This window comes from Janibacter indicus (assembly GCF_900176385.1).
In the GTDB taxonomy this organism is placed as follows: domain Bacteria; phylum Actinomycetota; class Actinomycetes; order Actinomycetales; family Dermatophilaceae; genus Janibacter; species Janibacter indicus.
This window is the reverse complement of sequence record NZ_FWXN01000002.1, coordinates 110328-222814: the sequence shown is the minus strand read 5'-3', so window position 1 is coordinate 222814 and position 112487 is coordinate 110328. Positions and strand designations below refer to the sequence as shown.

Below are 112487 nucleotides of genomic sequence, written 5' to 3'. Positions count from 1 at the left end.
CCTACCCGAGCGGGCACGCGACCAACATCGCCCTGGGCGCGGTCCTGCTCGTCTCCCTCGCGCGGCTGGCCGAGCGCGCCTGGGTCCGCTGGGGCACCACGCTGCTCGCGCTCGCGGCCGTCGCCCTGACGGCCGCCGACCGACTCCTCCTCGGGGTGCACTACGTGAGCGACGTCGTCATGGGACTGACCCTCGGCGCCGCCGCCGCGACCCTCGCCCTGGCGTGCCTCCCGCTTCGCCGCGACGCTGCATTGCCGTAGGGCAATGCGCGTCCTGCCCGCATTGCCCTACGGCAATGCGGGCACCGGGGTCTCGCCCAGCCGACCGTCGCGGATCTCCCAGCGGCGGGTGAGGCCCAGTCGGCCGAGGAAGTCCTCGTCGTGGCTGACGACGAGCAGGGCCCCCTCGTAGGCCGAGAGCGCGTCGACGAGCTGGTCGACGCTGTCGACGTCGAGGCTGTTGGTCGGCTCGTCGAGCACCACGAGCTGCGGCGCCGGGTCCGCGAGCAGCACCCTGGCCAGCGCCACGCGGAAGCGTTCGCCGCCGGACAGGCCCGCGACCCGCCGCTCCGCGAGCGCGCCCCGGAAGAGGAATCGCGCCAACGACGCCCGCACCTGCTGCGGCGGCACCGTCGGGGCCGCCGCCCGGACCGTCTCGAGGATCGTCAGGTCGCCGTCGAGCTCGATCCGCTGCGGCAGGTGGCCGATCTCGTCGATGCGCCCGACGAGTCGCGCCACCGGCTCCACGCGCGTCGGCAGCCCGAGGACCTCGCGCAGGAGCGTGGTCTTGCCGGCGCCATTGGGCCCGGTGAGCGCGATCCGCTCCGGCCCGCGCACGACGACATCGCGAAGGCGTCGTCCAGAGGTGTGACGGAGGAGCCTCGAAGGGGGGGCCGCGGTCACCTTGTCGGGACCGACCGGCCGCAGGGTCAGCACCGTGCGCCCTGCCGGCACGCGGGTCGCGGGTAGCTCGATGCGCACCGAACGGTCCTCGCGGACCCGCGCCTCGGCGTCGGCGAGCGAGGACTTGGCCCGCTGGAGCCGGTCGTCGTGGATGTCGCGGTGCTTGGCGGCGGACTTTTCCGCCTGCATGCCCCAGGTCTTCATGATGATCCTGGGCGCGCGCTTGCTCGCGGAGTCGCGGTCGGCAATCCGCTGCCGGCCGGCGAGCTTGAGCTCGGCCTCGATGCGGTCGCGCTTCTGCCGGCGCAGGTCCTGCTCCGCGGCCTGCACGGCGTCGGCGGCGGCCTGCTGCTCGGCGTCGATCGCCGCGCGGTAGACCGACCACGGCCCGTCGAAGCTGCGCAGCTCCCGCCCGTGCACCTCGACGATCCGGTCGACGTGCTCGAGCAACTCGGTGTCGTGGCTGACGACGACGAGCGAGCGCTGCGTCGGCCACGCGTCGACGGCGGCGACGAGCCGCTCCCGGGAGGCCCGGTCGAGGTTGTTGGTCGGCTCGTCGAGCAGCGCGACGTCGGCCCGCTGCAGCTGGAGTGCGGCGAGCCCGACGGTGACGACCTCACCCCCGGAGAGGGCGCCGAGCTGCCGGTCGAACAGCTCCGGCTCCGCGGGTAGACCGAGCATCGCGAGGGCACTGAGAGCCTCGGCCTCGATGCCCCAGCGGCCTTCTGCCGCATCGAAGTTCGCCCCATCGAGCGAGCCCGCCTCGATGGCGCTGATCGCGCTCAGGACGGGCGCGATGCCAAGCGCCTCGGCCACGGTGCGGGTGGTGTCGAGGCCGAGCTGCTGCGGCAGCGTGGCGACCGTGCCCGCGACGTGCACGGCGCCGGAGGTCGTCGTGAGCTCGCCGGCCATGAGGCGCAGCAGGGTCGTCTTGCCCGAGCCGTTGCGTCCGACGAGCCCGGTGCGGCCGTGGCCGAAGGACCCGCTGACGTCGTCGAGGGCACGGGTGCCGTCGGGCCAGTCGAGGGTGAGGTGGGTGAGGGTGACGAGGGCGTCGGCCCCCGGGGTGGGTGCTGACATGGGTGATCTCCTGCCGTGGCGGCGAGCGCACGCCGACGGGACTCGCGGTGCGTGGGCCGCGGTCGGTCGCGCTGGTCAGTCGCGGGAGATCTGGTGCCGCATCGGGCGGGTCATCACCTCTGGTCGGGGGGACCGGGCGCTGTCACCGACCGGTCGGACCCGACAAGGGTAGGGACTCCCCCTTCGTCATGGCAAAGGGTTTACGCCGAAGGGGAGGTCAGATCCGCTGGTGGCGTGCCCGGGAGAAGCAGTAGAGGCCGAAGGCCACGAGACCGGCCGCGACGACGGTGAGCAGCGCGGGGCCGAAGGGCTCGTCGCGCAGGGACTTCAGGGCACCGTCGAGGCCGTCGGCCTGCGAGGACTGGTGCCGGATCGCGGCGATGACGAAGAAGACGCCGACGAGGGCGAGGACGGCCCCCTTCGCCGGGTAGCCGACCATGCCGGCCACCGTCGCGAGGCGCCCGGGGTGCTCCTCGAGGTCGTCGAGGAACGTGCGGGTGACGCCCTTGTAGACGTGGTAACCACCGACGGCGATGATCGCGACGCCGACAGCACCGACGAGGACCTGGCCGGCCGGCGCCTGCATGAGGGTCGCGGTGACGTCCTGGGAGGACTGCTCGGAGGACGAGGACGACCCCGACCCGACGGCGAAGCGCCCCGCGGTCCAGGCGAGCGCGGCGTAGACCACGGCCTTGGCGAGCGCCTTGACCCGGTCGGTGGCACCGGAGTCGCCGCCGGTCGGCGCGACCGCCACGGTCAGCTGCCACAGCACGAGGCCGGCGAGGGTCACGGTGATGACCCACATGAGCACCGTGCCGGCGGGGTTGCTCGCGAGCGTCGCGAGGGCGCCGGACTGGTCGGCCTGCCCGCCTCCGCCCCAGCCCACGCGGCCGGCGGTGTAGCCGAGGACGATGTGCAGCAGGCCGGAGGCGGCGAAGCCGACGCGAGCGAGGGCTTCGAGCGCCGGGTGGTCGCCCACCGTGCGCACTGCGTCGCGCGCGTCGTCGATGTCAGGGGTGCGGGTCACGAGGACATGATGCCCCCGATGTGCCCCCGGTCAGCAGAGCGGGCGAAGGGCGTCTGCGAGACCGTCGTCGTCGACGGGCCCGGTGGTCTCGTCGGCGGCGGCGACCACCTCCGGCGGGGCGTCGCCCATGGCGACGCCCCGGGCCGCCCAGCGCAGCATCTCGAGGTCGTTGCGCTGGTCGCCGGCGGCGAAGGTGTGCGAGGGCTCGATCCCGAGCTTGCGGCGGACGAGCTCGAGGGCCGACCCCTTGGACACGCCCTCGGGCGCCAGGTCGAGCCACGCGGTGTAGCCGACGGCATAGCTCACGCCGTGCAGGCCGATCCGCTCGACGAGCTCGAGGAAGTCCTCGCTCTGCCCCTCGGGGTCGTGGAAGGTCACGCGGGTCGTCGGGCGGGAGACGAGCTCCTCGAAGGGGACGACGACCTGCTCGCCCTGCAGCACGCCCTCGGGGTAGGGCCGGGCCACCTTGAAGCCGACGCCGACCTCCTCGACCGCGACGAGGATGTGCGGCGCGTGCTCCATGACGAGGGTCAGCGCCTGCCGCGGGTCGAAGGTCACCGTCTCGTCGATGGTGTAGCCGTCGGGGGCGGTCGGGTCGAGGCGGATCGTCACGGCGCCGTTGGAGCACACGGCGAACCCGTGCTGCAGGTCGAGCAGGCGCAGGATCGGCAGCGTCGCGACGACCGATCGGCCCGTCGAGATGACGATCTCGTGGCCGGCGTCGGCGACGGCCCGGATCGCCTCTCGGGTGCGCTCCCCGAGCTCTCCGGCGTGGGTGACGATCGTGCCGTCGACATCGAGGGCGACGAGGTGCGGCTCCATGGGTGGAACGCTACCTGCCGACTCTGCGACACGTGGCGGCCGCCGAGCAGACCCGGCGCGCTGCCGAAGTCCCTCGTCGTCGCGTGGTTGCGTGGTCGTTCTCGACTTCGGCTTGATGCTGCGCCGGGCCTCCTCTGCGTCCGCGCCTGACTCAGCCCCGCGCCGAACCCAGCTTCCAGTAGCCGGAGAAGGTGATGGCCCGCTTGTCCATCCCGACCTCCTGCACGAGGTGACGCCGAAGGGAGGTCGCCAGCCCCGACTCCCCGCACAGCCACGCGTAGTCCAGGTCGGCAGTCAGGTCCGGGGCGGTCGCGAGCGCGGCGAGCACGGCGGTGCCCGGCGCGGCGTCGCCGCGCTCGTGGACGGTCACCGCAGCCGGGAGGTCGAGCCCGTCGAGCACCACGCGGGAGCCGACCTCGACGTGCGCCTCGATGCCCTCGCCGAGACCCGGCAGCCCCCGACGGAAGCGCTCCTCGAGGATCGCGAGAAGCGCGGGCACGGCCGTCTCGTCGGCCACGATCAGCTGGCGCGGCGCCTCCCAGGTCGAGTAGAGCGCGCCACCGGAGCGGAAGCCGGCGACGTCGCCGACGGCCGCGGTCGTCGCCCAGGCCGAGCCGGGACCGGAGTCGCCGTGGGTGACGATGTCGACGTCGAGCTCCCCTTCGTCCCGGCGCAGCGCGCGCACGGTGTACCAGCGCAGGCCCGGCTGCTCGCTCTCGGGCATGTCGGCGATGGCGGTGCGCACATTGGTCCGCTCGGGGTCGGGCAGGTGCAGCCGGCCGTCGGCTCCGGGCATGAGCAGGCCGAAGTACTCGTCGGGGCCGAGCAGCTCGTAGCGGGTCAGCTCCGGCGCGCTCAGGGTGATCCGACGCATGACGGGGTTGAGGTCGACGACCCGCGACACCGTGACGGTGAACTGCGACTCCTCCGGACGCTCCGCGTAGTCGGCCATCGTGCGCCGCGCGTAGGCGCGGGCGGCGCCGAGGACGACGCGGTCCTTGAGCTCGGCGATCTTCATGACTCTCCTGGTGCCGGAATCGACTGACTTAGGAGAGCCTAACCTCTAGCCCCGGCATTTCCCTAGGCCGGTACCCACCGCTCCCTGAGGAGGTCGCTCAGCGACCGTCTCGAAGGGCGCCCGCCTCGTGGACTCAGGCGAGCCCGAGCTCCTCGAGCCCGAAGACGTGGCGGTACTCCAGGCCGGCCTCGGCGAACTTCTCCGCGGCACCGGTCGCCCGGTCGGCGATCGTCGCGACGGCGACGACCTCGGCGCCCGCCTCGCGGGCGGCATTGGCGGCCTCGAGGGGCGAGCTGCCGGTCGTCGAGGTGTCCTCGACGATCAGGACGCGGCGACCGGAGATCGACGGGCCCTCGATGCGCTGCTGCAGGCCGTGCGCCTTGCCGGCCTTGCGCACCACGAAGGCGTCCAGCCGCTCCCCCTTCGCCGCGGTGGCGTGGAGCATCGACGTGGCGACCGGGTCGGCGCCGAGGGTCAGCCCACCGACGGCGTCGAAGTCCAGATCGGCGACGAGGTCGAGCATGACGCGACCGACGAGCGGGGAGGCCTCGCCGTCGAGGGTGATGCGGCGCAGGTCGACGTAGTAGTCGGCCTCCTTGCCGGAGGAGAGGGTCACGCGTCCGTGGACGATGGCCTTGTCCTTGACGATCTCGAGCAGGCGGGCGCGGTCGGCAGCGATGTCAGTCACGCCCGCAGTCTATGGACTCCGTCGCCGCCGGCGTCGCGTGCCGGTGGCAGACCGCGCCGGGCCCGCAGGCGCCGCCCCCGAAGGGGGATCCGCGAGCGCTCTGGCACCTCCCCTTCGCATTGCCCTACGGCAATGCAGTCACCTGCGCGCATTGCCGTAGGGCAATGCAGCCTCCCCTTCGCATTGCCGTAGGGCAATGCAGTCTCCGGCGAAGGGGAGGTCAGTCCGGCTTGCGGTGCAGCGCCGTGATGCGCGGGTTGCGCACGATGGCGCGCGGCAGGTGCCGGGCCACGGCGACGATCGCCTTGTACTGCGCGCTGGGCACGGAGACGACCCGCCCGCGCTCGGAGTCGGCGAGGGCCTGGCGCACGAGATCGCCCGCGTCGAGCCAGAAGGGCCCCGCGCGCTCGCCCTTGTCGATGCCCGCGCGCTCGTGGAACTCCGTGCGCACGTAGCCGGGCAGCAGCGCCATCACCTGCACGCCGGTCCCGGCGAGCTGCCCGGAGAGGGACTCGGTGAAGGTCGTGACATAGGACTTCGCCGCGGCATAGGTGCCGCTCGCGCTCAGGCCGGCGACGGACGAGACGTTGATGATCTGCCCACTCCCCCGCCCCACCATCGCGGTCGCCGCCGCGTGGCTGAGGACGAGCACGGCCCGCACGAGCACGTCGAGCAGCTGCTCCTCGGCCTCGACGGCACTGTCGACGAAGCGTGAGTTCAGCGAGTAGCCGGCGTTGTTGACGAGCAGGTCGACCGGCCGGGCCGCGTCACGCAGCCGCTCGGCGACCCGCTCAAGCTGCGCCCGGTCGGACAGGTCGGCCGGCAAGACCTCGACGGCCACGCCGTGCCGACCCGAGATCTCGCCGGCCACGGCCGCCAGCCGGGCCTCGTCGCGGGCGACGAGGACGAGATCGACCCCCTGGGTCGCGAGCTGCTCGGCGAACTCGCGCCCGATGCCGGCGGTCGCACCGGTGACCAGTGCCGTGCTCATGCGCCCAGGGTCCGGTCGAAGAGCTCGCGCAGCTCGCGCCAGTGCCGGTCCTCGCCCGCCTGCTGGTGGCTCGCGGTGTCGGTCATCGTGTAGCCGTGCGGGGCGTCGGGGTAGACGGCGGTCGTCGCGGTCAGCCCGTGCTCTGCGAGCGTGCGGTCGAGCAGCGCAACGCTCTCAGGCGGCATCGACTGGTCCTTGTCGGCGTGCCCGTAGACGAACTCCGCTGTGGCAGAGACGAGTCGCAGGTGCGGGCTGTCCGGCTCGTCGGTCGCCAGGCGGGCGCCGTGGAATCCGCCGCACGCCGCGACGCTCGGCTCGAGGCCGGCGACGCGGGTCGCGAACTTCGCCCCCATGCAGTAGCCGGTGACGCCGATCGGCCCGTCGGTCACGCCGTCGAGCGCCCGCAGCGCAGCGACGTAGTGCGGGGTGTCCCGCTCCATCGCCGGCCCGTCGAGCGCGGCGAGGTAGGGCGCGGCGACGGCCCCGTAGGCGGCCCGCTCCTCGGGGATCCGCAGGTCGGTGCGGGGCGTGGTCTCGGCCGCCGTGCCGGAGCGGTACATCGTGTTGGGCGCGAGGACGATGTAGCCCCACGACGCGATGCGGTCGGCCATCTCCTCTATGCGGGCCCGCAGCCCGAGCGCGTCGATGCACAGCAGGATGCCGGGGTGCGGCTGGTCGTCGGGCCGCGCGACGACGGCCTCGGCCGTCCCGTCCGCAGCCGGGATCTCGATGAAGGGGCGCATGCTCCGCACGCTAACGACCCCCCTTCCCCGTGGCCAGCCGCCGGTCCCGCGTCGTGAATGCGACGCGCAGCGCGGACCCGAGCATCACGGCGTGCAGCGCCGCGCCGCCCAGCCCCGGCCCGGGCCGACGCCCCAGCAGAGCGTGACGTCGGCGTCGATGCCGGCGGTGGCTAGGGTGGCGCCCGTGCGTATCGCGACCTGGAACGTCAACTCCATCCGCTCCCGCGTCGACCGCGTCGAGGCCTGGCTGCAGCGCAGCGACGTCGACGTGCTCGCCATCCAGGAGACCAAGGCCAAGGAGGAGCAGTTCCCCTTCGACCGCTTCCGCGACCTCGGCTACGAGGTGGCCCACCACGGCATCAACCAGTGGAACGGCGTGGCGATCCTCTCCCGAGTCGGCCTCGACGACGTGGCGATCGGCTTCGACGGCGACCCCGGCTTCGGCGACCCCGTGGCGCCCGAGGCGCGCTCGATCGGCGCGACCTGCGGTGGCGTGCGCGTGTGGTCGCTCTACGTGCCCAACGGCCGCACCCTCGACGACCCGCACATGGCCTACAAGCTGGAGTGGCTGGCCCGGCTGCGTGACCGCGCCGTCGAGTGGGCCGCCGACGGCACCCCGGTCGCCCTCTGCGGCGACTGGAACGTCGCGCCGCAGGACGAGGACGTGTGGTCGATGGAGTACTTCACCGACAAGACGCACGTCTCGCCGCCGGAGCGGGCGGCCTTCCACGCCTTCCTCGAGTCGGGCTTCACCGACGTCGTGCGCCCGCACGCCCCCGGGCCCGGCACCTACACCTACTGGGACTACCAGCAGCTCGCCTTCCCCAAGCGGCGCGGCATGCGTATCGACTTCGTCCTCGGGTCGGCGTCCTTCGCCGAGCGGGTGAGCGGCGCGGCGATCGACCGCGAGGAGCGCAAGGGCAAGGGCGCGAGCGACCACGCGCCGGTCATCGTGGGCCTCGACGGCGACGACGGCGCGGCGGTGGACAAGACGGCCGAAGGGGGTTCCGCCCGGTGAGCGCGGACCCTCACGTGACCACCTTGGTCGCCCCGGACGGGGCGCGCATCGCGGTCCGTGAGCACGCGGCCCCGGCCGATGCCGCGCAGGGCCCGACCCTCGTCCTCGCCCACGGCTGGTGCCTCGCGGCCGAGACGTGGGACCGCGTCGTCGCGGAGCTGCAGGCCCGCCGGCCGCACCTGCGCGTCATCACCTACGACCAGCCGGGGCACGGGCTCTCGACGCCGGGCCGCGACCGACGGGTCAGCCTCCTCGACCTCGGCGCGATCCTGCGCGGGGTCGTCGCCGAGACGGCTCCCGAGGGCGACGTGGTGCTCGGCGGGCACTCGATGGGCGGCATGACCGTCATGGCGCTGGCCCAGCTCGACCCCAGGTTCTTCGCCGAGCGGGTGCGCGGCGCCGCGCTCGTCGGCACGGCAGCCCACCTCGGCACCCGTCGTCCTGTCCCGGGCGAGGGCATCGCCATGGCCGTCCTCGGGCGTCTGCCGGCGACTGCCCGTGGCCTGCCGACGACGGCGCGCCTCACCGCGGCCAACCTTTTCGGGCCCGACCCTGACCGGGCGGCGGTGCGCGCCACGGGCCGGCTGACCAGCCGCACCCGGGCCAATGTCGTCGCCGACTGGCACCGCGCGATCGGCGAGCTCGACTTCCGGGAGCACCTCGCCCCCTTCGCCGGGGTCCGCACGGTCGTGCTCACCGGCGCCCGCGACCGGCTGACGCCGGTGTCGGCGGGCCGACGACTGGCCGCGGGCATCCCGGGCGCGCAATTCTGGTCGCTGCCCGGCGTCGGCCACATGATCACCTACGAAGCGCCGGCGATCGTCGCCGACAAGGTCGAGCTACTCCTCGACGCCCCAGCTGCGAGCGATCGAGCCTGAGCCCTCGCGGCGGCGGAGCCCGAGGCAGACGAGCGCGAGGACGGCGCCGAGCGCCGCGGCCCCGGCCGCCCCGAGGAAGACCGTGTGCACCTGCAGCAGGGCCGCGTCGAGCAGCGCCTGCGCGTCGGTCTGCTGCTCGCGCGGCAGCGCGTCGACCGCCTCGTAGTAGCGGTGCAGGCCGACGCCGGTGAGCAGAGCGAGGCCGACGACCATCCCGACCATCCGGCTGACGACGACGAGGCTGCTCGCCGTGCCGTGGGCGTGCTGCGGGGCGTCGGCGAGCGCGGCGTCGTTGACCGGCGCGAGCGCCATGCCCAGACCGAAGCCGACGACCGCGAGGGTCACGGTCGCCGAGACCCGGGCGAGCGAGCCGTCCTCCCAGCCGGACATGACGAGCAGCCCGACGGCGGCGAGCGCGAGGCCGACTCCGGCGGAGAGCCCGTCACCGACCCAGCGCAGCACCCAACCGCCGACGAGCGCGCCGACGGGGACGGCGACGAGGAACTTCACCAGCTCCATCGCGGCGTCCGTCTGGGAGCCGTCGGTCGTCAGCCGGGAGAAGAGCGGGACGTCGACGACGACCGCGACGAGCGCGACACCGACGAGCAGGGAGATGACGAGCGACCAGCCGGTCCGGCCGCGGACCGTGCCGCGGGGCACGAGCGGGGCCGCCGCGGTCCGGTGCCGCCACACGTAGAGCACCGTCGCGATGACCGCGACGGGGAGCAGGGCGTAGCCGAGCGGCCCGACGACCTCGGTCTCGGGGTCGGCGGAGCTGAAGGTCAGCACGACGCACCCGAGGGCGGTGCCGAGCAGCAGCGCCCCGGGCAGGTCACTCTCGCGCAGCGGTGGCCACCAGCGGCGCACGGTGAGCCCGGCGAGCAGCAGCGCGAGCAGGAGTGTCACCAGGCCGATCGGCGTCACGAGGCGGTTGTCGCCGGCGAAGGGGACGAAGGGCAGCCCGAGGTAGACATCGGTCGCCAGCGCCCGCGGTGCGGCGAGGGTGAGCCAGAGCAGGCCGACCGTGACGACACCCAGCCCCGCCGCAGGCCACGATCGGTCCCGGCCCTTCGACGGGCTTCGGCCGCGGGTGGCCTCGTTCCTCAGGGACCGGGAGGCCAAGGCGATGGCCACCCACAGCACGACGCCGAGCACGACGTTGAGCCAGAAGATCGCCCGCCAGTCGGCGACGAGGAGGACCGCGGCGCCGAGGAGCGGACCGAGGACCGAGCCGAGCTCCTGGACGGCGCCGACGACACCGAGGGGCATCCCCCTTCGGCCCGGCGGCCAGAGGTCGGCGACGAGCGCGAGGGTCGCGGGGACGAGCCCGCCACCCCCCACGCCCTGCACGACGCGGCCGGCGACGAGCACGTCGAGGCTCACCGCGAGGGCGGTGACGCCCGAGCCGATGACGAAGACGACGAGGCAGCCGAGGAGGATCCGCGAGCGCGGGACGAGGTCGGCGAGGCGGCCGATGAGCGGGAGGACCGCGATGTAGCCGAGAAGGAAGCCGGAGATGATCGGCGCGGCCCGCTGGAGGTTGTCCAGACCGAGGCCGACGCCGCTCATCATGTCGGTCAGGGCGAGGACGACGACGTAGGTGTCGGCCGCGGCGAGGGCCACGGCGGTCGAGGCGAGGGCGAGCAGGACCCGCGGGTCCCGCCCGGTGACGGCGGCAGTGACGGGCGTCGACACGTCAGGAGGAGGGCTTGGTGATCTCGACGTTCTTGCCGTAGTCCTTGAGCCGCAGCGTGTAGGTCGTCTCCGACTCCTTGTAGAAGTCACCGGTGATCTCGACCTGCCGCAGCTCACCGCTGTCGGGCTCGATGCCGTAGGTGACGTCGAAGGTGTCGCCGCCCTCCGCAAGGCCGAAGAGCCGCTCGATGTCGGCCTTGGGCACGGTGCCGGTGTACTCCTGGAGCACGGTGTCGCCGTCCCGGGTCTTCTCCCCCGCCTTGGCGTCCTCGGTGTTTTCGAGGATCTGGTCGACACCGCTGCCGGTGCGGAAGAACTCGGCGGGGTTGGGCGCGCCGAGGTCCTTCATGTCGACGGGGTTGAAGTCCTTGGTGAAGAAGGACATCCACGTCTTGTCGTCGATGGCGATGATCTCGACCCCGGCGGAGGCGCCGTCGATGACGCCGGTGACCTGACCCTGGAACTTCGGGGTCGTCTTGTCGACGATGCCGGAGCCGTTGGCCGCGGAGACACCGTTGCGGCCCTTGGGGATCGCCGAGGACTTCAGGTCGAAGGTGACCGTGCCCGAGTCGACGTAGATCGTGCGGGCCTTGTCGAGGGCCTCGGTGGGCGGGGTCGCCTCCTCGAAGGCCGAGCACCCCGCAGCCATGGTGAGCACGAGGGGCACGGCGGCCAGCACTGATCGACGTCGCATGGCCGCCAACCTAACCGCTGGGTCACCCCGGGGGCGAGAGCCTGCGGCCCCCCTCACACCGGCGTGGCGAAGGGGGCCGCAGGGATCGTCAGTCGATGTCGGGCGCCTCGCACTCCACGTCGTCGGGGTCGTCGGTGTACCCGCACAGGTTGAAGAGGACGTCGAACTCCTGGTGGTGACTGTCGCCGTCGATCTCGTAGGTGACCGTCACCGAGCGCACCGTCGTCGGGCCCTCGTTGTGGGTGACCACGGCACCGACGAGCGACCACGGGACCTTGGCCGGGACCGGCCCGCTGGGCAACCCCTGGTGGAAGTTGTCGCGGTCCTGCGGGTACTCCTTGAAGGACGGCTCCGGGGGGGAACTCGTCCACTGTGATGGCCCCGATCGACGCCTTGGAGTCCAAGAACCCGACGTCGACGAACTCGACACCGTCGTCGGCGTCCATCTCGACGTCGGTGATCCGCGGGTTCTTGCCCGGTGTGGTTGCCATCAGGGTGGTGAGCGAGTACGCCATCGGCTTCCCCCAACCTCGACGGACACGCCGGTGGCACTCCCGCTCACCGGGCCATCCCGCCCATCAGTGAGGTAGTCCCTCGCCCCACGACCCGACAGCCGAGCACGCTCCCGACAGACCGATGCCCAGTCCGACGGCCAGAACCGCGAATCGTCTCGTCATGCGGCCCCCCTTGTCCGGAGCCCTCAGTATCGCGCGCCCGACCAGAGCCGGCTCGTCGCCACCTTCAGCGCGGGCAAAGAAGCCGCCCGCAGCACCTGCCCGCGCAGGTGGCGACGCCGGGCGAAGGCGCGGGGAGCCCCCTTCGTCCCGTGGCGGTGGACCAGATCGGCGAGGACGGCCGCGTCGGCGAGTGCCTCGTTGGCCCCGCGCCCGAGGTTGGGGCCCATCGCGTGGGCCGCGTCGCCGATGAGGACGAGGCCGTCGTCGACCGGCGTGCGCAGGGGCGGGGCGAGGAGGACCCGCTGGGCATCGGCGGCGTCGCCGACCGCCGTCAGCACCTCGCCCACCCGGGGGTCCCAGTCGGCCAGGTGGCCACGGACCAGGGCGACGGCGTCGTCCCGGTCGACCTCCACACCCCGGTGGTCGCCGCGCACGGCGGCGAACCATGCCGCGCCCTGCGGCCCGGGCGTCACGCCGAAGAGCCCGCCGCGCCCCCACCACTCGGTCGCGGTCGTGACGGGCGGGCCGGGCAGGTGGCCGCGCAGCGCGATCCAGTCGGTGACGACGGGTGCCGCCCCCTCGAAGGCGTGCTGCCGCACCGCCGAGCGCACGCCGTCGGCGCCGACGACGAGGTCGGCCCCGACCTGACGGGCCAGTACCCGGGGGTCGGTGACGAGCTCGGTGAACCGAGTGACGGCCGGCGGCAGGGCGGCCTCGAGCGCCGCCACGAGGTCCGGGCGGGGGGCAAACCACAGGCGCGGCGCACCGTGCCCAGCCGGCCGCAGCTCGTGGATCGCCCGGCCATCGGCCCGCCGCAGGGCGCCGCCCGTCACGGGCAGCGATCGCGCGCGGACCCGGTCACCGACGCCGATCGCGTCGAGGGCGTCGCGCCCGCCGCGCCACAGGGCCAGGACCGTGCCGGCTCCGGCCCGCTCGGGCCGCTCCTCGACGAGGGTCACGCGGACCCGGCGGGGGTCGAGGGCGGCGGCGAGGGCCAGGCCGGCGATGCCGCCACCGACGACGAGGACGTGTTCGCGAGCTCGCACGCCCCCAGCCTGCCAGCCCCGGGACGAAAAGGAAGTCCCCGGTGCCGGCAGCCCCTCATGGGGACCTGCCGGCACCGGGGACTACCGGTTCAACGCACAACCATCCGGCGCCCCTCAGCGAAGGGCGAGCCCGCCGCCCTCCTCGTCGCGGTCGACGACGACGGTCGAGCCGTCGCGCACGTCTCCAGCAAGGAGCGCGGTGGCCAGCCGGTCACCGATCTCGCGCTGCACCAGGCGGCGCAGCGGGCGGGCGCCGTAGGCCGGGTCGTAGCCGGTCTCGGCGAGCCATTCGCGAGCCGCCGGAGTGACCTCGAGGTGGATCCGACGGTCGGCGAGCCGACTCGCGAGCTCGCGCACCTGCAGCTCGACGATGTGGCCGAGCTCGTCGCGGCTCAGCGCGTCGAAGATGACGATCTCGTCGAGCCGGTTGAGGAACTCCGGCTTGAAGGCCTGTCGCACGACGCCCATGACCGACTCGCGCCGGGCCTCCCCTTCGAGCAGCGGGTCGGTGAGGAACTGGCTGCCGAGGTTGGAGGTCATCACGAGGATGACATTGCGGAAGTCGACCGTGCGGCCCTGGCCATCGGTGAGGCGCCCGTCGTCGAGCACCTGCAGGAGGATGTCGAAGGTCTCGGGGTGGGCCTTCTCGACCTCGTCGAGCAGGACGACGGAGTAGGGACGCCGGCGCACGGCCTCGGTGAGCTGGCCACCCTCCTCGTAGCCGACATAGCCGGGGGGCGCACCGATGAGGCGCGCGACCGCGTGCCGCTCGGCGTACTCCGACATGTCGATGCGCACCATCGCGCGCTCGTCGTCGAAGAGGAAGTCGGCCAGCGACTTGGCCAGCTCGGTCTTGCCGACACCGGTCGGGCCGAGGAAGAGGAAGGACCCGGTCGGCCGGTCGGGGTCGGCGATGCCGGCCCGCGAGCGACGCACGGCGTCGGAGACCGCGCGCACGGCATCGGCCTGCCCGACGAGCCGGGAGCCGATGATCGACTCCATGTTCAGCAGCTTCTCCGTCTCGCCCTGCAGCAGGCGCCCGGCGGGGATGCCGGTCCACGCCGAGATGACCTCGGCGATGTCGTCGCTGCCGACCCGGTCCTTGACCATCGGCGAGCCTTCGCTCGCCTCGGCCTCGGACTCCTGGGCCTGCGCGGCCGCCAGCTCCTGCTCGGCGGCGGGGATGTCGCCGTAGAGCAGCCGGGATGCGCCTTCGTAGTCACCCTCGCGCTGCAGCCGCTCAGCCTGCGTGCGCAGCTCGTCGACCCGCGCCTTGAGGTCACCGACCCGGTTGAGGCCGGACTTCTCCGCCTCCCAGCGCGCGGTGAGCGCGGCGAGCTCCTCGGACTTGTCGGCGAGGTCAGCGCGCAGCCGCTCGAGCCGGTCGACGGAGGCCGCATCCGACTCCTTGGACAGGTGCAGCTCCTCCATCTTCAGCCGGTCGACAGCGCGGCGCAGCTCGTCGATCTCGACGGGGCTGGAGTCGATCTCCATCCGCAGGCGCGACGCGGCCTCGTCGACGAGGTCGATCGCCTTGTCGGGCAGCTGCCGGCCGGTGATGTAGCGGTCCGACAGCGTGGCCGCCGCGACGAGCGCGCTGTCCTCGATCTCGACCTTGTGGTGGGCCTCGTAGCGCTCCTTGAGCCCGCGCAGGATCGCGATGGTGTCCTCGACGCTCGGCTCACCGACGAAGACCTGCTGGAAGCGCCGCTCCAGGGCCGGGTCCTTTTCGATGTGCTCGCGGAACTCGTCGAGCGTCGTCGCGCCGACGAGTCGCAGCTCGCCGCGGGCGAGCATCGGCTTGAGCATGTTGCCCGCATCCATGGCGCCCTCGCCGGTCGCTCCGGCACCGACGACCGTGTGCAGCTCGTCGATGAAGGTGACGATCTGCCCGTCGCTGGCCTTGATCTCCTCGAGCACGTCCTTGAGCCGCTCCTCGAACTCGCCGCGGTACTTCGCGCCGGCGACCATCGCGCCGAGATCGAGGCTGACGAGCCGCTTGTCGCGCAGCGACTCGGGCACGTCACCGTCGACGATGCGCTGGGCCAGGCCCTCGACGACGGCGGTCTTGCCGACGCCGGGCTCGCCGATGAGCACGGGGTTGTTCTTCGTCCGGCGGGAGAGCACCTGGACGACGCGGCGGATCTCGGCGTCCCGCCCGATGACCGGGTCGAGCTTGCCGTCGCGGGCGGCTTGGGTCAGGTCGGTGCCGTACTGCTCGAGCGACTCGCCGCCCTCGGCGGGCGTCTCGGACGTCACCTTGCGCCCGGCGCGCAGCTCGTCGATCTTCGCCTCCATGTCGCGGGCGCCGCGGGACTCGACGGCCGCGAGGTGGCCCGTCTCGGCGAGCGCGAGCAGGAGCAGGTCGAGGGCGAGGTGCGTGTCCCCCTTCGCCCGCATGAGGGTGTCGGCGTGCTGGAGCACGGCGAGCAGGCTGCGCCCGAGCGTCGGGGAGGCCGCCGCACCGCTCGTGGTCGGCAACGAGCGCACGGCCGCATCGGCCTGCGCGAGGACGTGCCCGGCGCCGGTCCCGGCGGCCTGCAGGAGGGTGTCGCACTGCGGTGTGTCGAGCTGCACGAGGGCGCTCACGAGGTGGTCGGGCGTGACCTCGGGGTGCCCCTGGGTCTGGGCCGAACGCTGGGCCAAGGCGAGCGCCTCGGCCACCTTGGTGGTGGGCTGGAAGTCCATGGGGTCTCCTCTACGTCTGGCGGTGGTCTCTTCTTAGGTCAACCCTGCCAGACTTGAGTCTATTTCGCTCAACTCTGTACCGACCCCCTTCCGCCGCGTGCTCCCCTTCGGCCAGAGCCACCCCGCACGAGAACAGGCCACGAAGTCTTGACGTCGAGACTCTGCATTGCCGTTGGGCAATGCAGAGTCTCGAGGGTCAGCAGGTGGCGGTGATGTCGCTCAGCTCGTCGGTATCGGTCGTCGAGGAGGAGGACGGCTCGGTGGTGCTTGTCGAGCTGGGGGTCTTCTTCGGGGTCGATGTCTTGGGGGCCGGGGGCGGGGGGTTGATCGCCTCGTCGACCATCGCGTGGATCTTGGCGTAGTCGGGCTTGTTGACGTCGATGTTCTTGTTGGTCAGGGGCAGCGACTGGATCTTGCCCTTGTCCTGGATGCGCAGCACGAGCTCGGACCACGCCTTGAGGTCCTGCTGGGGGATGTCGACCTTGACGTTGTCCTCGAGCGTCTTCGCGAGCTTGGGGTAGCGCACGAGCATCGACGTCGGGTTGACCTGGTTGAGCAGCGCCCCGACCATGCAGCGCTGACGCCGCATGCGCGAGAAGTCACCATCGGTCGACTCGGCCCGGGAGCGGGAGTACCAGAGAGCTCGGTAGCCGTCGAGCTTTTGCACGCCCGGCTCGATGTAGCCGGTCGTGCCGACGACGACGCCACCCTCGATCTTGCAGCCGATACACACCCGCTCCTTGACATCGATCGTCACGCCGCCCATCGCGTCGACGAGCTGGGTGAAGCCCTGCAGGTCGATGACGGTGGTGTAGTCGATGTCGAGGCCGAGGATCTGCGACGCAGCGTCCTTGGTGACGGTCAGGCCGGGGTTGTCGTCGCCGGGGAAGAGCTCGGCGTTGTCCCGACCGAGGGTCCAGACGTACTCCATGAGGCACTGGTCGCCGCAGTTGAACCCCTTTGGGTACTGCTTCGACAGTGGGTTGTCCTTCGAGAAGGGGATGTTCTGCAAGTTGCGGGGGATGCCGAAGAGCACGGTCTCGCCGGTCTTGGTGTCGACGCTCGCGACCATGATCGAGTCGGGGCGGATGCCGTCGCGGTCCTCACCCGCGTCCGATCCGACGAGCATGACGTTGACTCGGCCGGTGCCGGCCCACGGGTCGTCACCATCGCCGGGCGCGGCCGCGCCCGCAGGGCGCAGCTGGTCGAAGACGGTGCCGATCAGCGAGCGCTGGATGACCGCGTAGCGCACCGACTGCGCAGCCGGCGCGAAGATCAGCAGCGCCGCCAGCGAGGCGAAGACCACCATGGCGATGCGCGGTCGTCCGCTCATGCCCGGTGGCATGTTGTCCCGAGCCGTGGTGACGATGCCCCAGATCCAGATGAGGGCGCCGACGGCGACCACGGGGATGAGGATCATCAAGGCCTGCCGGCTCACGCCGACGCCGATGACCGAGGAGGTCACTCCCTTCGCCAGACCCCACCCGCAGACGGCGAGGATCGTGAGGAAGAAGCCGGCCACCATGGCGATGCCGGTGCGGCGTCGGGTGTGGATCAGGCCGAGGCCGGGGATGACCGTGCTGGCTGCCGTCAGCGTGTAGAAGCGACGGGTCTGTCGGGCCTGTCGACGCGAGGCGATGCCGCGCTCGCCCAAGGCGCGATGGCGCCCCTCGGGCTCACTGCCAGTGTCCACGGGCGAAACCTCCGATGTCGGGACCCGTGGACGCGGGGTGAATGGGGACGGTCCGTGGGTAGTTCGTCACCATATCGTGACACAAGGGAGTGCCGAGGCCACAACATCGCGCGATCCCAGGGCACCCGCGGCGGGTCGCCGACGCTCAGGTCCGCGGCTCCGGGTCGTACCAGCCGTCGTGGTCCTCGGCGAGCTTGGCGAAGCGCTCACGCAGCCCCTTGGCGACGGCCCCGGACTCGTCGGCGACCATCTCCTCGGTCACGTGGACGGCCCACTCGTGGTCCTCGCTGTCGTCCTCACCGGCGAGTGCCTCACGCACGACGCGGACCTCGGTGAAGCCCTCGTCGCGCAGGTCCTCGGCGATGCGATCGGCGTCGTCACGGTCGGGGAAGACCATCAGGTGCTCGGACATGGCACCAGCCTGTCACGACCACGGGGGTGGACATCGGACGGCGCGCGTGGTGTCGTCGAAGGCATGGCCCAGGAGCAGAAGATCACTGTCCAGCGCACCATCGACGCCTCCGCCAAGGACGTCTTCGAGGTGCTCACCAACCCCGAGCGGCACGCCGAGCTCGACGGCTCCGGCTTCGTCCGCTCGGACGAGAAGACCGATCGGATCCAGGCCGTCGGCGACGTCTTCACGATGAACATGTCCGGCGACCACATGGGCGGCGAGTACCAGACGGACAACCACGTCACCGCCTACGACACCAACAAGATGGTCGGCTGGAAGACCGCGCCCGCCGGCACCGAGCCGCCCGGGTGGGAGTGGCTGTGGGAGCTGGAGCCGCAGGGCTCGGACAGCACCCTCGTCACCCACACCTACGACTGGAGCGGCGTCACCGACCAGGCCCTGCTGGACAAGATCGGCTTCCCGCTCGTCAAGGAGTCGCAGCTCGAGGACTCGCTGGCGCGACTCGCGGCCGCGGTGAGCTGACCCCCTTCCCCGGCGGCGACGTCGGTGGGCATGATCCCCACATGTCCGTCGACGTCGCCGCGCTTCGCGCCCGCTTCCCCTCCCTTCGCTCCGGCATCGCGCACTTCGACGGGCCGGGCGGCACCCAGACACCGGCCGAGGTCGGTGAGGCGATCGCCGCGACGCTCACCGGGCCGCTGTCCAACCGCGGCTCCTCGGTGGCGAGCGAGCGCAACGCCGAGGCAGCCATCGCCGGATTTCGCTCCGCGATGGCCGACCTGCTCGGGGCCTCCCCCGACGGGATCGTCTACGGCCGCAGCGCCACCCAGCTCACCTACGACATCTCGCGGGCGCTGGCGAAGGGGTGGGGGCCGGGTGACGAGGTCGTCGTCACCGAGCTCGACCACGACTGCAACGTGCGGCCGTGGGTCCAGGCCGCCGAGGCCGTCGGGGCGAGCGTGCGGCGGCTGCGGCTCGACCCCTCGACGGCCGAGCTGGACCTGACCGACCTCGACGAAATCGTCACCGAGCGCACCCGGCTCGTCGCGGTGACCGGTGCGTCCAACCTGCTCGGCAGCCGTCCGCCCGTGGCCCGGATCGCCGAGCGGGCCCACGCGGTCGGGGCGCTCGTGCACGTCGACGGCGTGCACCTGACGGCGCACGCGCACATCGACGTCGCGGCGCTCGGCGCCGACCTCTACGTGTGCTCGCCGTACAAGTTCTTCGGCCCGCACTGCGCGGCGCTGGCGGCGGATCCGACTCTCCTGCACGGCCTTCGGCCCGACAAGCTGCTGCCGTCGACCGATGCGGTGCCGGAGCGCTTCGAGCTGGGGACGCTGCCCTACGAGATCATGGCGGGCGCCACAGCGGCGGTCGACGTCATCGCGTCGCTGGCCCCGCAGGGCCCGTCGCGCCGGGAGCGGCTGGCGGCGGCGCACGATCTCGTCCACGCCCACGAGCTACGCCTGCGGCAGCGGATCGAGGCCGCGCTCGCCGACCTCGGCGACCGGGTCGTGCTCCACTCGCGGGCCGCCGACCGCACCCCGACGCTCTGCTTCACCCTGCCGGGCGGTGATGCCCGCGCGGTCTCCGCGAAGCTCGCCGCGGCGGACGTGCTCGCGCCGGCCGGGACCTTCTACGCGCACGAGCCCTTCCGCGCGCTCGGACTCGACGTCGTCGCCGGGATCCGCGTCGGTGTCGCTCCGTACACCGACGACTCCGACGTCGACCGGCTGCTCACCGGGTTGGGCGACGCGCTCGCCTGACCCGGGCACCCCCTTCGCCCGCCCGAGACCCCCGGCCGACAGCTTCGGCGCCACCCGGCGTCGTTGGTGTCACCTGGTTGCCCCTCTCCGGGGGACCAGATGACATCAACGCCGCCAGGCCGCCGCCCACGCGGCGACGGCCAGTCAGGCGCGCGGGTCGCGACCGGTGAAGGCGATGACCCGCTCCTGGCGGCTGGCATCGGGGCCGACCTCGACGGCCGGGCCGCAGACGCCCTCGCTGCGCACGGCGTCGCCGAATCCGGCCAGCGCCTCCTCGACCTGGTCGAGCTCGCGGTCGCTCAGCTCGACCGGGACGCCCGCGGCCGCACCGATGTCCCAGCGGTGGACGAGCAGGTCGAAGCCGTAGAAGCGGTCGAAGGCCGCGCCCACCGTCGTCGAGCCGAAGGGCGTCTCGTAGGGCCGCTCGGCCAGGGTGTCGTCGGCAAGCTGGCGGGCGACGCCCTCGGCGTGGGTGCGCCATGCGGTGGCCGGACCGAGCGCCGTGACCGTCGGCGCCGGGTCAGGCAGGTCGGCGCCCGCCTTGAGCAGGAAGTCGCGCTGGGTGTCGATGAGGTGCTGCACGACGTCGAGACCCGACCACCCGACGCACGGGCTCGGGCCCGCGAGCGCCTGCGGGTCGGTGGCGTCGACGAGACGCATGAGCGGGGTGTTCTTCCGGTCGAAGACCGAGGCGGCGTCCTGGGGAAGTGGCATGGAGCACAGCCTGCCAGCGCCCTCCGACAACGGCCACGGCCCTCCCTTCGTCCTGCGGGTGAACTCCCGGCGGCGAGATGGCGAAGGGAGCCCCGCTCCCCTTGATCAGGGGCGGACTGCCCCGCCAGCATGACCACGACATGAGTGGGCTCTTCGTCGCGGTCGGCGACTCCTTCACCGAGGGCGTGGGCGACCCGCACGTCCACTACCCCAACCAGGTGCGGGGCTGGGCGGACCGGCTCGCCCGCCAGCTCGGCCGCGCCGACCCCGCCTGGCGCTATGCCAACCTGGCGATCCGCAGCAAGTTCCTCGACCAGGTCGTCACCGACCAGCTCGACCTGGCGATCGCCATGCGCCCGACGCACATCTCCTTCGCCGCGGGCGGCAACGACCTGCTCTCGCTGCGTGCCGACGTCGACGGCATCGCGACCCGCTACGAGGCCGCGCTGCGGCGGCTCGTCGACACCGGCGCCGAGGTCGTCGTGTTCACGACCTTCGTCCCGCAGGCCTCCGGCCTGCTCAAGCCGCTCGTGCGGCGGGTCGAGGCCTTCAACTCCGCGATCCGCGACCTCGCGGCGACGCACGACGCGACGCTCGTCGACCAGGCGCGGATGGGTGAGTACGACCAGCGGGCGCTGTGGGCCATGGACCGGATCCACATGTCGCGGCCGGGGCACAAGCGCATGGCAGCGGCCGTCGCGGAGCGGATCGGGGTGCGGCACACGCTCAAGCTGAGCAACTTCGTGCCCAACGAGCCCTCGGGCTGGCGCGCGGCGATCGAGGCGGAGGCGAAGTTCGTCCGTGGCGAGGTCGTGCCGCTGGTACGCCGCCGCCTGCGCGGGGAGTACGAAGGGGACACCACGCGCCCCAAGTGGCCGGACCCGATCCACCCGGCCGACGGCCTCAAGCGACTGGCCGCCGAGCAGGCCGCCGTCGAGCGGCGCCTGCGGGAGTGGGGCGAGGTGCTCGAGCGGGTCTGATCCGGCCGGGATCAGGCGCGCCCGTACGGCTGCCACACGACGAGCGCCTGCCCGCCGGTCTGCTGCCGCGGGCGCTGCCCGTGACGCAGGGCGACGATGTCACCCTGCGAGCCGACCGCGAAGAAGCGCCGACCCTGCCCGAGCTGCTCGTGCGCGGCGTCGAGCTCGTCGTCGAGCTCGGCGACTCGCGCGCGCAGCGCCTCGACCTGGTGTTCGAGGTCGAAGATGCGCTGGATCGCGGCGAGCGAGACGCCCTCCTCCTGGGAAAGTCGCTGCACCTCGCGCAGCCGGGTGACGTCGGCGGCGCTGTAGCGTCGGCCGCCACCCCGGGTGCGCGAGGGCGTGACGAGCCCGATCCGGTCGTACTGGCGCAGCGTCTGCGCGTGCATGCCGGCGAGCTCGGCGGCGACGGAGATGACGTAGACAGGCGTGCGGTCGTCACCGCTCATGCCGGAGATCCGTGCCACCACGCCCACCTCCTGTCGTCATCGGTGCGTCACCAGTGTGTCGCGGTCAGGCGCTCGCGGCGGCGAACAGCGCGGCGCGCGGGTCGTCGGTGCGGGCATCGCGCAGGACCTCGACGGCCTCGCGCTCGGCCTCGCTGAGCTCGGTCGGCACGATGATCTGGACTTTGGCGAGGAGATCGCCGGTGGCCCCCTTCGTCGCGATGCCGCGTCCCTTGAGCCGCAGGACCCGGCCGCTCGGGGTCCCCGGCGCGATCCTGACCTTGACCTGCGACCCGTCGAGGGTCGGCACGGCGACCGTGGCACCGAGGGCGGCCTCGGCGAAGGTCACCGGCAGGTCGAGGGTCAGGTTGTCGCCGTCGCGGCCGTAGACCGGGTGCTTGCCCACCGACACGGTGAGGATGAGGTCACCGCGGGGCCCGCCCTGGTCGCCGTGACCTCCCTTGCCGCGCAGGCGGATCTTCTGGCCGTCCTTGACGCCGGCAGGGATCCTGGCGTTGACCTTCTCGCCGTTGACGGTGAGGGCGATGGTGCGCCCCTCGACCGCGTCGCGGAAGGACAGCTCGGTGCGGGCGGTGAGGTCCTGGCCCTTGACCGGGCCCCGCGGGGCGCGGAAGCCCGCACCCTGCCCGCCGAAGCCCGCGCCGCCGCCCCCGCCGAACATCGACAGGATGTCCTCGAGGTCGGGCTCGCCCGCCCCACCCCCGGCGAAGGGGGAGCCGCCGCCGGTGCTGTAGCGCACCCGCGAGCCGCCCCCACCCCCGCCGAAGGCGGAGAAGATGTCCTCGAAGCCTGCGCCCCCACCCGGGCCGCCGGCGGTGAATCGCGCACCGCCGCCGGCCATCGAGCGGATGGCGTCGTACTCACGACGCTGCTCCGGGTCGGAGAGCACGGCGTGCGCCTCGCCGACGTCCTTGAACTTCTGCTCGGCGGCGTCGTCCCCGGCATTGCGGTCGGGGTGGTACTGCTTGGCGAGCTTGCGGTAGGCCTTCTTGATCTCCGCGGTATCAGCGTCCTTGGCGACGCCCAGAACCGCGTAGAAGTCCTTGTCCAACCAGTCCTGACTGGCCATGTCTCCTCCTCTCGGTGGTAGTTACTGCGGGTCGGCGACCGCGACGCGGGCGGCGCGCAGGACGCGCTCGCCGGCGCGGTAGCCGGGCTGGAGCACGGTGACGACCGTCGTGGCCGTCGCGTCGCTCGGCAGCTCCGGGTCGGAGGCGTCCCACGAGCCGTGCATGAGGGCCTCGTGCACGTTGGGGTCGAAGGCCTCGCCCTTGACGCCCACGCGCTCCAGACCCTGCTTGGTGAGGACCTGCTCGAGCTTGTCGGCGATCGCCCGGAAGGGGCTGCCCTCCGGCAGGTCGCCGTGCTGCTCGGCGAGGTGGATCTCGTCGAGAACCGGCAGGAGCGACTCGAGCAGGTCGTGGACTGCGCGCTCCTTGTGCACCGGGAGGTCCCGGTCGACGCGCCGCTTGTAGTTGACGTACTCGGCCTGCAGGCGCAGGTAGTCGTCCTGGAGCTGGTCGGCGCGGGCGGTGTCGGGGTGGACCTCGGCGTCGCCGGTGGCCTCCCCTTCGCCCGGAGCGGCGGCCCCGCCGGCCGGGGTGGCCGACTCGGGCGCAGCGTCAGCTGCGGCCTCGTCGACCACCTCGGCCTCGACGACCTGCTCCTCGGCCTCCGGGTTCGCCGCGTCGGCGGTCACCTCGGGCTCGATCGGCTGGTTGGGGTCGGTCACTTCTTCTCCTCGTCGTCGTCGACGACCTCAGCGTCGACGATGTCGTCGTCACCCTCGGGAGCGGGCTGCTCGGCGCCGGCGTCGCCGCCGGGGGCCGCGCCCTCGCCCTGCTCCGCGGAGGCCGCGTAGAGGGCGGCGCCCATCTTCTGCGACTCCTCGTTGAGGGTGTCGACCTTCTTGGCCAGCTCCTCGACGCTCACGCCGGACTCCGGCTTGAGGGCCTCCTTGAGGTCGGCGAGCGCGTCGTCGACGGGCTTGCGCTGCTCGTCGGTCAGCTTGTCACCGGACTCACCGAGGAACTTCTCGGTGGAGTAGACGAGGTTCTCCGCGTTGTTGCGGGCCTCGGTCTCCTCGCGGCGGGCCTTGTCCTCGTCGGCGTGCGCCTCGGCCTCCTTGACCATGCGCTCGATCTCCTCCTTCGACAGCGCAGAGCCGCCGGAGATGGTGATCTTCTGCTCCTGGCCGGTGCCCCGGTCCTTGGCCGTCACGTGGACGATGCCGTTGGCGTCGATGTCGAAGGTGACCTCGATCTGCGGCACGCCGCGCGGCGCCGGCGCGATGCCGGAGAGCTCGAAGGTGCCGAGGTTCTTGTTCTCCCGCGCGATTTCGCGCTCACCCTGGAAGACCTGGATCAGCACGGAGGGCTGGTTGTCCTCGGCGGTGGAGAAGACCTCGGAGCGCTTCGTCGGGATGGCGGTGTTGCGCTCGATGAGCTTGGTGAAGAGGCCGCCCTTGGTCTCGATGCCGAGGGAGAGCGGCGTGACGTCGATGAGCAGGACGTCGTTGCGCTCGCCCTTGAGGACACCGGCCTGCAGGGCCGCGCCGAGCGCGACGACCTCGTCCGGGTTGACGCCCTTGTTGGGCTCCTTGCCGCCGGTCAGCTCCTTGACGAGCGAGCTGACGGCCGGCATGCGGGTGGAGCCACCGACGAGGACCACGTGGTCGATGTCGGAGACCTGGACGCCCGCGTCCTTGATGACGTTCTCGAAGGGGGTCCTGGTCCGGTCGAGCAGGTCCTTGGTCATCTGCTCGAAGTTCGCCCGCGAGAGCGACTCGTCGAGGTGGATGGGGCCGTTCTCGCCCATGGACAGGTACTGCAGGTTGATCGACGTGGTCGTCGAGGAGGAGAGCTCCTTCTTCGCCTGCTCGGCGGCGTCGCGCAGACGCTGCATGGCGATCTTGTCGCCGGAGAGGTCGACGCCGGTGTTGTTCTTCACCTGGGTCAGGAGGTGATCGACGATGCGCTCGTCCCAGTCGTCGCCACCGAGCTGGTTGTCACCGGAGGTCGCGCGGACCTGGATGGTGGAGAAGCCGTCCTCGGGGTCCTTGCCGACCTCGAGCAGGGAGACGTCGAAGGTGCCGCCACCGAGGTCGAAGACGAGGATGAGCTCGTCCTCCTTGCCCTTGTCGAGCCCGTAGGCCAGGGCGGCCGCCGTCGGCTCGTTGACGATGCGCAGGACCTTGAGGCCCGCGATCTCGCCGGCCTCCTTGGTGGCCTGGCGCTCGGCGTCGTCGAAGTAGGCGGGGACGGTGATGACCGCGTCGGTGACGTCCTCACCGAGGTAGGACTCGGCGTCGCGCTTGAGCTTCTGCAGCGTACGGGCGCTGATCTCCTGGGCGGTGTACTTCTTGCCGTCGATGTCGTCGGTCGTCCAGTCGGTGCCCATGTGGCGCTTGACCGAGCGGATGGTGCGGTCGGCGTTGGTCACCGCCTGACGCTTGGCGATGTCGCCGACGAGGACCTCGCCGCCCTTGGAGAAGGCGACGACGGAGGGGGTGGTGCGGCCACCCTCGGCGTTCGGGATGATCGTGGGCTCGCCACCCTCGAGGACGGCGACGGCAGAGTTGGTGGTTCCGAGGTCGATGCCAACGGCACGGGCCATGAGGCGCTCCTTTGTTCGGGTGGTCGAGGTGGTCACCCCGACGCGGGTTGAGTTGCTGTCGCTCAACTTAGGATCCCGTCCGCGGCTTGCGCAAATCCGTGACCCAAAAGTTGAGTTCACTTGGCTCAACTACGAGCGAAGGGAGTTCATTCCCGGCTGCCTGCATCGCCCTTCGTACCTGGGAGGGCCCGTCTGGCCGGGAAGTCCTGATCTGGCCGGGATATCCGCGCGTGGCCGGGAAAGCCGGACGTGCCCGCGCAATTGCGCGGCCACGTCCGCGCTTCCCGGTCATCCGCAACTTTCCCGGCCAGGCCCCATGCCCCGATCCCTGCCCTTCGAGACGTCGGCCGCGGGCGGCCTCCTCCTCAGGACCCGGAGGGCGCCCCGCGCCCGTCTCGAAGGGCGGCACACTCGGGCCATGATGAGCTACCTGTCGATCGGCAGCATCGGGTCCTTCGCCTCGGTGCTGTCCCTCGGCCCGTCGATGTCGCTCGGCTCCCTGCTGTCGTGGCAGAGCCTGGGGTCGGCGATGTCGGCGCAGAGCACCGCGTCGATGCTCTCGAGCCAGTCGACGCAGGCGATGCGCTCCAGCTGCGACGAGCGGCTCTCGGCCCGACGGGTGCCGGCCTTCGACGCCAGCGCCCGGCCCGAAGAGCCCCTGCCGCGCCTCGGGGTCGTCGGGGATCTGGGCGCAGAAGCCCTCGGCCGCATCCAGCGCCTCAGGGTCAGGATCGAAGCCTTGGCCCGTCCCCTTCGCCAGGTCCCAGGCGTGCAGGACGAGCTCGTCGAGCGCGACGGCACCGGCCGCCTCGGTGCTGCCCGAGGACTGGCGGGTGGCGATCCCCCTTCGTCTGGCGGAGCTGGTCCGGGCCTGGCAGGACCCGCCACCCCCGCCAGCTCAGAACGCGACGTAGACGGTGTTGCTCGACTGCCCGCCGGTGAGGAAGTTGTCGAAGGCGACGACGTGCGCCTCGACCTCGTCGAAGACCTGCTCGAGCAGCGCGCAGAAGTCGGCGTCCGGCGGGTCGTCGGACCACATGGCGAAGACGCCGCCCGGGCGCAGGTGCGCCCGCAGCCGCTGCAGACCCTCGACGGAGTAGAAGGGGGCGTGGTCGGGGTGGAGCAGGCGGTGCGGCGTGTGGTCGATGTCAAGGAGCACCGCGTCGTGCAGCCGGCCCGGCTCGTCCGGGTCGAAGCCCTCCTCGGACCCCGCGAGCTCGAAGAAGTTGCCGAGCAGCAGGCGAGTGCGCTCGTCGCGCACGACGGCGGGCGCGTCCGGCAGCAGCTCCCGCTCGTGCCAGTCGATGACCTCGGGCATGGCGTCGACGACGAGCATCGAGCTCACCCGCGGGTCCTCCAGCGCCGCCTTGGCGGTACACCCCAGGCCCAGGCCGCCGACGACGACGTCGAGCTGGTCCCCCTTCGCCCTGGTCAGACCGAGGCGAGCCAGCTCGATCTCGGCGACCGTGAAGAGGCTCGACATGAGGAACTCGTCGCCGAGCTTGACCTCGTAGACGTCGACCTTGAGCGTCGGCTCGATCCGCCGACGCAGGCTGATCTCACCTCTGGGGGTCTCGCTCCAGGCGAGCTCTTCGAAGCGGCGCATCCGCTCAGTCTGCCCTGCACGGGGCCTGGGGCGCCCAGTCCCACCGGATCCCGTGGACGCCGACCGCGGCCTCGGGCTGGGCCAGGTGCACCCGGTCGCCATGCTCGAGCGCGAGCTCGTGCGAGCGCAGGTCGGGGCCGTCGGCGTGGGCGCGGTGGAAGGCGTCGACCCGCGTCGGCAGCTGCGCCCGGTCGAAGGAGACCTCGGTGACCAGGAGCGCCGTCTCCTGGCCCGACCAGCGGTAGTAGCCCTCGGAGAGCACCGAGTTGGCGTCGTCGATCTGCGCGTCGTAGACGACGGTGTCGCCCACCGCGACTTCGCGGAGTACTGGTATCGCCGCATCACCGACGAGCACCGGCTCGTCTACAAGGTCATCGGCGACGAGGTGCGCATCGCCGCTTGCCGCTACCACTGCGGCTGAGTCCGGCACCGGCACCACCGCGAGAACCCTTAGACCGGCTACGCCCGCGACTGAGTCGCGCCTTCTCGACACTCCGGTGCCGGAATACCTCAAGGGGGTATACAGTTGACCTCACCAGATACCCCCCACAGGTATAGATCGAGAGGAACCCACGATGAGCGCGACCACCACCGAGTACCAGGTGACCGGCATGACCTGCGGCCACTGCGAGATGTCCGTCCGCGAGGAGGTCAGCGAGATCCCCGGCGCCGAGGTCGTCGAGGTGAGCTCCGCGACCGGCAAGCTCGTCGTCTCCGGTGACGTCGACGACGCGGCCGTCATCGCCGCAGTCACCGAGGCCGGCTACACGGCTGCCAAGGCCTGAGGATGAACGCCCCGACCCGTCTCGGTCTCTTCGGTCTCGCCCTCGCGGTCGTCTTCGCGCTCGCCGCGGTCACGGCCCGCGCGGTCGTGCCCGAGGAGACCGCGCGGGCCTGGGCGCAGGAGAGCACCACCCACGGCGGCGAGCACGCCTCCCCCACCGACGACGGCACCGGCGACGCCGCCGGTGACCACTCCGCCCACGACGACGCAGCCGCACCCGCGGGCCTGGCGCTCGAGCAGGACGGCTACCGCCTCACCGGCGTCTCCGCCCCGACCGAGGTCGACGAGCGCGGCCGCCTCGAGCTGACGGTCACCGACGCCGACGGCGACCCGGTCACCGACTACTCCGTCGAGCACGAGGAGGAGCTGCACCTGGTCGTCGTACGCAGCGACGGCCAGCACTTCCGTCACGTCCACCCGCAGCGCGCCGCCGACGGCACGTGGTCGCTGCCGTGGACCTGGCAGGCCGCCGGCACCTACCGCCTCTACGCCGACACCACCCCGGCCGACGCCGACGAAGGGGTGACCCTCACCTCCACCGTCGACGTCGCCGGTGTCCTCACCCCCACCGCGTCGCAACCGACCCGGACCACGAGCGTCGACGGCCTCGACGTCAGTGTCGAGGGCGACCTCGTGCCCGGCGAGGAGTCGCGCCTCACCCTGCGGGTCGAGCGCGACGGCGAGCCCGTGACGACGATCGAGCCCTACCTCGGCGCCGCCGGCCACCTCGTCGCCCTGCGCGAGGGCGACCTGGCCTACCTCCACGTCCACCCTGAGGGCGAGGCGCCCACGGCCGCCGAGCCCGGCGGTCCCGAGATCGACTTCGTCACCACGGCCCCGACGCCCGGGCGCTACCTGCTCTACCTCGACGTCAAGGTCGACGGGCAGGTGCACACGGCGCCGCTCGTCGTCGACACCGCGGGCAGCAGCCCCGCGGGCAGCACCGCAACCCCCAGCACCTCGCACGGAGACACCGACCATGACCACTGAGACCGACCCGGTCACCACCTCGACCGTCGAGCTGCAGATCGGCGGCATGACCTGCGCGTCGTGCGCCAACCGGATCGAGCGCAAGCTCAACAAGCTCGACGACGTCACCGCGAGCGTCAACTACGCGACCGAGAAGGCGACGGTCACCGCCCCCTTCGGCACCGACCCGCAGGACCTCATCACGGTCGTCGAGCAGACCGGCTACACCGCGACCCTGCCGGCGGCGGAACCCCCATCGTCCGAGGAGGATGCCCCGCAGGACCGAGAGCTGACCGCCCTGCGCCAGCGACTCATCGGCTCGGCTGTGCTCGCCGTCCCGGTCATCCTGCTGGCGATGGTCCCGGCCCTGCAGTTCGACTACTGGGGCTTCGCCTCGCTCGTGCTCGCGACGCCGGTCGTCTTCTGGGCCGGCTGGCCCTTCCACCGCGCGACGTGGACCAACCTGCGCCACGGCGCGGCGACGATGGACACGCTGATCTCCGTCGGCACGCTGTCGGCCTGGCTGTGGTCGGTCGTCGCCCTCTTCTTCGGCACCGCCGGCGACCGGGGGATGACGCACGCCTTCGAGCTGACGATCTCGCGCACCGACGGCCTCGGCAGCATCTACCTCGAGGTCGCCGCCGGCGTCATCACCTTCATCCTCATGGGGCGCTACTTCGAGAAGCGGTCCAAGCGCCGCGCCGGCGACGCCCTGCGCGCCCTGCTAGAGCTCGGCGCCAAGGAGGTCGCCGTCCTGCGCGGCGGCACCGAGGTGCGGATCCCGGTCGAGGAGCTGACGGTCGGTGACGAGTTCGTCGTGCGGCCGGGTGAAAAGGTCGCGACCGACGGCGTCATCACCTCGGGGACGAGCGCCATCGACGCCTCGATGCTCACCGGCGAGTCCGTCCCGGTCGAGGTCGGCGAGGGTGATGCCGTGACCGGCGCGACGGTCAACGAGGGGGGCCGGCTGGTCGTGCGCGCCACCCGGGTCGGCTCCGACACCCAGCTGGCGCAGATGGCCCAGCTCGTCGAGGACGCGCAGTCCGGCAAGGCCGAGGTCCAGCGCCTCGCCGACACGGTCTCGGGGGTCTTCGTCCCCGTCGCCATCGCGATCGCCGTCGCCACTCTCGGTGCTTGGCTCGGCGCGGGCTTCCCCGTGAGCGCCGCCTTCACCGCGGCCGTCGCGGTCCTCATCATCGCCTGCCCGTGCGCGCTCGGTCTGGCGACGCCCACCGCCCTGCTCGTCGGCACGGGTCGCGGCGCGCAGATGGGCGTGCTCATCAAGGGCCCCGAGGTCCTGGAGTCCACGCGCACGGTCGACACGATCGTCCTCGACAAGACCGGCACGGTCACGTCCGGCGCCATGACCCTCGTCGACTCCGTCCCGGCGAAGGGGGTGGACCGCACCGAACTCCTCCGGCTGGCCGGGGCCCTCGAGCACGCGTCGGAGCACCCCATCGCCCAGGCCATCGCGAAGGGAGCCGCTGCCGAGGTCGGCGACCTGCCGGGCGTCGAGGGCTTCGACAACGTGCAGGGCCAGGGCGTCACCGGCGTCGTCGACGGACACGCGGTCGTCGCCGGCCGCGAGACGCTGCTCGCGGACTGGTCGATGACGCTCGACGACGAGCTGGCCGCGGCCAAGGCGGCCGCCGAGGCCGAGGGTCGCACGGCGATCGCCGTCGGCTGGGACGGGCAGGCGCGTGGCGTGCTCGTCGTCTCCGACACGGTCAAGCCGACGAGCGCCGAGGCGATCGCCGGGCTGAAGAAACTTGGCCTCACCCCCGTGCTGCTCACCGGTGACAACCGCGCCGTGGCGCAGCAGGTCGCTGCCGAGGTCGGGATCGACGAGGTCATCGCCGAGGTCATGCCCTCCGACAAGGTCGACGTCGTCAAGCGCCTGCAGGGCGAGGGCAAGGTCGTCGCCATGGTCGGCGACGGCGTCAATGACGCTCCCGCGCTCGCCCAGGCCGACCTCGGTCTGGCGATGGGCACCGGCACCGACGTGGCGATCGAGGCCTCGGACATCACCCTCGTGCGGGGTGACCTGCGCGCCGCGGTCGACGCGATCCGCCTCTCCCGCAAGACGCTAGGGACGATCAAGGCCAACCTCTTCTGGGCCTTCGCCTACAACACCGCGGCGATCCCGCTCGCGGCGCTCGGGCTGCTCAACCCGATGCTCGCCGGTGCCGCGATGGCCCTGTCCAGCGTCTTCGTCGTGAGCAACAGCCTGCGCCTGCGGGCCTTCCGCGCCAGCGCCTGAGCCGGGTCCCACGTCGCCCTACGTCCTGGGTAGAGGTATCTGCGTCCGACTATCCGGTTGTCATATCCGACTATCCGGTCGCGCCCACCTCCACCCAGAGGCCGATCTAGGGTGACGGACATGCCGAGTGCCCGCCCCAGCTTCACTCGTGCCGAGCTGGAGTCCTACCGCGACGCCGAGGTGCCCGATCTGCTGCCGGGCCCCGGCCAGGAGTTGCACCTGCTCTTCGTCGGGATCAACCCCGGGCTGTGGACCGCGGCGACGCAGACCCACTTCGCGCACCCGGGCAACCGCTTCTACCCGGCGCTGCTGCGGGCGGGCGTCCTCACGCAGGCCGTCGACCCCGCCGCCGGCATGACCGACGAGGACCGCGAGCACCTCCGTGAGCGCGGCATCGGCATCACCAACCTCGTGCGCCGGGCCACCGCCCGCGCCGACGAGCTCACGGCCGACGAGCTGCGCGAGGGCGGCGAGCGCCTGCTGGCCACCATCGCCCGCACCCGGCCGGCAGTCGTCGCCGTCGCGGGGATCACCGCCTACCGCCAGGCATTCGGGGTGCGCAAGGCGCAGACGGGCGAGCAGCCCGAGCCCGTCGAGGGCGCCCGGCTGTGGGTCGTGCCCAACCCGAGCGGGCTCAACGCCCACGAGACGGTCGAGTCGCTGGCGGTCGCCTATGCCGAACCCGCCGGCGCCGCCGGCCTCCTCGATTGAGCAGCCCACAGCGTGTCGCGCGGCAGTTCAGGCACCGCGCGCGCCTCTCCCCCGGATCCTCGGGGTCTCCCATCGCCCTGCCTGACGAACTGCAGGACGACACGCTGCCGGTCAGCCCTGGACCATCCCGGCGGGCATGAGCACGGCGACGACCTTCCCCTTCGCCACGAGCGTCTCGCCGGCGTGCACGGTCTCGGCGACGACGACCTTGCGCTCGGTGACCTCCTCGATGACTCCGCGCAGCTCGAGCTCGACACCCATCGGCGTCGGCGCGAGGTAGTCGACGTGCAGGGAGGCGGTGACATAGCGCAGCGCCGGCTCGCTGCCCATCTCGCGCCCCTGCGCGCGGTGCCCGGCGGCGGCCGCGCTGCCCGTGCCGTGGCAGTCGACGAGCGAGGCGATGAGCCCGCCGTAGACGTAGCCGGGCATCGCGGTGTGCTCGGGCCGCGGGGTGAAGCGCGCGACGGTCTCCTCGCCGTCCCAGTGCGACTTCAGCTGGTGACCGGCGGGGTTCTGCGTCCCGCAGCCGTAGCAGTGCGCGACGTCGTCGGGGTAGGTGTCCTGGAAGGCAGCGCTCATCCCCCGACGCTAGCCCCACCCCTGCGCGTCGGTCAGCCGACGGCCACCCGCTCCGACTCCGGCTCGAGCACCGGCTCACGCCGCACGGCGAAGGACAGCACGGAGGCGATGACACAGAGCATCGCGCCGCCCCACCACGCCCACGTGTAGGCGCCGAAGGTGTCGCGGATGACCCCGGCACCGAAGGCCGCGAGCGCCGCACCGATCTGGTGCGCGGCGAAGACCCAGCCGAAGACGATCGTCCCCTGCTCGCCGAAGATCTCCCGGCACAGCGCGGCGGTCGGCGGCACGGTCGCCACCCAGTCCAGGCCGTAGACGATGATGAAGAGCAGCATGCTCGGGTGCACCGCGTCGGACAGCAGCAGCGGCAGCACGAGCAGCCCCACCCCGCGGAAGAAGTAGTAGGCGACGAGCAGCCACCGCGGGTCGAAGACGTCGGTGAGCCAGCCGGACGCGATCGTCCCGACGATGTCGAAGATGCCGACGAGTGCGAGCAGCCCGGCGGCCGTCGTCTGCGACATGCCGTGGTCGTGCGCCGACGGGATGAAGTGGATGCCGATGAGCCCGTTGGTCGTCGCGCCGCAGATGGCGAAGGCGAGCGCGAGCGCCCAAAAAGCCTTGTGCCGCACCGCGAAACGCAGCCCGTCAATCGCCCGGCCCATGGCCCCGCCGGTCACCTCTGCCGGAGGCACCCAGGTCTGCGGATCAGCGCCGAAGGGGAGGACCCCCCGGTCGTGCGGGTGGTCCCGCATGACGAGCCAGGCGATGGGCGCGACGGCGAGCGCGGCGACCGCGATGACGAGGGAGGCGGGGCGCCAGCCGACGTCCTCCGCCAGCGCCGCGACGGGCGGCAGGAAGATCAGCTGCCCCGTGGCGGAGCCGGCGGTGAGGACGCCCATGACCAACCCCCTTCGCGCCACGAACCACCGGTTGGCGACGGTCGCGGCGAGCACGAGGGCCATCGATCCGGTGCCGGTCCCGATGAGCACGCCCCAGAAGATGTGCAGCTGCCATGACGCCGTCATGAGCGTGCTGCCGCCGGCGCCGAGCGCGACGAGCGTGAGCGCGCCGGCGATGATCTGCCGCATGCCGAAGCGGTCCATCAGGGCCGCGGCGAAGGGGGCGACGAGACCGTAGAGCAGGAGGTTGATCCCGACCGAGAGCGACATCGTGCTCATCGACCAGCCGAACTCCTCGTGGAGCGGCACCATGAGCGCACCGGGCGCGGCGCGGAAGCCGGCGGCCCCGAGCAGCGCGAGGAAGGCGACGGCCGCGACCCACCACGCGGGGTGGATGCGGGGACGCATCGACGTGGCCGTCCGGGTCATCGAGACCTCACTCCGCTCAAGAAAGTTTGCTCGAGCAGCCTAGCCCGCGCCACGGACCCCGGGCAGCGCCGGTCAGGCCCCCCAGAAGTCCACCGACCTCTCCCATCCCTCGCGCGGGACATCGATGAAGAGCTGAATCCAAGGACCGTCGAAGACCAAGGGCCCGGCGTGCCGCAAGATGGGCCCGTGCCCCTCGTCATCCGCCCCCGCACCGACGCCGACCTCCCCGCTCTCGGCGCCGTCCTCGTCGAGCAGCAGGCGGCCTCGGGGTACCCGCACCGCGAGCCGCTGCCGATGTCCCCGGAGGACTTCGTCGCGCGGGAGGGCACGCTCGCGACCTGGACCGCCCTCCTCGACGACGAACCCGTCGGCCACATCGCGGTGCTGCCGGTCCTTGACCCAGCGGTGAGCCGGGAGCCGGACCTCTCCCGCCTGTGGATGGCCGGCCACGGCCTCCCGGCCGAGCGCCTCGCCGAGATCGGCGTGTACTTCACGGCGACGCGCGTGCGCGGCCAGGGCATCGGTGCCGCCCTCATGCGCACCGCCCTCGACCACGTCGCCGCGCTCGGGCTCGCCCCGTGCCTCGACGTCATCCCCACCGGCTCGGCGGTCGAGCTCTACCGCCGCACCGGCTGGCGCGAGGTGGGCTCGACCCGCCCCGCGTGGCTCGAGGCCGATGCCCCGGACGTCGTCGCGATGGTCCTGCCGACCGGCTCCTGAGCGGGGGCAGACCCCCCTTCGTCGCGGCCGGTGGCTGCATGGTGGGTGCCGACCGCCACCACGAGGCTGGAGCCATGACACAGGGATGGCAGGGACGGGAACCGCAGCCGTGGGCACGAGCAGCGGCGTGGGGGGTGCTCGCGTGCGCGCTGCCGTCGGCAGTGTGGCGGCTGCTGATGATCGCCGGCTGGATGCCGGGGACGGAGCCGCTCCGTGTGCTCCACGAGGGCGAAGGGGGCTACGTCCTCGGTCTGTCGATCGCCCAGCTCTTCGCGGCCGTGCTCGTCGTCGGGCTGGTGCGCCCTTGGGGCGAGCGCTTCGCCGGCATCAGGATCAACCGCTGGGTGCCCGTGGTGCTCGGCACGTTGGGCGGCACGGTGATGACGTGGCTCTTCACGGTCGGGCTGTGGCTCGGCATCATGGCCGGGCGGCGCCCCGACCAGGGTGCCCTCGACGGCGGCCCCATGTGGGTCATGGTCGCCGCCTACCTGCCCATGAACTTCTTCGGCCCGCTGACGATCATCGCCGTCATCGGCTACGCACGACGCCGCGCCGCCCGGCCCAGCACGACGACAGCCGCAGGGAGCAGACTGTCGGCATGAGCGAGCCCCGAGCCGTCCTCGTCACCGGAGCCTCCCGCGGCATCGGTCGCGCCATCGCCACCGCCTTCGCCCATCAAGGTGATCGGGTCGCGGTGCACGTCCGCTCCGTGGTCGACGAAGGCGGTGTCCTGAGGCGCGACGAAGGAGCCTCGAAGGGGGAGGCGATGCGCGACTCCCTCCCCGGCGAGGGGCACGCCCTCGTCGTCGGCGACCTGGGCGACGCGGACCAGGCCGCGGGCCTGCCGGCGGCAGCCGAGGAGGCCCTCGGCGCACCGGTCACGGTGCTCGTCAACAACGCGGGCATCGCGACGACACCCGCACTCGCTCACCCACCCGCGACGACGGATCCCCTTGAGTGGCAACGCAGCTGGGAGGACTACCTGCGGATCAACACCCTCGGGACGGCGATGGTCACGCACGCGATGACCCGCCGGCTCGTCGAGCTCGGGCTCCCGGGGCGGGTCATCACCATCGGCACCCGCGGGGTCCACCGCGGCGAGCCCGAGTACCCGGCCTACGCGGCCTCCAAGGCGGCACTGCACTCGATGGACGCCTCGCTCGCCGTCGCGCTCGCCCCGCGCGGCATCGCGGTCGCGACCGTGGCGCCCGGCTTCGTCGACACCGAGAGGGTGGCGGACCGGTTGGATTCCCCTGCGGGAGACGCGATCCGGGCGGACTCCCCCTTCGGCCGGGTGGGGCGACCGGAGGAGGTGGCCTCGGCCGTGCTCTGGCTCGCCTCGTCCGACGCGCAGTGGGCGTCCGGGGCGACGATCGACCTCAACGGCGCCTCGCACCTGCGGCCATGACGCGCTACGTCGCCCTGCTGCGCGGGATCGCGCCCACGCTGCCCCACAACTCGAATGCCGAGCTGCGGGCGGTCCACGAAGGGCTCGGCCTGGCGCGGGTCGGGTCGGTGCTCGCGAGCGGCAACATCGTCTTCGAGACCGACGAGACCGACGTGCCGGAGCTGGAGCGGCGGATCCAAGAGGCGCTCGTCGCGGAGCTGGGCATCGGGGGCGGCACGATCATCCGCTCCTTGGATGAGCTGCGGGGCCTGCTCGAGCGTGACCCCTTCGACGGTCTGACGCACGGGCGCGGGACCTATCTCGTCGCGACCTTCCTCAAGGACGGCGTCACCCCCGGGGAGGTGCCCGACGACCCCGACCCGCTCGTGCGGGTCGTCGGCTTCGACGAGGAGGCGCAGGCCTATCTCGCCGTCATCGACAACGGCGACCCGGGCAGGACGCCGGACTTCATGCGGTGGCTCGACCGCACCCACGGCAAGGACATCACCACGAGGACCTGGCTCACCGTGCAGCGGATCGTGCGCAAGCTCGAGTCGCTCTGACAGCAGGGGCGAGCGCGGGGCGCCGCCCGGTGCGAGGATCGAGGCGTGCCCGAGACGCTGACGACCGACCGGCTGACCTTGCGGACCTTCCGCGACGACGACGCGGACGCGCTCTTCGACCTGCACTCGCGGCCCGAGGTGCAGCGGTGGATCGGCGACGGGCAGCCGATGACCGACGTCGCCGAGGCACGCGCTTCGATCCCCCGCCGCCGCGACGTGCCCTACCCGCCGCCCCAGGGCATCTGGGCGATCGACCTCGCCGACCGCTTCGTCGGGACACTGCTGCTCAAGCCGATCCCGATCACCGGCTCGGCCCTCGCGGCGGACCCGCGCAACCCGGAGCTGGCCCTCGACAGTCCCGAGGTCGAGATCGGCTGGCACCTGCACCCCGACGTGTGGGGCCGCGGCATCGCGACCGAAGCCGCCACCCGCGTGCTCGACCACGCCTCCGGCCTCCCCCGCGTCGTCGCCGTCACACACTCGGACAACGAGCCCTCGCAGCGGGTCTCCCGGCGCCTGGGCATGCGCGACGAGGTGCTCACGGACCGCTACTACGACACGACGACGCGACTCTTCGTCCTCGAGCGCTGACCCCGGCGCTGCTCGTGCGAGGCTCGACGCCATGACCGACCTGGACCTGCGCGCGATCGGTGAGGGACTCCCCTTCGCCGAGACGCTCGACGACCTGCGGGCGGCGGTCACGACCCGGGGTGTCGCGGTCGTCCAGGCCCCGCCGGGGTCCGGCAAGACGACACTGGCGCCCCCGCTCGTCGCCGACTGCGTCGACGGAAGGGTCGTCGTCACCGGCCCCCGGCGGGTCACGGTGCGTGCGGCGGCGCGACGGCTGGCCCACCTGACCGGCACGCAGGTCGGTGACCTCGTCGGCCACACCGTCCGCGGCGAGCGCCGCGTCGGGCCGCGCACGCGGGTGGAGTTCGTGACTCCGGGGGTGCTCGTGCGCCGCCTCCTCGCCGACCCCGAGCTGACCGGCACCGCAGCCGTCGTCCTCGACGAGGTCCACGAGCGAGCCCTCGACACCGACCTGCTGCTCGGGATGCTCGCCGAGGTGCGCCAGCTCCGGGAGTTGCAGCTCGTCGCGATGTCGGCCACCCTCGACGCCCGGGGCATCGCCGCGCTGCTCGGCGACGACGACGGTCCGGCCCCACTCGTCGACAGCGAGGGCGCGCTGCACCCGCTCGAGGTCCTCTGGGAGCCGAGCCCGGGCCCGCGGACCGACGCGCGGGGTGTCACCCGGGACTTCCTCGAGCACGTCGCGCGGGTGACCGCACGGCACCACGAGCCCGACCATCACACCCTCGTCTTCGTCCCCGGAGCCCGGGAGGTCGACCGGGTCGTCGAGCTGCTCGACCGTCTCGTCCCCGGCGCTGAGGTCCTCCCGCTCCACGGCCGCCTTGCCCCGCGCGAGCAGGACCGCGCGATCGGCGGCGAGCCCACCACGAGCGGTGGCCGCATCGTCGTCTCCACCGACCTGGCCGAGTCCTCGCTCACCGTTCCCGGCGTGCGGCTGGTCGTCGACGCGGCCCTCTCCCGCGAGCCCCGTCGCGACGCCGCCCGTGACATGTCCGGGCTGGTCACCGTGCAGGCCTCCCGGGCCTCGATGACCCAGCGCGCCGGCCGGGCCGCGCGCCTGGGCCCCGGCCGCGCCGTGCGGCTCGTCGAGGAGTCCGTCTGGTCCCGCGCTGCCGAGCACGTCACCCCGCAGATCACCACGGCCGATCTCACCGAGACCGCCCTGACCCTGGCCGCCTGGGGGTCGCCGCGTGGTGAGGGTCTGCCGCTGCTGACACCGCCCCCGTCGCCCGCCATCGGTGCGGCCGAGGCCACGCTGCACGGCCTCGGGCTCGTCGATGCGGAGGGCCGGGTCACCGACGAGGGTCTGGCCGCGGTGCGCGTCCCCGCCGACCCCAGGCTCGCCCGCGCCCTGCTCGACGGCGCCGGCCTCGTGGGGACCACGGCAGCGGCCGAGGCCGTCGCGGCCCTCGCCGACGACCTGCGCAGCGACGACGGCGACCTCGACCGGCTGCTCGCCGACCTGCGCTCCGGGCGCTCCCGCGACGCCGGCCGGTGGCGCCGCGAGGCCGACCGCCTCGCCCGTCTCGTCCCCGCCGGCGGGGACGAGCGCCCCGGTCGCGCCGGCCTGGTGACCGCACTCGTCCACCCCGGCCGGATCGCCCGGCGCCTCGGCGAAGGCCCCACCTATCTCCTCGCGTCCGGCACCCGCGCGGCCCTGCCCGCCGGCAGCCCGATGCGCCACCACGAGTGGCTCGTCGTCGCCGACGTCGCCCGCGCCGACGGCCGCGTCGCGGCCGGAACCGGTGCCGTGATCCGGCTTGCCGCGGCCCTGACCCGGGACGAGGCGGAGACCGCCGGCGCCGGGCTGCGGGTCCGCGAGGTCCGCGCCGACCTGGGCGAAGGAAGGGTCACTGCCCGCGAGGTCGACGCCCTCGGCGCCATCGAGCTCAGCTCGACCCCGGTCCGGGCCGACCCGGCGACCGCGGCCGACGCGGTACGGCGCGCGCTCGCCGTCCGCGGCCTCGACCTGCTCACCTGGTCGCCCGCGGCCGACACCCTGCGTCGACGCCTCGCCGTGCTCCACCACCACCTCGGCGACCCGTGGCCCGACGTGTCCGACCCGGCGCTGGCCGCTCGGCTCGACGAGTGGCTCGGCCCCGAGCTGCAGCGCGTGGCGACGGGCACCCCCTTCGCCCGCCTCGACCTGACGGACCCGCTCCGTCGCCTGCTCCCCTGGCCCGAGGCGACCCGGCTCGACGAGCTCGCCCCCGAGCGCCTGCCGGTCCCGAGCGGGTCGACGGCCGCGATCACCTGGCCGCCGCACGACGAGCCTTCTGCCGCACCGGTGCTCGCGGTCAAGCTGCAGGAGTGCTTCGGCCTCGCCGAGACGCCGCGGCTCCTCGACGGCCGCGTGCCGGTGCTCTTCCACCTGCTCTCCCCCGCCCGTCGCCCCCTGGCCGTGACCGACGACCTCGCATCCTTCTGGTCCGGGCCCTACGCCCAGGTGCGGGCTGAGATGCGCGGCCGCTATCCCAAGCACCCGTGGCCGGAGGACCCGTGGACCGCCCCGGCGACGGCCCGCACGAAGCGCCGAGCCTGAGCGGGCGTCAGCGACGGTCGGTGATCCGCAGGTCGTACCCGTCAGGGTCGTGCACCCGGACGTCGGTCAGCCCCCACGGGCGGTCCCAGAGAGACCGTGCACAACCGGTAGCGGATGGGGCCTCCACGCCCCGGCGAACGGCACGACATGCACCAGGACGACCTGTTGTGCTCGCCGCCGGCCCCATCGGCTCACGCCAGCAGGGTCCGGATCACCTGCCGATAGCCGGGCGCCATGACCCGGGCGGCGAGCGCCTCGACCCACCGCAGTCGCGCCGGCAGCCACGGCAGCTGCACCGTCTGGCGCCAGACGACGCGCGAGCCGTGACGAAGGGGGGCCACCGTCACCTCGATCCGCCCGCCGACGACCCGGCCGACCTTGACCACGGTCGCGGACTCCGGCGGGGCCCACGTCTCGACCCGCATGACGTCGTCGAAGCCGAGCGGCCCCAGCGCGGTCCTGCCGGTGAAGCCGGCCCCCGCCCCCAGCCGGGTCGCCGGCGGGTGGGGCGTCACCGTCGTCAGCGGGATGACAACCGTGTGCCGATCGAGGTCCCACAGCCGCGCCCACGTCTCGGCGGGGGCGTGCCCGGTCTCGGCGGACACGACGAAGCTCGACCTCATGCGGTGAGCAGCCCCCGGAGGTACGCCGCCTGCCCGACGTGCTGGGTGTCGTCGTTGACGACGCTCACCAGCCGCGCCCCGAGCGTGACCGGCGGATCCCACGAGGTGTCGACGACGCGGTCGAGGTCGTCCTCGTCCAGCCCGGCGACCCACGTCACCGTCTGGTCGTGCACGGCCTCGACGTAGCGGGCGAGCAGCTCGGCACTCGCCACGACCTTGCCCACCTGCGCACTCGTGTGTCCGTAGCCGGTGTCGTCCTCGTCCAGGTCGAGGTCGAAGAACTCGATGAATCCCCGTGCGGCCCAGACCTGCTGAAGACCGGCGACGTCGGCCACGTGGTCGTCCTGGACGCGATAGGCGTGCCAGACCAGCCACGCGATCGGGTTGGCGTCGGGCGTGACGCGGTGCGTCAGCTGTTCCTCAGTGAGACCGTCGATGGCGGCCAGCGCGCTCTCGCGCACCCGGCCGAAGCAGTCGATGAGCAGTTGTGCAGGAGTCATGCCCCCGACGCTACGCCCCGGTCGCGGCGCTCAGCAGCCGTCGGGCCCGCAGACGTCGCCGGACTGCACGACCTGCACGGCCGGGGTCCGCTCGGCGAGCGCCTTGTCGACGACCTCGCGGAAGAGCTCTGGCGGCTGGGCGCCGGAGACGGCGTACTTCATGTCGACGACGACGAAGGGGACGCCCGTCACCCCGATCTGGCGAGCCATGTCGATGTCGGAGGCGACGGCGGCCTTGTAGCGGCCGTCCGCGAGGGCCGCGCGGACCTCCCCTTCGTCCAGACCGGCGTCGGCACCGACCCGTGCGAGCGCGTCGACGTCACCGATGTCGAGGCCGTGCTCGAAGTGACCGGAGAGCAGTGCCTCCTTGACCTCGTCACCCAGACCACGCTCCTTGGCCAGGTGGAGCAGCTCGTGGGCGCGGGCGGAGTTGGCGACGACGAGGCGGTCGAAGTCGTAGGCCAGGCCCTCGCCTGCGGCCTGCTCGGCGACGTGACCGAACATCTCGCGCACCTGCTCGACCGGCATCCCCTTGCGCGAGGCGAGGTAGTCGGCCTCGGTGCCCTCGTAGTGCTTCGGCAGCGACGGGTCGAGCTGGTAGCTGTGCCAGGTGACCTGGATGTCGTCGCGGTGCGGGTGGTCGGCGAGGGCGGTCTCGAGACGCCGCTTGCCGATGTAGCACCAGGGGCAGGCGATGTCGGACCAGATGTCGATCTGCATGCTGGCCGCAACGTCGGGGCGCCCGCGGATCATCCCGCGTGGACGACGAGGGTCTCGCGGGCCCGCAGCCACGGCAGGATCGCGAGCGCCGACACCAGCCCGCTCAGGGCGAAGGCCCACTGCCAACCCCAGAGGTCGGCGACCGCCCCGATGACGACCGGACCACCGATGCCGCCCGCGTCCTGGCACATCTGGAAGGCCGCGAGCACCTTGCCCCCGGACCGGCCGTTGCCGACGACGTCGGCGACGGTCGCCTGCTGGGCGGGGTTGAGCAGGCCGGCCCCGACGGCGAGCACGGTCGTCAGGACGAGGATCGGCACGAGGTCGCCGGACAGCCCCATCGCCCCCATGCCGACGGCGCTGAGGCCGAGGCCGACGAGGATCGGGCGCCGTCGGCCGAGGGTGTCGGCGACCCGACCGGAGAACTGCAGCGTCAGCGCGGTGGCCGCGGCCCCGACGGCGAGCGCGACGGCCGCGGCCCACGTCTCGCCGACGACCGCGACGGCGAAGAGCGGCAGGATCGCCACGCGCACACCGAAGTTGGTCCAGCCGTTGGCGAAGGCCGAGACCATCGCCGCCCGGTAGGCGCTGTCCCCGAGGGCCTCGCGGACGGTCATCGGTGGCAGCGCCCCCTGGAGCGGATCGGCGCGAAGGGGGGTCCCCCGCAGCATGATCGCGACGAGGGCCGCGGCGATGAGGAGCGCGACGCCGTAGACGACGAAGGGCACGCGCATGCCGAGCTCGCCGAGCGCGCCGCCGATGACGGGGCCGATGACGCCACCGATGAGGAAGGCGCTGCCGTACATCGACGAGACCCGCCCGCGAATGCTCGGCGGGGCCAGCCGCACGAGCAGCGCCATCGCCGAGACGGTGAACATCGTCGAGCCGATGCCGCCGAGCGAGCGGAAGATGAGCAGCTGCCAGTAGGTCTGGGCGAAGGCCGAGGCTCCCGTCGACAGCGCGACGATGACCAGCCCGACGATGTAGACCGGCCGCTCACCCAGGCGGGCGACGAGCGAGCCGCCCGCGGGGGCGAAGAGGAGCCGGAAGAAGGCGAAGGCCGAGACGATGACCGACGCGGCGGTCACGCCGACGTCGAAGCTCTGGGCGAACTGCGGCAGGACCGGGGTGATCAGGCCGAAGCCGACGGCGATGACGAAGGCCGCGGCGACGAGGACCTTGATCTCGACGGGTACGGCGGGCCGCTCCTGCGCGGGGAGGGCGGGGGTGCTCACCCGCCGTACTGTGCCACCCCGGTCCGGCGACCACCCGCGAGGGCCCGGCTCAGGCCCCACGTCACGAGGTAGGAGGCGACGAGCCCACCGGTCATCAGCACGGCGAACTGAAGGAGGAAGGGGTTGCCGAGGGGATCGGCGAGCCGGGAGGTGATGACCTCGACGAGTCCGTGCGGGTTGGTGACCACGTCCCAGGAGTTGAAGCGCGGGAAGCGCCCGAGGTAGATCCCGACGGACGACAGCGCGAGCGACCCGATCGCGACGACCCAGCCCGTCACCTTGCCGACCCGAGCGGCGACGAGGTGGTGCACGAGCAGCAGCGAGGCCAGGCCCAGGGCGAGCCCGGTCGCGGCGAAGGAGCCGATGAGCAGCGCGTCGAACCACCGTGGCGCCCCCGGGATCGCCCCGAGGTGGATGAAGTCGGTGAGGATGTAGGGCGCATTGGGCAGGAAGAGCAACCACACGACGCCGACGCCCGCGAGCAGCCAGCCGGGAGCCCGCAGTCGGTCGAGCCCCACGAGGGCGAGGGCGAGGAGATAGGGCACCCACGCGAGGAAGAGGTTCCAGAAGAGGAAGGCGAAGACGGGGGCACCGGTGCGGTCGGCGCGCACGTTCTGCAGCCCGGCCGCCGCAACGGTGCCGGCGAGAAGGAGCAGGGTCAACCCCGTCAGCCAGCGCGCGGGGTGCGAGATGTGTGCCATTCGATGCACCGTAGGCCCGCCACCTTGGAGCACGCTGAAGGCCGCCCGCCCGCTGGCTGAGGCCGTCCCCGTCGGCTGAGAAGGGGTTGCCACCGCTCCCGGCGGAGAGGTCCGGCGCGCTGCCGAAGTCCTTCGTCATCGCGTGGTCGCCTGGTCGTTCTCGACTTCGACTTGACGCTGCGCCGGACCTCCCCGTCGTCCGCTCCGTCCCCCTTCGTCCGCCCCCGGTGGCAGGCTGGTCGCATGGCGGACCTCAAGACCCAGCTCCACGCCATGCTCCGCGTGCAGCGGGCGGCGCTGCTGCTCAAGCTCGAGGGGCTCGACGAGTACGAGGCACGCCGGCCGCGCACGCCGACGGGCACCAACCTGCTCGGCCTCGTCAAGCACTCCGCGGCGTGCGAGCTGGGCTACTTCGGGGAGACCTTCTCTCGCCCCAGCGAGCTGCAGCTGCCGTGGGAGGTCGAGGGGGTGGGCCCTGAGGACAACGAGGACATGTTCGCCACCGAGGTCGAGTCGATGGCCGACGTGCTCGCCTGGAGCCGGGCCTGCTTCGACCACGCCGACGCGACGATCGAGGCGCTGCCCCTCGAGGCCGAGGGCCGGGTGGCGTGGTGGCCCGAGGACCGCAACACCGTGACGCTCGGGCAGATCATCGTCCACATGGCCCTCGACGAGGCCAGGCACGCCGGGCACGCCGACATCCTCCGCGAGCAGCTCGACGGCGCGGTGGGCCTGCGCTCCGAGGGCAACAACCTGCCCGAGTGGGACGAGCAGGGCTGGGCCGACTACGTCGCGCGCCTCACCCGCATCGCCGAGGCGCACGCCCCGTGAGACTCGAGGACGCCGTCGACGAGCTCTACGCAGCCGCCCCCGCGGACTTCGTCGCCACCCGCACCCGCCTGGCCCGCGAGGCGAAGGGGGATGACCCCGACCTCGCCGCCGCGATCACCGCCCTGCGCAAGCCGACGCGGACCGCGTGGCTGCTCAACCGCGTCGCCCGCGACGAGCCGCAGGTGGTCGCCGACCTCATCGCCCTCGGCGAGCGGATGCGCGCCGCCCAGGCGAAGGGGGACGGCGCCACCCTCGCGCAGGCCAGACCGGAGCGCCGGGCCGCGATCGACGCCCTCGTCGCCGCGGCCGGTCGGTGCGCCGAGGCGACGGGATCTCCCTTCGGTGCTGCCGCCAGGGGTGAGGTCGACGCCACGGCAGTCGCGGTGCTCGCCGACGAGCAGAGCGGCCGCGCCATCGCCTCCGGCACGCTGCTGCGGGCCCTGACCTACGCGGGCTTCGGCGAGGTGGAGCTCGACGACGCCGTGGCGACCCCCCTTCGGCTGCTGCCGCCGCTGCCCGACGACGCCGGTGACGGGGCGGCCGACCCCGAGGTCGACGCGCAGGAGCGCGCTCGGCAGGAGGCCCTCGACTCCGCCCGCGACGAGCTGCGCGAGGCCGAGCGCGAGCTCTCCGCGGCCCGGCTCGAGGAGTCGCAGGTGCGGGCCGCGCTCGTCGTCGCGCGTGACCGGGTCAACACGGCTGAGGCACGTGTGACTCGTGTGACGCAGGACATCGCCGACCTCGAGACACGCCCGGTGCGGTGAGTTTGCGCAAGATCCCTGCAGCAGCGCGGGATCATGGTCCCCATGAGCACGGCGCGCACGACTTCTGACCGCACAGCACCCACCGACCTGCCGACCTGGGCCATCCAGGCGGAGGACCTCGAGGCCATGCTCGCGACCAACGACGACGAGGTGGACACCGCCGCCATCCCGCGTCTGGCCTTCCGCGACGCCGTCGAGGAGGCTGCCGCCCCCGGCGCCGCCACCGTGACCGTCGTCGAGGGCCGCACCACCGAGACCGACACCGAGGCCGCCCCTGCTGCGCCGACCCCCGAGGTCGAGCCGGTCGCGACGCCGGTCGGCCACAACCTGCGCCACCGCCACGCCAGCCCCGAGTCGGTCGCGGCCATCCGCCGCAACCTCATCGCCGTCGCCTGCGTCCTCGCCGCGGTCGTCCTCGTCGGTGCGGCCGCCACGTGGCTGGCCGGCTGGATCGCCCTCGGCGTCTGGACCCTGTGCGTGGTCGCCGGTGCCGTCGCCCTGCGTCGCGCCAACTCCCGCTACACCGCGCGCCACAGCCGCTACACCGCGCGCCACGCCTGATCGCCCGGCAGCGACGAGGGGCCCCGCGAGTTCGGCGGGGCCCCTCGTCGTGGTGCCGGCAGCGTCGTGACGCAGCCGGGGTCAGGGACGCACGGTCAGCCCCTGCGCGAGCGTGCCGACCGGTCCCTGCTCGTCGTGCACGATGCTCGAGGTCAACCCGTGACCGTCAGGGCCGAAGGAGACGGTCGTGTCGAGGCCGAGCCACCCCTCGCCCGGGGTGCGGAAGAAGTGCGCCGTGAGGTCGAGGTTGGGGAAGAGGACCTCCCGCGGGGAGGCGAGGACGTTCATCCCGTTGGCGATGTCGAGCAGCCCGACGGCCGCGGCGAGCCGGCTGTGGGGTTCGTCGACCAGCGGCACGTCGGTGCGCACCCACACCTGACCGCGCCCTGGGGCCGCGGCCCGACGTCGCACCTCGGTCGAGGCGATGAAGCCACCGGGCCAGACGCTCCCGGCGTCCCAGGGCTCGACCTCGTCGGGCCCGGGGATCCGGGGCAGGTCGCTGTGCTCGAGGGCGGTCGTGTCCCCGGTGGCGATGAGCCAGGCGCGGGCGACGACGACCGCACGGCCGCCGTGGCTGAGGGTCGCCTCGACGAGCTCGACCGTCCTCCCGGGGCGCAGCACCCGCACCTCGTGGGTGCACGGCTCGAGCGGCACTGTCCCGAGGATGTCGCAGGAGATCCGGGCGAGCGGCAGCCCGTCGTCCCGCCGGGCATCCCGGTCGACCTCGACGACATGGGCGAGCAGACCGATCGCCGGGGCGATGTGCTGCTCGTGCTCGGCCCAGGCACCTCCGGTGTGGGGGGTGGGGCGGACGGTGGATGCGTCGATGCGTTCGAAGTAGGCCACGGCCCCATTGCAGCAGCAGCCCGGTGGTCGCGATCACCGACCCCGGGTCTGCGACCTCGGCTCAGCGATCTCGGTCGGTCAGTGCGTTTGCTCCCACAGCGCCGCCCCGTGCCGCGCTCCCCCGTACCCGAAGGCCCCCAGCGTCTGCCCGGCCCCCTCCGGCGAGGTCACCGACAGGTTGAGCCCGACTCCCTTCGACTCGGGGCCGAGCACCTCGCTCAGGCGAAGCAGCGCGTCGTCGACGACCGCCTGCGCGTCCCCGCTCACGGTGAACTTGCCATAGACGACCGGGCCCGTGGAGCCGCCGCCGTCGTCGACGTCGTTGACCGTCACCTCGGCCGCGGTGACCCCGGGCGTCTCACGGATGGCCGCCACCGCGTCCTCGCGCCAGGTCGGGCTCTCCGGCACCTGCGCCGACCCACCCCGACCGAAGAGGCCGCAGCCGGTGAGGACACCGACGAGGACCAGCCCCAGGCTCACGCTCATCACCGCTCGCATGACCCCAGTCAACCGCAGATCACTCGCGCCCGGTGCCGTACTCGGTGATCGTCACCGCACCCTCGTCGCCGGTGAGGAAGACGTCGATCCCGGGGCTGTCGGCGTAGTCGATGATGCCGGGGTTGCCCGCGGCGATCTCGCGCTCCACCGAGTCGGAGTAGTTGCGGTAGTGGTGCGCGCTGTCGTTGCCGCCGCCGAACATCGACACCCCGGGACCCGGCTCCATCCGCACCTGCGTCACGTGGTCGCCGGAGCCGGCGAGCGCCGGGTCGAAGTTGGGGATCGGCGTCATCGGGGCGACGACCGTCGGCAGCGGCCCCGGCAGCGGGATCGGCATCGGCGGCCCGGCCAGGCTGTCGCCGAAGTCGACCTTGGGCACCGGGTCGTTGGTGTGCTCGAGCGCGAGGGTCTGCACGCCGGGCGGGATCGAGCGACTGTCGTTGGGCGAGCCCTGGGTGATCATGTGCGTGACGTTGTAGCGCTCCATGAAGGCCGGGTCCTGGACGAGCTCGCCCGTCACCATGCCGCCCTGGCTGTGCCCCTGGAGCATGACCGGGGCCCCGGGCGGGATGCCGGCCTCCTCCATCGCCGCCTCGACGGCCTCCATCGAGGCGCTGCGCTGGCCGGCCTGCAGCTCGAGGTTGGAGGTGTTGTCGAAGGCCTCGTCGCCGCCGGTCACCGACCCGGGGAAGTCGAAGAGGCCGTTGGTCCCCGGCACCGTGACGATGTAGGCCGAGCTGCCGTCGGGCTGGCGCACCTCGGTGACGCGCACGTGCCGGTTGTCGCTCTCGCGCCCCTCGGTGTTGTCGTAGGTGTCGTTCTGGATCTGCATGAGCGCGTTGAGATCGGTGGGGATGCGACCGGCGACCTCGGGGTCGGCCTCGACGGAGTTGGTCGAGGTCACCACGCCGTCGCCGCTGTCGAAGATCTGGTGGTCCTCACCGGTGGCGATGTTGGCGAAGAGCCCACCGGTGCGGCCCAGGAGCAGGATCGCGCTCGCGGCCACCTCGTGGAAGCGCGGCCACCGGCCCTCGGTGAAGATCTGGGTGAACTGCTCGCCGAAGTTGACGATCGACGGCCCCAGCCGGGCGAGCGCCGCCATCCCGGCGTCCCACCGGGTGACGACCTGCTCGTCCCAGAAGTTGCGCCCCGCGTCGACCAGGTCGCGGCCCCGGTCACCGAGCCAGTCCAGCCCGTCACGCCCCCACTCGACGAGGTCCCGCCCCCGGTCGCCGGCCCAGTCCCAGGCGTCCTCGACCGCCTCGGTGCCCCGGTCCCAGGCGTCTCGGAGGCCGTCGACCGGGTTGGGCAGGCTCCACCCGCCGCCGTCGTCGCCGTCCCCGTCGAAGAGGTCGTCGAAGAAGTCCTCGATGACCTCCCGCGGGTCGCGGCCGCGGTCGTCGGCGGGGTCGCCACCGGAGCCACCCCCGCCGGACCCGTCGCCGGAGGCGCTGTCCTGGTCCTGCGCCTGCCGCAGCAGGTCGCGCTGCAGGTCGGCGAGCGCGGCGGCCGCCGACTCGAGCGAGCTCGCCCCGGCGTCCCAGCCGCGGCTGAAGGTCTCGAGGTCGGGTCCGGCCCACACCCCGTCGAGCACCCGCATGCTGCCGTTGCCGTCGCCGTGGACGCCCCGGATGCGTTCGCTGGAGCGGCCGAGCTGTGCGGCGATCGAGCGGACCCGCTCGACGTCCATCCCCTCGCTGACGCTCATCACGCCACCGTCCGGGCGCGCGAGCGCAGGTCGAAGGCCCCGACCGTCAGCCAGGCGATCTCTGCCGCGACGGTCCCGGTCGGCACCTCGACGACCTCGACCTCGTCCTCGAGCAGGCGGACCTCGAGCAGGCGACCGTCGTCCCCTTCGAGCCAGTGCCGCGCCGTGACGAAGGGGGTCTCGCTCCCGTTGTCGACCTGCAGCACCAGGCCCACCTCGACGTCGGCACCGGCGAGCCGCGCGAGCACCTCGTCGGGCAGGGCCGAGCGTTCGGGCACGTCACGGATGACGCCGACGGTGCGCTCGAGGCGCGGGTCGGCGCCGCCCTCCGCCCGGACGGCCGGGCTCGGGGGCAGGGTCCGCTGCACGGCCGGCCAGATGATCCGCGGCTCGAAGAACGCGATCTCGACGGCGTCCTCGACCGCCTCGACGGCGATCTCGTCGTCGGTGACCGTGAGCCTGCGGCGCTCGGTGATCGACAGGCCGATCCGCGGGGTGAGCGAGATCCGGCTGCGCATCCCCGCCCGGCCCATCCGCGAGTCGACCTCGAAGCGCACCGGCGCCGTGGCCGCCTCGGTGAGCACCTCGTGCCACCGCGGGAGCAGCTCACGCCGGGGCGAGGCGATGCCGGCGTCGACGAGCTCGGCCCACTGCTCGGCGTGACCCGCCGGCGGCTCCCCCCGGACGGCCCGGGTGAGGACGTCGAGCGTCCGTGCCCCGATCGTGCGTGCTCTGAACCTCGTCTGCTGCGCCATGACTCTCCCTCGATGCCGCCGGTGGTGACGACGCTAGGGACAAGCGGGCGAAGGGGGAATGGGGAGTTCTCCCCTCCGCGGACGAAGGGGTGGCCGCAGGTCAGGTGAGGAGGGCTGCGAGCGTGCCGCCGAGCTCGGTCGCCGACTCGAGGGCGGCGTCGTCGACGTCGCCGACGACCTCGAGGATCTCGGCGGCCTGCCGCCAGTCGAGGGCCTGGACGATCGAGCCGACGGCGCGCACGGCGCCGGTGACGTCATAGCGGCCGTGGACCCACAGCCCGTAGGGCCGTTTGGCGGTGGACCCGCCCCCCGAGCCGTCGCCGGCGCCGCCGGAGTCGTCGAGGGCACCGCCGACCTGGAGGAAGGTCGAGTCGAAGAAGTGCTTGAGGGCCCCCGACATGTAGCCGAAGTTGGCCGGGGTGCCCAGGAGATAGCCGTCAGCGGCAAGGACGTCATCGGCCGTGGCCTCGAGGGCCGGGACGACCTGCACCTCGACCCCCTCGATGTCGGGGTGGCGGGCCCCGGCGAGCGCCGCGTCGAGCAGCGCCTGCGTGGAGCGCGTGGGGCTGTGGTGGACGACGAGGAGACGGGCCATGTCTCCCATCGTGCCCGCTGGTGGGCCGCCGCGTGCCGGAGGGGCCCGCCGTGCCTTAGCCTGATCCCCGGACATCGGGGAGCCGTCACGTACGACCGCACCCCTCGGGCACGACGCACAGGGAGTTGCACCCATGACCGCCCCCACCGCTGAGCCGCCACCGGCGGAGCAGGCCACCCGCCGCAACCGCAACGGCGACGGCAACACCGCCGAGGGGGCCGCCGCCCCCGAGCCGCCCAAGTTGCGTCGCCGCCCCATGCTCATCGCGGTCTCGGTCCTGCTCACCGCGCTCGGTGCCCTGCTCGGTGCCTTCCTGCTGAGCACCCTGTCCGGCACCGACGACTACGTCGCCGTGCGGGCCGACATCGAGCGCGGCGACGTCATCAAGGAGACCGACCTCGTGCGCACCCAGCTGCGCCGCGACAACTCCATCTCGCCGCTGTCGTGGGACGAGCAGCGCAGCCTCATCGGCATGTACGCCAACGTCGACATGGCCAAGGGCTCGCTCGTGACCCGAGAGTCGGTCTCGGCCGAGATCGCCCCGGCCGACGGTTGGTCGATCGTCGGTCTGGCGCTCACCCCGGGTCAGGGCGTCACCGGCGACCTGCGGGTCGGTCAGCCGATCGAGGCCGTCGTCGTGCCGGCGAGCGCCGAGGCGATCACCGGCCGCCCGACGACTTACGAGGGCATCGTCTCGAGCGTCGACATGTCCGACGACGGCCAGACCAAGCTCGTCGACGTGCAGGTCCGCACCGACGACGCCTCCCCGTTGGCCGCCGCCGCGGCCCGCCAGGAGGTCGCGATCGTCGTGAAGTCCAAGGGCAACGGCTCCGGGGACACCGCGGCCGAGCCGTCCGACTCGACCTCGGACACCACCCCGAGCGCCTCGCCGACCAGCTGATGGCCGTCGTCACGCTCTTCTCCGCCTCGGGCTCCCCCGGGGTGACCGTCTCCGCGCTCGGCATGGCCCTCGCCTGGCAGCGACACGTCATGCTCGTCGACGCCGACCCGACCGGGTCCTCGGCGGTCCTCGCCGGCTACCTGCAGGGCCAGACCGTCCACGACCGGGGTCTCCTCGACCTCGCGGTGGCCAACCGCGTGGGCAACCTCGGCGCGGCCATCGCGACGGTGTCGATGACCCTGCCCGGCTCCAACGTCGAGTTCGTGCCCGGCATCCGCTCGCACCAGCAGGCCGCGTCGATGACCAACCTCTGGGAGCCACTGTCCGGTGTGCTGCGCGGCATGGAGCAGCGCGGCGTCGACGTCGTCGTCGACGCCGGCCGCCTCGGCCTGGAGCACTCCCCGATGCCGCTCGTGCGCGGCTCCGACCTCTCCCTGCTCGTGCTGCACAGCGACCTGCCGGCCGTGTCCGGCGCCCGCGGGTGGGCCCGCGCGCTGCGCGAGCAGCTCGCCGGCATGGGTGCCGCGCACCAGCTCGGCGTCCTGCTCGTCGGCCCCGGTCGGCCCTACTCCGCCCGCGAGATCCGCGCGGTCCTCGGCCTGCCGGTCGTCGCCGAGATCCCGTGGGACCCCGAGTCCGCCGAGGTCTACCACTCGGGCCAACGCCCGAAGAAGGGCTTCGCCTCCGGGCCGCTCAACCGCGCCCTGCGGGCGACCGTGAGCTCCTCGCAGGGACTCATCGCCAACAACCGAGAGCGTCTGGGCACCCAGCGCGTCCAGGAGGCAGGTCAGGCATGAGCCAGCCCCCCTTCGACCCCACCTCCCTGCCGCTCTTCGCGCAGGAGACCGACCCGCCGGAGGAGACCCGCCCGCGCGACGACATCTCCCAGCGCCTGGCTGCCGGCGCCGGCAGCGTCTCGCCGCACGACCGGCACGCGGTGCCGACGCAGACCCCGCCCCCGCCGACGTGGGGCATGGGTCAGGCCGCGGCCACCCCGCCCCAGGGACAGCCGGCGGCTCCGCCCCCTTCGTCCGGGGGCGCGCAGCGCGTCTCGACGGTGCCCGCGCAGCGGCTGAGCACCGACACCGTCCACGACACCGAGATCGACTGGAGCCAGGTCGCCGAGCTGCGGACCCAGGCCTCCGAGATGCTCACCGGGGCCCTCCAGGACCGCCAGCACCTCGACCAGCAGGCGCAGCGCGAGCTGGGCCGTTCGATCATCGTCGAGCTGCTCCAGACGACCGCCGCCAACAACCTCGCCGTCGGCCGGCGCGCCTGGTCGATGGACGAGCAGGACCGCATCGGTCAGGCCGTCTTCGACGCGCTCTTCGGTCTCGGCCGGCTGCAGCCCCTCGTCGACGACGAGCACGTCGAGAACATCGAGATCACCGGCTGCGACCAGGTGCTCCTCGAGTACACCGACGGCACGCTGCGCCCGGGCCCGCCGGTTGCCGAGAACGACCAGGAGCTCATCGACTTCCTCGTCTTCCTCGCCAGCCGCTCCGAGGTCAACGCCCGCCCCTTCTCCGAGGCCCAGCCGCGCCTGCACATGCGCCTCGACGGCGGCGCCCGGCTCGCCGCGACGGCCTGGGTCACCCCTCGGCCGTCGATGGTCATCCGACGCCACCGGCTGCGCGAGATCACCCTCGAGGAGCTGTCCGAGCGCGGCATGCTCGACGCGGTCGCCGTCTCCTTCCTGCGGGCCGCAGTCAAGGCGAAGAAGAGCATCGTCGTCGCCGGCGCCCAGGGCGCGGGCAAGACGACGATGGTCCGGGCCCTGTGCGCCGAGCTCGACCCGTGGGAGCGCATCGGCACCTTCGAGACCGAGTACGAGCTGCACCTGCACGAGCTGCCGGAGAAGCACCGCCGCATCGTCGCCTGGGAGTCGCGTCCCGGTTCCGGCGAGGTCGGGGCCGACGGCCGTCAGGCCGGCGAGATCCCGCTCGACGACCTGCTCTACGACTCCTTCCGCTTCAACCTCTCGCGCCAGATCGTCGGTGAGGTCCGCGGTCGCGAGGTGCTGGCGATGATCAAGGCGATGCAGTCCGGCTCCGGCTCGATCAGCACGACCCACTCGGCCAATGCCGTCGGCGCGATCCGCAAGCTCATCACCTGTGCCATGGAGGCCGGTTCGCACGTCACCGAGGCCTACGCCGAGCGCGCGGTCGCCGAGCACATCGACGTCATCGTCCAGCTGCAGCTCGACACCGCGCCCACCGCCGACGGCGAGGCCCGCCGCGAGCGCTACGTCAGCGAGATCATCGCGATCCACCCGGGCGAGGACGGGCCGGCGACGACCCACGTCTTCCAGCCCAACCCGCAGGGCGGGGCGCCGATCCCGGGGATCCTGCCCGACGACTACCGCTCGCTCGCCCGGTGGGGGTTCGACCTCGACGGCTACTTCGCCCGGGCACCGCAGTGAGCCCCTGGCTGACCGGCGCCCTCATGGGCGGCCTGCTCGTCCTCGCGGGCATCACCTTCGTCGAGGGCATGCGCAAGGTCCCGCCGCGCCCCAAGAAGGTCAAGCTCGCCGCCGCCGACCGTGACGGCTGGTGGGACAAGCTGCCGCGCCGGACCCGGCAGATCATCATCATCGGGGTCGTCGCGGGGGTGATCTTCGCGCTCTTCACCGGCTGGGTCATCGCCATCGTCCTCATCCCGGCGACGATCATCGGCCTGCCGTGGCTGCTCAGCTCCGGCGATGCCGAGGCGAGCATCGACCGGCTCGAGGCGATGGAGGAGTGGACCCGCTCCCTCGCCGGGGTGCTCACCGTCGGTGTCGGCCTCGAGCAGGCCATCGTCGCGACGCTGCGCTCGGCGCCCAAGGAGATCGAGCCCGAGGTCAACCTCCTGGCGGCCCGCCTGCGGGCGCGCTGGCCCACCGACGACGCCCTGCGCGCCTTCGCCGACGACCTCGACGACTCCACGGGCGACCTGCTCGCCGCCAACCTCCTGCTCGGCGCACAGCGTCGCGGCGCCGGCCTGGCGAGCGTCCTCGAGTCCGTCGCCGTCGCCGTCGGCGAGGACGTGCGCTCGCGGCGCATGGTCGAGGCCGACCGGGCCAAGCCCCGGGCCACCGCCCGCTGGGTCACGATCATCACCCTCGCGGTGCTGGTCATCATGTTCTTCTTCACGACGATGTTCGAGCCCTACCGCAGCGGCATCGGCCAGGTCATCCTCACGGTGCTGCTCGCCGCCTACGTCGGGGCACTCGTCTGGATGAAGTCGATGGCCAAGGGCAAGAAGCTGCCCCGCTTCATCGGCAACGAGGTCGCCGAGGAGGCGCGTCGATGACCACCACCCTGCAGATCGCGATGATTGCCGGCGCCCTCGTCGGGCTCGGCCTGTCGATGCTCGTCTGGCGCTTCCGGCCCGCCCAGGTCGACCTCGCCACCGCCCTCGACCGACTCTCCCCGGACCGCTCCTTGTCCGCGCACGACGAGGGTGCGGTCGAGGCGGGTACAGCCGAGGGCGACGCCCGCGACAAGCTCGGCCGCTGGGCCATGCGCACCCTGCCCCTCGACTCCCTCGGTGCGCCGCCCTACCGCGAGCTGGCGCTCATGCGCATCCCGGTGCACCGCTTCTACGGCGAAAAGGTCGTCTTCGCGATCTTGGGCGCCTTCATCCCGGTCATGTTGCTCACCGTCCTCTCCTTCTTTGGGTTCGGCCTGCCCTGGATCATCACCCTCCTCGCCTCCGCGGGCGGCGCAGTCGGCTTGTTCTTCCTGCCGGACTACAACGTCAAGGACGACGCCAAGGCTGCCCGCAAGGAGTTCGGCCGCGCCCTGGCCTCCTACATCGACCTCGTGGCGCTCGAGCGCAACAGCGGCTCCGGGCCCCGCCAGGCGATGGAGATCGCGGCCAACATCGGCGACTCCTGGGTCTTCCGCCGGCTCGCCGAGGAGCTGTCCCGCTCCCGCTGGTCCGGCCTGCCGCCCTGGGACGCTCTGCGCAAGCTCTCCGACGAGCTCGGCCTGCCGGAGCTCGCCGACCTCGCCGACATCATGCGCCTGTCCGGCGAGGAGGGCGCGCAGGTCTACCAGACCCTGCGCTCGCGCTCGCAGAGCATGCGCACCGCCGAGCTCAACTCCGCCCTCGCCGAGGCCAACGCCACGGGTGAGCGGATGTCGATCCCGATGTCCACACTCGGGCTGATCTTCATGGCCATCCTCGTGACTCCCTCCCTGCTGCGGATCATCGGCGCCTGATCCGCAATCTCATGTTGCGACAGATTCCCCACGTCCTAGCTTGAGGTGGTCACCGGATGACCAGACAAGGGGAAGCAATGAAAGCTCGAACGACGAACCAACGGCCTACGGCACGCACTGCGGCTGCCTCAGTCGGCGCGGCCGCCCTTCTGACGGTTCTGGGCGTCAGCACCAAGTTCGACTGCTAAGCAGCCAGCGGAGTCATCCGTTCAACCCCACAGGCGTGGACCACCTATGCCATCCCTCCGGGTGGCCGGATCACCTCGACCAAGGTGTGGGTTTCGTCGAAGTGCCTGCCTGCTGTCGCGGGCTGGGAAACTTCTCCCGGGCACAACGCAGTGTTCGAGACACATCAAAGGTCGGCTCCTACAATGGTGCGTTTGTGGAACCCAAACGAGTCGTCTACTGACCTCGCTCAGTTGACGGGGTGAACGCCGGATGGCGGGGAGTTCTCTTCTTGGGGTCCGAGGCCACCCTCCGATAGCCTGTGACACGTCCGGGGGGACAGCAGCCTCCCGGGCCACCCCTCACTTTGTCCCGGGAGAGACCCACATGATCCAGTTCTTCGCCGCCCTCCAGGTCTTGGGCGCACAGGTCCTTGACTACTTCGGCGACCAGACGGATGTCATCAACCGCGCCCGCGACGAGCGCGGCTCGGTCACCATCGAGCAGGTGCTGTGGGCCGTCGCGGTCATCACCATCTCGGTCATCGTCATCGGCGCCATCACGACCTTCGTTCGCAGCAAGAGCCAGGAGATCAAGGCACCTTGATCACCCGGAGGGCACAGCACGGTAGGCCGGAGCGGTGGCGCTCCGACCGCGGTGCGCTGTCCCTCGAGATGGTCGTCCTGCTCCCCCTCGCCCTGAGCCTGCTCTTCCTCGCCGTGCAGGGCGCCGTCTACTACCAGGGCCGCACCGTCGCCTTGGCCTCCGCTCAGGAGGGCGCCCGAGGGGCCGCCGGCTACGAGCAGACCGACGAGCACGGGCGCAGCGCAGCCCTCGACTTCGCCGCTCGCGCAGGTGGTGACGGCCTGCTCGAGAGCCCCGACGTCGAGGTGACCCGCGACCGCGGCAACGGCACCGTCACCGTCCGGGTCACCGGCACGACGATGTCGATCATCCCCGGGTGGGACCCTCAGGTCTCGCAGTCCTCGACCCGCGCGATCGAGGAGTTCACCCGGGTGGAGGACTTCGAGGGCAGCGGCATCGACCGCACCGAGAGGCCGTCGTGGTGAGCCACCGGCGACGGCTGCGGAGCGAGAGTGGCTCGGCCAGCATCGAGATGGTCATCCTCGCCCCCGCCTTCGGCCTGCTCATCGCCATGCTCGTCATGGGCGGCCGACTCGCCATCGCGCAGCAGTCGATCCAGTCCGCCGCCGGCGAGGCCGCCCGCGCAGCGTCGATCGAGCGCGGCAGCGACGCCGAGGAGCGCGGACTCGAGGCAGCCGAGGCCTTCCTCGCCGAGCAGGACCTGACGTGCGACTCGATGGACATCCAGCTCGACACCTCGGGCAAGGACACCGACCCCGGTGTGACCGGGCTCGTCGTGACCGCCACGGTGACGTGCGACGTCGCCCTGGCCGACTTGGCCCTGCCCGGCGTGGGTGGCAGCCACCAGGTCTCGGCGACCGCGAGCAGCCCCATCGACGCCTACCGGGAGCGCTGATGCACCGACCGGCCCCCCGCATCCTCGCCCGGTTGCGCGACGAGCGCGGCTCGCTGAGCACCTACTTCGTCTCCGCGGTCTTCGCGACGATCCCGCTCGTCGGCCTCGTCGTCGACGGCGGCGGTCAGGTCCGCGCGATGCAGCAGGCCAACGACGTCGCCGCCGAGACGGCGCGCTACGCCGGGCAGTCGATCAACAAGGGGTGCGCCATCTGGGGTGCCGAGATCACCGTCCCGCAGCACCAGGCCCAGACCGCGGCCGAGGAGTTCGTGGCCACCCACACCACCGACGTCACGCTCACCGACGTCCGGGTCACCGAGGGCGGGCACACCGTCACGGTCGAGGCCACCCGCACCTGGGAGCCGATCTTCCTGGGCATCCTCGGCGTCGGCCCGCGTGAGGTCGAGGGCACCGGCAGCGCCTACCAGTACCGCACGGACGGCAAGGGAGAGGAGTACGACCCCGATGTCAACGCCTTCGGCGCCTGCCAGTAGGGCCAAGGGGCTGCTCGCCCTCGTCGGGGTCGTCCTCCTCCTCGTCGGCGTCCCGTGGCTGCTGCTCCAGATCGGCGCGGGCCCGGTCCCTGACCGGTGGGCCTCCCCAGCCGAGATCTGGGAGGCCGTCACCTCCCCCGACGACGGGTCCGTGCTGCTCGTCATCTTCCGCTACGCCGCCTGGCTCGCGTGGCTCTTCATCACGCTGTCGATCGTCCTCGAGATCGGGGCGCGACTCCTCGGCGTCGACGTGCCACGGCTGCCGGGGCTCTCGCTGCCCCAGGGCATCGCCCGCTACATCGTCGGCACCGCTGCCCTGCTCTTCATCACCATCCCGACCGTGGGCACCTGGGCCGGCACCGCGCACGCCGCTCCCGCGCCGGGCTCCGGCGACGCGACGACCGCGAGCACCACCCTTGCCGGCGGGGCCGTCGCCGCCGTCGCCGCCGATGCTGCGGCCACGGCCGAGACCGACTCCGTAGCCCCGACGAGCGAGCGCGCGACGATCACCCACGAGGTCGCCCAGGGCGAGAGCCTGTGGTCCATCGCCGAGTCCCAGCTCGGCGACGGCGCCCGTTACACCGAGATCCTCGAGCTCAACCGCGACACGATCCCGGCCTCCAACTGGATCTCGCCCGGCCAGCAGCTCCAGCTGCCCGACGAGTCGCCAGCGCCTGCTGCTGACGGCGACACCCACACGGTCGAGCAGGGCGACACCCTCTGGGAGATCGCCGAGGACGAGCTCGGCGACGGCAGCCGCTACACCGAGATCGTCGAGGCGACCGGAACCGAGCAGCAGCCCGACGGCGGACGACTCACCGACCCCGATCTCATCCAGCCCGGCTGGGAGCTGCAGGTCCCGGGCGGCACCAACGCCGCAGCGGCGAGCGCCGATGCCGCCCCGTCGACGCCCTCCCATGCCTCCACGACGCCCAGCACTCCCGACGCGGACGCCGCCGGTGGGGCGGACTCCGACGCGGCGGACCGCGCCGAGGCCGTCTCGGTGACTGGCGCCGCGTCCGGGGCTGCGGGGGTCGGCTCCTCGGCCACTGTGGCGCCCGTCGGTGACACCGACGAGGGCGCGACCGACCCGGTCGTCCTCGGTGACCCGGCCGACGAGTGGGGCAGCACCGTCCTGGGCCTGTCCGGACTCACCGCGGCCGGCCTGCTCTCCCTCCTCGACCTCGCTCGCCGCCGTCGGGCCGGCCGGCTCACCCGCCCCGACGAGGCCGACGCGACCGACCTCGAGCGAGAGCTCGCGCTCGTCGCCGACGTCCACACGATCGACACGGTCGACATCGCGCTGCGGCACATCGCGGTGGCCGCCCGCGAGGCCGGCCGCGCCCTGCCGGGGCTGCGCTCGGTGCGCGTCGGTCGCTCGCAGCTCGACGTGCAGCTCGCCGACCCGATGCGCCTGCCCGCCCCGTGGACCTCGACCGCCGACCCGCGCCTGTGGACCCTCGCGGTCGACCGGGCGATGACCCTCGACCCCGGCATGCTCGTCACCGAGCCGGCCCCCTTCCCCGCGCTCGTGGCCGTCGGGCAGGACGACGAGGAGGCCCACGTCCTGGTCAACCTCGCCGATGCGCGCACTTTCGCCGTCGTCGGCGACGGCTCCCGCACCCGCGACACCCTCGCGGCCATGACGCTCTCGCTCGCCACCTCGCCGTGGGCCGATGCCACGACCGTCACGGTCATCGGCGGCCACCCCGAGCTCGAGCAGGTCATCGGCTCGTCGCGGGTGCGCTTCGTCCCCGACATGGCCACCTACACCCTCTCGGTGCAGGTGCAGATCGACCCGACCGCCCGCGAGGTGATCGTCGTCAGCGGCGACCTCGACGCGCGCGACCGTCGTCGCCTCGACAAGGCCGTCGCGTCCTCGCCCCGCGTGGCCCTGGCGCACTCCGCGAGCACCATCGCCGACGGCGCCGACGCCCTGCTCATCGGCGACGACCCCGACGCGGCTGTCCTCTCCCCCGCCTACCTGCAGGTGCGGCCCGAGCGGCTGAGTGCGCAGGACGCCGCCCGCATCGGCTTCCTCTTCGACCTCGTGGCCCCCTCCGACGACGTCTGGGCGCCCGCCGAGGGCGAGCCGACGCTCGCCTCCGTCGCGGCCGCCACGCCCGAGGTCACCGTCGACCCCGGCGACGACCTGCTCGACGACGCACCGACCGTGCGCCGCTCCCAGATCGACGACGAGAGCGGCAGCCGCACCCAGGTCCGGTGGAACACCCCGGTCAACACCCCGTCCGGGGACACCCCCTTCGCCCCGGGTGAGGACGTCGCGACGGTGAGCCGGACCGCCGGCCTCGAGATCACCGCCCAGGGGACCACCCCGGGGTGGCTGTCCAACCAGATCACGCCGACCCCGGGCACCCCGCTGCCCCCGGTCATCGCCTTCCCCGAGCGGGTCCGCGAGCTCGCCGCGCCCACCGACGAGCCGGTGCTGCGACTGCTCGGCCCGGTCGACATCGACAACGTCGGCGACGTCACCCCCGCCCACCGCATGCGCCTCACCGAGCTCGCGGCCTACCTCAGCACGCATCCCGAGGCGACGGGCACCGAGATCGACGACGCCATGTGGCCCAACCGCGCCGTGCACGACCACTCGCGCGTGCGCGACAGCTCGCTCGCCGGGCTCGGCTCCTGGCTGGGTCCCGACGAGACCCCGCAGGGCGGTCTGGTCGCGGCCCGCACGATCGCGAGCGACTGGTCGCTGTGGCAGGGACTCGTGCCCGCCGACCCCTCGACCGCCGGCACCGAGCACCTCGAGCAGGCCCTCGGTCTGGTTCGCGGACGCCCCTTCGCCGGGGTGCACCCGCGGCACTACGTCTGGGCGCAGGCGCTGCGTTCGCAGATGATCTTCGCCATCACCACTGCGGCGACCGAGCTGGCCCGCCGCCGGCTCATGGAGGGGCGTTGGGCGGCCGCGCACGACGCGACCGTGGTCGGCCTGACGGTCGAGCCCGGCGTCGAGGCCCTGTGGCGCCTGCAGCTGCTGGCCACCCACGAGCTCGGCGACCCGGTCGCCCGCGATGCCGCGGCCTTCGGCCTGGCCGACTGCGGCCGGCTGGCCGATGGCGTCCTCGAGCCCGCGTCGCGCGAGCTGCTCGCCACCCTCCCCGAGCTCACCGCCTCGCAGACCCCCACGACCACCCATCACGCGGTCTGAGGAGGCCACAGCGATGACGACCCTGACCCGCGTCCTGACCCGGGAGCGCCTCTTCGCCACCTTCGGCGTGACACTGCTCTTCCTCGCCCTCTCCCTGTCGGCCGCGCCCGACAGCGACGCCAACATCTGCCGCAACTTCGGCCTGCGGGCCAACTGCCGGATCGTCTTCGGCGGGGAGAAGTCCGACGGCACCGGCGGCGGCAAGGGTGGCGGGCGACCGGCCTGCCACCGTGGGGCGCCGGAGTACAAGAGCGTGCCCTGCGAGGACGCCGTCGCCGGCTCGTGGAGCAACGCTCGGCAGTGCTACGTCATCGAGGCGACCGACCAGCCGGGTCCCGACCACCCGGGCTACCGCGAGGGCGCAAAGCTCTACACGTGCACCGGCCTCAACGACGAGGGCAATGTCCTCATCCCCCGGGACTCCTTCTGGTCGGAGGAGCCGCCGGAGACCAACAACCCCCAGGACCTCCAGGAGGACCTCGAGACGGCCGTCGGCACGCGCTTCCGGGCGATGTACCCCGGTCTGGCGCCCAGCCCCGTCCCCATGCACGCCCGCTTCGACGGGTACCGCATGGCGCCGGTCGGCCTCAACGTGTGGATGTGGCCCCGCGCCCTGTTCGACTCGCAGTGGGACCCGCCGCTCGTCGAGGACCCCGACACCGGCTACTACGTCGACGCCGGCGTGACCCACGTCAAGTGGGAGATGGGCGACGGGACGTCGATCACCTGCGGCAAGAGCGAGCCCTTCGCCCGGCGCAAGGCCGAGCAGACGCCCGACTGCGGTCACAAGTACAAGAAGCCCGGTAACTACCTCGTGCGCATCACGACCTACTGGAACATCAACTACCGGGATGCCAACGGCGAAGGCCGCATGCAGACCGAGTTCAAGCAGTCGCTGTGGATCCGTATCGGCGAGAACCAGGTGGTCAACAAGTGACCCGACCCCGTCGCGGAGGGCACCTGGCCGTGGTGCTGGCCATCGGGGTGGTCCTCGCCGGCTGCGGTGACGGTGATCGTGAGGACGAGCACCTGCCACCCGACCTCGTCGACCAGAGCCAGACGACGTCGGTGGACGCCGACGACGTCGCCTCCGACCGCGCGCGTCAGCGCGTCTACCAGTGGGTGAGCGGCCGCAACACCATCCTCGCCCAGCCCGACCACTACACCACCGAGGCCTCCATCGGCTTCGCCGAGGGCACCGAGGCGACGGCCATCCTCGCCGACGCGGCCGAGCTGACCGTCGACAAGCAGACCCGCCAGGGCGAGACGAAGCTCGTGGGTGACCCGACCGCGACGAAGATCGACCTCGACCCGGCCCCGATCAAGGGCACGGCCATCCCTCCCTTCGTCAAGGTCAGGGCCTGCATCGACGAGAGCGGCACCCACCTCGTCAACGCCTCCGGGACCAAGGTCAAGGGCTCGGAGGGCAAGGGGCCACGACCGGTGAGCTTCCACGTGCTCAACCGCAGCTGGCCCAACGCCGACGCCTGGCGGATCGCTTGGCAGGAGGACATCAAGGGCTCCTGCTGAGCGGTCAGCGGGCGAGCAGCGCGACGACGACCGTCACGAGCGAGGCGAGCACGACCACCGTGTCGGCCGCGCGCCACGGGGCCCGGGTGGCCCAGGTGCGCCGACCGGCGCCGGCGAAGCCACGAGCGTCCATCGCCACGGCGAGCGTGGCCGCGGAACCGAGCGAGCGCAGCAGCATCCCGAAGGTCGAGGCCCACAGGTGCGCCACGACACTGCGCGGCGAGCGCCAGGTCACGCCCTGGCCCCGCAACCGTCGCGCCCAGCCGACCTCGGTCCACGCCGCACCGAAGGTCTGCACCCGCTGCAACGCCGCGCCCAGCGCGACGACCGGGCGGGCCGGCAGCCGGAGCCGCTGGCCCAGGTGGTCGGCGAGGTCGTCGGGGTCGACGAAGGCGAGGAGAATCGCCGAGGGCACGACGATGACGAGGAGTCGCAGCGCCGCCGAGAGCGCGACCTCGACGTCACGTGACCCGAGCAACCAGGTCGACCAGCCGACGCCGAGACCGCCGACGAGGGCGGGGACGAGTCGGATCGCCAGACCGCGCCACCGGCCCTGGACGGTCCAGCCGGCGCCGCGGCCGGGCAGGTTGCTCAGGCCCACGACGGCGCCTAGTACGAGGAGGCCCAGGATGACGAGCGAGACCCGCCACCCGGGTGAGAGGACGGCGGCCGCCATGGGGATCGCGGCCGCGGCGAAGAGCGCGAGCGGCCCGCACGCGGACAGCACGGCCCGTGGCGTCTCCCGGGACGGCTCGGTCTCCGGCGGACGCACCTGCCGCACCTCGTCGACGAGTGAGACGAGGTCGGGGTCGTGCGTGGCGGCGACGACAGCACCGCCGCGGTCACGGTGGGCGGTGAGCAGGCCGACGACGGCCGCCCACGTGCCACGGTCCTGACCGACCGTCGGCTCGTCCGCGAGGGCCACGGCCGGGCCGTGGGCCAGCGCGGCCGCGACGGCCAGCCGACGCTGCTCGCCACCGGAGAGAGTCTGCGGGTCGGCCCGCTCGAGGTGCTCCAGCCCGAGGACCTCGAGGAGGCGACGGGCCTCCCCTTCGTCAGCGGTGCCGAGGGTGCGGCCGGTGAGCAGCACCTCGTCGAGCACGGTGCGGGCGAGCAGCGCGCTGGAGCTCCACTGCGGCACCCACCCGACGAGGTGGGCGATCTCGGTGGCGGGCAGGTCCCCGACCGACCGTCCGTCGGCGAGCACCCGTCCCGACGACGGCGCCACCAGCCCGCCGAGCGCCGCCAGCCACGTCGACTTGCCCCCACCGCTGGGTCCGACGAGCGCGGTGGCCCGGCCCGCGGCCGGGGAGAGCGGCGCGTCGGTGACGAGCGCGGTCGTCACCTCGCTGCTGCCATCGAGGTGGTTGCGCGCTCGCTCGACAACGAGCGGTTGGCTCGTGAGCAGCGTCGCCCGGGGCTCGACCGCACGGGCGAGGGGGCCGAGGTCGATCGTCAGCGGCTCAGGAGCCGGCACACCCGGCACCCAGATGCCGTCGGCGGCCAGCGTCTCACCGTGCTCGGCCAGCACCTCGGCGGCCGACCCGTCGTGGTGGATCCGCCCGTCGCGGCCGAGGACGAGCACCCGGTCGACGTGCTCGAGCCAGGGCTCGATCCGGTGCTCGACGACGACCGTCGTCAGACCGGCCGCGCCGGTGACGACGGCGTCGCGGACCCGGGCGGCCGAGTCTGCGTCGAGCATTGCGGTCGGCTCGTCGAGCAGGAGGAGGGCGGGCTGGAGGGCGAGGGCACCGGCGAGCGCGAGCCGCTGGGTCTGGCCGCCGGAGAGGGCGCCGGTCGGGGTCGAGCGCGGCAGGTCCCCCAGCCCCACAGCGGCCAGGCAGCGGTCGACGACAGCCGGCATGTCGCCGGCGGGCACGCCGACGTTTTCCAACCCGAAGGCGACATCGCGCCCCACGGTCGCCGCGACCGTGCCGGAGCCGGGCTCCTGGAGCACGAGCCCGACCGCACCGGGACGCTCGCCGGGCGCGGCCCCGTCGACCCGTACCTCGCCGACGAGGTCACCGGAGTCGACGGTGAGCAGCAGACCGGCGAGGGCCCGGAGCAGGGTCGACTTGCCGGACCCGCTCGGCCCGACGAGCAGGACCCGCTCGCCAGGGCGCAGCGTGAGGTCGAGCTCGCGCAGCACGGGCTCGCGTCGGCCGACGGGCCGCCACGTGAGGTCGCGGACGACGACCTCGCCCCGACCGGTGACGTCGACGCCCACGGGGGCTGCCCCCTTCGTCCGATCGTGGATCAGACGGCCCTCCGCTCGAGGACCTCCTGGCCGGGCGGGAAGGGGTTGAGCGCACCGGCCTGCGCCAGCGCGCGGGTGAGCAGCCAGCCGCCGAGCCCGGCGACGACGACCCCGGAGACGACCATGAGGGGCAGGTAGGCGAGCTTCCACGCCCAGGTCCAGTCGACGAAGTACCAGTAGATCTCGTAGATCCACTCCAGCGGCGCCGACAGCGCACCGGAGAGCAGCGCGACGGCCGGGCCGAAGGCCTTGTAGGCGAAGATCGCGAAGGCCAGCTCGGCGCCGATCCCCTGGGCCAGGCCGGAGACGACCGTCGTGACCCCCCACTGGTTGCCGAAGAGCGCGGATACGGTCGCGGCGATGAGCTCGCAGGCGATGGCGGCGCCGGGCCGGCGCACGACCAGTCCGCCGACGACGCCGGCGATGAACCAGAACCCGACGAAGAGCCCGAAGAGCGGCTGGAAGGCCAGGCCGAGGGCGGAGATGGGTCCGTTGTAGAGCAGTCCGTAGCCCCAGTAGGCGACGCCGAAGGCCACGCCGAGGAAGGCGACGGTCAGCAGGTCGACGGTGCGCCAGCCCATGAGGGGGCGGGTGGCGAGGACGGTGCCGGCGCGGGACGCGGCCGGCGTCTTGGTGGTGGTCATGCTGATGCTTCTCCTGTGTGGGTTCCACAGGGAGGGATCTGCGCCGACACCCGGCCACGGGCCGTGCGCCGACGAGGTCCCTGAGACTCGACTCCCTACGCCGGTGCTAGCCGGATCAGGTACGAGGGTCTGCGGTCGCCCGCACTCTCAGCGCTGATGCGCTCCCCTGTCGTGCCCGGCCAGCATAGCCAAGTGGACCGACGGGCGGTCCGGTGTGCCCGTCCTGTGGCAGGGTTGGAGACGTAACGGGTGGCGGCGACCGCCGCCACCTCCGCAGCGTGTGTGTACGAAAGGACGTCTCGTGGGCAACATGATCTGGAAGGTGCTGGGCACCGGCTCGGCGATCATCGCCGGCATCGTCGCCAACAAGGTCATCTCCGTCGCGTGGTCGCGCTTGGGCAAGGGCGAGACGATCGACCCCAACAACCCGGAGAACCCCATCGGCGAGGCCATTGCCTTCGCCGCCCTCGCCGGCCTCGCGATGGGTCTGGCCCGCACCATGGCCACCCGCCAGGCGGCGAGCTTCTACAAGAAGTCCGCGGGTCACCTCCCCGAGGCCATGCAGTCCGTCGAGGGAGAGCTGGACAAGGTCTCCTGATGCGCGGCATCTCCATCACCGAGCCCGGTGACGCCGACGTCCTGCAGGTCACCGAGGTCGAGGCGCCGTCCGCGGGCCCCGGCGAGGTGGTCGTCGACATGGTCGCCGCGGGCGTCAACCGCGCCGACGTCATGCAGCGTCTGGGGCACTACCCGCCGCCCGCGGGCGCCTCGCCGCTGCCGGGCCTCGAGGTATCGGGCACGATCCGCGAGATCGGTCCCGAGGTCGAGGGCTGGTCCGTCGGCGACGAGGTCTGCGCCCTCGTCGACGGTGGCGGCTATGCGGAGCAGGTCCGGGTCCCGGCCGCGCAGCTCCTTCCCGTGCCGAAGGGAGTGAGCCTCACCGAGGCCGCGGGGTTGCCCGAGGTCGCGTGCACGGTCTGGTCCAACGTCTTCATGACGGCCAACCTCCAGCCCGGCGAGGTCTTCCTCGTCCACGGCGGGTCGTCGGGCATCGGCACGATGGCGATCCAGCTCGCGACGGCCGCCGGTGCGCGGGTGGCGGTGACGGCCGGCTCGCAGGACAAGCTCGACGTCTGCCGCGACCTCGGCGCGCAGATCCTCGTCAACTACCGAGAGCAGGACTTCGTCGAGGAGGTGCGCGCGGCGACCGACGGTCACGGGGCCGACGTCGTCCTCGACCTCATGGGCGCCAAGTACCTGCCCCGCAATGTCGACCTGCTCGCGACGTCGGGCCGGCTCGTCGTCATCGGCCTCATGGGCGGCCGCAAGGGCGAGCTCGACCTCGGCAAGCTGCTGAGCAAGCGCGCCGCGGTCATCGCGACCTCGCTGCGGGCCCGCCCCGCTGCGGAGAAGGCGGCGATCGTCGCCGCGGTCCGCGAGCACGTGTGGCCGCTGGTCGAGGACGGTGCCGTGCGCCCGATCGTCCAGGGCACCCACCCGCTCGAGCGCGCCGCCGACGCCCACCGCGAGCTCGAGGCGAGCGGCCACATCGGCAAGATCCTGCTCACCGCCTGACACCGTTCGCATTTCCTGAGGGACATGCGGCCCGCGACCCTCCCCTCTCGCATTGCCCTACGGCAATGCCGTCTGGATCCCGCATTGCCCTACGGCAATGCAGACCGGATCCCGCATTGCCCTACGGCAATGCAGTCTGGAGACGCCCGTCGTCGAGGTGCCAGCGGGCGGCCGCGACCTCGGCGACCTCGGGGTCGTGCGTGGCGAGCAGGACGATCCCGCCCCGGCGGGCGATGTCCTGCAGCAGCACGACGACCCGCTCACGGGTGTCGTGGTCGAGCTCCGAGGTGGGTTCGTCGGCGAGCAGCACCAGGCTCCCCGCCGCCAGGCGAAGGGAGGACAGCGCCAGTCCCCGGGCGACGGCCACGCGCTGCCGCTGACCGCCGGAGAGCTCCTCCGCGAGGTGGCCCGCGTGCTCGTGGAGCCCGACCGAGGCGAGCGCCCGGTCAGCGGCCGCGCCGGCGTCGCCACCGGACATGCCCGCCGCGACGAGCGGCACCGCGATGTTGTCGCGGGCGGTGAGCACCTCGGCCAGGGCGCTGCCCTGGGGGATGAGCACGGCACCGGCATCGCGTGAGCCGGCTTCGTCACCGATCTGCCTCTCCCCCAGTCGGATCCGCCCGCTCGAGCCTGACTCGAGCAGTCCACCGACCGCCCACAGCAACGAGGTCTTGCCGGCGCCGGAGTGCCCGGTGACGGCAGTGATCTCTCCGGGGTGCGCGACCGCACGGACCCCTTCGACCGCCACGACGTCGCCGTAGCGCACCGCGACGTCCTCGAGCACGAGGTCCTCGCTCATCGCTCCTCCTCCTCGTCGACGAGGAGCTGCCAGGCCCCGTCGTCGGTGCGGTGCACGCGCACGAGGGTCCCCGGGGGGAAGGCCTCGAGTGCCGGCGGCGGCAGCGGCAACGACCCGTCGGCGGCCACGACGGAGTACTCCTCGCCGCTGCGTCCCTCACCGCCGACCCGGCCGTCGCGGATGGTCACGGTGCGGGGGAAGGCCTTGGCGACGTCGGGGTCGTGGGTGACGACGACGATCGTCGTGCCGAGCGTGCGCCCGACCTCGGCCATCGCCTCGAGGACGACGTCGCGGGCGTCGTGGTCGAGCTGGCTCGTCGGCTCGTCGCCGAGGAGGAGCCCCGGCCCGCAGGCGAGGGCGACGGCCAGGGCCGCGAGCTGGAGCTGACCGGGGGTGAGCGACTCCAGCGGCTGGTCGGCCACCTCGTCGAGCCGGAGCAGGCCGAGCAGCTCGTCGACGGCAGGGACGCTGCGCCCGGTGCGCCGCGCTGCCCCTTGGGCGAACTCGACATTGCCCCGAGCCGTGAGCCATGGCAGGTGGTTGCGAGCCGCGCCCTGCAGGACGATGCCGACCTCGCCCGAGCGGAAGGCGTCGATCTGCGCCTCGCTCATCACCGACAGCTCGTGGTCGCCGACGTGGATCCGGCCGGCGCTCGGTCGCAGCAGCCCACCGAAGAGCGCGAGCAACGTCGACTTGCCCGCCCCGCTGGGGCCGAGCAGGGCGATCCGCTCGCCCGCGGCGACGGTGAGGTCGACCCCGGAGAGCGCGGCGACGTCGTGGCCCTCGGCACGGTAGATGTGCACCAGTCCGTGGGTGCGCACGGGCAGCCCGCTCATGTCGGCTCCCCCTGGGCCGCGCCGAGTCGCACCCGGCTCCCGATCGCCCCGGCGATGAGGCGGGCGACGACGAGCAGGACGATCGCGACGACGAGCGTGGCGGCGACGACCGCGAGCCACGCCGGCGCGAGATCGGCCACGGGCACCGCGGCCGGGGTGGTGAAGAGCGGCAGCTCGGGCAGCGCGATCCACGACCCGGCGAGTGCGCAGAGCGCGCCGAGGACCACACCGACGGCGACGCTCGTCAGGTGCTCGGTGCGCAGGGCCCGCGCGGCCGCTCGGGAGCTCACGCCGCTCACCCGCAGCGCGGCGAGGTCGCGGGCGCTGGAGCGCCACCCGGTGATCGCGAGGACGACGAGGACGAGCGCGGCGAGGACGACCGCGAGCACACCGCCGAGCAGCGCGAGCTGCAGCCCCCAGGCCGACGCCGACTGGTCGTAGACCCGGTCGGCCTCGGCCGTCGTCCTCACCGATCGGACGGGCACGTCGGCGTCGCCGAGCAGGTCGCGCGCCCGCTCGATCGTCGCCGGCGAGGCGTCGCCGAGCCAGATCTGGCGCTGCGTGCGGGTGGTGTCGAGCTCGCCGCTCGTGCGCGCGAGCGCCGGAAGGGAGACGAGCACCCCGTGGTCGGTCGCCGCGGGCAGCGCGTCGACGACCTGCGCGACCTCGATCTCGGTCTGGCCGCCGGCGACGTCGGTCACCGAGCGGACATCGTCGACCTCGGCGTCCGGACCGGCGGCAATCGCCGGGAGCGGCCGGGGCACGTCGGCGACGTGGGCGGTCACGTCCGCGCCGTCGAGCGCTGCGACCTCGAGGTGGAGGTCGTCCCCCTTCGGCGTGACGGTCAGCGAGGATCTGCCCGCGGCGGCCGCGTCGGAGTCCCACGTCCGCGGCCCCGTGACGGGCAACGGCTTGCCGTCGACGGCGAGACCGAAGATCTCGACGGTCCCGTCGACGGAGCTGCCGGGGAAGCCCGAGGTGGCGACCCGGATGCCCGCGACCCGGCAGTCGTCGGTGCAGAAGAGGTCGGCGTCGACCCGGGCGCTGCCGCGGGCCTTCGGCCCAAGCGTGGTCAGCCGTGCCGACCGCTTGTCACCGGTGCCCGTCGTCAGGTCGAGGACCAGCTCGGGTGGGTCCTCGCTGCCTTCGCTCGCCAGGTCCCACGAGACGCGCGCGGTCGCGGTGCGGCCGGGGACCTCGATCGGCTCCTGGTCGGGCAGGGCGAGGGGTCGGGGGTCGAGGTCGGCGACGGCATCGGGGTTGGCCGCCCGGAACAGCCACTGGGGGTCGGTCGCCAGGGTCGCCTCGGCGTCCTCGTCGCGCGGCTGGATGATGGCGACCGGGGCGGCCGCGATGTCCGACTCCTGGAGGGTGCCCGCGGCGGACAGCAGCTCCGGCGCGGTGGCGACGTCGACGGACACGACGGCCGGGGCGCCGGTCTCGAGCTCGGCCCGCGCGAGCCGGTTGCGATCGGCCACGACGACGGCATTGGCCCCGAAGACCGCCAGCGCGGTGGCCACCGTCGTCACGACGAGGACCCGGCGGGCGGCCGGGCGGCGGGCCACGGCGTGACCCGCGACCGCGGCCGCGACCCTCCCCCGACGCATGGCGGAGCGGGCACGGCGGGCGGCGAGTCGGGGCACGATGCGGGCAGCGAGCACACCGACGGCGATGGCGAGCAGGGTCGGCGTCGCCAGGGCGGCCGGCCCGCTGAGGGCACCCGTTGCGAGCCCGACCACGCCGATGACGGCGAGGACGACGACCACGACCTCGACGACGACCGACCCGCTGGCCGACGAGGGCCGCACCGAGCGCAGCAGGTCGTTGACCGGCTCGCGCAGCACCGGCCGCGCCGCGAGGGCGACGGCGAGCACGGAGACGACGAGGGACCCGAGGAGCCACGGCAGGACCGCGATCGGGATCTCGAAGGGGATGCCGCGCGGCAGCATGGACCGGCGCACGAGCACCGCGAGCAGCACCGCGCAGACGAAGCCCACCGGCAGGCCGAGGACGACGGGGACGACGAGCTCGGTGAGCAGCAGTCGGCGGGCCCCGGCACGGGAGCGGCCGCGCAGCCGGGCGAGGGCCACGTCGTGGCGCCGCTGGTCGACGCCGGACTGGGCCACGAGGAAGAGGACGAGCACGGACAGCAGCACCAGCTGCACCGTGACGAAGGGGACGATGATCGCCGTCTGCGATCGCCCGGTGGTCACCCCGTCGACGAGCGTTGCGGCGGAGTCGTCGATGTCGAGCTCCGGGTGCTCCTCACGCATCCGCTCCACGGCCTGCGCAGCCAGAGGGAGGGAGTCGAGCGTCGCGGCCTGCGGGTCGAGCGGCAGCACGACGAGCACCGTCGCCTTGGGCAGCACCCCCTCGAAGGTCGCCTCGGTGGTGATGAGGTCGTCGACCAGGGACAGGTTGTCCAGGTCAGGGGTCGTCACCCCGGATTTGCCGTCGGGACGGTCGCCGAGCCAGTACTCGGGGTCCTCGCGCACCGTGTAGGTGCCGACGACGGTGAGGTCGATCGGGGGCGGCTCCGCGTCGACGTTGGGGTAGCGGCCGGGGTACTTGTCGTCGGGGATCTCCAGCTCGGTACCGGCCTTCCAGCCCCAGGCATTGGCGTCGGCCGCTGACACGAGGATCTCGCCGGCCGCCTGCGGGCAGCGTCCGGCGACCTCGAGGTGGTCGCACGCCCCGGTGCGCGATCGCAGCACGACGGGCGAGGCCTGCTTGCCGGCCTCGGGCACCACCCGGGTGGACTGGCGCACCACCTCGACCGGCTCGCCGGAGACCGCCGCCAACTCTGTGGGCACCTGCTCGGCCACCTCGGCCGGCAGCACGTCACGCGCGTCGGCGGTGCGGGGCCAGGCGATCGCCGTCGCCGTCTGCTCGGCGTCGGCCTGGGTCACGTGCGTCCGCAGCAGACCCTGGTCGATGCTGCGGGCGAAGATCGGGGCGAAGGCAGCACACGTCGCGACGAGCGCGGAGACGAGGGCGAGCGCGATGACCTGCCCCCTGCGGTGACGCAGCGCTGCCCACATGCAGCGGTTCCCCCTTCGGTCGTGACCGGGCCACCCTACGCCCGGGTCACCTCCGAGGACGGCTCAGTCGCCGAGGTCCTGCGCCATGGTCCGGCCGGCCGATCGGCCGGAGAAGATGCAGCCGCCGAGGAAGGTGCCCTCGAGGGCCCGGTAGCCGTGGACCCCGCCGCCACCGAAGCCGGCCGCCTCGCCGGCCGCGTAGAGCCCGCGGATCACCTCGCCGTCGCGCCCCAGGACCCGTGCGCCGAGGTCGGTCTCGAAGCCCCCGAGGGTCTTGCGGGAGAGGACGTGCAGCTTGACCCCGACGAGCGGGCCCTTCTTCGGGTCCTGCAGCTTGTGCGGCGGGTAGGCGCGCTTGGAGATCTTGTCGCCGATGTAGGAGCGGGCGACCCGCATCGCGGCGATCTGCGCGTCCTTGGCGTAGGGGTTGTCCAGCTGCGCATCGCGCTCGTCGACCTGCTTCTTCACGAGGGCGGGGTCGAGTCGCGGCTCGCCGTCCTCGACGAGCTCGTTCATCTTCGCGACGAGCTGCTCGACCGTGTCGGCCTGGACGAAGTCAGCGCCGTGGTCGAGGAAGGCCTGCATCGACGGGGTGACGTCGGCCAGCGAGCGCTTGCGGATGACGCCGGAGACCTCCTTGCCGGTGAGGTCCTGGTTCTGCTCCGAGCCGGAGAGGGCGAACTCCTTGCCGGCGACCGACCGGTTGGTGATGAACCACGAGTGGTCGTGCCCGGTGGCCCGCAGGTGCGCCAGCGTGCCGAGCGTGTCGTAGCCGGGCAGGAGCGGCGCCGGCAGGCGGGTGCCCTCGGCGTCGAGCCACATCGAGCTCGGCCCGGGCAGGATCCGGATGCCGTGCTGCGCCCAGATGGGGTCCCAGTTGCGGATCCCCTCGACGTAGTGCCACATGCGGTCGCGGTTGATGAGGTTGCCGCCGGCTGCCTCGGTGATCCCGATCATCCGGCCGTCGACGTGCGCCGGCACCCCGGTCACCATGTGCTTCGGCGGCGTGCCGAGCCGCTCCGGCCAGTTGGCGCGCACGAGGTCGTGGTTGCCACCGATGCCTCCCGAGGCGACGAGGACGACGGGGGCCCGCAGCTCGAAGCCCCCGATGCTGTCGCGGTTGGTCGCCACGCCCCGTTCGGCGCCGTCAGGCGCCAGCTCGACCCCGCGCACACCGACGGCGGCACCCCCTTCGACGATGATCTCGTCCACGCGGTGCCGGTGGGCGTAGGTCACCAGGCCCCGCTCCCGGGCCTGCTCCACACGACGGACGAAGGGGGCGACGACCCCCGGTCCGGTCCCCCACGTGATGTGGAAGCGGGGCACGGAGTTGCCGTGCCCGTGCGCCGATCCGTCGCCGCGCTCGGCCCAGCCGACGATGGGGAACCAGCGCATCCCCTGCTCGTGCAGCCACGACCTCTTCTCACCGCCGGCGAAGTCGAGGTAGGCCTGCGCCCACTGCCGCGGCCAGTGGTCCTCGTCGCGGTCGAAGCCCGCGGTGTTCATCCAGTCGGAGTGGGCCAGTTCGGCAGAGTCCTTGATGCCCAGGCGTCGCTGCTCGGGGCTGTCGACGAAGAAGAGGCCACCGAAGGACCAGTGCGCCTGACCGCCGAGGTTGGCCTCGCTCTCCTGGTCGACGAGGAGGACCTTGCGGCCGGCGTCGGCCAACTCCGCGGTCGCGACGAGTCCGGCGAGGCCGTGGCCCACGACGATGGCATCAGCATTCATGACCTGACCCTAAACTGCATTACTGGCCAGTAGCAACTGGGGTTCAGGTGGCCTCTGCCTACAGTGGGCGCCATGTCCTGGACCGCCCGTCTGCGCCTCGTCGCCGCGACCCTGGCCCTCGTGGCCGCAGTCGTCACCGGCGGGCTCGTCACCGCCTCGCTGTGGCCCGTGACCGTCGAGACCGACTACTACGCAGCCGACGTGCGCCTGTCGCCGAGCTGGACGGACCGGTCCCACATCGGCACCGACACGGTCGTCGGGAGCGTGTCCGCGCAGTTCGCCGGCATCGCCCCGGGCGTGCAGGTCTCGCCGCGGGTCAAGCCCTCGATCACCGACCTCGTCGCCTCGGGCAACCTCGATGCCGCGAGCCTCGACGTCAGCTCCCAGGAGCGCACCCGGGTGATCACCGAGGCCGCGGTCGGGGTCGGGCTGCGCTTCGCGGCCGGCGGTGTGCTGGGCCTGCTCCTGTGCCTCGGCGTCGTCCGGCTGCGCCGCCGCACACTCCCGCACCGGCGGACCGTCCTGGGCGCGAGCCTCGTCACCGCGGTCACCCTGTCGACCCTGGGCCTGTCGGCGTGGCGCACCTACGACCCCGACCGGCTCGTCGAGCTGCGCTCGAGCGGGCTGCTCCAGCTGGCGATCGCCAACCGCGACCTGCTCGACGACGTCGAGCAGCGGGCCGACCAGGCCACGCCCTACCTGCGCAACCTCCTCGCGCTGTCGACGGCCATGCAGCAGGAGTACGCGCCGGAGGCGGAGGACGACACCGCCGCGCTCAAGGTGCTGCTCGTCTCCGACGTGCACGCCTCCAACCAGTACGCCCTGATGCGCACGATCGTGCGCGAGCAGGACATCGACGTCGTCATCGACTCCGGCGACCTCATCAACTTCGGGCGGGTCCAGGAGGCCGGGCTGAGCAACCTCTACCGGTCGATCTCCTCGCTCGGGGTGCCCTATGTCTTCGTCTCCGGCAACCACGACCGCAGCGCCGTCGACGACACCCAGCTCCTCGACGACCTCGCCGGCACCGACGGCGTGACGCTCCTCGAGCCCGGCTCGGGCGAGTACCAGCAGATCGAGGTGGGCGGCCTGCGGATCGCCGGGTTCAACGACCCGCGCTACTACGGCGACGCCGACGACGGCAGCACCGACGAGCAGGTCGCGGCCCGTGAACGCTGGGTCGAGGCCCTCGGCGATGCCGAACCGCCGGACATCACCGTCTCCCACGAGGAGCCCGCGCTCGAGGACGCCCCCGGGCGGCTGCGCGTCCACGGCCACGGGCACGTGCCGCAGGTGAGCGGCAACCGCCTGCAGGTCGGCACCTTCACCGGCGGCGGCACGCTCTCTCACTTCGTCGGCGGGCCCGACGCCGAGCTCGTCGGCCAGCCGAGCTCCTTCGACGTGCTGACCTTCGACGAGCAGTGCCGGGCCCAGCGCCTGACCCGCTACGAGTACCGCTCGGTCATCGAGGGGCGCCCGAGCTTCGACTCGCTCTCCGTGCTCAACGCCGCCCGGATCGTCGACGCCCCCGAGGAGGGGCGCACCTGCGGCGGCCACAAGGCGACGGTCCGCCCCCTTCGCTAGGCACGGGGGCTGGGCCCTCACCCCACTGGCCCCACGAACATCGGGTCACCCGAGAAACCGCCGCTTCGCAAGGGTTTGAAACCCGTGCGAAGCGGGGGTTTCCCGGGTGACCCGGAAAACGTGTGGCGGGGGTGCGACGACCCGCGGCTCAGACCGCCGGGAAGGCCGGCGGGTGGACCTGGGCCATCTCCTCGAGGACGCGCACGACCTGGCAGGAGTAGCCGAACTCGTTGTCGTACCAGACGTAGAGGACGACCCGGTCGCCCGAGGTGATCGTCGCACGGCCGTCGACGATGCCCGCGTGGCGGTTGCCGACGAAGTCGGTCGAGACGACCTCGGGGCTGTCGATGTAGTCGAGCTGCTTGTGCAGGTCGCCGTAGAGCGAGGCCTCGCGCAGGAAGTCGTTGAGCTCCTCGCGCTCGACGCCCCGCTCCAGCGTGAGGTTGAGGATCGCCATCGACACGTCGGGGGTCGGCACGCGCACCGAGTTGCCGGTGAGCTTGCCCTCGAGCTCGGGCAGCGCCTTGGAGACGGCCTTGGCGGCACCGGTCTCGGTGAGCACCATGTTGAGCGCCGCGGAGCGGCCGCGACGCTCGCCCTTGTGGAAGTTGTCGATGAGGTTCTGGTCGTTGGTGAAGGCGTGGACGGTCTCGATGTGACCGCCGACGATGCCGTACTCGTCGCTGACCGCCTTGAGCGCGGGGACGATCGCGTTGGTCGTGCAGGACGCGGCCGTGACGACCTTGGCGTCGCCGATCATCGCGTCGTTGATGCCGCTGACGATGTTGGGCAGGCCGCCCTTGCCGGGAGCCGTGAGCAGCACACGCGAGACGCCGGGGCACTGCAGGTGCTTGGACAGGCCCTCCTCGTCGCGCCACTTGCCGGTGTTGTCGACGACGATCGCGTCGTCGATGCCGTACTGCGTGTAGTCGACGCTCGACGGGTCGTCGGAGTAGATGACCTGGATGAGGGTGCCGTTGGCGAGGATCGTGTTGGCCTCCTCGTCGACGGTGATGGTGCCGGCGAAGGACCCGTGGACCGAGTCGCGACGCAGCAGGCTGGCCCGCTTGGACAGGTCGTTGTCGGCGCCCTTGCGCACGACGACGGCGCGCAGCCGCAGGCCGTGGCCGGTGCCGGCGTGCTCGATGAGGATGCGGGCCAGCAGGCGGCCGATGCGGCCGAAGCCGTAGAGGACGACGTCGGTGCTCGGCAGCTCGCCCTGGCCGTGCTTGCCGACGACGTCGGCGAGCTCGGAGCGCAGGAAGTCCTCGAGGGAGACGCCCTCGCCGGCCTCGAGGCGGCGGCGGTGCAGGCGGGCCACGTCGATGGAGGCCGGGCCGGGCTGCAGGGCGGTGAGCGCCTCGAGCATCGGCAGGGTGTCGTCGACGGTCAACGCGATGTCGACGCGACGGGCGAAGCGGTGCGCCTTGAGCACATCGGTCGAGGACTGCCCCAGCAGGGTGCGGCCGTGGATCGAGGTCACGACCCCGAACTCACGGTAGAGGCGGCCCACGACGGGGATCATCGCCTCCGCCTTGGCCTGGCGGTCCGCCCACTCGGTGAGGTGGTCGTCGGCTGCGTTGCTCGTCTGCGGCGTCGTCGTCATGGGCCCAGATCGTAGCCGCTGACGGCCCACGATCCGCCCTCGGTCCGGGGCGGCAGGAGCGATCTCACACCGGCCGTCAGGCGGGTGCCGTCACCTCGAAGAGCGCCTGCACCTTGGCAGCCCCTCCGCAGGTCAGCTGGTGGGGTGCGCTCATGGTCCGCACCACGTGACGAAGGGAGGTCTCCCCACCGTGGTCGAGGTGCACCAGCCAGGCCTCGTCGCCCCTCTCCTCGAGCCGTGGCCGGGCCAGGTCACGCAGCAGCACGGTCGGGTCGGCGCGCATGAGGTCGTGGGCGGCTATCTGCGCCGCCGGGTGCCACGAGCAGCGGCCGCGCCAGCGGTCGAGGTCGACGCGTCCGTCGAGGTGATCGAGGATCACCTGCGGGGCGGTGTCCCCGGTGAGCCGGCCGTACATCGAGCCCTCGGGCAGGACGGCGACGTTGCCGGCGAAGCGGTCGCCGCCCAGGTGGGTGGTCTCCCACACGGCACCGGGCAGCGCGTCGTCGAGCACGGCCGCGACGACCCGCCCCTCGACGGCGCAGCAGACGTCCTTGCGGCCGTGGGTGCACACGAGGAAGAGCGGTTCGCTCGTCGGGTCGGGCAGGTCGTCGAAGCGCCCGGCGAGCTCGACGAGGTCCTCGGGTCGCTCCCAGTGGGCCCGGCCGACGAGCCCGCGGTGCACATCGACGAGGAAGACCTGTCGCAGGCCCTCGGCCTCGATCTGGTCGCCGTCGAGCCGGCCGTGCCGGCGGATGAGATGCAGCCGGGCACCGAAGCGCCCCAGGACCGCCTCGAGGTCGTCGCGGACGTCGACGATGCCGGGCGCCGCGATCGGCTTGGCCGGCCACGGGCCGGGGTGACCGACGAGCATCCAGTAGCGCGCGGGCACGGCGGTGCCGACCGGCACGTCGCCGCGCTCGAGGGCGGCGAGCGAGCACCGGGAGGGACTCGCGGAGGGGGTCGTGCTCACGCTCGCGAGCCTACGCGGGGCGCTCGGCGGCGGGCACCGCCACCCCGGCGACGACGAGCCGCCGGGCGAGGTCGGGGTCGAGCACGGCGGGTGCCTCGGCCGCGAGCCACGCCGTCACCGCCGCCGCGTCGTCGTCGGTGAGGGGCAGCCTCCCGGCCCGGCTGACGAGGACCGCACCCTCGGTACCGGTCGCGATGGAGGCCTGCAGGTGGGCGCGGGGCGCGACGGCGAGGTCGTCGAACCCGTCGGCGAGGGCCTCGACGGTCCCGACCGGGTCGACCGGCGCCGGCCGCTGGGCCGCGCGCTGGCGAGCGGCGAGGCGGGCGGCGACGGCGCTCGCGTCGACGTCGGCGACGGCCCGCAGCAGGGCCTCGCGGACGGCGGCGAGGTCGTCGGCGATGGCCTCGGGGTCTGCGACGTCCACCCCGGGACGAAGGGAGGTGCGCTGCGGCTCCTGCGCAGCCAGCCCCCTTCGCGCGGCGTCGAGGACGGCCTCGGCGAGGTGTCCGCGGTGCCACACGTGGATGCCGACGGTCAGGTGCGTGCTCACGCCGCCGAGGGCGGTCGCGGAGTGCAGCCAGCCGCGGGGCACGTAGAGCACGTCGCCGGGCCGCAGCGTGACCTCGAGGTGCGGCTCGCCGGCGGCCGCCTGCTCGACGGCCGGGCGCCGGTCCTGCCATGGCTGGTCACGCAGCGGGTGCGGCTGGACCGGCGCGTGCAGGCTCCAGCGCTTCTCGCCCGCGGTCTGCAGGACGAAGACGTCGTGGACGTCGTAGTGCGCGGCGAAGCCCCGGCTGCTCGGCGGGGTGACATAGGCGTTGACCTGCACGGGGTGGCCGAGGTCGGCGGCGAGGTCTTGGGCGAGCTCGAGCACCGGCGGGTGGGTGCGGTGCAGGCCCTGCAGGACGAGGGTGTGCCCCTCGGCGAAGAGGCGCAGCAGCGCGGTGTCGTCGAGCTGGTCGGTCACGCCCGCGCCGACGCCACCGCCGCGGGTGAAGTCGGCGTCGGCGAGCGTGTGCCCGTCACGGGCCACGCGCAGGAAGGGGGTGCGCAGGCCGCGCCGCGAGAGCAGGTCGTCGACGTCGCGGGTCGTCAGGAGGTCGTCGAAGGGGGTCGGCAGCGCCGCCGCGGGCACGTGCCGGGGCTCTCGTCCCCAGGAGCGCTCGAGCTCCTCGGGGCCGAGGTCGGTGACACGGGCGAGGCCGGTGCACCGCGCGGGTGCACCGGCCTCGTGGGCGTCGCTCACTCAGGCTCCGCCGTCGGCGCCACCGTCACCGGCAGCACCGTCGCCGGCAGCACCATCGGCGCCACCGTCACCAGCGGCACCGTCCGCGCCACCGTCACCGGCAGCACCGTCCGCGCCACCGTCACCGGCAGCACCGTCCGCGCCACCGTCACCGGCAGCACCGTCCGCGCCACCGTCACCGGCAGCACCGTCCGCGCCACCGTCACCGGCAGCACCGTCCGCGCCACCGTCACCGGCAGCACCGTCCGCGCCACCGTCACCGGCAGCACCGTCCGCGCCACCGTCACCGGCTGCGCCATCGGCACCGCCGTCACCGGCGGTCGGGGCCTCGACGGGCACGCCGCCGATGGCCTCCTCGGGCAGGTCAGGGGTGTCGTTCGGAGGCTGCGTCATGGTGCTTCTCCTTCACTGTCGAGAGGAGGGACGACATCGTCCCCGGGCTCCCTGTCTATCGGAGAGTGCCCCGCAAGGGAAGGGTGCGAGTCGGTTGAAGATGAAACAGGTTGGGGCACAACGGGTTAGTGTCGATTCATGACTGCACCCACCGCTGCCCGCGACCTCGACGTCGTGCTCGTCGGAGCCACCGGCTTCGTCGGCCGGCTCACCGCGGCGCACCTGCGCGACCACGCCCCCGAAGGCCTGCGCGTCGCGCTCGCCGGACGCTCGCGGGACAAGCTCGACGCCCTCGCCGCCGAGCTCGGGGGCGTCGCCGCCACCTGGCCGCGGGTCGTCGTCGACGTCTCCGACCCCGCCGCCTGCGCGGACCTCGCCGCCCGCACGCGCGTCCTCGTGACCACGGTCGGCCCCTATGCCGCCTACGGGCGCGAGCTCGTCAAGGCCTGCGCCGTCGCCGGCACGCACTACGCCGACCTCACCGGCGAGGTGCTCTTCGTCCGTGACTCCGCCGAGGCCTTCCACGAGGTGGCCCAGCGCTCCGGCGCCCGGGTCGTCCACTCGTGCGGCTTCGACTCGATCCCCTCCGACATCGGCGTCTGGGAGACCGCCCGGGTCGCCCGCGAGGAGGGCGCCGGCGAGCTGACCGACACGGTGCTCTTCGTGCGCCGCCTGCGCGGCGGCCTCTCCGGCGGCACGATTGACTCGATGCGCCGCCAGACGATCGCCGCCCGCGAGTCCGTCGAGGACCGGCGGGTCATCAACGACCCCTACGGCCTGAGCCCCGACCGCGCCGCCGAGCCGACGAGCGCCGACCGGGCCGAGGTCGCGCCGTCGACCACCGAGCACTCGCGGGTGCGCTCGACCCTCGGCAAGGTCGGCTCCCGGCTGCCGGTGCGCCGCACGGCCGATGGCCACTGGACCGGCCCCTTCATCATGGCGTCGTACAACACGCGCATCGTGCGCCGGAGCAATGCCCTGCTCGGCTGGGCCTACGGCCGTGCCTTCCGCTACCACGAGGTGACCGACTTCGGCAGCCGAGCGAAGTCCCCCTTCGCCGCTACCGGCATGACCGCCGGCCTGCTCGGTCTCGTCGCCGGCCTGTCCTTCGCGCCGACCCGTCGGGTCGTCGACCGGTTCCTGCCCGAGCCGGGCGAGGGTCCGGACGAGCAGACGCGGGTCAACGGCCGCTTCACGATGGAGGTCGTCGCCTCCACCACCGGTGGCGCGCAGTACGCGACGACCGTCGCGGCCAAGGCCGACCCCGGCTACAACGGCACGGCGATCATGCTCGGCCAGGCCGCGCTGTGCCTCGCCCAGGACGACCTGACGAGCGAAGGGGGCGTGCTCACCCCCGCAGTCGCGATGGCCGCCCCGCTCATCGAGCGCCTGCGGGCACAGGACTTCACCATCGAGACCCGGCGCATCGACGCCTGACCTGCGATCTCCGCATTGCCCTACGGCAATGCGGGAGGGCGGCGCCATGAAGCTGCATTGCCGTAGGGCAATGCAGCTTCATGGCGTGCGAAGGGGGAGCTCAGGACTCGTCGAGGCGCGCCTGCGGCACCGGGGCGTCGGTGCCCTCGACGCGCACGTCGCGGTGCCACGACTCGGTGCGATAGCGGGTGACCCAGCCCATCGACGCATAGATCCCGTCGGCTCCCGTCGGGCTGTCGGCGTCGACCTCGAGCGAGACGCGGTTGCGGCCGCGGCGGGCAGCGTCGGCGATGACGGCGTGGAGCAGCGACTTGGCGACCCCGCGGCCCCGAGCCAACCGGTGGACGCCGATGTAGTCGATGTAGGTGCCCTCGTGGCCGTCGGCGTCCTCGGGCAGCACCGCCGCGGCGACGGCGCCCCCGGGCACCCACTGGCCTTCGATCTCGATGTCGGCGATCCACCAGTGGTCCCACCGGTGGCCGGGCGCCTCGCGCAGCCGCGAGAGGAACTCCGGGAAGGACTCGCGATAGGAGTTGAAGTGGTCGGCGAAGGACTCCTCGATCATCCGGTAGACCGCCTGCAGGTCCGCCGCGACCGGGGTGCCGTCCTCGCGGCGCGCGACCTGGCGCACGACGACGCCCTCGCGGGTCTCGGCGAGCTCGGCGTCGCCGGGACCGATCGGCCGACTCATCTGCAGCCACCGACGGGCGCGGGTGAAGCCGGCCGCCTCGAGCATGCTGCGCAGGCGGTCATCGTCCTCGTGCACCGACACGTCGAGCCGGGTACCCCCGAGCCCGCGCCCGCGAGCGATGCGCAGCGCGACCGCCTCGGCCCAGGCGAGGAGCGAGACGGCGAGCTCCTGCTCGACCTCGCGGCCCAGCGCCGGGTCGGCGGTCAGGTCGACGTTGGACCGTCCGGCCGCCCGATCGTGCACCCTGGCCCAAACCCTGATCACGCCCTGCGGGTCCGCGACGACGACCTGCCGGCGGGTCCACGACCCCTCGCCGACGGCCTCGCCGGCGACGAGCTCGGCCTCGACGGCACCGGAACCGTCGACCGCCCGCTTGGCCGACGAGACGAGCGCGATGAGCTCGTCGACGTCGGTCTCGTCGGGCACCCGGGTCGTCCAGCCCTCGGGCAGGTCCTCCGGAACAATCGGGAGGAAGCCGGTCTGGGTGCGGGGGCCGCCGCTCACGGGACCATCCGCCGTTGACGGGGCAGGAAGTCGGGGGACTCCTTGCGGGAGTTGGCCACCCGCGCCCGCGCGGCGTTGGGCCCGAGCAGCAGCGGCAGCTGCTCACGCCGCTCGCGGGCGAAGGTGCGGCGCGGGCTGCGGTGCCACGTGCCGTCGAAGAGCCGCTTGGTCGCCGCGAGCGCGTCGGGCGAGCGGGTCGCCAGCTGCTGGGCGAGCTCGGTGGCAGCCGCGACCGGGTCGGCGGCGACCTCGGTCGCCAGGCCGAGCTCCTGGGCGCGCGTGCCCGAGATCTTGTCAGCGGTCATCGTCAGCTTCTTCGCCACGTCGATCCCGACGAGCTCCGACAGCGCCTGCACCCCGGACATGTCGGGGATGATCCCCCAGCGCCCCTCGAGCACCGACCATGTCGCGTCAGGATGGGTGATCCGGAAGTCGGCGGCGAGGGCGATCTGAAGACCGCCACCGAGGCAGTGCCCGCTCACGGCGGCGATGACCGGGACCGGCAGCCGACGGAAGGCCCAGGGCGCCTCCTGGAAGGTGTTGGTCCCCCGCCACGGTCGCGGGAGGAAGCGGGTGGCGATGCCCGACGGCTTCTTCATCGCCGAGCCGAAGTCGAGACCGGCGCAGAAGGAGTCACCCTCACCGGAGATGACAACGGCGCGCAGCCGTCGGTCGGCGCGCAGCCCGTGGGCGGCGGCGACGAGGTCGTCGAGCATGTCGAGCGTCAGCGCGTTGAGCTTGTCAGGGCGGGCCAGGCGCACGTGCCCGATCCCGTCCTGAATGGTCGTCGTGATGTGCCGGGGCATGCCTCCACCCTAGGCGGGGCGAGGACGACGGAAGGGCCTCGTCCGAGGACGAGACCCTTCCGGTGGGTGGTGGGTTGGCTCACACGGCCTTGAGGAACTCGCCGAGGATCTTGGAGACCTCAGACGCGGACGAGCCGGACGCCGAGGTGATGAGGTAGGTCGTGCCGCCGGTCTCGCCAGCGCACTGCGTGGTGGAGGACAGCTCGCCGCAGTTGTAGTCGCCGACCTTCTTGGGGTTGTCCCAGATCGCCTCGAAGTCGGCCGGCTTGACGCCCTCGCCGACGACGACCGAGATCGTGTCGGAGCCCTTGCGGTAGACGGCCGTGTCCTGGCCACCGCTGGAGCTGGTCGTCCCGCGCTGCCACCCGTCGAACTCCTCCGGGAGGCTGCCGGCGGCGGCCGAGCTGGACGAGGAGGTCTCGGAGGTCGGCTCCGAGGTCTCGGTCGTCGACTCCGTGGTCGTCTCGGACGTCGGCTCGGAGGTCTCGGTGGTCGACTCGGTCGTCGACTCCGTGGTCGTCTCGCTCGTCGTCGTCGAGGAGGTCGGGTCGTCGTCATCACGGTTGGCGATGAAGAAGCCGCCGATGCAGCAGACCAGGAGCACGAGGGCGACGACGCCGACGATCGCGGCGATGACTCCCTTGCCCATGCCCTTCTTCGGCGGCTGGCCACCGGGCCCACCGCCGTAGGGCTGCCCCGGACCTCCGGGGCCGGCCGGTCCTCCCGGACCGCCGTAGCCGCCGGTCTGACCCGGCTGACCCGGTGCGCCGTAGGCGGGCCCGGAGGAGGGTGGCGTCTGGCCGAACTGACCGGACGGCGGTTGCGTGTTGCCGAAGGAGCCGCCCGGAGGCGGCGGGACGCTCGGGCCCCCTGCTGGTGTGGACATGCGCTCATCGTCCCACGGCGGGGCCGGTTGCGATACGGGCACGACGAAGGGCGGGACTCCCCCTGCGGAGTCCCGCCCTGCGCTGTGGTCCGGAACCCCCCTGCAGGCTCCGGGCCGGTGTCAGGAGGAGCGTCCCCGTGCCCTGCTGACACCCACAAACCTATGGATGCCGCAGTGACGGGTCGATGGGGAGAAGTACCCATCCCTCCCGGGGGTTGTCCCCCGCTCCTCGATGGCGGCGGGAGAGCCGCAGGACGACGGGAGGCCACCTCGAGTGAAATACACAGCGCGTGAGCGAACACGCGCTCTGTCTTTCACTCGAGGAGAGCGTCACAGGACGAAGGGGGAGCCGCAGGACGAAGGGGGATGGCTGCGCACATCAAGCCGAAGTCGAGAACGACCCGGTGACCACGCGACGACGAAGGACTTCGGCAGCGCGCCAACCCTCCTCGCCGGGAGCATCCCCCTTCGTCCGTGGCTTCGAGACACTCGTTCCTCGCTCCTCAGCCACCGGGAGGAGCGGTGCCCCTCAGCGCTCGAGCAGGGCCTTGAGCCGGCGCAGGGTGGTGGCCATGCCGGCCTCCATCTCGCGGTCGAAGTCGGGCACGCCACCGAGCACCTTGTCCTGCAGCGTGCGCGAGATCTGCGTCGTGCCCTGCGGTGCCTCGCGTCGGTGGGTCACCGTCGTGCCACCCGTCGCAGAGGGCGCCAGCTCGAAGGACCAGATCGTCGCGTTGTCCTTGACCCGGAAGGCGTAGTCGCGCGCGGGCTCGAAGCGCACGACCTTGGCGCGGGTCGGCCAGAGCAGCGGACCACGACGATTGATGTTGATCGTGCGCGTGCCGAGCCCGACGGGGGCCGTGCCCACGACGTGGGTGCGCACCACCTGGTCGGACAGTCCGCCGAGGGCTCGCGGATCGGTGATGACCGCCCAGACCTGCTCGGGCGTGGCATCGATGTCGGTCGTGGACTCCAGGAGCGGGGCGTTCTGCGTCGTCGTCATGCGACCCGACCCTATGAGCCGCTGACGGGCTCCGCTGTGGCCGAGGTCTCCCCCTTCGTCACCGGACCCTGCTCCAGGGCGGTGCCCTCGACGTCGAGGTCCGGCAGGATCCGGTCGAGCCAGCGGGGCATCCACCAGGCGCCCTCACCGAGCAGGTGCATCACCGCAGGAGTGAGGGTCATCCGCACGAGGAGCGCGTCGACGAGGACTCCGACGGCGAGCGCAAAGCCGATCGGCCGGATCATCGTCAGGTGGGCGAAGATGAAGCCCGCGAAGACCGCCGCCATGATCAGGGCCGCGGCGAGCACGACCTTGGCGCCGTGGGTGAAGCCGTGCCGCACCGCAGAGCGGGCGTCGGCACCGTGGGCGTGCGCCTCCTTCATCCCGGACACGAGGAACATCTGGTAGTCCATCGCCAGGCCGAAGAGGACGCCGATGAGCATGATCGGCATGAAGCTGAGCATCGGCCCGGGGGTGTCGACACCGAGGATCGAGCCGAGCCAGCCCCACTGGTAGACCGCGACGGCGGCACCGAAGGACGCGGCGACGGACAGCAGGAAGCCGGCGGTCGCGACGAGCGGCACGAGGATGCTGCGGAAGACGATGGTGAGCAGGACGAGCGAGAGCCCGATGACGATCGCCAGGTAGGGAGGAAGCGCGGCGGCGAGCTGCTCGGAGATCTCGATGTTGGCGACGGTCTGGCCGGTGAGGCCGATCTCGGAGTGCGTCGCCGTGCCGATCGGTCCGGCGCTCGCCTTGAGGAGGCGGACGGTGTCGCTCGTCTCCTTGTCCGCCGGGCCGCCTACGGTGACGACCTGGAAGGCGAGCGTGGTCCGGTCGTCACTGACCCCGAAGGGGATGACCGCCTTGACGCCGTCGACGCTGCGCAGCTCCTTGACGAGGTGGCTCTGCTCGACGAGGACCGCGTCCGTGTCCTTCGCCGGCTCGTCGAGGGTTGCGACGGCGATGATCGGACCGTTGGCCCCGGCGCCGAAGTTGTCCTCGACCTCGACGTAGGTCTGGTGGGCGGTGGACTCGAGCGGCTCACTCGACCCGTCCGGCAGCCCGAGGCGAAGGGAGAGCGCCGGCACCGCGATGATCCCGCACAGGGCGATGACAGCGAGCACGACGAGCGCGGGGCGCTTCGTCACGCCGTCGACGTAGCGCGACCCGAAGACCTGGTCGGTGTCGGGCCGGGCGGCATGCTTGGCCCACGCGCGCTTCGAGATGACCCGGCGGCCGACGACGTGGAGCAGGGCCGGGGTGAGCGTCAGGGCGACGCACACGGCGACGACGACGGTCGCGGCGGCGACGAGTCCCATCTGGCCGAGGAGCGGCACGGGGGTGATGACGAGTGCGGTGAGCGCGATGGAGACGGTCGTGCCGGCGACGACGACGGCGCTGCCCGCGGTGCCGACGGCGTGCGCGATGGAGTCGGTCATCTCGCGCCCGTCGAGCAGCTGGATGCGGTGCCGGTTGACGATGAAGAGCGCGTAGTCGATGCCGACGGCGAGGCCGAGCATGAGCGCGAGCGCCGGGGTCATCGCGTGCATGTCGAAGAAGTGCGTCGCGGTCATGGCCCCGGCGAGGCCGACGCCGACGCCGAGGAGGGCACCGGAGATCGGCAGTCCGGCAGCGATGAGCGAGCCGAGGGCGAGGGTGAGCACGATGGCAGCGATGACCAGGCCGACGACCTCACCGGGGCCGACGAGGGTGTTCTCCTGGGTGATCTCGACGCTGTACTGCGTCTGGATCCCGACGTCGTCGAGCTGCTTCCCGATCTCGACGATCGCCTCCTTGACCTCGGGGTCGACGGAGTTGGTGTTGGTGTCGAACTGGATCTGGGTCAGCGCGTAGCCGTCATCGGTGACAAATCGTGTGTCCGCGGCCCCGTGGGCGACGATCGTGCCGGCGTCGTACTGGGTCCGGCCGGTCTTGAGCTTGCGCTCCCCCTTGGCGTAGTCCTTCTTGGCCTTGGCCATCTTCTTCTCGCCGTCCTTGACCTGCTGGCGGATCTCGGCGAGGTGCGGGCTGTCAGGGTCGTTCTTCTCGAAGTAGTCGATCCACGCGTTGCCGTAGTCGAGCTGGCCCTGGGCCTTGGAGATCTTGACCCAGGCCTGGTCGAGGTCCTTCTGGCCCTTGTCGAGGTCCTTCTTCGCGTCCGTCAGGTCGATGCGCGAGTCGTCGAGGGTCCGCTGGTTGTCGAAGGGGTTGATGACCCGCTTGACGCTCGGCTGGTCCTCCCACTCGCCGTAGACCTTGTCGATCGCCTTGCGCTGCTCGGAGGTGAATGCGCCGTCCTCGGTGTGGAGCACCACCGTGCCGAAGCCGCCTGCTGCGTCGGGGATCTCTGTCTGCAGGTTGTCCAGCACCTCCTCGAACTCGCTCCCGGGCACCGACACCTCGTTGGTCAGGGGGCGACCGAAGGCGGCGGCGCCGGATCCGGCCAGCACGAGGACGACGAGCCAGGCCGCGAGCACGCTCTTGGCGTGGGTGGCGCACCAGCGGCCGAGGCGGTAGAGGCGAAGTGCCATGCGAGTGATCTCCTGATCGAGTCTTCTACTTCCGTAGAACAGTCATCTACAAATGTAGAGGCAATGTCGTTGAGAGGTCAAACGGTGGGAGAGAATGGATCGGTGAATCCCCCTTCGCCCCCCACGGTTGCACGATCGTCCACCGATGGTCGGGTGGGGACAGCCCTCGCCGCCCTGGTGCTCGGGGGCGTCGGCATCGGCGTCACCGAGTTCGTGACGATGGGACTGCTCCCGGAGATCGCCGGGGGCATCGGGACCACGATCCCACAGGCCGGGCACACGATCTCGGCGTACGCGCTCGGCGTCGTCGTCGGCGCACCGACGATCGCGATCTTCGGCAACCGACTCCCCCGCCGTGAGCTGCTCGTCGCGCTCATGGTCCTCTTCGCCGTGGGCAACGCCCTGAGCGCGGTCGCCACGAGCTACCCGCTGCTCATGCTCGCCCGGCTCGTCGCCGGCATCCCGCACGGCGCCTTCTTCGGCATCGCCTCGATCGTCGCCTTCGACATCGTCGCGCCGGGGCGGGGCGGCTGGGCGGTCAGCCGGATCATGCTCGGCATCCCCATCGCCAACGTCGCCGGCGTCCCACTCGCGACCTGGCTGGGCCAGCAGGCCGGCTGGCGCTCCGCGTACTGGCTCGTCGCCGCGATCGGTGTCCTCACCGCCGCCCTGGTCAGCATCGTCGTCCCGCACCAGCCCGCCGACACAGAGGCCGACGTGCGCAGCGAGCTGTCCGCCTTCGCCGACTCGCAGGTCTGGCTCACGCTGCTCATCGGGTCGGTGGGCTTCGGCGGCGTCTTTGCGATGTACTCCTACATCTCGCCGATCCTGCGCAACCAGACCGGTCTGCCCGCCGACGCGGTGCCGATCTACCTCTTCATCTACGGCGTCGGTGGCCTGCTCGGCACGATGATCGCCGGGCGGCTCGTCGACCGGTCGGTGCTGCGCACGCTCGTCGGGTCGACGATCGCGACCGGGGCCAGCCTCGCCCTCTTCGCCTGGGCCGCCAACTGGGCGATCCCGGCCGGCGTCGTCCTGCTCCTCGTGTGCATCTCCGTCTCGGCCTTCGTCCTCGCCCTCCAGCTGCGGCTCATGGAGGTCGCCGGACGCGCCCGCACCCTCGGCGCCGCCGGCAATCACGCCGCCCTCAACGTCGCCAACGCCCTCGGCGCCTGGCTCGGTGGCCTCGTCCTCGCCGCTGGATGGGGGTGGCAGGCGCCCTCGCTCGTCGGCGCCGGCCTGTCCGCGGCGGGCCTGGTCGTCCTCTTCGTCTCGCTGCGGATCCACCGTGGGCGCACGACGCTCGACTGACACAATCGCCCCATGACGCACCCCGACATCCGCCCGGCCACGCCGGAGGACCTGCCCGACCTGATCCGTCTGGTCAAGGACCTGGCGACGTACGAGAAGGAGCCGGACGCGGCCGTCGCCACGGAGGACGACTTCCGCGCCGCGCTCTTCCCCACGGGCAAGGGCGCGACGCCGATGGCCTGGTGCCACGTCGCCGAGGCGGGCGAAGGCGATGTCCTGAGGCGCGACGCAGGAGCCTCGAAGGGGAGGGACCGCCAGGTCGTCGGGATGGCGCTGTGGTTCCTCACCTTCTCCACCTGGACCGGCCGGCACGGCATCCACCTCGAGGACCTCTACGTCGAGCCGCGGCACCGCGGGTCGGGCCTGGGCAAGGCGCTGCTCGAGACCCTCGCGCAGGAGTGCCGCGAGCGCGGGTACAAGCGGCTGGAGTGGTCCGTGCTGCGGTGGAATGCACCGTCGATCGCCTTCTACGACTCGCTCGACGCGACGCCGCAGGACGAGTGGCTGACCTACCGGCTCGACGGAGACGCGCTCGAGGCGCTCGGCCGCGACGACGACTGAGCGGACTCCCCCCTTCGTCCCCGCCCGTCCGGACACGCGGAACCGGACGTGGAGATCCGCGTGACGCCTGCCATAGTGGGCGGGTTCCGCGCACGCATTTGGGAGGCACCCGGTGATTCAGTACGTCCACATGTTCAGCGAGGGCGATCGCGACCAGAAGGATCTGCTCGGCGGCAAGGGGGCCAACCTCGCCGAGATGGTCAAGCTGGGCCTGCCCGTCCCGCCGGGCTTCACGATCACCACCGAGGCCTGCCGCGCCTACCTCACCGAGGGGCGGGTGCCCCCGGAGGTGCGCGTCGAGGTGACCCAGCGCCTGCGTGACGTCGAGGACCTCATCGGCCGCACCCTCGGCGACTCCGAGGAGCCGCTGTTGCTCTCCGTGCGTTCCGGGGCGAAGTTCTCCATGCCCGGCATGATGGAGACGGTGCTCAACGTCGGGCTCAACGACGACACCGTGCACTCGCTGGCCTCCTTCGCCGGCGACGAGCGCTTCGCGTGGGACTCCTACCGGCGCCTGATCCAGATGTTCGGCAAGACGGTGCTCGACATCGACTCCGAGCGCTTCTCCGACGTGCTCGACGCGCACAAGGAGGAGGCCGGGGTCCAGGCAGACGTCGACCTGACCGCCGACCACCTCAAGGCGATCGTCGCCGAGTTCAAGCAGATCGTGCTCGACGAGACGGGCAACCCCTTCCCGCAGACCCCGCGTCGCCAGGTCGACATGGCGATCGAGGCGGTCTTCCGCAGCTGGAACACCGAGCGCGCCCAGCTCTACCGCCGCCGCGAGCGCATCGCCGACGACCTCGGCACCGCGGTCAACGTGCAGGCGATGGTCTTCGGCAACCTCGGCGAGACCTCCGGCACCGGCGTGTGCTTCACCCGCGACCCCTCCTCCGGCCACTCGGGGGTCTACGGCGACTACCTGCCCAATGCCCAGGGCGAGGACGTCGTCGCCGGCATCCGCAACACGCTCGCGCTCACCGACCTCGAGGAGCGCGACGCGGGCGCCTACAAGGAGCTGCGTGCGGCGATGCGCCGCCTCGAGACGCACTACCGCGACCTGTGCGACATCGAGTTCACCATCGAGCGCGGCAAGCTGTGGATGCTGCAGACCCGCGTCGGCAAGCGCACCGCCGGCGCCGCCTTCCGCATCGCGACCCAGCTCGTCGACGAGGCCCTGATCACCATGGACGAGGCGCTCGAGCGGGTGACCGGCGAGCAGCTGAGCCAGCTGCTCTTCCCGCAGTTCGACCGCGAGGCCGAGCGCACCCTCATCGCCACGGGCATGGGTGCCTCGCCGGGCGCGGCCGTGGGCGCCGTCGCCTTCGACAACGCCAGCGCCGAGGCCAAGCAGGCCGAGGGCAGCTCGGTGATCCTCGTGCGTCGCGAGACCTCCCCCGAGGACCTGCCCGGCATGATCGCCGCGGCCGGCATCCTCACCGCGCGCGGCGGCAAGACCTCGCACGCGGCCGTCGTCGCCCGAGGCATGGGCAAGTGCGCCGTCGTCGGCGCCGAGGACCTCGTCGTCGACGTGGCGAGCAAGGAAATCCGGGTCGGCGAGCACGTCGTGCGCGAGGGCGACACCCTGGCCATCGACGGCAAGACCGGCGAGGTCTTCCTCGGCGACGTCCACGTCGTCGACTCGCCCGTCATGACCTACATCTCCGAGGGCATCGAGGCCGCCCGGGCGATCTCCGACGGCGAGGAGACGACCGAGCTCATCGAGGCCGTCGACCGGCTGCTCACCCACGCCGACGCCCGACGTCGGCTCAAGGTGCGGGCCAACGCCGACACGGGCGAGGACGCCCAGCGGGCGCGCGACCGCGGCGCCGAGGGCATCGGCCTGTGCCGCACCGAGCACCAGTTCCTCGGTGAGCGACGCCAGCAGATCGAGCGGGTCGTCCTCGCCGAGACCGACGAGGAGCGCGAGGCCGCCCTGGCCGAGCTGCTCCCGGCCCAGGTCGAGGACTTCGCGCAGCTGCTCGCCGCGATGGACGGGCTGCCGACGACGATCCGGCTCATCGACCCGCCGCTCCACGAGTTCCTGCCGGACCTCACCGACCTCACCGTCGAGGTGGCCCTGGCGGAGGAGCGCGGCGAGAGCGGTGCCGAGGTCGAGCGGGCCCGGGCGCTGCGTGACGCGGTGCGCTCAATCCACGAGTCCAACCCGATGCTCGGCCTGCGCGGCGTGCGCCTCGGGCTGAAGATCCCCGGCCTCTTCGGCCTGCAGATCCGCGCGATCGCCGAGGCCGTCGTGCGCCTGCGCGAGGAGGGCAAGGACCCGCAGCCGGAGATCATGGTCCCGCTCATCGGGTCCAACCGTGAGCTCGTCATCGTCCGCGCCCAGGCGGAGGAGATCATCGCCGAGGTCGCCGAGGCCCACAACCAGGCGATCGACCTGCCGATCGGCTGCATGATCGAGCTGCCGCGTGCGGCCCTCACGGCCAACCGCATCGCCCAGACCGCCGACTTCTTCTCCTTCGGCACCAACGACCTGACCCAGACGACGTGGGGCTTCTCCCGCGACGACGTGGAGACGGCCTTCTTCCCGAAGTACCTGGAAAACGGCGTGCTGACGATCTCCCCCTTCGAGACCCTCGACGCGCTCGGTGTCGGTGAGCTCGTGCGGATCGGTGTCGACAAGGGCCGCGAGACCCAGCCCGGCCTCAAGACCGGTGTCTGCGGCGAGCACGGCGGCGACCCGGAGTCGATCCACTTCTTCAACGACGCCGGACTCGACTACGTGAGCTGCTCCCCCTTCCGCGTCCCGGTGGCGCGCCTGGAGGCCGGCCGCGCGGTCGTGCTCACCGACGACGTCGGCACCCGCTGACCGGACCTCGTCCGGGCACGACGAAGGCCCCGAGACCGCACAGGGCGGGACTCCCGACGAGGGGGTCCCGCCCTTCGTCATGCTGGCCCGGTATTGAACCGGTAGCCCCGGGAGCCGGCGGGCCCCTTGGACTGCTGCCGGCTTCCAGGGCTACCGGTTCAACACACAACCTTCATGACGCATGGGCGTCAGTACCTCGTCCGGGCACGACGAAGGCCCCGCACCACATGGTGCGGGGCCTTCGTCACGTCCGGGCTGGATTCGCCCCCGGACGGTCGCGCTCAGCGCGTGGAGAGGACCGGGTGGAAGCGGTCGCTCATCCGGTTGTCGTAGGGCGCGTTGTAGCGCGGCGCCGACTCGGCGGAGACGATGAGGTCCTGCTTGGACGTGCGGGTCTCGTCCTGGGACATGGCGGCCAGCTCGGCGGCCATGCGGGTGTGGTCGGAGTCCGGGCCGGCACCCCAGTGGCGGTTGGCGGCGGGACGAAGGGCGTTGATGTAGGTCATCCAGAGCTTCTCCATGTCCACAATGATGTCAGCGTCAACTATCCGTGACCAATGCAGTTTTGTGTCAGTTGATGCAGGTTTGCTTCATTGTCGGGTAGTCTGCCGGTCATGGTCGACGCCCACCGACTCCGGACCTTCTTGTCCGTCATGGCTTCCGGCTCGGTCAACGCGGCCGCCGGGCACCTCGGCTACTCACCGTCGGCGGTGAGCCAGCAGATCGCCGCGCTGCAGAAGGAGACCGGGCTCACACTCTTCACCCGCCAGGGGCGCGGGATCGAGCCCACACCGGCGGCTCACACGCTCGCGGCGGAGTCCGAGCAGCTCATGACGGAGCTCAAGCGGGTCGACGCCGTCGTCGACGACCTGCGCGAAGGGAGCACCGGCTCGCTGGCGATCGGGTACTTCGCGTCGGCGGGCTATCGGTGGATGCCGCAGCTGGCCAAACGGCTGCAGGCGAAGATGCCCGAGCTGACCCTGCAGATGGTCCTCACCGAGGGCTACCCGCGCGGCGAGGCGCCGATCGTCGACATCGACGTCGTGCCCGCCGACCCCACCACCTCGGTCCGTGCCGGCCACCTCGTCACTCCCCTGATGACCGACCACTTCGTCGCGCTCGTGCCGGCCGACCACAAGCTCGCCGGGCGGCGCCGGGTCGAGATGGCCGAGCTCGCCGACAGCTCGTGGATCAGCAACGACATCTCCGCCGGCATCACCCAGGACATGGTCGACCGCGCCTGCCGCGCAGCGGGGTTCCGACCCCGATACACGGTCGAGGCGCAGGACCACTACACGGCCACGGCCTTCGTCGCGGCGGGTGTGGGCATCACGGTCCTGCCCGACCTCGCCAGCCGCTCGATCCCCAAGTCGGTGCGCCGCCTGCGCCTGACCAACCCCAACCCGGTGCGTGACATCGTCGCGCTCACCGCGCCCGTGGCCCGGTCCAACGAGGCGGCGAAGCTCGCCGTCGACCTGCTGCAACAGATCGCTGCCGCCTCTGCCCGGCGCCGGTGACGCCCCCTTCGGCTCAGGGCCACTCCTCGCGCAGGATCCCGTAGGTGTAGCCGTCGACCCAGCCGAGCTCGGCGTGCCACGAGTCCCGGACTCCGTGCTGCTCCCTGCGCATGCCGATGCGCTCCATGACCCGCCACGACGGGGTGTTGTCGGCGAAGCAGCCGGCCGTCACCCGGTGCAGCCCGAGCTCGTCGAAGGCGATCGACAGCAGGCCGCGCGCCAGGTGCGTGCCGTGGCCGCGACCGGCGTGCGCGGGGTCGATGGTGTAGCCGAGACTGCCCTGGGCCCAGCTCCAGATGTCCTGACCGGCGTGGACCTGACCCATGGCGTCCCCGATGGACAGCGAGCCGGTCCCCACGAGCTGACCGTCGACGTGTGCGGCCACGCCGAGGCTGTCGGGGTCGTCCTCGAGCCAGCTGCGCGTGTACGTCTGCGGGTCGACGGCCGTCAGCAGCAGCCACCGCGTGACCTCGGGGCTGTTGCGCCAGGTGAGTGCCTGCGCGATGTCGTCCGGTGTCGGCGGGCGAAGGGAGAGTGGCCCGGCCTGTCGTGGCCAGGCAAGGTCGGCGACCTTCACTCGCCGGACCCCGCCCAGGAGCGCTCGACGAGCTCGCGCAGGACGTCGGCGTCGACGTCCTCCAATCGCTTGATGTAGACGCAGCCCTTGCCGGTGGTGTGCTTCCCGAGGCGGTCGAGCAGGTCCTCGTTGGACCCGTGGAAGGTCAGTCCGTAGAGCGTCAGCGCTGCCTTGCGCGGGGCGAGACCGATGCGGAACCACTCGCGCTCCTTGCCGTCGGCCGTCGTGTAGGGCTGGGCACCGAAGCCGATCATCGACGGACCCCCACACGACCGGCTCGACCCCGGAGACCTCGCGCATGAGGTCGAGCACGGCCTGCGCGTCCGTGCGGCGGCGCTCGTCGGCCACGGTGCCGAGCACCTCGTCGGGGGAGGTGTCGGTGGGCTTGGTCTTGCGGTCGCTGGCCATGGACCGAGGCTAGTCCGGTTGCGGGGTCCGCCCGGGGCAGATGTGCTGGTCGCATGATCATCGAGCGCACCGGCCCCATCCGCACGCCGTCGAACCGAGGGGTGGGACGCCGGCGACTGCTCGCGGCCGGCCTCGGGGTGGGCGGCTCCCTCCTCGGCGCACCCACGATCGCCGGGGCGGTGCCCTCTTCGTCATCATCGCGATCGGCCACCTCGGACCCCGTTGCCGCACTGGAGGACAAGCTCGACAGCCGGATCGGTCTCTACGCCCGCAACCTGGGCACCGACGCCACCCTGGCGCACCGGGCCGACGACCGAGAGGCGATGTGCTCGACCTTCAAGACGCTGGCTGCGGCCACCGCCCTGCGGCGTGGAATCGACCTCGACCGGGTCATCCGCTATGCCACGAGCGATCTCGTCGACTACTCGCCGATCACCGGTGAGCGCCGCCGCATGACGGTCGGCGAGCTCTGCGACGCCGCGATCCGTTACTCCGACAACGCCGCCGCCAACCTCCTCCTCGAGCGCATCGGCGGGCCGCGGGGGCTGACCCGCGAGATGCGTCGCCTCGGGGACCGCGTGACCCGCCTCGACCGGTGGGAGACCGAGCTCAACACCGCCATACCCGGGGACCCGCGCGACACGAGCACGCCTCGTGCGCTGGCGACGACGTATCGCCGGCTGACCCTCGGCGACGGGCTGACGGGCAGCGACCGGTGGGCGCTGCGCGGGTGGCTCGAGGCGAACACGACGAGCGTCAAGACCTTCCGTGCCGGCCTCCCGCAGGGGTGGTGGAGCGCCGACAAGACCGGCTCCGGCAGTTACGGCGTGACGAACTGCGCGGGACTGGTCTCGGCGCCGGACGGCACCCAGATCGTCTTCGCCGCACTGACCCGACGGTCCACCACCGACCCCGAGGCCACCGGGCACCCCGACCTGATGCGCTCGATCGCGGAGCTCATCGTCGCCGAGGTCGGCTGACCTCGGCGGCGAACACTCACCGACCACCTTCGCCCTGCTCGCTGAGCAACAGCGTGAGGAACTCGCGGTTGATGAAAAGCCGGTCGCGCCCGACCTTGTGGTCGTCAAGAAGTCCAGCGGAAGCCAGCTCGGACAACCAGCGGGTGGCAGTAGGTCTGGACACGCCGCATCGATCAATCACGGTCGCTATGCGGCAGTAAGGCTGCTCGAAGAGGACCGCGAGGAACTCCGCGTCGGCACCCCCCTTGGACACAGCGCGAGCCCTGCGGGCGAAGTCCGCCTGGAGCTCTCGGGTCGCGCTGATCTTGGCGACCGTCGCCGTGGATGTTCGCTCGACTCCGGCCAAGACATAGCGGATCCACTCCTCCCAGTTGCCCGCGCTGGTGACCTCCCGCAGGAGGCGGTAGTAATCGTCCTTGGTCCGGATGATGTAGCGGGAGAGGTAGAGGACCGGCATGTGCAGGAGACCGGCCTCGACGAGCATGAGGACGTTGAGGATGCGGCCAGTACGTCCGTTGCCGTCCGAGAAGGGGTGGATCGCCTCGAACTGGTAATGGGCTGCGGCCATGCGCACCAGCGGGTCGAGACCGTCGTCCGCATGGACGAAGCGCTCCCACTCGGTGAGCTTGTCACGAATGACGTCCGCCCCTTCGGGCGGGCTGTAGACGATCGCTCCGGTCGCAGGGTTGGCGATGCGCGTCCCAGGGAGGGACCGTACGCTCATCTCCCGTGCATGGATGGTGCTGCACACACGCTCGGCCGTCCCCATGGTGAGGCCCCGGTCCCGCACCATCCGAAACCCGGCGTGCAAGGCGGTCCGGTATCGCAGGGTCTCCCGCACCGCAGGGTCCGTCGACGAGTCGTCATCGTCCATGTGTCGAAAGAGGTCGTCGGACGTCGTGACGACGTTTTCGATCTCCGAGCTGGCTTGTGCCTCGAGGAGCGGGATCGTGTTGATGAGCACGCCGGGGTTGGGCATGGCTCGGCTTGCCTGGTCGAGGCGAGCAACCGCCTCACGAGCACCGATCGCTGCCTTGAGGACAGCCTTGGTCTCCAAGGTGTCGGCAGGCGGGGGTGCCGGCAACTCGTTGAAGGGCCGATCTGCCCGCCATTTCCTCATGTCACATAACCTGACACGTTGCTCTGGATATGTAAACATTTGCGCCGATTTTTTACATGATTCACCCCGGGGCTTGAGGACTCCAGCGAGCGGAGTCGCGCCAGTTCGCTGTCGGTAGACGGTCATACGTTGACTCGAAGCGCTGCACGGGCCGCGCTTCGAACCCGCAGGGGATGTGACATGAACGTTGAAATCATCGCCACGGTGGCCGCCACTGTCGTGACGGTCGGAACTGCCGGCACCCGCGTGCTCGGACGGATGACACTCAACGCACGAGCAGAGGGACAGCTCCGCCAGGCTGAACTCTTACGACGGGCTGGCATCGCCGACGAGGCCAGGTACCACGACCGACAGGCCAAGGTCTTCCTGGTGAGGCCTGCCGTCATGCAGGAGCGGGGCATCATCGGCCCGATCGGCTTTGCCGACCTCGCGGCCTACGGACTTCTCCTGGGCGCCGGAGTCGTCGCCTTGTGGGCAGACCTGGCCCTGCCGGCCGTCATCATCGCGTTCGGGCTGACTCTGGGGGCGATGGCCCTCATCATCCTCGACAGCGCGGCGGTCGATCGCGCATGCAAGACGAAGGCCGCAGCCTACGACGACCGGCGCCTTTCGCGTTCGAGCTCACGGCTTCGCCCCTGGCTCGCCTTGTCGGCCCTGCTGGGGGTTGCCCTCCTCACCTTCAGGCGATAGGCGGTTTCGAGGCTCGGCCGCGGGCGACCTCGCACCTCAACCACCGGGGCAGCTCGCTGGCGCTCGCACCTCAACCACCAGGGCAGCTCCCTTCGAGACGGTCGCTGCGCGACCTCCTCAGGGACCGGCGGGGGCGGCGCGCAGGTCGTGGCGCACCCAGACATTCGGCTCGACGTAGACCGCGTGGTCGTTGGCGAGGTCGACGTGGACGGGGGCGAGGCCCCCTTCGACCTCGACGGACCCGTCCGTGTCGAAGGACAGGCCCGTCCACTCCCGCCACTGGGCCAGCGTCCCGGGGATCGTCATCGACAGCGGCGCCACCTGAACGATCCGGCCACCGAGCCGCACGTGGGCCCGCAGCCACGGGTCGACCGGCAGCCCGTCCTCGCGGACCCGACGCGCGTACTCGTCTGCGGCGGTGCGGGGTTCAAGCCACTTGCGGGTCGGGCGCACCGGGCCGAAGAGGTCGCGGCACCCCAGCGCCGCGTAGCGCCGACGCGCCTCGGCGAGGAGTGCACCGCTCAGGCCCTCGCCCCGCCGGTCCACCGCGACCCGCGCCTCGATGAGGCTGACCGTCGACAGGTCCGGGGCCTCCCCCTTCGCCGCCAGCCACTCGGCCTCCTGCATCGCGGCGTCCCAGCCCCGCGCCGGCAGGTCCGCCAGACCGTGGCCGAAGGGCACCGCGTGCAGCCGCGCGACCGCCGCCTCACCCTCCATGACGACGAGGTGCAGCTGCGGGAAGGCGTCGACCGCCGCCTCGTAGGCCCGGTCCGAGGTCGGGTCCTGGAGCATGAAGGTCGGCCAGTCCCCCGCGATCGACCAGAAGGCGTCGACGAGGTCCGGCCGCTCGGCGAGTGAGTGCGTCTGCATCGCCCCATCCAAGACGAAGGGAGCCGCCCCGACCAGTGGGTTTCGCCCGCGGCCCTTCCCCCGCTGGTGGAGGTGCGACGAAGGAGCCTCGACACCAGAGCCACGCAGGGTCTCGAGGGCCTCGCTGGCGCTCGGCCACCTCGACCAACGGGGGTGTGGTGGAGCAGGGCCATAGGCTGGCGACCATGACGGGCAGCGATCCTCGAGACTTCCGCAACCTCTACCGCCACGGCTTCGCGCGCGTCGCCGCGTGCACGCTGCCGGTGACGATGGGCGACCCGCAGGCCAATGCCGCGGCGACCCTCGAGCGGGCCCGCCACGTCGGTGGGCAAGGGGCGGCGATCGCGCTCTTCCCCGAGCTCGGCATCACCGGCTACGCCATCGACGACCTGCTCCTGCAGGACGTGCTGCTGCGCGAGGTCGAGGCGGCCCTCGTCGAGCTCGCCCGAGGCACCGCCGACCTGCTGCCGCTCGTCGTCGTGGGCGCCCCCCTTCGCCACCGCAATCGCCTCTACAACTGCGCCGTCCTGATCCACCGCGGCGAGATCATCGGCATCGCCCCGAAGTCCTACCTGCCCAACTACCGCGAGTTCTACGAGAAGCGGCACTTCGCCGCCGGCGCGGGCATCGTCGACGAGTGGTTCCGGCCGACCTTCGCCCAGGGCGAGGACGCCGCGGTGCTCGACGGCGTCCCCTTCGGCACCGACCTGCTCGTCCACGTCGACGACGTGCCGGGCCTGGTCATCCATGCCGAGGTCTGCGAGGACATGTGGGTGCCGGTGCCACCGAGCGCCGAGGCCGCCTTGGCAGGCGCGACCGTCCTGCTCAACCTGTCGGCCTCCCCCATCACCGTCGCCCGCGCGGAGGACCGGCACCTGCTCGCCCGCTCCGCCTCGGCGCGCTGCAATGCCGCCTACCTCTACGCCGCCGCGAGCGAAGGGGAGTCCACCACCGACCTGTCGTGGGACGGCCAGACGATGATCTACGAAGGGGGCGACCTCCTCGGCGAGTCCGAGCGCTTCCCTTCGGGTCCCCGCGAGACGCTCGTCGACGTCGACGTCGACCGGCTGCGCCAGGAGCGTATGCGGCAGGGCAGCTTCGACGACAACGGCGTGGCCCTGGGCATCGCCCGCGCCGACGGCGGCCCGACCACCGGCTACCGCGACCTGCACCTCGAGCTCGAGGCGCCCACCGGTGACCTCGGGCTGCTCCGCCCGCTCGACCGATTCCCCTTCGTCCCCGACGACGAGGCCCGCCTCGCGCAGGACTGCTACGAGGCCTACAACATCCAGGTCTCCGCGGTGGAGCAGCGGCTGCGCGCCATCGGCGGCGCCGACTGGCAGCCCAAGATCGTCATCGGCGTGAGCGGCGGGCTCGACTCGACCCACGCGCTGCTCGTCGCGGCCAAGGCGATGGACCGGCTGGAGCGTCCGCGCACCGACATCATCGGCATCACGATGCCCGGCTTCGCCACGAGCGACCACACCAAGACCAATGCCGTCGCCCTGATGGAGTCGCTCGGCATCACGTGGGAGGAGCTCGACATCCGGCCCACCGCGACGCAGATGCTGCGCGACATGGGCCATCCCTACGGGCTCGACCCCGACGCCGACCACCCCGACGAGGTCTACGACGTCACCTTCGAAAACGTGCAGGCCGGGCTGCGCACCGACTATCTCTTCCGCATCGCCAACCAGCGCGGCGGCATCGTCTTGGGCACCGGCGACCTGTCGGAGCTGGCCCTCGGCTGGTGCACCTACGGCGTCGGCGACCAGATGAGCCACTACGGGGTCAACGCCGGCGTGCCCAAGACGCTCATGCAGCACCTCGTGCACTGGGTCGCCGACACCGGCCAGCTGCCGGAGGTCTCCGAGACCCTGCGCTCGGTGCTCGCGACCGAGATCTCCCCCGAGCTCGTCCCGAGCAAGGACGCCGACCGGCCGCAGTCGACGCAGGACAAGATCGGCCCCTACGCGCTGCAGGACTTCACGCTCTTCCACGTGCTCCGGCGCGGGGACCGGCCGAGCAAGATCGCCTTCCTCGCGGAGCAGACGTGGTCGGACGCGGCGAAGGGAGAGTGGCCCAGCTCCGTCGCCGAGGAGGACCGCGGCGCCTACGACCTCGCCGAGATCCGGACGTGGCTCGTCGTCTTCGTGCAGCGCTTCTTCGACAACCAGTTCAAGCGGTCGGCGCTGCCCAACGGGCCCAAGGTGCTGCCAGGCGGCGCGGTCTCACCGCGAGGCGACTGGCGGATGCCCAGCGACGCCGCCGCCACCCGCTGGCTCGCCGACATCGAGGACAACGTCCCGGGGTGAGGGCTTCGAGGCTCGCTGGCGCTCGCACCTCAGCCAGCGGGGTGCAGGCCGCTCGCACCTCAGCCAGCGGGGTGGGGTTACTTGATGCCGATGGAGGCGCTGTCGGTCGCCGTGTCGCCCTTGCCGTAGGTGTAGGAGCCCAGACCCATCTTCGACATGACGACACCGACGACGATCGTCAGGACGGTGAGCACCGCGGCGATGATGCCGAGCAACGGGCTGAGGACGAAGACCGCCCACGTGCCGACCGCGCCAGCGATGATCCCGAGGGTCATGACGGTCCACCACGCGGGGTTCTGAGCCTCCCCGAGGTCCTCGACGGCGTGCGGCCCGGTCGGCGGGTGCGAGAGACGCTGGTGCTTGTGCTTGCTCATGGCGCACATCATCCCATGAGGCCGCCGACGATCGGCAAGGGCTGGCGCCTCCCGAGCGCACCCTGTCGGGGCTACGGTGGTGCGCGTCACTACACCTGACGAAAGGAGCGGCAGCGTGGCCGCGACCGACACCCTCGTGGAGTACCCACCCAACGACGGGATGGGCTGGGCCGAGCACGACTTCCCCCACCCCTCGGGGCGGCGCCGCATCCTCGGTGACGCCTTCCGCAAGGGCATGGACCCGACCACGCCGGTCCAGAACATGCTGCGCCTCGGCGCCGACCTCGGGCCGATCTTCGAGATGCTCGCGATGGGCCGCAAGTTCGTCTTCGCCCGCGGCGTCGACCTCGTCGGTGAGCTGTGCGACGACAAGCGCTTCACCAAGGCCCTGGCGCCCGGCGTGGCGGACCTGCGGATGTTCGTCGCCGACGGCCTCTTCACCGCGGAGACCGACGAACCCAACTGGCGGCTGGCCCACGACCTGCTCATGCCGGCCTTCAGCAAGTCGGCGATGCGCGGCTACCACGACGTCATGGTGGAGGCGACCGACGAGCTGATCTCGGTGTGGGACAAGGCCGCCGGCGAAGGGAGGACCGTCGACGTCTCCCCGTGGCTCACCAAGCTCACCCTCGAGACGATCGGGCGGGCCGCCTTCAGCCACACCTTCCACAGCTTCGAGACCGCCGAGGTCGACCCCTTCGTCACGACCTTCGTCGCGGACATGTCCCACGCGGCTGCCCGCTCCAACGTGGCGGCCCTCCCCTTCGTCGGGCGGCGCATGGTGCGCACCAGGGACCGCGAGGCACTCGCGCGGCACGAGTACATCGACCGCCTGCTGCGCGACATCGTCGCCGAGCGGGAGGCGAGCGGCGTCGAGCACGACGACCTGCTCGGCCGGATGATGCACGTCCCCGTCGACGAGTCGGGCTCCCTGCTCGACGCCGCCAACGTGCGCCACCAGATCCTCACCCTCCTCGTCGCCGGCCACGAGACGACCTCGGGGGCGGTCTCCTTCGCGCTCTACCACCTGACGCGCGAGCCCGAGGTGCTCGCGCGGGTGCGGGCCGAGCTCGACGAGGTGCTCGGCACCGCCCCGTCCGCGACCCCGAGCTTCGAGCAGGTGCCCAAGCTGCGCTACCTGCGCCGGGTCGTCGACGAGACCCTGCGGCTGTGGCCGACGGCGCCCGGCTTCGCCCGGTCGCCGAGGGAGACGACGACCATCGGGGCCGACGGATCGGCGGGGGTCCCGGGCGGCCTGCGCATGACGCCGGACGACAAGGTGCTCGTCTTCATCCCGCTGCTGCACCGCGACCCCGAGGTGTGGCCGGACCCGGAGCGCTTCGACCCCGACAGGTTCCTGCCGGAGCACATCCGGGCCCGGCCGGCCCACGCCTACAAGCCCTTCGGCACGGGTGAGCGAGCCTGCATCGGGCGCCAGTTCGCGCTGCACGAGTCGGCCATCGTCCTGGCCAAGCTGCTGCACCGCTTCGACCTGACGCCCGAGCCGGGCTACGAGCTGACGATCACGGAGCGGCTGACCCTCATGCCGGTGGGGTTCCGCGTGGGCCTGACCCGCCGCTGAGCGTCAGCCGAGCGTACCGTCGATCTCGTTGGGCACGACGGGCAGCTCGCCGCTGCTCACGACCTCACCGGAGTGCAGGTCGACCATGTGCAGGGCCTTGCTGCCCGGCTCGGTGACATAGGCCGTGCCGTCCTGGACGTGCACGGTGGGCCGGGACTGCTGCCAGTCGGTCGGCTCGGTCCACTCCTCGACCACGTCGATGGAGCGGCTCACCTCTCCCTTCGCCATGTCGATGACGTGCAGCTTGCCGTCGGTGCCGAGCACGACGCCCTCGCCGTCGGGCCCCCGCTCGAGCGAGCGGAAGGAGTAGCTCGCGGGCAGGTCGACGAGCCGCAGCGACCCGTCGCGGGTGTCCGTGGTGCTCACCTGCTTCGGGCGCTCGAGCTCGGCGTCGGGGTCGGTCTTGTAGTCACCGAGCACGAAGGGCGACTCCTCGCTGCCGGCCTGGTTGCCGATGCGGCCGTAGTCGTCCGGTGCGTCGACCTTGGTGATCTGCTCCCCCTTGACGAGCAGCAGACCGTCCTCGCAGCCGAAGACCAGGGCGCCGCCCCGCGCGGCCGCCTCGCCGTGGACACCGGGGCACTCGTCGGAGGAGGCGAGCGTCTTCCCCTTCGCATCGCGGATGACGATGCCGGAGCGCTCGTCCTCCGTCCCGACCGTCGTGACGACTGAGCCGTCCTCCCGCTCGACGGCCACCCCGTGGTGCGGCGTGCGCTCGGTACGGGTCGTCACCTCGGGCTTGTCGGTCGCGCCGTCACGCAGCGCATCGGAGTCGAAGGACCGGATCGAGCCGTCCCCGTCGCCGTAGAGCACCGTGCGACCGTCGTGGACGACGACGTGGCCGGGGTGCTTCGCGGCGAAGGTCATCTCGGTGAGCGTCGGCCGGGTGGAGTGGTGGTGGTCGTGGTCTCCGTGGGGCACGGAGTAGCCACCGAGGTCGAGGACGCGGAAGCCCTCGCCCTCGGTGACCATCAGGTGCCGGTCGTCGCCGACGGGGTTGAGCCGGGTGAAGCCCTCGAGGGGGAACTCACCGAGCAGCTCGAGCGTGACCGCGTCGAGGACGATGACGCCCTCGTCGTGGGTGATCGCCAGGCGCGGGGTACGGCTGCCCTCCTCGACCACCTTGCCGGACGGCTGGCCCACGGCGGTCGTGACGTCGTCGGCCCGCGCGATCGGCGAGGGCGTCGGCGCCGGGTCCGCCGACGAGTCGGCGGTCGTCCCGGTGCCGCAGGCGGTCAGGCCGAGAGCGAGCAGGGTTGCGACGGAGAGGATCTGGGTGTGGCGTCGTGATGTCATCCCGACCTGAGAACGATTATCATTTTTGAACCAGAGGTCAAGTCGACCAAATGCCTTGACAGGCATATGAATATTGCGGAATATGAATGCCATGCCCACGCGCGACGTCTTCGCCCTCCTCGCCGACCCGACCCGGCGTCGGATCCTCGAGGAGCTGAGCACCGGCGAGCGCACCGTGGGCGAGCTGGTCACCGCGCTCGGCACCTCCCAACCCAGCGTGTCCAAGCACCTCAAGCAGCTCGGCGAGGCCGACCTCGTCCGGGCTCGCGTCGACGGACCACGTCGGCACTACGCCGTGCAGCCCGACCAGCTGCTGGTCCTCGATCTCTGGCTCGCGCCCTTCCGCAGGGCGTGGGCCGATCGGCTCGACGACCTCGAGCGCCACCTCGACACCATGGACGACCCCCAGGAGCAGTCATGACCACATCCACGAGCAACCCCCTCGGCACCGTGACCCACGACGGCGCGACCGTCGTCCTCACCTACGACCGGCCCCTCGCGCACCCGCCGGAGCGGGTCTGGCGCGCCCTCACCGAGTCCGAGCACCTGCACGACTGGTTTCCCGCCGACATCGTCGGCGAGCGGGCGAAGGGAGCCCACGTCACCCTGCCCTTCTGGCCGGAGGCCGACCAGCAGCCCGAGGACACCCCCACCCTCGAGGGCGAGATCCTCGAGTGGGACCCGCCGCGCACCTTCGCCTTCATGTGGGACAGCGAGCGGATCCACTTCGAGCTCACGCCCACCGACGAGGGCACCCGGCTGGTGACGACCGTCCATGTCGTCGACCCGGCCGAGCGCGGGTGGCCGAGCAATGCCGCGGGCTACCACATGTGCCTCGACGCCCTCGCGGCGTCGCTCGACGGACGGCGGATCGAGATCTTCGAGCAGGTCGGCATCCCCGAGCTCGAGGCGGCCTACACCGAGCGCTGCTGAGCCTCACCGCAGGTCGCGGCGCACCACCTTGCCGTTGGCCGTGCGCGGCAGGGCGTCGACCAGGCGCACCTCCCGGGGGCGCTTGTAGGCCGCGAGCCGCTGCCCCGCCTGCTCGATCACCCTGTCGCGCAAGGCCTCCGGGTCCGTCGCGTCGGGCGTCGGCACGACCCAGGCACACACGATGCTGACCCCGTCGCCCACGTCGAGGGCCGTCACGGCGACGTCGGCGACGCCGGCCACCCCGGCGAGTGCGTCCTCGACCTCGACCGGGGAGACGCGGTACCCCATGGCGTTCATGACGTCGTCCGCGCGGCCGTGGTAGGTCAGGTAGCCGTCGGCGTCCAGCTCGGCGAGGTCACCGGTGACGAACCACTCGCCCCGCAGGACCTCCGCTGTCTCCTCCGGCCGCTGCCAGTAGCCGAGCATCAGACCGGGGTCGCTGCGGTGCACGGCCAGGCGCCCCACCTCACCCGCGGGCAGCTCGCGGGGTGCGTCGAGCTCGTCAGGGTCGAGCACGGCGATCCGCCGACCGGGCTGGGCCCGCCCCGGGCTGCCGGGCCGCACGGGCACGTCCGGCCCGGTCGAGACGAAGGTCGAGATCTCGCTCATGCCGAGCGACTCGTGCAGCGGCACCCCGGTCGCGGCGCTCCACTCCTCGAGCAGTGCCGTGGGCAGCGCCTCACCGGCGACGAGCGCGGTCCGCAGGGAGCTCAGGTCCCACTCCCCCGGGTCACCGTGACGCAGCAGGTGACGGTAGACCCCGGGCACGGCCGCGAGATGGGTCGCCTTGTGCGAGTGGACGATTCGCGGCCAGACGAGCCCGTCACGGGGGCCGTCGTAGACGATGGCGGTCGCGGCGTTGGCCCACGGGTCAGTGAGTCCGACGCCGAGCGTGTAGGTCCAGTTGAGTGCCCCCGCGTGGAGCATGACGTCACCCTCGCCGAGGCCGTACCAGCCGCGGTACATGGGGCGCCTCCCCCAGGCACTGCGGTGGGCGTGGACGACCCCCTTCGGCCGTCCGGTGGTGCCGGAGGTGTAGGTGATGAAGGCTGGCCGATCAGGGTCGCCGAGGTCGTGCTCGGCCCGCTCAACGCCAGCTACCCAGCGGTCGACGTCCTCGGTGGTGACGACCGAGACCCCCTGCGGCACAGCGAGATCGAGGTCGTGGTCGAGGGCGACCGCCCGGGCGCCGCTGTCGTCGAGCAGCCCGGCGGCCTCGTCGGCGGTCAGCTGGGCACTCGTCGGCACAGCGACGAGACCGGCCGCGATCGCCCCGAAGAAGACGAAGGGGAAGTCCGCCCGGTTGCCCATGCGCAGCAGCACCCGGTCGCCCGACTGCAACCCCAGCCCGAGCAGCCCGGCCGCGACGGCCCGGACGACGTCGTCGACCTCGGCGAAGGTCCAGCGCGAGTCGTCACCCGGCCCGTGGACGACGACGAGGGCGTCCCGGTCGGGGGCGTGCGCAGCGGGGTCACCGACGCAGTAGGCCGACATGCCGAAGGGGGTCGGCACTGCCTCGCCCGGCTCGGGGCGTACCGGCCAACGATCACCGCCCGTCACGCGGTGCGGGCGTCGGCGACGGCCAGCGCTTCGTCGAGGATCGCCAAACCCTCGCGGACCTCGTCGGCGGTCGTCGTGCACGGCGGGACGACGTGGACGCGGTTGCCGGCGATCATCGGCCACAGCCCGGCGGCCTTGCACGCCGCAGCAACCTCGGACATCGGGGAGGCCGCGTCGCCCGAGGCGTTGAAGGGCACGAGCGGCTCTCGGGTCTCGCGGTCTCGGACCAGCTCGACCGCCCACATGACGCCGAGCCCGCGGACCTCGCCGACACTCGGGTGGCGCTGCGCGATCTCGCGCAAGCCCGGCCCGATGACGTCCTCGCCGAGCGCGCGGGCGTGCTCGACGACCCCGTCCCGCTCGAAGATCCTCATCGACGCCACCGCGGAGGCGCAGGCGAGCGGGTGCCCCTGGTAGGTCAGCCCGCCCGGATAGGGCCGGCGGCCGAAGGTCTCGCGGATCGCGGCGCTGACGACGACCCCGCCGAGGGGGACGTAGCCGGAGTTGACCCCCTTCGCGAAGGTGATGAGGTCGGGCGTGATGCCCCACCGGTCCACGGCGAACCACTCGCCGACCCGGCCGAAGCCGGCCATGACCTCGTCGGCGATCATGACGATCCCGTGCTCGTCGCACAGGGTGCGCACCCCGGCGAGGTAGCCGTCGGGCGGCACGAGCACGCCGTTGGTCCCGACGACCGTCTCGAGGACGATCGCGGCGACGTGCTGCGGACCCTCGACCTCGACGACCTCGCGCAGGTGGGCCAGCGCCCGCTCGCACTCCTGCTCGGGGCTGTCGGAGTGGAAGGGCGAGCGGTAGGGGTAGGGACCCCAGTGGTGGACGATGCCGGGCAGGGACGGCTCGCTCCCCCATCGCCGCGGCTCGCCGGTGAGGGCCATCGCGCCCGCCGTGCCGCCGTGGTAGCTGCGGTACGCGGCCAGCACCTTGTGTCGGCCGGTGTGCAGCCGCGCCATGCGGATCGCGTGCTCGTTGGCGTCGGCGCCACCATTGGTGAAGAAGACCGCGTCGAGGTCGCCCGGCGCCCGGTCGGCAATCATCGCGGCCGCCTGCGAGCGGGTCTCGACGGCGAAGCTCGGCGCCATCGTCGTCATCCGACCGGCGGCCTCGGCAATCGCCGCGACGAGGTCTGGGTGCTGGTGCCCGAGGTTGACGTTGACCAGCTGGCTCGAGAAGTCGAGGTACTCGCGACCGGTGTGGTCGGTGAACCTGCTGCCCCGTGCCGCCACGACCCCCGCAGGGTCGATGAGGTCCTGCGCGCTCCACGAGTGCATGACGTGCGCACGGTCGAGTCGGCGCACCTCCGCGGCGTCGAGGCGGGGCAGCAGTTCCATCACATCTCCTCGTGGTACGTCGGGTCGGCGTCGAAGAGGCGCCCGTCGGGACGGCCGAGCGCGGTGATCGCCTCGGTCTCGGCCTCGGAGAGGTCGAAGCCGAGGATCTCGAGGTTGGCCCGCTGCCGCTCCGGGTCACCGGACTTCGGCAGCGGGAGCGACCCGAGGTGCAGGTGCCAACGCAGGACGACCTGGGCGGGCGTGACGTCGTGGGCCCGCGCGGCGGCGACAACCGGCTCGGCGTCGAGGATCTCGCCCCGGCCGATCGGGCTCCACGCCTGCGTCGTGATGCCCCGCTCGGCGTCGGCGGCACGCTGGTCCGCCTGTGGGAAGGCGGGGTGCATCTCGACCTGGTTGCTCGCCGGAGCCACGCCGGTCGCCTCGATGATCTCGTCGAGGTGGGCGGGCGTGAAGTTGCTGACGCCGATCGAGCGGACCAGCCCCGCCTCGCGCGCGTCGACGAGCCCCTGCCAAGCCTTCACGTAGTGGCCCTGCGAGGGATTGGGCCAGTGGATGAGCACGCTGTCGAGGTACTCGAGGTCCATGACCTGCAGCGAGGTCTCGATGCTCGTACGGGCGTTCTCGTGGTCACGGCCGGGGACTTTGGTCTGGACGAAGACATCGCCGCGGTCGATGCCGCTCGCCCGGATCGCCTCGGTCACCTCTCGCTCGTTGCGGTAGTTGACCGCCGTGTCGATGAGCCGGTAGCCCACCTCGAGAGCCGATGCGATGGCGCGCACGCCGTCGTCCCCGCGCAGCGGGTAGGTGCCGAATCCGAGGACCGGCACCGACGTGCCGTCCCCGAGGACGCGAGTGGGGGTTTCAGCCATGCACCCCACGCTAGCTCCGCGGTCCATCCGCGCAAGGGGGGGTTCGCGCCCACGGACGCCGGCTCACCTACTCGCCGAGGACCGCGAGCAGCTCCCCCTTCGCCTGGGTGTACTCGGCCTCGAGCTGGTCGACGAGCTCGGCCACGGGGACGACGGAGGAGATGCCGGCGACGGACTGGCCGGCGCTCCAGATCTCCTTCCACGCCTTGGGGGCGGTCGTCGAGGTCGTGCTCTGCGGCTCCTCGGCGTGCGGGTTGGTGACGTGGCCGAGGTCGACCCGCTCGGGCACCGGCAGGTGGTCGGGGTCGAGGCCGGCGGCGGCGATGCTCTCGCGCAGGAAGTTGGCCGGGATGGTGCTGATCGACGGGGTGTAGACGATCTGCTCGGCGCTGTGCCCGACGAGCATGTCGCCGTACTCCTGCGACACGAGCGACTCGCTCGTCGCGAGGAACCGCGTGCCCATGTAGGCCAGGTCGGCACCGGCGGCCTGGGCGGCGAGCACGTCGCGACCGGTCGACAGGGCACCGCCGAGGACGAGCGGGCCGTCCCACACGGTGCGCACCTCGGTGATCAGGGCGAAGGGGTTGAGCCCGCCGGCGTGCCCACCGGCACCGGCCGAGACGAGAATGAGCCCGTCCACCCCCGCGGCCGCCGCCTTGGCCGCGTGCTTGGCATTGGTGACGTCGTGGAAGACGAGGCCGCCGTAGGAGTGGACCGCGTCGACGACCTCCTTGGCAGCGCCGAGGCTGGTGATGACGAGCGGCACCTCGTGCGCGACGATCTGCTCGAGGTCGGCCTCGATGCGCTTGTTGGTGTGGTGGACGATGAAGTTGACGCCGAAGGGCGCGGGCCGGCGACCGCTCGCGTCGGGCTCGGCCAGGGCCGTCTCGATCTGCGTCAGCCACCCGTCGAAGTCCTCGGTGGTGCGCAGGTTGAGCGCCGGGAAGGTCCCGACGACCCCGGCGCGGCAGGCACCGACGACGAGGTCGACGCCCGAGCCGAGGAACATCGGCGCAGAGATGATCGGCAGGCGCAGTCGGCCCTGGAGCTGCTGGGGCATCGTCATGGCCCCATGATGGCAGTCGCTACTGGCGCTTCGCCGCGAGGGCCATCCCTCGACCCATGAGCGACCAGTAGCGCGCGGGCAGCAGCCGGGCGACGGCGTCGAGGGCGCGGGCGTCGTTGCCGATGAGCAGCCGGGGGCGCCGGGCGACGGCGGCCTCGATGATCTCCTCGGCGGCCCGGTCGGCCGGGTAGCGCAGCACCTTGTCGAAGGCCGCGCGTCCACGCTCTTCCTCGTCGGGGTCGGTGCCCGCGGCGATCCGGGCGTTCCGGGCGATGCCGGTGCGGATGCCGCCCGGGTGCACGCTCGTGACCCCCACCGGCTGGTCCTCCGCCTCGAGCTCGCTGCGCAGCGACTCGCTGAACCCGCGCAGCCCGAACTTGCTCGTCGAGTATGCCGACTGCCCCGGCGGGCCGATGAGCCCGAAGAGGCTCGAGGTGTTGACCACCTGCCCCTGACCGTTGGCGAGCATGAGCGGCAGCAGCGCCCGGGTGAGCCGGATCGGCACGAGCAGGTTGATCTCGAGCAGCCAGTCGAAGTCTTGTGCCGAGACGTCGACGAACCGGCCACCGACCGCGACGCCGGCGTTGTTGAACAGCATCGTCACGCCGGCGTGCTCGTCGCGGATGCGCGCGATCGCCGCGTCGACAGCGGCCCGGTCCGACAGGTCGACGACGAAGGGGGTGACCCTCGCCCCGGGCGTCTCCCGGCCGATCTCCGCGACGACCCGCTCGAGGCCGGCGGCGTCGCGGTCGAGGACGACGAGGTCGGCACCGCGACGCGCCAGGCCCTTGGCCAGGTGCTCGCCCATGCCACCGGCGGCCCCGGTGACGACCGCGGTGCCGCCGGCGACGACAAGATCGGGGCGCTTCACCACGAGGTCTCCGCGACGGCCTCCACGGTGACCGGTGACTCGGCGGCCTCCGTCGCCGGCACCTCGACGACATCGCCCACGGCGCCGTCGACATTGCTCGACGACCCGGGCAGCGGCAGCTGCGCCGGTGCCTCCGCACCCGACGGGAGGGCGACCCCCTTCGCCCCGAGCGGAGCGAAGAACATGTCCTCGGTGACATCGGCCCGGCGGAAGGCGATCTTGTCCTTGAGGTAGTTCTGCGGCATCGTCCACGGCGCGCGGTCACCGACCTTGGGGAAGATCGAGACGATGCGCTGCACGTAGCCCGAGGTCAGGTCCATGATCGGGCCGGCCGTCATGCCGTCGGGCGCGACCGGGACCGCGGTGCCCAGGCCACGGTCGCGCAGGTGCCCGAGCAGCCGCGCGACGTAGCGGCTCACCAGGTCGGCCCGCAGCGTCCACGAGGCGTTGACGTAGCCGACGGTCATCGTGACGTTGGGGACGCCGGCGAGCATCAGGCCGCGGTAGGCGAAGCGGCGGGCCATGTCGACCGGCGCGCCGTTGACCGAGACCTGCGCCCCGCCGAAGAGCTGCAGCCGCAGGCCGGTCGCGGTGACGACGATGTCGGCCTCGAGGACCCGACCGTCGGTCAGGCGCACGCCCTCGGGCACGAAGCGGTCGATGTGGCCGGTGACGACGTCGGCGGCACCGCGCCGGATCGCCGCGTAGAGGTCGCCGTCGGGCACCGCGCACAGGCGCTGGTCCCACACGTCGTAGGGCGGGGTGAAGTGCTCGGCGACGACCTCCTTGGGCAGGAAGGCGCGCACCTGGCCGAGGACGATCGCGTTGGCCGCCCGCGGACGCTTGCGCGAGAGCTCGTAGAGGAAGGACTGCAGGCCGAGGTTCTTGACCCGGGTGAGCGACTGCACCCGCTGCGGGCTCAGCCGGTTGCGCAGCAGCTGGACGAAGGGGTCGACCCCCGGCTGGGAGAAGACATAGCTCGGCGTGCGCTGGAGCATCGTCACGTGGGCCGCCGTCTGTGCCATCGCCGGGACGACGGTCACGGCCGTCGCACCCGAGCCGATGACGACGACGCGCTTGCGGGCGTGGTCGAGGTCCTGCGGCCAGAACTGCGGGTGCACCACGGTCCCGGAGAAGTCCTCGACCCCCGCGAAGCCCGGGTCGTGGGCCTCCTCGTAGTTGTAGTAGCCGCTGCCGAAGTGGACCCACCCGGCGCGCACCTCGCGCCGGCCCCCGTCCGTGTCCACCTGCACGGTCCACTCCTGGGCGTCGCTCGACCAGTCGAGCGCGACGACCCGGCACCCGGTGTGGGTCCACTCGTCGAGCCCTCCCTCGCGCGCCGTCTCGCGGATGTAGTCCCGGATGTCACCACCGTCGGCGATCGCCTTGCGCCCCTGCCACGGCCGGAAGGGGAAGGAGAGGGTGAACATGTCGGAGTCCGAGCGCACCCCCGGGTAGCGGAAGAGGTCCCAGGTGCCACCGGTCGCTGCGCGGGCCTCGACGATCGCGAGGTCGACGTCGGGCGTGGCCTCGAGGATGCGGTGTGCGGCACCGATGCCGGAGATGCCGGCGCCGACGACGAGGACGTCGACACGCTCCGGCAGCTCGCGGCGGCTGGTGCCCTGCGGTTGGCTGGGCGCGGCAGTCATCGGTGACCTTCCATCCATTGGCTTGTTTCTCACCGGTAACCTACGCCTCGCCGCGAAGCCGCGCACCCCTGCTCAGCCGACGAGCACATCGCTGAGCGCCTCGGTCGTCGACGGATGGGTCCAGATGCCGTCGCCCGTGCGCCCGCATGAAGGAGCACGGGTGAGGTGCTCATCCGCAGGTCGGTTGTTGAGTAGCCGTCCCCCTCCCGGTTCTACTGAACGGCCCCCTGGCGGGAGCTCGCTCGCTCGATCGTCGCGACGACGGTGTCGACGACGAGCTCGGGGTGGTCGATCTGAGGACAGTGCCCGCAGTCCTCGAGCGAGACGTGGGTCGCCTCGGGGAAGCGGGCTCGGGCGGTGTCTGCCTCGGAGGGCAGGAGCAGGCGGTCGGTGTCGCCCCAGGCGATGGTCGTCGGGACGGCGAGCGGCTCGGCGACGCGCAGGAAGGTCGCCCGGACGAAGTGCGGCCAGAAGCCCGGTGACCGGCGCAGGTTGAGGGTGTCCCCCACCGCCGCCTCGACGGTGACCTTCTCCGGGTGCGTGTAGAGGGCACGGAAGGCCGCCTTGCGAAACCACACGTGGGCGGTGAGGCGGCGGTGCAGCGCCTCGGGGAGGTGGCTGCCGGCCTTCATCAAGAGCAGGTTGGCTGCGACATTGGCCAGGTGCCACGGCGGGAAGAACCCGGCCGGCGACAGGGCGGTCACGCTGCTGACGACGCCCTCGCGGGCGGCCAGCTCGAGGGCCATCGCGCCGCCGAGTGAGTTGCCGACGACGTGCGGCCGCTCGATGTCCAGCTCGCGGAAGAGCCGCTCGAACTGCTCGGCATGACTGCGCATCGACCAGCCGTCCGGGCGGGTGGGCTTCGGCGACTCCCCGTGGCCGGGCAGGTCGACGACGTAGACGTCGTGACCGCGCGCCGCGAGCAGCTCCGGAACCTCACCCCACGCCTGCCGCCGGTGGCCGATGCCGTGGATGAGGACGACCGGCTCGCCGGTTCCCGCGTGTCGCGTGTACTCGATGCTGCTGCGCATGGCCCGAGGTTACCGGCGGGTCACCACGGTGGCCAGCACATGACGAAGGGCGGTCCCTGAGGAGGTCGCCCCGCGACCGTCTCGAAGGGTGGGACCCGCCAGCTGGCAGGTCCCACCCTTCGTCGGTGGTGGAGCGGTCGCTCAGTGCTCGTTGGGGTCGGCGTCCTGGTCGGCCTTGGTCGCGTGGACCGTGCCGTGCACGTGCTCCGGCGGGCCGTAGAGGGAGTAGACCTTGAGCGGCACGTCGCCGATGTTGGTGACG

Annotated in this window: 109 protein-coding genes and 1 riboswitch (2 of these 110 cut by a window edge); of the genes, 46 read left to right on the top strand and 63 right to left on the bottom strand. The window is 72.3% G+C overall.

All coding sequences use genetic code 11. From position 1 onward, the window contains the following. Window positions 1-260, top strand: partial view of a phosphatase PAP2 family protein gene (locus tag B9B60_RS02900; RefSeq protein WP_159451138.1) — the 3' portion only. It extends 406 nt beyond the left edge of the window; only the last 260 of its 666 coding nucleotides appear in the window; the start codon falls outside the window, past its left edge; its stop codon occupies window positions 258-260. A gap of 27 nt (window positions 261-287) precedes the next feature. Here the strand turns inward: B9B60_RS02900 and B9B60_RS02895 are convergent, their stop codons facing one another. The 7 genes from B9B60_RS02895 to B9B60_RS02865 form a co-directional block, all read right to left on the bottom strand. After that, window positions 288-1982, bottom strand: coding sequence for an ABC-F family ATP-binding cassette domain-containing protein (locus B9B60_RS02895; RefSeq protein ID WP_084449779.1), 1695 nt, complete (start codon window positions 1980-1982; stop codon window positions 288-290). A gap of 217 nt (window positions 1983-2199) precedes the next feature. Further along, complete coding sequence (locus B9B60_RS02890) at window positions 2200-3009, bottom strand: DUF1206 domain-containing protein (protein WP_234993710.1); 810 nt, start codon at window positions 3007-3009, stop codon at window positions 2200-2202. Between the two features lie 30 nt (window positions 3010-3039). Beyond that, the gene (locus tag B9B60_RS02885; RefSeq protein WP_084449778.1) at window positions 3040-3831 is read right to left on the bottom strand and encodes an HAD family hydrolase; all 792 of its coding nucleotides are present in this window, start codon (window positions 3829-3831) and stop codon (window positions 3040-3042) included. 151 nt (window positions 3832-3982) lie between these two features. Then, a complete protein-coding gene (locus B9B60_RS02880; RefSeq protein ID WP_084449777.1) occupies window positions 3983-4849 on the bottom strand; it encodes a siderophore-interacting protein in 867 nt (288 codons plus the stop codon). A gap of 133 nt (window positions 4850-4982) precedes the next feature. After that, on the bottom strand, window positions 4983-5537 hold the full coding sequence (gene pyrE, locus B9B60_RS02875; RefSeq protein ID WP_072625704.1) for an orotate phosphoribosyltransferase: 555 nt from the start codon (window positions 5535-5537) through the stop codon (window positions 4983-4985). A 220-nt stretch (window positions 5538-5757) separates the two neighbouring features. Beyond that, the gene (locus tag B9B60_RS02870) at window positions 5758-6528 is read right to left on the bottom strand and encodes an SDR family NAD(P)-dependent oxidoreductase (protein ID WP_084449776.1); all 771 of its coding nucleotides are present in this window, start codon (window positions 6526-6528) and stop codon (window positions 5758-5760) included. Then, on the bottom strand, window positions 6525-7271 hold the full coding sequence (locus B9B60_RS02865) for a dienelactone hydrolase family protein (RefSeq protein WP_200811131.1): 747 nt from the start codon (window positions 7269-7271) through the stop codon (window positions 6525-6527). The genes B9B60_RS02870 and B9B60_RS02865 overlap by 4 nt, the downstream gene beginning before the upstream one ends. A gap of 184 nt (window positions 7272-7455) precedes the next feature. Here B9B60_RS02865 and B9B60_RS02860 point away from each other — a divergent pair, with 184 nt between their 5' ends. Beyond that, window positions 7456-8289, top strand: a complete 834-nt coding sequence (locus B9B60_RS02860) for an exodeoxyribonuclease III (RefSeq protein WP_084449900.1) — start codon at window positions 7456-7458, stop codon at window positions 8287-8289. A gap of 14 nt (window positions 8290-8303) precedes the next feature. Continuing rightward, complete coding sequence (locus tag B9B60_RS02855) at window positions 8304-9167, top strand: alpha/beta fold hydrolase (RefSeq protein WP_159451137.1); 864 nt, start codon at window positions 8304-8306, stop codon at window positions 9165-9167. Here the strand turns inward: B9B60_RS02855 and B9B60_RS02850 are convergent. From B9B60_RS02850 to B9B60_RS02820, 7 genes are all read right to left on the bottom strand, one after another. Next, entirely contained in the window at window positions 9129-10862 is a 1734-nt protein-coding gene (locus tag B9B60_RS02850; RefSeq protein WP_072625708.1) for an MFS transporter, read from the bottom strand. The genes B9B60_RS02855 and B9B60_RS02850 overlap by 39 nt on opposite strands. 1 nt (window position 10863) lies before the next feature. Next, window positions 10864-11556: an LppX_LprAFG lipoprotein gene (locus tag B9B60_RS02845; protein WP_083546208.1), complete on the bottom strand. Its 693-nt coding sequence runs from the start codon at window positions 11554-11556 to the stop codon at window positions 10864-10866. An 88-nt stretch (window positions 11557-11644) separates the two neighbouring features. Next, entirely contained in the window at window positions 11645-11857 is a 213-nt protein-coding gene (locus tag B9B60_RS02840; protein ID WP_084449773.1) for a hypothetical protein, read from the bottom strand. Window positions 11858-12256: 399 nt separating this feature from the next. Continuing rightward, on the bottom strand, window positions 12257-13279 hold the full coding sequence (locus B9B60_RS02835) for an FAD-dependent oxidoreductase (protein ID WP_159451136.1): 1023 nt from the start codon (window positions 13277-13279) through the stop codon (window positions 12257-12259). 114 nt (window positions 13280-13393) lie between these two features. Then, window positions 13394-15967, bottom strand: coding sequence for an ATP-dependent chaperone ClpB (gene clpB, locus B9B60_RS02830; RefSeq protein WP_084449771.1), 2574 nt, complete (start codon window positions 15965-15967; stop codon window positions 13394-13396). Between the two features lie 196 nt (window positions 15968-16163). Further along, complete coding sequence (locus B9B60_RS02825; protein WP_143445407.1) at window positions 16164-17660, bottom strand: LCP family protein; 1497 nt, start codon at window positions 17658-17660, stop codon at window positions 16164-16166. 145 nt (window positions 17661-17805) lie between these two features. Continuing rightward, window positions 17806-18072: a ribonuclease E inhibitor RraB gene (locus tag B9B60_RS02820; protein WP_072625714.1), complete on the bottom strand. Its 267-nt coding sequence runs from the start codon at window positions 18070-18072 to the stop codon at window positions 17806-17808. A gap of 63 nt (window positions 18073-18135) precedes the next feature. On the opposite strand from B9B60_RS02820, the gene B9B60_RS02815 reads away from it, so the two are divergent. Together B9B60_RS02815 and B9B60_RS02810 are read left to right on the top strand one after the other, a co-directional pair. Beyond that, a complete protein-coding gene (locus B9B60_RS02815) occupies window positions 18136-18597 on the top strand; it encodes an SRPBCC family protein (RefSeq protein WP_084449769.1) in 462 nt (153 codons plus the stop codon). Window positions 18598-18638: 41 nt separating this feature from the next. Further along, window positions 18639-19841: a cysteine desulfurase-like protein gene (locus B9B60_RS02810; protein WP_084449768.1), complete on the top strand. Its 1203-nt coding sequence runs from the start codon at window positions 18639-18641 to the stop codon at window positions 19839-19841. Between the two features lie 144 nt (window positions 19842-19985). On the opposite strand, the gene B9B60_RS02805 is transcribed toward B9B60_RS02810, so the two are convergent. After that, window positions 19986-20555: a maleylpyruvate isomerase family mycothiol-dependent enzyme gene (locus B9B60_RS02805; RefSeq protein ID WP_084449767.1), complete on the bottom strand. Its 570-nt coding sequence runs from the start codon at window positions 20553-20555 to the stop codon at window positions 19986-19988. Window positions 20556-20695: 140 nt separating this feature from the next. Between B9B60_RS02805 and B9B60_RS02800 the strand changes: the two genes are divergently transcribed. Next, on the top strand, window positions 20696-21535 hold the full coding sequence (locus tag B9B60_RS02800) for an SGNH/GDSL hydrolase family protein (RefSeq protein WP_234993709.1): 840 nt from the start codon (window positions 20696-20698) through the stop codon (window positions 21533-21535). Window positions 21536-21546: 11 nt separating this feature from the next. On the opposite strand, the gene B9B60_RS02795 is transcribed toward B9B60_RS02800, so the two are convergent. The 6 genes from B9B60_RS02795 to B9B60_RS17430 form a co-directional block, all read right to left on the bottom strand. Further along, window positions 21547-21984 (bottom strand): heat shock protein transcriptional repressor HspR, encoded by a 438-nt coding sequence (locus B9B60_RS02795; protein ID WP_143445418.1) that lies wholly within the window; start codon window positions 21982-21984, stop codon window positions 21547-21549. A 64-nt stretch (window positions 21985-22048) separates the two neighbouring features. After that, window positions 22049-23071, bottom strand: a complete 1023-nt coding sequence (locus B9B60_RS02790; RefSeq protein ID WP_084449765.1) for a DnaJ C-terminal domain-containing protein — start codon at window positions 23069-23071, stop codon at window positions 22049-22051. A 21-nt stretch (window positions 23072-23092) separates the two neighbouring features. After that, window positions 23093-23734 (bottom strand): nucleotide exchange factor GrpE, encoded by a 642-nt coding sequence (locus B9B60_RS02785; protein WP_084449764.1) that lies wholly within the window; start codon window positions 23732-23734, stop codon window positions 23093-23095. Then, window positions 23731-25617: a molecular chaperone DnaK gene (gene dnaK / locus B9B60_RS02780; RefSeq protein WP_084449763.1), complete on the bottom strand. Its 1887-nt coding sequence runs from the start codon at window positions 25615-25617 to the stop codon at window positions 23731-23733. Before dnaK ends, B9B60_RS02785 begins: the two co-directional genes overlap by 4 nt. Before the next feature lie 898 nt (window positions 25618-26515). Further along, window positions 26516-27223, bottom strand: a complete 708-nt coding sequence (locus B9B60_RS02770) for a polyamine aminopropyltransferase (RefSeq protein WP_084449762.1) — start codon at window positions 27221-27223, stop codon at window positions 26516-26518. 4 nt (window positions 27224-27227) lie between these two features. Then, window positions 27228-27533: a hypothetical protein gene (locus B9B60_RS17430; RefSeq protein ID WP_234993720.1), complete on the bottom strand. Its 306-nt coding sequence runs from the start codon at window positions 27531-27533 to the stop codon at window positions 27228-27230. Between B9B60_RS17430 and B9B60_RS17880 the strand changes: the two genes are divergently transcribed. The 5 genes from B9B60_RS17880 to B9B60_RS02745 all read left to right on the top strand — a co-directional run bounded on the left by B9B60_RS17880 (window position 27450) and on the right by B9B60_RS02745 (window position 31947). Then, on the top strand, window positions 27450-27644 hold the full coding sequence (locus B9B60_RS17880) for a type II toxin-antitoxin system YoeB family toxin (protein WP_234993719.1): 195 nt from the start codon (window positions 27450-27452) through the stop codon (window positions 27642-27644). The two genes, B9B60_RS17430 and B9B60_RS17880, sit on opposite strands and share 84 nt — an antisense overlap. A 154-nt stretch (window positions 27645-27798) precedes the next feature. Then, the gene (locus B9B60_RS02760; protein WP_084449761.1) at window positions 27799-28008 is read left to right on the top strand and encodes a heavy-metal-associated domain-containing protein; all 210 of its coding nucleotides are present in this window, start codon (window positions 27799-27801) and stop codon (window positions 28006-28008) included. A gap of 2 nt (window positions 28009-28010) precedes the next feature. Next, window positions 28011-28997: a heavy metal-binding domain-containing protein gene (locus B9B60_RS02755; protein WP_084449760.1), complete on the top strand. Its 987-nt coding sequence runs from the start codon at window positions 28011-28013 to the stop codon at window positions 28995-28997. After that, window positions 28987-31236 (top strand): heavy metal translocating P-type ATPase, encoded by a 2250-nt coding sequence (locus tag B9B60_RS02750; RefSeq protein WP_084449759.1) that lies wholly within the window; start codon window positions 28987-28989, stop codon window positions 31234-31236. The genes B9B60_RS02755 and B9B60_RS02750 overlap by 11 nt, the downstream gene beginning before the upstream one ends. A gap of 120 nt (window positions 31237-31356) precedes the next feature. Beyond that, window positions 31357-31947, top strand: a complete 591-nt coding sequence (locus tag B9B60_RS02745; RefSeq protein ID WP_084449758.1) for a mismatch-specific DNA-glycosylase — start codon at window positions 31357-31359, stop codon at window positions 31945-31947. A 111-nt stretch (window positions 31948-32058) separates the two neighbouring features. Here the strand turns inward: B9B60_RS02745 and B9B60_RS02740 are convergent, their stop codons facing one another. Beyond that, window positions 32059-32526: a PaaI family thioesterase gene (locus B9B60_RS02740; protein WP_072625752.1), complete on the bottom strand. Its 468-nt coding sequence runs from the start codon at window positions 32524-32526 to the stop codon at window positions 32059-32061. A 32-nt stretch (window positions 32527-32558) separates the two neighbouring features. Then, window positions 32559-33854: an MFS transporter gene (locus tag B9B60_RS02735; RefSeq protein ID WP_072625753.1), complete on the bottom strand. Its 1296-nt coding sequence runs from the start codon at window positions 33852-33854 to the stop codon at window positions 32559-32561. Window positions 33855-34040: 186 nt separating this feature from the next. Here B9B60_RS02735 and B9B60_RS02730 point away from each other — a divergent pair, with 186 nt between their 5' ends. The 6 genes from B9B60_RS02730 to hrpB all read left to right on the top strand — a co-directional run bounded on the left by B9B60_RS02730 (window position 34041) and on the right by hrpB (window position 39657). After that, window positions 34041-34574, top strand: coding sequence for a GNAT family N-acetyltransferase (locus B9B60_RS02730; protein ID WP_084449757.1), 534 nt, complete (start codon window positions 34041-34043; stop codon window positions 34572-34574). A 74-nt stretch (window positions 34575-34648) separates the two neighbouring features. After that, window positions 34649-35176, top strand: a complete 528-nt coding sequence (locus B9B60_RS02725; protein ID WP_143445406.1) for a hypothetical protein — start codon at window positions 34649-34651, stop codon at window positions 35174-35176. Beyond that, the gene (locus B9B60_RS02720) at window positions 35173-35982 is read left to right on the top strand and encodes an SDR family NAD(P)-dependent oxidoreductase (RefSeq protein WP_084449755.1); all 810 of its coding nucleotides are present in this window, start codon (window positions 35173-35175) and stop codon (window positions 35980-35982) included. Before B9B60_RS02725 ends, B9B60_RS02720 begins: the two co-directional genes overlap by 4 nt. Continuing rightward, a complete protein-coding gene (locus B9B60_RS02715; protein ID WP_084449754.1) occupies window positions 35979-36524 on the top strand; it encodes a DUF1697 domain-containing protein in 546 nt (181 codons plus the stop codon). The genes B9B60_RS02720 and B9B60_RS02715 overlap by 4 nt, the downstream gene beginning before the upstream one ends. 45 nt (window positions 36525-36569) lie before the next feature. Then, window positions 36570-37115, top strand: coding sequence for a GNAT family N-acetyltransferase (locus B9B60_RS02710; protein WP_084449753.1), 546 nt, complete (start codon window positions 36570-36572; stop codon window positions 37113-37115). 31 nt (window positions 37116-37146) lie between these two features. After that, window positions 37147-39657 carry an ATP-dependent helicase HrpB gene (gene hrpB, locus B9B60_RS02705; RefSeq protein ID WP_084449752.1) on the top strand — a complete coding sequence of 837 codons (2511 nt, stop codon included), beginning with the start codon at window positions 37147-37149 and terminating at the stop codon, window positions 39655-39657. A gap of 191 nt (window positions 39658-39848) precedes the next feature. Here hrpB and B9B60_RS02700 read toward each other — a convergent pair whose 3' ends face one another. The 5 genes from B9B60_RS02700 to B9B60_RS02680 are packed head-to-tail and all read right to left on the bottom strand — an operon-like array spanning window position 39849 to window position 43436. Further along, window positions 39849-40280 carry a hypothetical protein gene (locus B9B60_RS02700; protein ID WP_143445405.1) on the bottom strand — a complete coding sequence of 144 codons (432 nt, stop codon included), beginning with the start codon at window positions 40278-40280 and terminating at the stop codon, window positions 39849-39851. Continuing rightward, window positions 40277-40780 (bottom strand): mycothiol transferase, encoded by a 504-nt coding sequence (locus B9B60_RS02695; protein WP_084449750.1) that lies wholly within the window; start codon window positions 40778-40780, stop codon window positions 40277-40279. Before B9B60_RS02695 ends, B9B60_RS02700 begins: the two co-directional genes overlap by 4 nt. A 30-nt stretch (window positions 40781-40810) precedes the next feature. Then, window positions 40811-41500 carry a DsbA family oxidoreductase gene (locus B9B60_RS02690; RefSeq protein ID WP_234993708.1) on the bottom strand — a complete coding sequence of 230 codons (690 nt, stop codon included), beginning with the start codon at window positions 41498-41500 and terminating at the stop codon, window positions 40811-40813. A gap of 29 nt (window positions 41501-41529) precedes the next feature. Next, the gene (locus tag B9B60_RS02685) at window positions 41530-42735 is read right to left on the bottom strand and encodes an MFS transporter (RefSeq protein WP_084449748.1); all 1206 of its coding nucleotides are present in this window, start codon (window positions 42733-42735) and stop codon (window positions 41530-41532) included. Further along, entirely contained in the window at window positions 42732-43436 is a 705-nt protein-coding gene (locus tag B9B60_RS02680) for a DUF1361 domain-containing protein (RefSeq protein WP_084449747.1), read from the bottom strand. The genes B9B60_RS02685 and B9B60_RS02680 overlap by 4 nt, the downstream gene beginning before the upstream one ends. 243 nt (window positions 43437-43679) lie before the next feature. Here B9B60_RS02680 and B9B60_RS02675 point away from each other — a divergent pair, with 243 nt between their 5' ends. Genes B9B60_RS02675 through B9B60_RS02665 form a run of 3 tightly spaced genes read left to right on the top strand, consistent with a single transcriptional unit; the run spans window position 43680 to window position 45592 of the window. Then, complete coding sequence (locus B9B60_RS02675) at window positions 43680-44267, top strand: DinB family protein (RefSeq protein ID WP_084449746.1); 588 nt, start codon at window positions 43680-43682, stop codon at window positions 44265-44267. Then, window positions 44264-45031, top strand: a complete 768-nt coding sequence (locus tag B9B60_RS02670) for a hypothetical protein (protein ID WP_084449745.1) — start codon at window positions 44264-44266, stop codon at window positions 45029-45031. The genes B9B60_RS02675 and B9B60_RS02670 overlap by 4 nt, the downstream gene beginning before the upstream one ends. Window positions 45032-45073: 42 nt before the next feature. Next, a complete protein-coding gene (locus B9B60_RS02665) occupies window positions 45074-45592 on the top strand; it encodes a hypothetical protein (protein WP_143445404.1) in 519 nt (172 codons plus the stop codon). Window positions 45593-45673: 81 nt separating this feature from the next. Here B9B60_RS02665 and B9B60_RS02660 read toward each other — a convergent pair whose 3' ends face one another. From B9B60_RS02660 to B9B60_RS02640, 5 genes are all read right to left on the bottom strand, one after another. Continuing rightward, window positions 45674-46438, bottom strand: coding sequence for a thioesterase family protein (locus tag B9B60_RS02660; protein WP_084449743.1), 765 nt, complete (start codon window positions 46436-46438; stop codon window positions 45674-45676). A 78-nt stretch (window positions 46439-46516) separates the two neighbouring features. Continuing rightward, window positions 46517-46924, bottom strand: a complete 408-nt coding sequence (locus B9B60_RS02655; RefSeq protein ID WP_143445403.1) for a hypothetical protein — start codon at window positions 46922-46924, stop codon at window positions 46517-46519. A gap of 31 nt (window positions 46925-46955) precedes the next feature. Further along, window positions 46956-48644 carry a hypothetical protein gene (locus B9B60_RS02650; protein WP_143445402.1) on the bottom strand — a complete coding sequence of 563 codons (1689 nt, stop codon included), beginning with the start codon at window positions 48642-48644 and terminating at the stop codon, window positions 46956-46958. Beyond that, the gene (locus B9B60_RS02645) at window positions 48644-49399 is read right to left on the bottom strand and encodes a hypothetical protein (RefSeq protein WP_084449740.1); all 756 of its coding nucleotides are present in this window, start codon (window positions 49397-49399) and stop codon (window positions 48644-48646) included. Before B9B60_RS02645 ends, B9B60_RS02650 begins: the two co-directional genes overlap by 1 nt. A gap of 100 nt (window positions 49400-49499) precedes the next feature. Further along, window positions 49500-49994 carry a flavodoxin family protein gene (locus B9B60_RS02640; RefSeq protein ID WP_084449739.1) on the bottom strand — a complete coding sequence of 165 codons (495 nt, stop codon included), beginning with the start codon at window positions 49992-49994 and terminating at the stop codon, window positions 49500-49502. Between the two features lie 133 nt (window positions 49995-50127). Between B9B60_RS02640 and B9B60_RS02635 the strand changes: the two genes are divergently transcribed. The 12 genes from B9B60_RS02635 to B9B60_RS02580 all read left to right on the top strand — a co-directional run bounded on the left by B9B60_RS02635 (window position 50128) and on the right by B9B60_RS02580 (window position 61965). After that, window positions 50128-50895: an SAF domain-containing protein gene (locus B9B60_RS02635; protein WP_072625772.1), complete on the top strand. Its 768-nt coding sequence runs from the start codon at window positions 50128-50130 to the stop codon at window positions 50893-50895. Further along, entirely contained in the window at window positions 50895-51692 is a 798-nt protein-coding gene (locus tag B9B60_RS02630; protein WP_084449738.1) for a MinD/ParA family ATP-binding protein, read from the top strand. Before B9B60_RS02635 ends, B9B60_RS02630 begins: the two co-directional genes overlap by 1 nt. Further along, window positions 51689-53317: a TadA family conjugal transfer-associated ATPase gene (locus B9B60_RS02625; RefSeq protein ID WP_084449737.1), complete on the top strand. Its 1629-nt coding sequence runs from the start codon at window positions 51689-51691 to the stop codon at window positions 53315-53317. The genes B9B60_RS02630 and B9B60_RS02625 overlap by 4 nt, the downstream gene beginning before the upstream one ends. Further along, window positions 53314-54189, top strand: coding sequence for a type II secretion system F family protein (locus B9B60_RS02620; protein WP_234993707.1), 876 nt, complete (start codon window positions 53314-53316; stop codon window positions 54187-54189). Before B9B60_RS02625 ends, B9B60_RS02620 begins: the two co-directional genes overlap by 4 nt. Beyond that, complete coding sequence (locus tag B9B60_RS02615) at window positions 54186-55103, top strand: type II secretion system F family protein (RefSeq protein WP_084449736.1); 918 nt, start codon at window positions 54186-54188, stop codon at window positions 55101-55103. Before B9B60_RS02620 ends, B9B60_RS02615 begins: the two co-directional genes overlap by 4 nt. Before the next feature lie 552 nt (window positions 55104-55655). Continuing rightward, window positions 55656-55874 (top strand): hypothetical protein, encoded by a 219-nt coding sequence (locus B9B60_RS02610; RefSeq protein ID WP_200811129.1) that lies wholly within the window; start codon window positions 55656-55658, stop codon window positions 55872-55874. Beyond that, window positions 55871-56338: a TadE/TadG family type IV pilus assembly protein gene (locus B9B60_RS02605; protein WP_143445401.1), complete on the top strand. Its 468-nt coding sequence runs from the start codon at window positions 55871-55873 to the stop codon at window positions 56336-56338. Before B9B60_RS02610 ends, B9B60_RS02605 begins: the two co-directional genes overlap by 4 nt. Next, on the top strand, window positions 56335-56769 hold the full coding sequence (locus B9B60_RS02600; RefSeq protein WP_234993706.1) for a TadE/TadG family type IV pilus assembly protein: 435 nt from the start codon (window positions 56335-56337) through the stop codon (window positions 56767-56769). Before B9B60_RS02605 ends, B9B60_RS02600 begins: the two co-directional genes overlap by 4 nt. Next, window positions 56769-57263, top strand: a complete 495-nt coding sequence (locus B9B60_RS02595) for a hypothetical protein (RefSeq protein WP_084449734.1) — start codon at window positions 56769-56771, stop codon at window positions 57261-57263. Before B9B60_RS02600 ends, B9B60_RS02595 begins: the two co-directional genes overlap by 1 nt. After that, entirely contained in the window at window positions 57235-60435 is a 3201-nt protein-coding gene (locus B9B60_RS02590) for a LysM peptidoglycan-binding domain-containing protein (RefSeq protein WP_084449733.1), read from the top strand. Before B9B60_RS02595 ends, B9B60_RS02590 begins: the two co-directional genes overlap by 29 nt. A gap of 13 nt (window positions 60436-60448) precedes the next feature. Beyond that, window positions 60449-61372, top strand: coding sequence for a PKD domain-containing protein (locus B9B60_RS02585; protein ID WP_084449732.1), 924 nt, complete (start codon window positions 60449-60451; stop codon window positions 61370-61372). Continuing rightward, the gene (locus B9B60_RS02580) at window positions 61369-61965 is read left to right on the top strand and encodes a hypothetical protein (RefSeq protein ID WP_159451135.1); all 597 of its coding nucleotides are present in this window, start codon (window positions 61369-61371) and stop codon (window positions 61963-61965) included. Before B9B60_RS02585 ends, B9B60_RS02580 begins: the two co-directional genes overlap by 4 nt. A gap of 4 nt (window positions 61966-61969) precedes the next feature. Here B9B60_RS02580 and B9B60_RS02575 read toward each other — a convergent pair whose 3' ends face one another. Both B9B60_RS02575 and B9B60_RS02570 read right to left on the bottom strand, forming a co-directional pair. After that, entirely contained in the window at window positions 61970-64192 is a 2223-nt protein-coding gene (locus tag B9B60_RS02575; RefSeq protein WP_084449730.1) for an ATP-binding cassette domain-containing protein, read from the bottom strand. A gap of 29 nt (window positions 64193-64221) precedes the next feature. After that, complete coding sequence (locus tag B9B60_RS02570) at window positions 64222-64866, bottom strand: ECF transporter S component (protein ID WP_084449729.1); 645 nt, start codon at window positions 64864-64866, stop codon at window positions 64222-64224. A 75-nt stretch (window positions 64867-64941) separates the two neighbouring features. Then, window positions 64942-65044: riboswitch (TPP riboswitch) on the bottom strand. Between the two features lie 132 nt (window positions 65045-65176). Here B9B60_RS02570 and B9B60_RS02565 point away from each other — a divergent pair. Both B9B60_RS02565 and B9B60_RS02560 read left to right on the top strand, forming a co-directional pair. Continuing rightward, window positions 65177-65464, top strand: a complete 288-nt coding sequence (locus B9B60_RS02565) for a DUF4235 domain-containing protein (RefSeq protein WP_234993718.1) — start codon at window positions 65177-65179, stop codon at window positions 65462-65464. Continuing rightward, window positions 65464-66441, top strand: a complete 978-nt coding sequence (locus B9B60_RS02560; protein ID WP_084449727.1) for an NAD(P)H-quinone oxidoreductase — start codon at window positions 65464-65466, stop codon at window positions 66439-66441. The genes B9B60_RS02565 and B9B60_RS02560 overlap by 1 nt, the downstream gene beginning before the upstream one ends. 121 nt (window positions 66442-66562) lie before the next feature. On the opposite strand, the gene B9B60_RS02555 is transcribed toward B9B60_RS02560, so the two are convergent. From B9B60_RS02555 to B9B60_RS02540, 4 genes are all read right to left on the bottom strand, one after another. Further along, window positions 66563-67240 carry an ATP-binding cassette domain-containing protein gene (locus tag B9B60_RS02555; RefSeq protein WP_084449726.1) on the bottom strand — a complete coding sequence of 226 codons (678 nt, stop codon included), beginning with the start codon at window positions 67238-67240 and terminating at the stop codon, window positions 66563-66565. Continuing rightward, complete coding sequence (locus tag B9B60_RS02550) at window positions 67237-68076, bottom strand: ABC transporter ATP-binding protein (protein WP_084449725.1); 840 nt, start codon at window positions 68074-68076, stop codon at window positions 67237-67239. Before B9B60_RS02550 ends, B9B60_RS02555 begins: the two co-directional genes overlap by 4 nt. After that, on the bottom strand, window positions 68073-71117 hold the full coding sequence (locus B9B60_RS02545; RefSeq protein ID WP_084449724.1) for an FtsX-like permease family protein: 3045 nt from the start codon (window positions 71115-71117) through the stop codon (window positions 68073-68075). Before B9B60_RS02545 ends, B9B60_RS02550 begins: the two co-directional genes overlap by 4 nt. A 63-nt stretch (window positions 71118-71180) precedes the next feature. Further along, window positions 71181-72845: an FAD-binding dehydrogenase gene (locus B9B60_RS02540; protein WP_084449723.1), complete on the bottom strand. Its 1665-nt coding sequence runs from the start codon at window positions 72843-72845 to the stop codon at window positions 71181-71183. Window positions 72846-72917: 72 nt separating this feature from the next. On the opposite strand from B9B60_RS02540, the gene B9B60_RS02535 reads away from it, so the two are divergent. After that, window positions 72918-74429 (top strand): metallophosphoesterase family protein, encoded by a 1512-nt coding sequence (locus tag B9B60_RS02535; protein ID WP_143445400.1) that lies wholly within the window; start codon window positions 72918-72920, stop codon window positions 74427-74429. Between the two features lie 148 nt (window positions 74430-74577). On the opposite strand, the gene B9B60_RS02530 is transcribed toward B9B60_RS02535, so the two are convergent. The 4 genes from B9B60_RS02530 to B9B60_RS02515 all read right to left on the bottom strand — a co-directional run bounded on the left by B9B60_RS02530 (window position 74578) and on the right by B9B60_RS02515 (window position 78556). Next, on the bottom strand, window positions 74578-76035 hold the full coding sequence (locus tag B9B60_RS02530) for a glyceraldehyde-3-phosphate dehydrogenase (protein ID WP_084449721.1): 1458 nt from the start codon (window positions 76033-76035) through the stop codon (window positions 74578-74580). 76 nt (window positions 76036-76111) lie between these two features. Then, window positions 76112-77005 (bottom strand): sucrase ferredoxin, encoded by an 894-nt coding sequence (locus tag B9B60_RS02525; RefSeq protein ID WP_084449720.1) that lies wholly within the window; start codon window positions 77003-77005, stop codon window positions 76112-76114. A gap of 10 nt (window positions 77006-77015) precedes the next feature. Next, window positions 77016-78251 (bottom strand): cupin domain-containing protein, encoded by a 1236-nt coding sequence (locus B9B60_RS02520; protein WP_084449719.1) that lies wholly within the window; start codon window positions 78249-78251, stop codon window positions 77016-77018. Further along, window positions 78248-78556 carry a hypothetical protein gene (locus B9B60_RS02515; RefSeq protein WP_159451134.1) on the bottom strand — a complete coding sequence of 103 codons (309 nt, stop codon included), beginning with the start codon at window positions 78554-78556 and terminating at the stop codon, window positions 78248-78250. The genes B9B60_RS02520 and B9B60_RS02515 overlap by 4 nt, the downstream gene beginning before the upstream one ends. Before the next feature lie 226 nt (window positions 78557-78782). On the opposite strand from B9B60_RS02515, the gene B9B60_RS02510 reads away from it, so the two are divergent. Continuing rightward, a complete protein-coding gene (locus tag B9B60_RS02510) occupies window positions 78783-80081 on the top strand; it encodes a saccharopine dehydrogenase family protein (RefSeq protein WP_084449718.1) in 1299 nt (432 codons plus the stop codon). A gap of 100 nt (window positions 80082-80181) precedes the next feature. On the opposite strand, the gene B9B60_RS02505 is transcribed toward B9B60_RS02510, so the two are convergent. The 5 genes from B9B60_RS02505 to B9B60_RS02485 form a co-directional block, all read right to left on the bottom strand. Next, window positions 80182-81276 carry a GNAT family N-acetyltransferase gene (locus B9B60_RS02505; RefSeq protein ID WP_084449717.1) on the bottom strand — a complete coding sequence of 365 codons (1095 nt, stop codon included), beginning with the start codon at window positions 81274-81276 and terminating at the stop codon, window positions 80182-80184. After that, window positions 81273-82082: a crotonase/enoyl-CoA hydratase family protein gene (locus B9B60_RS02500; protein WP_072625799.1), complete on the bottom strand. Its 810-nt coding sequence runs from the start codon at window positions 82080-82082 to the stop codon at window positions 81273-81275. The genes B9B60_RS02505 and B9B60_RS02500 overlap by 4 nt, the downstream gene beginning before the upstream one ends. A 79-nt stretch (window positions 82083-82161) precedes the next feature. After that, window positions 82162-82968, bottom strand: a complete 807-nt coding sequence (locus tag B9B60_RS02495) for a hypothetical protein (RefSeq protein ID WP_143445399.1) — start codon at window positions 82966-82968, stop codon at window positions 82162-82164. A gap of 529 nt (window positions 82969-83497) precedes the next feature. Beyond that, window positions 83498-83971, bottom strand: coding sequence for an SRPBCC family protein (locus B9B60_RS02490; RefSeq protein ID WP_084449715.1), 474 nt, complete (start codon window positions 83969-83971; stop codon window positions 83498-83500). An 11-nt stretch (window positions 83972-83982) separates the two neighbouring features. Then, window positions 83983-86505 (bottom strand): MMPL family transporter, encoded by a 2523-nt coding sequence (locus B9B60_RS02485; protein WP_084449714.1) that lies wholly within the window; start codon window positions 86503-86505, stop codon window positions 83983-83985. A gap of 153 nt (window positions 86506-86658) precedes the next feature. On the opposite strand from B9B60_RS02485, the gene B9B60_RS02480 reads away from it, so the two are divergent. The 3 genes from B9B60_RS02480 (at window position 86659) to ppdK (ending at window position 91207) form a co-directional block, all read left to right on the top strand. Further along, on the top strand, window positions 86659-87816 hold the full coding sequence (locus B9B60_RS02480) for an MFS transporter (protein ID WP_084449713.1): 1158 nt from the start codon (window positions 86659-86661) through the stop codon (window positions 87814-87816). Window positions 87817-87828: 12 nt separating this feature from the next. Further along, on the top strand, window positions 87829-88377 hold the full coding sequence (locus B9B60_RS02475) for a GNAT family N-acetyltransferase (RefSeq protein WP_084449712.1): 549 nt from the start codon (window positions 87829-87831) through the stop codon (window positions 88375-88377). A 112-nt stretch (window positions 88378-88489) separates the two neighbouring features. After that, window positions 88490-91207: a pyruvate, phosphate dikinase gene (ppdK, locus tag B9B60_RS02470; RefSeq protein WP_084449711.1), complete on the top strand. Its 2718-nt coding sequence runs from the start codon at window positions 88490-88492 to the stop codon at window positions 91205-91207. A gap of 281 nt (window positions 91208-91488) precedes the next feature. Here the strand turns inward: ppdK and B9B60_RS02465 are convergent, their stop codons facing one another. Next, window positions 91489-91728, bottom strand: a complete 240-nt coding sequence (locus B9B60_RS02465; protein WP_084449710.1) for a hypothetical protein — start codon at window positions 91726-91728, stop codon at window positions 91489-91491. A gap of 93 nt (window positions 91729-91821) precedes the next feature. Between B9B60_RS02465 and B9B60_RS02460 the strand changes: the two genes are divergently transcribed. After that, window positions 91822-92724, top strand: a complete 903-nt coding sequence (locus tag B9B60_RS02460; RefSeq protein ID WP_084449709.1) for a LysR family transcriptional regulator — start codon at window positions 91822-91824, stop codon at window positions 92722-92724. A gap of 13 nt (window positions 92725-92737) precedes the next feature. Here B9B60_RS02460 and B9B60_RS02455 read toward each other — a convergent pair whose 3' ends face one another. Then, window positions 92738-93301: a GNAT family N-acetyltransferase gene (locus B9B60_RS02455; RefSeq protein ID WP_084449708.1), complete on the bottom strand. Its 564-nt coding sequence runs from the start codon at window positions 93299-93301 to the stop codon at window positions 92738-92740. Continuing rightward, window positions 93298-93555, bottom strand: a complete 258-nt coding sequence (locus B9B60_RS17425) for a DUF1801 domain-containing protein (protein ID WP_234993705.1) — start codon at window positions 93553-93555, stop codon at window positions 93298-93300. The genes B9B60_RS02455 and B9B60_RS17425 overlap by 4 nt, the downstream gene beginning before the upstream one ends. A 207-nt stretch (window positions 93556-93762) precedes the next feature. Between B9B60_RS17425 and bla the strand changes: the two genes are divergently transcribed. Next, on the top strand, window positions 93763-94689 hold the full coding sequence (bla, locus tag B9B60_RS02445) for a class A beta-lactamase (RefSeq protein ID WP_084449707.1): 927 nt from the start codon (window positions 93763-93765) through the stop codon (window positions 94687-94689). 16 nt (window positions 94690-94705) lie between these two features. On the opposite strand, the gene B9B60_RS02440 is transcribed toward bla, so the two are convergent. After that, a complete protein-coding gene (locus tag B9B60_RS02440; protein ID WP_084449706.1) occupies window positions 94706-95809 on the bottom strand; it encodes a Fic family protein in 1104 nt (367 codons plus the stop codon). A 180-nt stretch (window positions 95810-95989) separates the two neighbouring features. Between B9B60_RS02440 and B9B60_RS02435 the strand changes: the two genes are divergently transcribed. Next, on the top strand, window positions 95990-96499 hold the full coding sequence (locus B9B60_RS02435; RefSeq protein WP_084449705.1) for a hypothetical protein: 510 nt from the start codon (window positions 95990-95992) through the stop codon (window positions 96497-96499). Between the two features lie 117 nt (window positions 96500-96616). On the opposite strand, the gene B9B60_RS02430 is transcribed toward B9B60_RS02435, so the two are convergent. After that, window positions 96617-97369, bottom strand: a complete 753-nt coding sequence (locus tag B9B60_RS02430; protein WP_084449704.1) for a hypothetical protein — start codon at window positions 97367-97369, stop codon at window positions 96617-96619. Window positions 97370-97554: 185 nt separating this feature from the next. Here B9B60_RS02430 and B9B60_RS02425 point away from each other — a divergent pair, with 185 nt between their 5' ends. Continuing rightward, window positions 97555-99684, top strand: coding sequence for an NAD(+) synthase (locus tag B9B60_RS02425; protein ID WP_084449703.1), 2130 nt, complete (start codon window positions 97555-97557; stop codon window positions 99682-99684). A gap of 77 nt (window positions 99685-99761) precedes the next feature. Here B9B60_RS02425 and B9B60_RS02420 read toward each other — a convergent pair whose 3' ends face one another. Further along, a complete protein-coding gene (locus tag B9B60_RS02420) occupies window positions 99762-100058 on the bottom strand; it encodes a hypothetical protein (protein WP_084449702.1) in 297 nt (98 codons plus the stop codon). Between the two features lie 115 nt (window positions 100059-100173). Here B9B60_RS02420 and B9B60_RS02415 point away from each other — a divergent pair, with 115 nt between their 5' ends. Beyond that, entirely contained in the window at window positions 100174-101640 is a 1467-nt protein-coding gene (locus tag B9B60_RS02415) for a cytochrome P450 (RefSeq protein ID WP_084449701.1), read from the top strand. 3 nt (window positions 101641-101643) lie between these two features. On the opposite strand, the gene aztD is transcribed toward B9B60_RS02415, so the two are convergent. Continuing rightward, window positions 101644-102936: a zinc metallochaperone AztD gene (gene aztD / locus B9B60_RS02410; protein WP_084449700.1), complete on the bottom strand. Its 1293-nt coding sequence runs from the start codon at window positions 102934-102936 to the stop codon at window positions 101644-101646. 91 nt (window positions 102937-103027) lie between these two features. On the opposite strand from aztD, the gene B9B60_RS02405 reads away from it, so the two are divergent. Continuing rightward, complete coding sequence (locus tag B9B60_RS02405; protein ID WP_084449893.1) at window positions 103028-103357, top strand: ArsR/SmtB family transcription factor; 330 nt, start codon at window positions 103028-103030, stop codon at window positions 103355-103357. Continuing rightward, the gene (locus B9B60_RS02400; RefSeq protein WP_084449699.1) at window positions 103354-103869 is read left to right on the top strand and encodes an SRPBCC family protein; all 516 of its coding nucleotides are present in this window, start codon (window positions 103354-103356) and stop codon (window positions 103867-103869) included. Before B9B60_RS02405 ends, B9B60_RS02400 begins: the two co-directional genes overlap by 4 nt. A gap of 3 nt (window positions 103870-103872) precedes the next feature. Here B9B60_RS02400 and B9B60_RS02395 read toward each other — a convergent pair whose 3' ends face one another. The 8 genes from B9B60_RS02395 to B9B60_RS02360 all read right to left on the bottom strand — a co-directional run. Further along, complete coding sequence (locus B9B60_RS02395; RefSeq protein WP_084449892.1) at window positions 103873-105363, bottom strand: class I adenylate-forming enzyme family protein; 1491 nt, start codon at window positions 105361-105363, stop codon at window positions 103873-103875. 62 nt (window positions 105364-105425) lie between these two features. Beyond that, a complete protein-coding gene (locus tag B9B60_RS02390; protein WP_084449698.1) occupies window positions 105426-106778 on the bottom strand; it encodes an aspartate aminotransferase family protein in 1353 nt (450 codons plus the stop codon). Continuing rightward, entirely contained in the window at window positions 106778-107608 is an 831-nt protein-coding gene (locus tag B9B60_RS02385) for an aldo/keto reductase (RefSeq protein ID WP_084449697.1), read from the bottom strand. The genes B9B60_RS02390 and B9B60_RS02385 overlap by 1 nt, the downstream gene beginning before the upstream one ends. Before the next feature lie 67 nt (window positions 107609-107675). Further along, the gene (locus B9B60_RS02380) at window positions 107676-108674 is read right to left on the bottom strand and encodes an NAD(P)H-dependent flavin oxidoreductase (protein ID WP_234993704.1); all 999 of its coding nucleotides are present in this window, start codon (window positions 108672-108674) and stop codon (window positions 107676-107678) included. A gap of 19 nt (window positions 108675-108693) precedes the next feature. Then, complete coding sequence (locus B9B60_RS02375; protein WP_234993703.1) at window positions 108694-109548, bottom strand: SDR family NAD(P)-dependent oxidoreductase; 855 nt, start codon at window positions 109546-109548, stop codon at window positions 108694-108696. Further along, window positions 109542-111194 carry a flavin-containing monooxygenase gene (locus B9B60_RS02370; RefSeq protein ID WP_234993702.1) on the bottom strand — a complete coding sequence of 551 codons (1653 nt, stop codon included), beginning with the start codon at window positions 111192-111194 and terminating at the stop codon, window positions 109542-109544. Before B9B60_RS02370 ends, B9B60_RS02375 begins: the two co-directional genes overlap by 7 nt. A 212-nt stretch (window positions 111195-111406) precedes the next feature. Then, a complete protein-coding gene (locus B9B60_RS02365; protein ID WP_084449695.1) occupies window positions 111407-112225 on the bottom strand; it encodes an alpha/beta fold hydrolase in 819 nt (272 codons plus the stop codon). 141 nt (window positions 112226-112366) lie between these two features. Further along, a protein-coding gene (locus tag B9B60_RS02360; RefSeq protein ID WP_072625824.1) for a cupin domain-containing protein crosses the window boundary here: on the bottom strand, window positions 112367-112487 show its final stretch. Its footprint extends 308 nt past the window's final position; the window shows 121 of its 429 coding nt (coding positions 309-429); its start codon lies off the right edge, out of view; its stop codon occupies window positions 112367-112369.

Coding starts and splice junctions, on each gene's coding strand:
- B9B60_RS02895 (WP_084449779.1), bottom strand. CDS start 1,982: ATGTCAGCACCCACCCCGGGGGCCGACGCCCTCGTCACCCTCACCCAC.
- B9B60_RS02885 (WP_084449778.1), bottom strand. CDS start 3,831: ATGGAGCCGCACCTCGTCGCCCTCGATGTCGACGGCACGATCGTCACC.
- B9B60_RS02880 (WP_084449777.1), bottom strand. CDS start 4,849: ATGAAGATCGCCGAGCTCAAGGACCGCGTCGTCCTCGGCGCCGCCCGC.
- B9B60_RS02870 (WP_084449776.1), bottom strand. CDS start 6,528: ATGAGCACGGCACTGGTCACCGGTGCGACCGCCGGCATCGGGCGCGAG.
- B9B60_RS02865 (WP_200811131.1), bottom strand. CDS start 7,271: ATGCGCCCCTTCATCGAGATCCCGGCTGCGGACGGGACGGCCGAGGCC.
- B9B60_RS02845 (WP_083546208.1), bottom strand. CDS start 11,556: ATGCGACGTCGATCAGTGCTGGCCGCCGTGCCCCTCGTGCTCACCATG.
- clpB (WP_084449771.1), bottom strand. CDS start 15,967: ATGGACTTCCAGCCCACCACCAAGGTGGCCGAGGCGCTCGCCTTGGCC.
- B9B60_RS02820 (WP_072625714.1), bottom strand. CDS start 18,072: ATGTCCGAGCACCTGATGGTCTTCCCCGACCGTGACGACGCCGATCGC.
- B9B60_RS02815 (WP_084449769.1), top strand. CDS start 18,136: ATGGCCCAGGAGCAGAAGATCACTGTCCAGCGCACCATCGACGCCTCC.
- B9B60_RS02810 (WP_084449768.1), top strand. CDS start 18,639: ATGTCCGTCGACGTCGCCGCGCTTCGCGCCCGCTTCCCCTCCCTTCGC.
- B9B60_RS02805 (WP_084449767.1), bottom strand. CDS start 20,555: ATGCCACTTCCCCAGGACGCCGCCTCGGTCTTCGACCGGAAGAACACC.
- B9B60_RS02800 (WP_234993709.1), top strand. CDS start 20,696: ATGAGTGGGCTCTTCGTCGCGGTCGGCGACTCCTTCACCGAGGGCGTG.
- B9B60_RS02795 (WP_143445418.1), bottom strand. CDS start 21,984: ATGAGCGGTGACGACCGCACGCCTGTCTACGTCATCTCCGTCGCCGCC.
- B9B60_RS02790 (WP_084449765.1), bottom strand. CDS start 23,071: ATGGCCAGTCAGGACTGGTTGGACAAGGACTTCTACGCGGTTCTGGGC.
- dnaK (WP_084449763.1), bottom strand. CDS start 25,617: ATGGCCCGTGCCGTTGGCATCGACCTCGGAACCACCAACTCTGCCGTC.
- B9B60_RS02770 (WP_084449762.1), bottom strand. CDS start 27,223: ATGCGCCGCTTCGAAGAGCTCGCCTGGAGCGAGACCCCCAGAGGTGAG.
- B9B60_RS02760 (WP_084449761.1), top strand. CDS start 27,799: ATGAGCGCGACCACCACCGAGTACCAGGTGACCGGCATGACCTGCGGC.
- B9B60_RS02755 (WP_084449760.1), top strand. CDS start 28,011: ATGAACGCCCCGACCCGTCTCGGTCTCTTCGGTCTCGCCCTCGCGGTC.
- B9B60_RS02750 (WP_084449759.1), top strand. CDS start 28,987: ATGACCACTGAGACCGACCCGGTCACCACCTCGACCGTCGAGCTGCAG.
- B9B60_RS02745 (WP_084449758.1), top strand. CDS start 31,357: ATGCCGAGTGCCCGCCCCAGCTTCACTCGTGCCGAGCTGGAGTCCTAC.
- B9B60_RS02740 (WP_072625752.1), bottom strand. CDS start 32,526: ATGAGCGCTGCCTTCCAGGACACCTACCCCGACGACGTCGCGCACTGC.
- B9B60_RS02735 (WP_072625753.1), bottom strand. CDS start 33,854: ATGACCCGGACGGCCACGTCGATGCGTCCCCGCATCCACCCCGCGTGG.
- B9B60_RS02725 (WP_143445406.1), top strand. CDS start 34,649: ATGACACAGGGATGGCAGGGACGGGAACCGCAGCCGTGGGCACGAGCA.
- B9B60_RS02720 (WP_084449755.1), top strand. CDS start 35,173: ATGAGCGAGCCCCGAGCCGTCCTCGTCACCGGAGCCTCCCGCGGCATC.
- B9B60_RS02715 (WP_084449754.1), top strand. CDS start 35,979: ATGACGCGCTACGTCGCCCTGCTGCGCGGGATCGCGCCCACGCTGCCC.
- hrpB (WP_084449752.1), top strand. CDS start 37,147: ATGACCGACCTGGACCTGCGCGCGATCGGTGAGGGACTCCCCTTCGCC.
- B9B60_RS02700 (WP_143445405.1), bottom strand. CDS start 40,280: ATGAGGTCGAGCTTCGTCGTGTCCGCCGAGACCGGGCACGCCCCCGCC.
- B9B60_RS02695 (WP_084449750.1), bottom strand. CDS start 40,780: ATGACTCCTGCACAACTGCTCATCGACTGCTTCGGCCGGGTGCGCGAG.
- B9B60_RS02690 (WP_234993708.1), bottom strand. CDS start 41,500: ATGCAGATCGACATCTGGTCCGACATCGCCTGCCCCTGGTGCTACATC.
- B9B60_RS02680 (WP_084449747.1), bottom strand. CDS start 43,436: ATGGCACACATCTCGCACCCCGCGCGCTGGCTGACGGGGTTGACCCTG.
- B9B60_RS02675 (WP_084449746.1), top strand. CDS start 43,680: ATGGCGGACCTCAAGACCCAGCTCCACGCCATGCTCCGCGTGCAGCGG.
- B9B60_RS02665 (WP_143445404.1), top strand. CDS start 45,074: ATGAGCACGGCGCGCACGACTTCTGACCGCACAGCACCCACCGACCTG.
- B9B60_RS02655 (WP_143445403.1), bottom strand. CDS start 46,924: ATGAGCGTGAGCCTGGGGCTGGTCCTCGTCGGTGTCCTCACCGGCTGC.
- B9B60_RS02650 (WP_143445402.1), bottom strand. CDS start 48,644: ATGAGCGTCAGCGAGGGGATGGACGTCGAGCGGGTCCGCTCGATCGCC.
- B9B60_RS02645 (WP_084449740.1), bottom strand. CDS start 49,399: ATGGCGCAGCAGACGAGGTTCAGAGCACGCACGATCGGGGCACGGACG.
- B9B60_RS02640 (WP_084449739.1), bottom strand. CDS start 49,994: ATGGCCCGTCTCCTCGTCGTCCACCACAGCCCCACGCGCTCCACGCAG.
- B9B60_RS02635 (WP_072625772.1), top strand. CDS start 50,128: ATGACCGCCCCCACCGCTGAGCCGCCACCGGCGGAGCAGGCCACCCGC.
- B9B60_RS02630 (WP_084449738.1), top strand. CDS start 50,895: ATGGCCGTCGTCACGCTCTTCTCCGCCTCGGGCTCCCCCGGGGTGACC.
- B9B60_RS02625 (WP_084449737.1), top strand. CDS start 51,689: ATGAGCCAGCCCCCCTTCGACCCCACCTCCCTGCCGCTCTTCGCGCAG.
- B9B60_RS02615 (WP_084449736.1), top strand. CDS start 54,186: ATGACCACCACCCTGCAGATCGCGATGATTGCCGGCGCCCTCGTCGGG.
- B9B60_RS02610 (WP_200811129.1), top strand. CDS start 55,656: ATGATCCAGTTCTTCGCCGCCCTCCAGGTCTTGGGCGCACAGGTCCTT.
- B9B60_RS02595 (WP_084449734.1), top strand. CDS start 56,769: ATGCACCGACCGGCCCCCCGCATCCTCGCCCGGTTGCGCGACGAGCGC.
- B9B60_RS02590 (WP_084449733.1), top strand. CDS start 57,235: ATGTCAACGCCTTCGGCGCCTGCCAGTAGGGCCAAGGGGCTGCTCGCC.
- B9B60_RS02585 (WP_084449732.1), top strand. CDS start 60,449: ATGACGACCCTGACCCGCGTCCTGACCCGGGAGCGCCTCTTCGCCACC.
- B9B60_RS02570 (WP_084449729.1), bottom strand. CDS start 64,866: ATGACCACCACCAAGACGCCGGCCGCGTCCCGCGCCGGCACCGTCCTC.
- B9B60_RS02565 (WP_234993718.1), top strand. CDS start 65,177: ATGATCTGGAAGGTGCTGGGCACCGGCTCGGCGATCATCGCCGGCATC.
- B9B60_RS02560 (WP_084449727.1), top strand. CDS start 65,464: ATGCGCGGCATCTCCATCACCGAGCCCGGTGACGCCGACGTCCTGCAG.
- B9B60_RS02555 (WP_084449726.1), bottom strand. CDS start 67,240: ATGAGCGAGGACCTCGTGCTCGAGGACGTCGCGGTGCGCTACGGCGAC.
- B9B60_RS02550 (WP_084449725.1), bottom strand. CDS start 68,076: ATGAGCGGGCTGCCCGTGCGCACCCACGGACTGGTGCACATCTACCGT.
- B9B60_RS02545 (WP_084449724.1), bottom strand. CDS start 71,117: ATGTGGGCAGCGCTGCGTCACCGCAGGGGGCAGGTCATCGCGCTCGCC.
- B9B60_RS02540 (WP_084449723.1), bottom strand. CDS start 72,845: ATGAATGCTGATGCCATCGTCGTGGGCCACGGCCTCGCCGGACTCGTC.
- B9B60_RS02535 (WP_143445400.1), top strand. CDS start 72,918: ATGTCCTGGACCGCCCGTCTGCGCCTCGTCGCCGCGACCCTGGCCCTC.
- B9B60_RS02530 (WP_084449721.1), bottom strand. CDS start 76,035: ATGACGACGACGCCGCAGACGAGCAACGCAGCCGACGACCACCTCACC.
- B9B60_RS02510 (WP_084449718.1), top strand. CDS start 78,783: ATGACTGCACCCACCGCTGCCCGCGACCTCGACGTCGTGCTCGTCGGA.
- B9B60_RS02500 (WP_072625799.1), bottom strand. CDS start 82,082: ATGCCCCGGCACATCACGACGACCATTCAGGACGGGATCGGGCACGTG.
- B9B60_RS02495 (WP_143445399.1), bottom strand. CDS start 82,968: ATGTCCACACCAGCAGGGGGCCCGAGCGTCCCGCCGCCTCCGGGCGGC.
- B9B60_RS02490 (WP_084449715.1), bottom strand. CDS start 83,971: ATGACGACGACGCAGAACGCCCCGCTCCTGGAGTCCACGACCGACATC.
- B9B60_RS02485 (WP_084449714.1), bottom strand. CDS start 86,505: ATGGCACTTCGCCTCTACCGCCTCGGCCGCTGGTGCGCCACCCACGCC.
- B9B60_RS02475 (WP_084449712.1), top strand. CDS start 87,829: ATGACGCACCCCGACATCCGCCCGGCCACGCCGGAGGACCTGCCCGAC.
- B9B60_RS02465 (WP_084449710.1), bottom strand. CDS start 91,728: ATGGAGAAGCTCTGGATGACCTACATCAACGCCCTTCGTCCCGCCGCC.
- B9B60_RS02460 (WP_084449709.1), top strand. CDS start 91,822: ATGGTCGACGCCCACCGACTCCGGACCTTCTTGTCCGTCATGGCTTCC.
- B9B60_RS17425 (WP_234993705.1), bottom strand. CDS start 93,555: ATGATCGGCTTCGGTGCCCAGCCCTACACGACGGCCGACGGCAAGGAG.
- bla (WP_084449707.1), top strand. CDS start 93,763: ATGATCATCGAGCGCACCGGCCCCATCCGCACGCCGTCGAACCGAGGG.
- B9B60_RS02440 (WP_084449706.1), bottom strand. CDS start 95,809: ATGAGGAAATGGCGGGCAGATCGGCCCTTCAACGAGTTGCCGGCACCC.
- B9B60_RS02435 (WP_084449705.1), top strand. CDS start 95,990: ATGAACGTTGAAATCATCGCCACGGTGGCCGCCACTGTCGTGACGGTC.
- B9B60_RS02430 (WP_084449704.1), bottom strand. CDS start 97,369: ATGCAGACGCACTCACTCGCCGAGCGGCCGGACCTCGTCGACGCCTTC.
- B9B60_RS02425 (WP_084449703.1), top strand. CDS start 97,555: ATGACGGGCAGCGATCCTCGAGACTTCCGCAACCTCTACCGCCACGGC.
- B9B60_RS02420 (WP_084449702.1), bottom strand. CDS start 100,058: ATGAGCAAGCACAAGCACCAGCGTCTCTCGCACCCGCCGACCGGGCCG.
- aztD (WP_084449700.1), bottom strand. CDS start 102,936: ATGACATCACGACGCCACACCCAGATCCTCTCCGTCGCAACCCTGCTC.
- B9B60_RS02405 (WP_084449893.1), top strand. CDS start 103,028: ATGCCCACGCGCGACGTCTTCGCCCTCCTCGCCGACCCGACCCGGCGT.
- B9B60_RS02400 (WP_084449699.1), top strand. CDS start 103,354: ATGACCACATCCACGAGCAACCCCCTCGGCACCGTGACCCACGACGGC.
- B9B60_RS02395 (WP_084449892.1), bottom strand. CDS start 105,363: ATGTCGGCCTACTGCGTCGGTGACCCCGCTGCGCACGCCCCCGACCGG.
- B9B60_RS02390 (WP_084449698.1), bottom strand. CDS start 106,778: ATGGAACTGCTGCCCCGCCTCGACGCCGCGGAGGTGCGCCGACTCGAC.
- B9B60_RS02385 (WP_084449697.1), bottom strand. CDS start 107,608: ATGGCTGAAACCCCCACTCGCGTCCTCGGGGACGGCACGTCGGTGCCG.
- B9B60_RS02380 (WP_234993704.1), bottom strand. CDS start 108,674: ATGACGATGCCCCAGCAGCTCCAGGGCCGACTGCGCCTGCCGATCATC.
- B9B60_RS02370 (WP_234993702.1), bottom strand. CDS start 111,194: ATGACTGCCGCGCCCAGCCAACCGCAGGGCACCAGCCGCCGCGAGCTG.
- B9B60_RS02365 (WP_084449695.1), bottom strand. CDS start 112,225: ATGCGCAGCAGCATCGAGTACACGCGACACGCGGGAACCGGCGAGCCG.